At 57.6% G+C, this 115,343-nt stretch carries 100 protein-coding genes and 2 pseudogenes (2 of these 102 cut by a window edge); 27 read left to right on the forward strand and 75 right to left on the reverse strand.

All coding sequences use genetic code 11. The features are described from left to right. Positions 1-484 carry the 3' portion of an ABC transporter substrate-binding protein gene (locus CS390_RS24350; RefSeq protein ID WP_065758100.1) on the forward strand. It extends 338 nt beyond the left edge of the window, so 484 of the gene's 822 nt are visible here — the last part of the coding sequence; its start codon lies beyond the left edge, outside the window; the stop codon is at positions 482-484. Then, the gene (locus CS390_RS24355) at positions 481-1,302 is read left to right on the forward strand and encodes an amino acid ABC transporter permease (protein WP_065758099.1); all 822 of its coding nucleotides are present in this window, start codon (positions 481-483) and stop codon (positions 1,300-1,302) included. Before CS390_RS24350 ends, CS390_RS24355 begins: the two co-directional genes overlap by 4 nt. A 78-nt stretch (positions 1,303-1,380) precedes the next feature. On the opposite strand, the gene oadA is transcribed toward CS390_RS24355, so the two are convergent. Together oadA and CS390_RS24365 are read right to left on the reverse strand one after the other, a co-directional pair. Next, positions 1,381-3,189 (reverse strand): sodium-extruding oxaloacetate decarboxylase subunit alpha, encoded by a 1,809-nt coding sequence (gene oadA, locus CS390_RS24360; protein ID WP_099776405.1) that lies wholly within the window; start codon positions 3,187-3,189, stop codon positions 1,381-1,383. A 13-nt stretch (positions 3,190-3,202) separates the two neighbouring features. Continuing rightward, a complete protein-coding gene (locus CS390_RS24365; protein ID WP_065758097.1) occupies positions 3,203-4,618 on the reverse strand; it encodes an acetyl-CoA carboxylase biotin carboxylase subunit in 1,416 nt (471 codons plus the stop codon). A gap of 203 nt (positions 4,619-4,821) precedes the next feature. Here CS390_RS24365 and CS390_RS24370 point away from each other — a divergent pair, with 203 nt between their 5' ends. Continuing rightward, on the forward strand, positions 4,822-5,769 hold the full coding sequence (locus CS390_RS24370) for a LysR family transcriptional regulator (RefSeq protein WP_176717392.1): 948 nt from the start codon (positions 4,822-4,824) through the stop codon (positions 5,767-5,769). On the opposite strand, the gene CS390_RS24375 is transcribed toward CS390_RS24370, so the two are convergent. Both CS390_RS24375 and hexR read right to left on the reverse strand, forming a co-directional pair. Continuing rightward, positions 5,711-5,929 (reverse strand): PA3496 family putative envelope integrity protein, encoded by a 219-nt coding sequence (locus tag CS390_RS24375; RefSeq protein WP_065758095.1) that lies wholly within the window; start codon positions 5,927-5,929, stop codon positions 5,711-5,713. The two genes, CS390_RS24370 and CS390_RS24375, sit on opposite strands and share 59 nt — an antisense overlap. Positions 5,930-6,048: 119 nt before the next feature. Next, positions 6,049-6,915 carry a transcriptional regulator HexR gene (gene hexR, locus CS390_RS24380; RefSeq protein ID WP_065758094.1) on the reverse strand — a complete coding sequence of 289 codons (867 nt, stop codon included), beginning with the start codon at positions 6,913-6,915 and terminating at the stop codon, positions 6,049-6,051. A gap of 104 nt (positions 6,916-7,019) precedes the next feature. Between hexR and zwf the strand changes: the two genes are divergently transcribed. Next, positions 7,020-8,462, forward strand: coding sequence for a glucose-6-phosphate dehydrogenase (zwf, locus tag CS390_RS24385; RefSeq protein WP_065758162.1), 1,443 nt, complete (start codon positions 7,020-7,022; stop codon positions 8,460-8,462). Between the two features lie 172 nt (positions 8,463-8,634). Here zwf and CS390_RS24390 read toward each other — a convergent pair whose 3' ends face one another. Next, positions 8,635-11,505, reverse strand: coding sequence for an EAL domain-containing protein (locus CS390_RS24390; RefSeq protein WP_099776407.1), 2,871 nt, complete (start codon positions 11,503-11,505; stop codon positions 8,635-8,637). A gap of 236 nt (positions 11,506-11,741) precedes the next feature. Between CS390_RS24390 and uvrD the strand changes: the two genes are divergently transcribed. The 3 genes from uvrD to CS390_RS24405 all read left to right on the forward strand — a co-directional run bounded on the left by uvrD (position 11,742) and on the right by CS390_RS24405 (position 15,540). Beyond that, entirely contained in the window at positions 11,742-13,925 is a 2,184-nt protein-coding gene (gene uvrD, locus CS390_RS24395) for a DNA helicase II (RefSeq protein ID WP_099776409.1), read from the forward strand. 244 nt (positions 13,926-14,169) lie between these two features. Next, positions 14,170-15,021 (forward strand): Tim44 domain-containing protein, encoded by an 852-nt coding sequence (locus CS390_RS24400; RefSeq protein ID WP_065758091.1) that lies wholly within the window; start codon positions 14,170-14,172, stop codon positions 15,019-15,021. Positions 15,022-15,132: 111 nt separating this feature from the next. Beyond that, positions 15,133-15,540: an SMI1/KNR4 family protein gene (locus CS390_RS24405; protein WP_099776411.1), complete on the forward strand. Its 408-nt coding sequence runs from the start codon at positions 15,133-15,135 to the stop codon at positions 15,538-15,540. Positions 15,541-15,614: 74 nt separating this feature from the next. Here CS390_RS24405 and CS390_RS24410 read toward each other — a convergent pair whose 3' ends face one another. Beyond that, positions 15,615-17,375 carry a cation:proton antiporter gene (locus CS390_RS24410; RefSeq protein WP_065758089.1) on the reverse strand — a complete coding sequence of 587 codons (1,761 nt, stop codon included), beginning with the start codon at positions 17,373-17,375 and terminating at the stop codon, positions 15,615-15,617. 317 nt (positions 17,376-17,692) lie between these two features. On the opposite strand from CS390_RS24410, the gene CS390_RS24415 reads away from it, so the two are divergent. Beyond that, positions 17,693-18,178 carry an acyl-CoA thioesterase gene (locus CS390_RS24415; RefSeq protein WP_065758088.1) on the forward strand — a complete coding sequence of 162 codons (486 nt, stop codon included), beginning with the start codon at positions 17,693-17,695 and terminating at the stop codon, positions 18,176-18,178. Here CS390_RS24415 and pdxY read toward each other — a convergent pair. Then, positions 18,175-19,047, reverse strand: a complete 873-nt coding sequence (gene pdxY, locus CS390_RS24420) for a pyridoxal kinase PdxY (protein WP_099776413.1) — start codon at positions 19,045-19,047, stop codon at positions 18,175-18,177. The two genes, CS390_RS24415 and pdxY, sit on opposite strands and share 4 nt — an antisense overlap. A 116-nt stretch (positions 19,048-19,163) precedes the next feature. On the opposite strand from pdxY, the gene CS390_RS24425 reads away from it, so the two are divergent. After that, positions 19,164-19,556, forward strand: coding sequence for a DUF3301 domain-containing protein (locus CS390_RS24425; RefSeq protein WP_065758086.1), 393 nt, complete (start codon positions 19,164-19,166; stop codon positions 19,554-19,556). Here the strand turns inward: CS390_RS24425 and CS390_RS24430 are convergent, their stop codons facing one another. Genes CS390_RS24430 through zigA form a run of 3 tightly spaced genes read right to left on the reverse strand, consistent with a single transcriptional unit; the run spans position 19,557 to position 22,411 of the window. Then, the gene (locus CS390_RS24430) at positions 19,557-20,525 is read right to left on the reverse strand and encodes a GTP-binding protein (RefSeq protein ID WP_099776810.1); all 969 of its coding nucleotides are present in this window, start codon (positions 20,523-20,525) and stop codon (positions 19,557-19,559) included. It lies immediately after the preceding gene. A 42-nt stretch (positions 20,526-20,567) separates the two neighbouring features. Beyond that, positions 20,568-21,203 (reverse strand): DUF1826 domain-containing protein, encoded by a 636-nt coding sequence (locus tag CS390_RS24435; protein WP_065758085.1) that lies wholly within the window; start codon positions 21,201-21,203, stop codon positions 20,568-20,570. Continuing rightward, positions 21,203-22,411: a zinc metallochaperone GTPase ZigA gene (zigA, locus tag CS390_RS24440; RefSeq protein ID WP_099776415.1), complete on the reverse strand. Its 1,209-nt coding sequence runs from the start codon at positions 22,409-22,411 to the stop codon at positions 21,203-21,205. The genes CS390_RS24435 and zigA overlap by 1 nt, the downstream gene beginning before the upstream one ends. A gap of 121 nt (positions 22,412-22,532) precedes the next feature. On the opposite strand from zigA, the gene CS390_RS24445 reads away from it, so the two are divergent. The 3 genes from CS390_RS24445 (at position 22,533) to CS390_RS24455 (ending at position 24,460) form a co-directional block, all read left to right on the forward strand. Further along, positions 22,533-22,916, forward strand: coding sequence for a glutamine synthetase (locus CS390_RS24445; protein WP_065758083.1), 384 nt, complete (start codon positions 22,533-22,535; stop codon positions 22,914-22,916). A 71-nt stretch (positions 22,917-22,987) separates the two neighbouring features. Beyond that, the gene (folE2, locus tag CS390_RS24450; protein WP_065758082.1) at positions 22,988-23,875 is read left to right on the forward strand and encodes a GTP cyclohydrolase FolE2; all 888 of its coding nucleotides are present in this window, start codon (positions 22,988-22,990) and stop codon (positions 23,873-23,875) included. Between the two features lie 24 nt (positions 23,876-23,899). After that, complete coding sequence (locus CS390_RS24455) at positions 23,900-24,460, forward strand: carbonate dehydratase (protein WP_065758081.1); 561 nt, start codon at positions 23,900-23,902, stop codon at positions 24,458-24,460. Here CS390_RS24455 and CS390_RS24460 read toward each other — a convergent pair. Next, positions 24,457-24,984, reverse strand: a complete 528-nt coding sequence (locus CS390_RS24460; protein WP_099776417.1) for a DUF3617 domain-containing protein — start codon at positions 24,982-24,984, stop codon at positions 24,457-24,459. The two genes, CS390_RS24455 and CS390_RS24460, sit on opposite strands and share 4 nt — an antisense overlap. 127 nt (positions 24,985-25,111) lie before the next feature. Between CS390_RS24460 and cls the strand changes: the two genes are divergently transcribed. After that, the gene (cls, locus tag CS390_RS24465) at positions 25,112-26,551 is read left to right on the forward strand and encodes a cardiolipin synthase (RefSeq protein WP_099776419.1); all 1,440 of its coding nucleotides are present in this window, start codon (positions 25,112-25,114) and stop codon (positions 26,549-26,551) included. 13 nt (positions 26,552-26,564) lie between these two features. On the opposite strand, the gene cfaB is transcribed toward cls, so the two are convergent. Beyond that, positions 26,565-27,749, reverse strand: a complete 1,185-nt coding sequence (gene cfaB, locus CS390_RS24470) for a C17 cyclopropane fatty acid synthase CfaB (RefSeq protein WP_099776421.1) — start codon at positions 27,747-27,749, stop codon at positions 26,565-26,567. Between the two features lie 154 nt (positions 27,750-27,903). Between cfaB and lpdA the strand changes: the two genes are divergently transcribed. Further along, a complete protein-coding gene (lpdA, locus tag CS390_RS24475; RefSeq protein WP_099776423.1) occupies positions 27,904-29,304 on the forward strand; it encodes a dihydrolipoyl dehydrogenase in 1,401 nt (466 codons plus the stop codon). 2 nt (positions 29,305-29,306) lie between these two features. On the opposite strand, the gene CS390_RS24480 is transcribed toward lpdA, so the two are convergent. From CS390_RS24480 to CS390_RS24535, 12 genes are all read right to left on the reverse strand, one after another. Beyond that, positions 29,307-30,512: a benzoate/H(+) symporter BenE family transporter gene (locus CS390_RS24480; protein WP_099776425.1), complete on the reverse strand. Its 1,206-nt coding sequence runs from the start codon at positions 30,510-30,512 to the stop codon at positions 29,307-29,309. Positions 30,513-30,633: 121 nt separating this feature from the next. Further along, positions 30,634-31,566 (reverse strand): catechol 1,2-dioxygenase, encoded by a 933-nt coding sequence (gene catA, locus CS390_RS24485; protein WP_065759593.1) that lies wholly within the window; start codon positions 31,564-31,566, stop codon positions 30,634-30,636. Between the two features lie 39 nt (positions 31,567-31,605). After that, positions 31,606-31,896, reverse strand: a complete 291-nt coding sequence (gene catC, locus CS390_RS24490) for a muconolactone Delta-isomerase (protein WP_065759592.1) — start codon at positions 31,894-31,896, stop codon at positions 31,606-31,608. Positions 31,897-31,910: 14 nt separating this feature from the next. Next, positions 31,911-33,032, reverse strand: a complete 1,122-nt coding sequence (locus CS390_RS24495; RefSeq protein ID WP_065759591.1) for a muconate cycloisomerase family protein — start codon at positions 33,030-33,032, stop codon at positions 31,911-31,913. Positions 33,033-33,051: 19 nt separating this feature from the next. Beyond that, positions 33,052-33,813, reverse strand: a complete 762-nt coding sequence (locus CS390_RS24500; RefSeq protein WP_099776427.1) for a 1,6-dihydroxycyclohexa-2,4-diene-1-carboxylate dehydrogenase — start codon at positions 33,811-33,813, stop codon at positions 33,052-33,054. A 62-nt stretch (positions 33,814-33,875) separates the two neighbouring features. Next, a complete protein-coding gene (benC, locus tag CS390_RS24505) occupies positions 33,876-34,886 on the reverse strand; it encodes a benzoate 1,2-dioxygenase electron transfer component BenC (protein WP_065759589.1) in 1,011 nt (336 codons plus the stop codon). Between the two features lie 39 nt (positions 34,887-34,925). Continuing rightward, positions 34,926-35,414, reverse strand: coding sequence for a benzoate 1,2-dioxygenase small subunit (gene benB, locus CS390_RS24510; protein WP_065759588.1), 489 nt, complete (start codon positions 35,412-35,414; stop codon positions 34,926-34,928). After that, positions 35,411-36,769: a benzoate 1,2-dioxygenase large subunit gene (gene benA / locus CS390_RS24515; protein ID WP_065759587.1), complete on the reverse strand. Its 1,359-nt coding sequence runs from the start codon at positions 36,767-36,769 to the stop codon at positions 35,411-35,413. Before benA ends, benB begins: the two co-directional genes overlap by 4 nt. A 105-nt stretch (positions 36,770-36,874) precedes the next feature. Next, positions 36,875-37,831: an AraC family transcriptional regulator gene (locus tag CS390_RS24520; RefSeq protein ID WP_065759586.1), complete on the reverse strand. Its 957-nt coding sequence runs from the start codon at positions 37,829-37,831 to the stop codon at positions 36,875-36,877. Positions 37,832-37,935: 104 nt separating this feature from the next. Further along, entirely contained in the window at positions 37,936-39,189 is a 1,254-nt protein-coding gene (locus CS390_RS24525) for an OprD family porin (RefSeq protein WP_099776429.1), read from the reverse strand. 80 nt (positions 39,190-39,269) lie between these two features. Next, positions 39,270-40,601 carry an MFS transporter gene (locus CS390_RS24530; protein WP_099776431.1) on the reverse strand — a complete coding sequence of 444 codons (1,332 nt, stop codon included), beginning with the start codon at positions 40,599-40,601 and terminating at the stop codon, positions 39,270-39,272. A gap of 163 nt (positions 40,602-40,764) precedes the next feature. Next, complete coding sequence (locus tag CS390_RS24535; protein WP_099776433.1) at positions 40,765-41,721, reverse strand: AraC family transcriptional regulator; 957 nt, start codon at positions 41,719-41,721, stop codon at positions 40,765-40,767. 130 nt (positions 41,722-41,851) lie between these two features. Here CS390_RS24535 and CS390_RS24540 point away from each other — a divergent pair, with 130 nt between their 5' ends. From CS390_RS24540 to CS390_RS24550, 4 genes and pseudogenes are all read left to right on the forward strand, one after another. After that, positions 41,852-42,739 carry a LysR family transcriptional regulator gene (locus tag CS390_RS24540; RefSeq protein ID WP_099776435.1) on the forward strand — a complete coding sequence of 296 codons (888 nt, stop codon included), beginning with the start codon at positions 41,852-41,854 and terminating at the stop codon, positions 42,737-42,739. Between the two features lie 899 nt (positions 42,740-43,638). Next, positions 43,639-43,968 (forward strand): annotated as a pseudogene (locus CS390_RS25795) (HAMP domain-containing protein); the annotation flags it as partial. 132 nt (positions 43,969-44,100) lie between these two features. After that, complete coding sequence (locus tag CS390_RS25800; RefSeq protein ID WP_371918276.1) at positions 44,101-44,826, forward strand: methyl-accepting chemotaxis protein; 726 nt, start codon at positions 44,101-44,103, stop codon at positions 44,824-44,826. Between the two features lie 587 nt (positions 44,827-45,413). Beyond that, the gene (locus tag CS390_RS24550) at positions 45,414-46,844 is read left to right on the forward strand and encodes an IS1182 family transposase (protein WP_099773594.1); all 1,431 of its coding nucleotides are present in this window, start codon (positions 45,414-45,416) and stop codon (positions 46,842-46,844) included. Between the two features lie 315 nt (positions 46,845-47,159). Here the strand turns inward: CS390_RS24550 and cydC are convergent, their stop codons facing one another. The 7 genes from cydC to CS390_RS24585 all read right to left on the reverse strand — a co-directional run bounded on the left by cydC (position 47,160) and on the right by CS390_RS24585 (position 55,424). Next, positions 47,160-48,809, reverse strand: a complete 1,650-nt coding sequence (gene cydC, locus CS390_RS24555; RefSeq protein WP_099776438.1) for a thiol reductant ABC exporter subunit CydC — start codon at positions 48,807-48,809, stop codon at positions 47,160-47,162. Then, positions 48,802-50,487, reverse strand: coding sequence for a thiol reductant ABC exporter subunit CydD (gene cydD / locus CS390_RS24560; RefSeq protein ID WP_099776440.1), 1,686 nt, complete (start codon positions 50,485-50,487; stop codon positions 48,802-48,804). The genes cydC and cydD overlap by 8 nt, the downstream gene beginning before the upstream one ends. Continuing rightward, positions 50,471-51,469, reverse strand: a complete 999-nt coding sequence (gene cydB, locus CS390_RS24565; RefSeq protein ID WP_241693790.1) for a cytochrome d ubiquinol oxidase subunit II — start codon at positions 51,467-51,469, stop codon at positions 50,471-50,473. Before cydB ends, cydD begins: the two co-directional genes overlap by 17 nt. 4 nt (positions 51,470-51,473) lie before the next feature. Further along, entirely contained in the window at positions 51,474-52,874 is a 1,401-nt protein-coding gene (locus CS390_RS24570) for a cytochrome ubiquinol oxidase subunit I (protein WP_099776444.1), read from the reverse strand. Positions 52,875-53,177: 303 nt separating this feature from the next. Further along, positions 53,178-54,713 carry an IS66 family transposase gene (locus tag CS390_RS24575; RefSeq protein WP_099773211.1) on the reverse strand — a complete coding sequence of 512 codons (1,536 nt, stop codon included), beginning with the start codon at positions 54,711-54,713 and terminating at the stop codon, positions 53,178-53,180. Positions 54,714-54,774: 61 nt separating this feature from the next. After that, on the reverse strand, positions 54,775-55,101 hold the full coding sequence (gene tnpB / locus CS390_RS25485) for an IS66 family insertion sequence element accessory protein TnpB (RefSeq protein ID WP_145991801.1): 327 nt from the start codon (positions 55,099-55,101) through the stop codon (positions 54,775-54,777). 5 nt (positions 55,102-55,106) lie between these two features. Then, a complete protein-coding gene (locus CS390_RS24585; RefSeq protein ID WP_079761861.1) occupies positions 55,107-55,424 on the reverse strand; it encodes a transposase in 318 nt (105 codons plus the stop codon). A gap of 188 nt (positions 55,425-55,612) precedes the next feature. Between CS390_RS24585 and CS390_RS24590 the strand changes: the two genes are divergently transcribed. Then, entirely contained in the window at positions 55,613-56,170 is a 558-nt protein-coding gene (locus CS390_RS24590) for a DUF3365 domain-containing protein (protein ID WP_099776446.1), read from the forward strand. After that, positions 56,163-56,432 (forward strand): metal-sensing transcriptional repressor, encoded by a 270-nt coding sequence (locus CS390_RS24595; protein ID WP_065760708.1) that lies wholly within the window; start codon positions 56,163-56,165, stop codon positions 56,430-56,432. Before CS390_RS24590 ends, CS390_RS24595 begins: the two co-directional genes overlap by 8 nt. 41 nt (positions 56,433-56,473) lie before the next feature. Here CS390_RS24595 and CS390_RS24600 read toward each other — a convergent pair whose 3' ends face one another. The 7 genes from CS390_RS24600 to CS390_RS24630 form a co-directional block, all read right to left on the reverse strand. Continuing rightward, the gene (locus CS390_RS24600) at positions 56,474-57,889 is read right to left on the reverse strand and encodes a dihydrolipoyl dehydrogenase (protein ID WP_099776448.1); all 1,416 of its coding nucleotides are present in this window, start codon (positions 57,887-57,889) and stop codon (positions 56,474-56,476) included. 98 nt (positions 57,890-57,987) lie between these two features. Further along, a complete protein-coding gene (locus CS390_RS24605) occupies positions 57,988-58,632 on the reverse strand; it encodes a peroxiredoxin (RefSeq protein ID WP_099776450.1) in 645 nt (214 codons plus the stop codon). A 285-nt stretch (positions 58,633-58,917) separates the two neighbouring features. Beyond that, positions 58,918-59,457 (reverse strand): sulfurtransferase, encoded by a 540-nt coding sequence (locus CS390_RS24610; RefSeq protein WP_099776453.1) that lies wholly within the window; start codon positions 59,455-59,457, stop codon positions 58,918-58,920. A gap of 23 nt (positions 59,458-59,480) precedes the next feature. Next, positions 59,481-59,861, reverse strand: a complete 381-nt coding sequence (locus tag CS390_RS24615) for a rhodanese-like domain-containing protein (RefSeq protein ID WP_099776455.1) — start codon at positions 59,859-59,861, stop codon at positions 59,481-59,483. Between the two features lie 10 nt (positions 59,862-59,871). Beyond that, on the reverse strand, positions 59,872-61,638 hold the full coding sequence (locus CS390_RS24620; protein ID WP_099776457.1) for a SulP family inorganic anion transporter: 1,767 nt from the start codon (positions 61,636-61,638) through the stop codon (positions 59,872-59,874). Beyond that, complete coding sequence (locus CS390_RS24625; RefSeq protein WP_099776459.1) at positions 61,635-63,377, reverse strand: bifunctional protein tyrosine phosphatase family protein/NAD(P)/FAD-dependent oxidoreductase; 1,743 nt, start codon at positions 63,375-63,377, stop codon at positions 61,635-61,637. The genes CS390_RS24620 and CS390_RS24625 overlap by 4 nt, the downstream gene beginning before the upstream one ends. Before the next feature lie 10 nt (positions 63,378-63,387). Beyond that, entirely contained in the window at positions 63,388-64,251 is an 864-nt protein-coding gene (locus CS390_RS24630) for an MBL fold metallo-hydrolase (protein WP_099776461.1), read from the reverse strand. A gap of 588 nt (positions 64,252-64,839) precedes the next feature. Here CS390_RS24630 and CS390_RS24635 point away from each other — a divergent pair. Genes CS390_RS24635 through CS390_RS24650 form a run of 4 tightly spaced genes read left to right on the forward strand, consistent with a single transcriptional unit; the run spans position 64,840 to position 68,510 of the window. Further along, positions 64,840-65,448: a TetR/AcrR family transcriptional regulator gene (locus CS390_RS24635; RefSeq protein WP_099776463.1), complete on the forward strand. Its 609-nt coding sequence runs from the start codon at positions 64,840-64,842 to the stop codon at positions 65,446-65,448. Then, a complete protein-coding gene (locus CS390_RS24640) occupies positions 65,445-66,596 on the forward strand; it encodes an efflux RND transporter periplasmic adaptor subunit (protein ID WP_099776465.1) in 1,152 nt (383 codons plus the stop codon). Before CS390_RS24635 ends, CS390_RS24640 begins: the two co-directional genes overlap by 4 nt. Beyond that, the gene (locus CS390_RS24645) at positions 66,593-67,795 is read left to right on the forward strand and encodes an ABC transporter permease (protein WP_099776466.1); all 1,203 of its coding nucleotides are present in this window, start codon (positions 66,593-66,595) and stop codon (positions 67,793-67,795) included. The genes CS390_RS24640 and CS390_RS24645 overlap by 4 nt, the downstream gene beginning before the upstream one ends. A 4-nt stretch (positions 67,796-67,799) precedes the next feature. Next, complete coding sequence (locus tag CS390_RS24650; protein WP_048607673.1) at positions 67,800-68,510, forward strand: ABC transporter ATP-binding protein; 711 nt, start codon at positions 67,800-67,802, stop codon at positions 68,508-68,510. 292 nt (positions 68,511-68,802) lie between these two features. On the opposite strand, the gene CS390_RS24655 is transcribed toward CS390_RS24650, so the two are convergent. Continuing rightward, positions 68,803-70,233: an IS1182 family transposase gene (locus CS390_RS24655; RefSeq protein WP_077566290.1), complete on the reverse strand. Its 1,431-nt coding sequence runs from the start codon at positions 70,231-70,233 to the stop codon at positions 68,803-68,805. 305 nt (positions 70,234-70,538) lie between these two features. Here CS390_RS24655 and CS390_RS24660 point away from each other — a divergent pair, with 305 nt between their 5' ends. Beyond that, the gene (locus tag CS390_RS24660) at positions 70,539-71,456 is read left to right on the forward strand and encodes a hypothetical protein (protein ID WP_099776468.1); all 918 of its coding nucleotides are present in this window, start codon (positions 70,539-70,541) and stop codon (positions 71,454-71,456) included. Continuing rightward, positions 71,431-72,327: a diguanylate cyclase domain-containing protein gene (locus tag CS390_RS24665; RefSeq protein ID WP_099776470.1), complete on the forward strand. Its 897-nt coding sequence runs from the start codon at positions 71,431-71,433 to the stop codon at positions 72,325-72,327. Before CS390_RS24660 ends, CS390_RS24665 begins: the two co-directional genes overlap by 26 nt. Before the next feature lie 179 nt (positions 72,328-72,506). Here the strand turns inward: CS390_RS24665 and CS390_RS25805 are convergent, their stop codons facing one another. The 3 genes and pseudogenes from CS390_RS25805 to CS390_RS24675 form a co-directional block, all read right to left on the reverse strand. Beyond that, positions 72,507-72,956 (reverse strand): methyl-accepting chemotaxis protein, encoded by a 450-nt coding sequence (locus CS390_RS25805; RefSeq protein WP_233971761.1) that lies wholly within the window; start codon positions 72,954-72,956, stop codon positions 72,507-72,509. Between the two features lie 81 nt (positions 72,957-73,037). Next, positions 73,038-73,796, reverse strand: a pseudogene (locus CS390_RS25810) (PAS domain-containing protein); the annotation flags it as partial. 8 nt (positions 73,797-73,804) lie between these two features. Next, positions 73,805-76,633 carry an EAL domain-containing protein gene (locus CS390_RS24675; protein ID WP_177442430.1) on the reverse strand — a complete coding sequence of 943 codons (2,829 nt, stop codon included), beginning with the start codon at positions 76,631-76,633 and terminating at the stop codon, positions 73,805-73,807. Between the two features lie 34 nt (positions 76,634-76,667). On the opposite strand from CS390_RS24675, the gene CS390_RS24680 reads away from it, so the two are divergent. Continuing rightward, positions 76,668-77,687 (forward strand): IS30 family transposase, encoded by a 1,020-nt coding sequence (locus CS390_RS24680; protein ID WP_099775771.1) that lies wholly within the window; start codon positions 76,668-76,670, stop codon positions 77,685-77,687. 312 nt (positions 77,688-77,999) lie between these two features. On the opposite strand, the gene CS390_RS24685 is transcribed toward CS390_RS24680, so the two are convergent. The 33 genes from CS390_RS24685 to yidC all read right to left on the reverse strand — a co-directional run. Then, a complete protein-coding gene (locus tag CS390_RS24685; RefSeq protein WP_099776476.1) occupies positions 78,000-78,836 on the reverse strand; it encodes a protoglobin domain-containing protein in 837 nt (278 codons plus the stop codon). After that, positions 78,833-79,912, reverse strand: coding sequence for an IS30 family transposase (locus CS390_RS24690; protein WP_099776478.1), 1,080 nt, complete (start codon positions 79,910-79,912; stop codon positions 78,833-78,835). Before CS390_RS24690 ends, CS390_RS24685 begins: the two co-directional genes overlap by 4 nt. Positions 79,913-79,990: 78 nt before the next feature. Further along, a complete protein-coding gene (locus tag CS390_RS24695) occupies positions 79,991-80,398 on the reverse strand; it encodes an EAL domain-containing protein (RefSeq protein ID WP_218195292.1) in 408 nt (135 codons plus the stop codon). Between the two features lie 197 nt (positions 80,399-80,595). After that, complete coding sequence (istB, locus tag CS390_RS24700) at positions 80,596-81,399, reverse strand: IS21-like element ISPst3 family helper ATPase IstB (protein ID WP_099773209.1); 804 nt, start codon at positions 81,397-81,399, stop codon at positions 80,596-80,598. Further along, positions 81,392-82,891 (reverse strand): IS21-like element ISPst3 family transposase, encoded by a 1,500-nt coding sequence (istA, locus tag CS390_RS24705; protein WP_157767169.1) that lies wholly within the window; start codon positions 82,889-82,891, stop codon positions 81,392-81,394. The genes istB and istA overlap by 8 nt, the downstream gene beginning before the upstream one ends. A 103-nt stretch (positions 82,892-82,994) precedes the next feature. Further along, positions 82,995-83,693, reverse strand: a complete 699-nt coding sequence (locus CS390_RS24710) for a hypothetical protein (RefSeq protein WP_177442431.1) — start codon at positions 83,691-83,693, stop codon at positions 82,995-82,997. Then, positions 83,686-85,578 (reverse strand): ATP-binding protein, encoded by a 1,893-nt coding sequence (locus tag CS390_RS24715; RefSeq protein ID WP_099776481.1) that lies wholly within the window; start codon positions 85,576-85,578, stop codon positions 83,686-83,688. Before CS390_RS24715 ends, CS390_RS24710 begins: the two co-directional genes overlap by 8 nt. Then, a complete protein-coding gene (locus CS390_RS24720) occupies positions 85,571-87,082 on the reverse strand; it encodes a class I SAM-dependent DNA methyltransferase (RefSeq protein WP_099776483.1) in 1,512 nt (503 codons plus the stop codon). The genes CS390_RS24715 and CS390_RS24720 overlap by 8 nt, the downstream gene beginning before the upstream one ends. Further along, complete coding sequence (locus CS390_RS24725) at positions 87,079-87,564, reverse strand: hypothetical protein (RefSeq protein WP_084341369.1); 486 nt, start codon at positions 87,562-87,564, stop codon at positions 87,079-87,081. The genes CS390_RS24720 and CS390_RS24725 overlap by 4 nt, the downstream gene beginning before the upstream one ends. Continuing rightward, on the reverse strand, positions 87,561-89,057 hold the full coding sequence (locus tag CS390_RS24730; protein WP_099776812.1) for a class I SAM-dependent DNA methyltransferase: 1,497 nt from the start codon (positions 89,055-89,057) through the stop codon (positions 87,561-87,563). The genes CS390_RS24725 and CS390_RS24730 overlap by 4 nt, the downstream gene beginning before the upstream one ends. 199 nt (positions 89,058-89,256) lie before the next feature. After that, a complete protein-coding gene (locus CS390_RS24735) occupies positions 89,257-90,879 on the reverse strand; it encodes a Tn7-like element transposition protein TnsE (RefSeq protein WP_099776485.1) in 1,623 nt (540 codons plus the stop codon). Further along, complete coding sequence (locus CS390_RS24740; protein ID WP_099776486.1) at positions 90,872-92,374, reverse strand: TnsD family Tn7-like transposition protein; 1,503 nt, start codon at positions 92,372-92,374, stop codon at positions 90,872-90,874. Before CS390_RS24740 ends, CS390_RS24735 begins: the two co-directional genes overlap by 8 nt. 1 nt (position 92,375) lies before the next feature. Then, entirely contained in the window at positions 92,376-93,986 is a 1,611-nt protein-coding gene (locus tag CS390_RS24745; RefSeq protein ID WP_032174390.1) for an ATP-binding protein, read from the reverse strand. After that, on the reverse strand, positions 93,979-96,039 hold the full coding sequence (locus tag CS390_RS24750) for a Mu transposase C-terminal domain-containing protein (RefSeq protein WP_099776814.1): 2,061 nt from the start codon (positions 96,037-96,039) through the stop codon (positions 93,979-93,981). Before CS390_RS24750 ends, CS390_RS24745 begins: the two co-directional genes overlap by 8 nt. Positions 96,040-96,052: 13 nt before the next feature. After that, positions 96,053-96,880, reverse strand: coding sequence for a heteromeric transposase endonuclease subunit TnsA (locus CS390_RS24755; protein WP_049263132.1), 828 nt, complete (start codon positions 96,878-96,880; stop codon positions 96,053-96,055). 145 nt (positions 96,881-97,025) lie between these two features. After that, positions 97,026-98,861, reverse strand: a complete 1,836-nt coding sequence (gene glmS, locus CS390_RS24760) for a glutamine--fructose-6-phosphate transaminase (isomerizing) (protein ID WP_065759580.1) — start codon at positions 98,859-98,861, stop codon at positions 97,026-97,028. A gap of 11 nt (positions 98,862-98,872) precedes the next feature. After that, positions 98,873-99,640, reverse strand: coding sequence for a DeoR/GlpR family DNA-binding transcription regulator (locus CS390_RS24765; protein WP_065759579.1), 768 nt, complete (start codon positions 99,638-99,640; stop codon positions 98,873-98,875). Positions 99,641-99,848: 208 nt separating this feature from the next. Further along, entirely contained in the window at positions 99,849-101,216 is a 1,368-nt protein-coding gene (gene glmU, locus CS390_RS24770) for a bifunctional UDP-N-acetylglucosamine diphosphorylase/glucosamine-1-phosphate N-acetyltransferase GlmU (RefSeq protein WP_099776488.1), read from the reverse strand. A 115-nt stretch (positions 101,217-101,331) separates the two neighbouring features. Continuing rightward, positions 101,332-101,757: a F0F1 ATP synthase subunit epsilon gene (locus CS390_RS24775; RefSeq protein WP_065759577.1), complete on the reverse strand. Its 426-nt coding sequence runs from the start codon at positions 101,755-101,757 to the stop codon at positions 101,332-101,334. Between the two features lie 44 nt (positions 101,758-101,801). Continuing rightward, the gene (atpD, locus tag CS390_RS24780; RefSeq protein WP_065759576.1) at positions 101,802-103,178 is read right to left on the reverse strand and encodes a F0F1 ATP synthase subunit beta; all 1,377 of its coding nucleotides are present in this window, start codon (positions 103,176-103,178) and stop codon (positions 101,802-101,804) included. 27 nt (positions 103,179-103,205) lie between these two features. Beyond that, positions 103,206-104,066 carry a F0F1 ATP synthase subunit gamma gene (atpG, locus tag CS390_RS24785; protein WP_065759575.1) on the reverse strand — a complete coding sequence of 287 codons (861 nt, stop codon included), beginning with the start codon at positions 104,064-104,066 and terminating at the stop codon, positions 103,206-103,208. A 50-nt stretch (positions 104,067-104,116) separates the two neighbouring features. Beyond that, complete coding sequence (gene atpA, locus CS390_RS24790; RefSeq protein ID WP_065759574.1) at positions 104,117-105,661, reverse strand: F0F1 ATP synthase subunit alpha; 1,545 nt, start codon at positions 105,659-105,661, stop codon at positions 104,117-104,119. Between the two features lie 21 nt (positions 105,662-105,682). Next, positions 105,683-106,219, reverse strand: coding sequence for a F0F1 ATP synthase subunit delta (locus CS390_RS24795; RefSeq protein ID WP_065759573.1), 537 nt, complete (start codon positions 106,217-106,219; stop codon positions 105,683-105,685). 12 nt (positions 106,220-106,231) lie between these two features. Next, positions 106,232-106,702 (reverse strand): F0F1 ATP synthase subunit B, encoded by a 471-nt coding sequence (locus CS390_RS24800; protein WP_065759572.1) that lies wholly within the window; start codon positions 106,700-106,702, stop codon positions 106,232-106,234. Between the two features lie 57 nt (positions 106,703-106,759). After that, on the reverse strand, positions 106,760-107,017 hold the full coding sequence (gene atpE, locus CS390_RS24805) for a F0F1 ATP synthase subunit C (protein ID WP_003097235.1): 258 nt from the start codon (positions 107,015-107,017) through the stop codon (positions 106,760-106,762). 144 nt (positions 107,018-107,161) lie between these two features. Beyond that, a complete protein-coding gene (gene atpB / locus CS390_RS24810) occupies positions 107,162-108,031 on the reverse strand; it encodes a F0F1 ATP synthase subunit A (protein ID WP_065759571.1) in 870 nt (289 codons plus the stop codon). Between the two features lie 16 nt (positions 108,032-108,047). Continuing rightward, on the reverse strand, positions 108,048-108,455 hold the full coding sequence (locus CS390_RS24815; protein WP_065759570.1) for a F0F1 ATP synthase subunit I: 408 nt from the start codon (positions 108,453-108,455) through the stop codon (positions 108,048-108,050). A gap of 149 nt (positions 108,456-108,604) precedes the next feature. Then, positions 108,605-109,477, reverse strand: a complete 873-nt coding sequence (locus CS390_RS24820) for a ParB/RepB/Spo0J family partition protein (RefSeq protein ID WP_099776490.1) — start codon at positions 109,475-109,477, stop codon at positions 108,605-108,607. A gap of 9 nt (positions 109,478-109,486) precedes the next feature. Continuing rightward, positions 109,487-110,278 (reverse strand): ParA family protein, encoded by a 792-nt coding sequence (locus CS390_RS24825; protein WP_065759568.1) that lies wholly within the window; start codon positions 110,276-110,278, stop codon positions 109,487-109,489. 18 nt (positions 110,279-110,296) lie between these two features. Continuing rightward, on the reverse strand, positions 110,297-110,932 hold the full coding sequence (gene rsmG, locus CS390_RS24830) for a 16S rRNA (guanine(527)-N(7))-methyltransferase RsmG (protein ID WP_176717420.1): 636 nt from the start codon (positions 110,930-110,932) through the stop codon (positions 110,297-110,299). Between the two features lie 5 nt (positions 110,933-110,937). Then, positions 110,938-112,830, reverse strand: a complete 1,893-nt coding sequence (gene mnmG, locus CS390_RS24835; protein ID WP_099776491.1) for a tRNA uridine-5-carboxymethylaminomethyl(34) synthesis enzyme MnmG — start codon at positions 112,828-112,830, stop codon at positions 110,938-110,940. Positions 112,831-113,345: 515 nt separating this feature from the next. After that, positions 113,346-114,716, reverse strand: coding sequence for a tRNA uridine-5-carboxymethylaminomethyl(34) synthesis GTPase MnmE (gene mnmE / locus CS390_RS24840; RefSeq protein WP_065759565.1), 1,371 nt, complete (start codon positions 114,714-114,716; stop codon positions 113,346-113,348). Positions 114,717-114,799: 83 nt separating this feature from the next. Beyond that, positions 114,800-115,343 carry the final stretch of a membrane protein insertase YidC gene (gene yidC / locus CS390_RS24845; protein ID WP_065759564.1) on the reverse strand. 1,130 nt of this gene lie beyond the right edge of the window, so the window shows 544 of its 1,674 coding nt (coding positions 1,131-1,674); the start codon falls outside the window, past its right edge; it ends in the stop codon at positions 114,800-114,802.

The following is a 115,343-nucleotide window of genomic DNA, read 5'->3' on the forward strand; positions in this document are numbered from 1 at the left end:
GGTGGAGTACTACGCTTCGCCTGCCGTCATCGTGGTCAACGCCAAGGATGACCGTATTCACGGCGCTAAAGACCTCAGCGGCCTGAAAGTCGGCCTTACCAGCGCCTCCAGCTACGAAAGCTACCTGAACAAGAACCTCGTCATTGAAGGCGCGGAAGACAAGGCCCTGGACTACCCATTCGAGAACGTCCAGATCGCCCCCTATGACACCGACAACGTGGCCTTTCAGGATCTGGGCCTGGGTGCCGGCGTTCGCCTCGATGCGATCCTCACCAACCTGGTCACCGCCCAGCCGCGCCTGAATCAGGATGCGCGCTTCAAACTGGCCGGCCAGGCGCTGTATGAAGAACCTAACTCGGTGGCCATCGAGAAAGGTGATGCGGCCTGGAATGCCAAGGTTCAGCAAGTGTTCGCCGAGCTGAAACAGGACGGCACCCTGAGCCGCCTGTCGCAGAAGTGGATCGGCGCCGATATCAGTAAATGAGTGCCTATCAGCCACCGCCCAGCCAGGCTACGCGCACGCTGGGCCAGCGCCTGTTCGGTTTTCGCACGCGCCTTTACCTGACGTGGGCAGCGTTGTTCGTGATGTTCGTCGGGTTCTTTCTGAGCTTCGACCTGAAGTTTTCGATCATCCTCGACAAGCTGCCTAACCTGCTCGGGCTGCACCTGGCACCGAATGGTTTCCTGCAAGGCGCAGCACTGACCCTGTTCCTTTGCCTGTGCTCGATGCTCAGCTCGGTGATACTGGGTTTCGCTGCGGCGCTGGCGCGCCTGTCGAACAGCGCTGTCGCCTTGGGCATCGCCAGCTTCTACACCTCGTTCTTTCGCGGCACGCCGCTGCTGATCCAGATCCTCTTGATCTACCTGGGCCTGCCGCAAATTGGCGTTGTACCTGGTGCGATCAGCGCCGGGATCATTGCCTTGTCGTTGAACTACGGTGCCTACCTGAGTGAAATCTTCCGAGCCGGTATCATTGGCGTGGCGCCCGGCCAGCGGCAGGCGGCCATGGCCCTGGGGATGCGCCCACGGGCAATTTTCTGGCACATCACCCTGCCCCAGGCCATGCGTACGATCATTCCGCCAAGCGCCAACCAGTTCATTTCCATGCTCAAGGATTCGTCGCTGATTTCGGTGATGGGGGTCTGGGAAGTGATGTTTCTGGCGCAGTCCTATGGCCGCTCCAGCTACCGCTACCTGGAAATGCTGACCACTGCAGCCGCCATCTACTGGCTGCTGTCGTTTGCCCTGGAGTTGCTCCAGGTGCGCCTGGAGCGGCACTACGGCAAAGGCTATCGGCACTGACGCCGCATCGCCAAATCGCGCATAAAAAAAGGGGGGCATATGCCCCCAGAGGTTAACCGTTTACTACCGAGGGCTGTTTCAGCCCTCGATCTCGATCAGGATCTCGCCCGGGTTGACCCGGTCGCCCTTGGCCACGTGGATAGCGACAACTTTACCGGCGATGGCCGACTGCACTTCGGTCTCCATCTTCATCGCTTCGGTGATCAGCACGGCCTGGCCGGCTTTCACCGTGTCGCCTTCCTTGACCAGCACATCGACGATGTTGCCCGGCATGGTGGTGCTGACATGACCTGGCTCGCTGGCCTGCTTGCGCTTGCTGCCGCCACCGCCGACGAACTCGTTGAGCGGCTCGAACACCACTTCTTCCGGCATGCCGTCGATGGACAGGTAGAAGTGACGCTTGCCTTCAGACTTGACGCCAACACCGGTGATATCGACGCGGTAGGTCTCACCGTGAACATCAATGACGAACTCGGTCGGGACGCCTTCACCACCAGCCGAGCCCACGGCACCGGCTTCCGGAATCGGCAGCAGCACTTCAGGGGTCAGGGTGCCGGCATCGCGCTCTTCGAGGAACTTGCGGCCAATGTCCGGGAACATGGCGAAAGTCAGTACATCTTCTTCAGACTTGGCCAGGTTGCCGATGTCCGAACGCAGCTTGGCCATCTCAGGCTTGAGCAGGTCAGCCGGACGCACGTCGATTACTTCTTCGCTGCCAATCGCCTGACGACGCAGTTGGTCGTTGACCACGCCCGGCGCCTTGCCATAACCACCTTGCAGGTACAGCTTCACTTCGTTGGTGATGGTCTTGTAGCGCTCGCCCGCGAGGACGTTGAAGAACGCTTGAGTACCGACGATCTGCGAGGTCGGCGTAACCAGCGGTGGGAAGCCGAGGTCTTCACGCACCCGTGGAATTTCGGCCAGCACTTCGTTCATGCGATGCAGCGCGCCCTGCTCCTTGAGCTGGTTGGCCAGGTTGGAAATCATCCCGCCTGGTACCTGGTTGACCTGCACACGGGTGTCAACGGCGGTGAACTCGCTTTCAAACTGGTGATACTTCTTGCGCACGGCGTAGAAGTACAGACCGATTTCCTGCAGCAGCTCCAGGTCCAGGCCGGTGTCGAATTCGCTGCCCTTGAGCGCGGCAACCATCGACTCGGTACCCGGGTGGCTGGTGCCCCAGGCGAAGCTGGAGATCGCGGTGTCGATATGGTCGGCACCGTTTTCGATGGCCTTGAGTTGGCACATCGCGGCCAGGCCAGCGGTGTCGTGGGAGTGGATGAACACCGGCAGCGACTGCTCGGCCTTCAATGCCTTGACCAGTTCACCGGTGGCATACGGGGTCAGCAGGCCGGCCATGTCCTTGATCGCGATCGAGTCGCAGCCCATGGCTTCCATCTGCTTGGCCTGGGCCACGAACGCGTCGATGGTGTGTACCGGGCTGGTGGTGTAGGCAATGGTGCCCTGGGCATGCTTGCCGGAGGCCTTGACCGCCTCAATGGCAACGCGCAGGTTGCGCACGTCGTTCATGGCATCAAAGATGCGGAAGACGTCGATGCCGTTGACAGCTGCCTTGGCCACGAACGCCTTGACCACGTCATCGCTGTAGTGCCGGTAGCCGAGCAGGTTCTGCCCGCGCAGAAGCATTTGCAGGCGGGTGTTCGGCAGTGCCGCACGCAACTTGCGCAGACGCTCCCACGGGTCTTCCTTGAGGAAACGTACGCAGGCGTCAAACGTCGCGCCACCCCAGACTTCCAGCGACCAGTAGCCGACTTTGTCGAGCTTGTCGCAGATGGGCAGCATGTCTTCGGTGCGCATGCGGGTTGCCAGCAGGGACTGGTGGGCGTCACGCAGGATCGTGTCGGTTACATGAATTTTCTTGGACATTTTTTCGTATTCCTCACAGGCCTGCGTGGGCGGCAATGGCAGCAGCGATGGCCAGGGCCAGCTCTTCGGGTTTGCGCTTGATCGAGTAGTTGGTCAGTTCCGGATGGCTTTCCACGAAGCTGGTATTGAACTGGCCACTGCGGAATTCCGGATTGCGCAGGATTTCCTGGTAATAAGCGGCGGTGGTCTTTACCCCTTGCACGCGCATGTCATCCAGCGCCCGCAGGCCGCGGTCCATGGCTTCTTCCCAGGTCAGGGCCCAAACCACCAGTTTCAAGCACATCGAATCGTAGAACGGCGGGATGGTGTAGCCGGTGTAGATCGCCGTGTCGGTACGCACGCCAGGACCACCGGGTGCGTAGTAACGGGTGATCTTGCCAAAGCTGGGCAGGAAGTTGTTCTTCGGGTCTTCGGCGTTAATCCGGAACTGCAGGGCAAAGCCGCGGTGCTGGATGTCTTCCTGCTTGATCGAGAGCGGCAGGCCCGACGCAATACGAATCTGTTCACGTACGATGTCGATGCCGGTGATTTCCTCGGTGATGGTGTGTTCCACCTGCACCCGGGTGTTCATCTCCATGAAGTACACCTCGCCATCGGCGAGCAGGAACTCCACGGTACCGGCGTTTTCATAACCGACCGCCTTGGCCGCACGTACCGACAGGTCGCCGATGTAGGCGCGCTGTTCCGGGGTCAGCTGAGGGCTGGGGGCGATTTCGATCAGCTTCTGGTTGCGGCGCTGAATCGAGCAATCGCGCTCGAACAGGTGCACCACATTACCGAAGCTGTCACCGAGGATTTGCGCCTCAATGTGTTTCGGGTTGACGATGCATTTTTCGAGGAAGACTTCCGCCGAACCAAAGGCCTTGGTCGCTTCGGAAATCACCCGTGGGAACGCCTGTTCCAATTCTTCACGGCTGTTGCAGCGGCGAATACCACGACCACCGCCACCCGACGTAGCCTTGAGCATGACCGGGTAGCCAATGCGATCACCTTCGCGCAGCGCCTCGTGTATGTCCGCGACGTTGCCTTCGGTGCCCGGGGTCACGGGTACGCCGGCCTTGATCATGCTGCGCCGCGCTTCGGTCTTGTCGCCCATCCGGCGAATGACCTCTGCCGCAGGACCAATGAACTTGATCCCACGTTCAGCGCAGATGTCTGCAAGTTCGGCGTTCTCTGACAGGAAACCATAGCCAGGATGCAGGGCATCGCAGCCGGTCTCTACCGCCAGGTTCACCAGCTTGCGCGGGTTCAGGTAACCGGCCAGGGGTTCGGCACCAATACTGTGAGCCTCGTCTGCACGCTTGACGTGCAGTGCATGACGGTCGGCATCGGAATAGATCGCCACCGAGCGAATGCCCATTTCGGCGCAAGCACGGACAATCCGTACTGCGATCTCACCCCGGTTGGCGATCAGGATTTTTTTTATCACTGGAATATTCCCAAGCCATTGGAACAGACGAACCGGCGAGACCGGTCGGCGCGTGACCATACGTTGCTGGCCAGTCGCATAAGTACCCTAGCGCCGTCGCTTAATAAACAAAAATCAATATTTATTAGGCCTTGCATTAGCAAAAGCTTATAGTGCCGTAACAAGGTTTGTCCGGAGCCGGATGAGAGATGCGTAAGTCATTGATGCGTATGACATTACGGCAGTTGAAAGTCTTCAACGAAGTCTGCGATCTGCGCTCCTACAGCCGAGCCGCCGAAGAGATGTCGCTGACGCAACCCGCCGTTAGTCTACAGATCCGCCAGCTCGAAGAACTGGTCGGCCAGCCGCTGTTTGAGTACGTGGGCAAGAAGCTCTACCTCACCGAAGCCGCTGAGGCTTTGCAGCGCGCCAGCCGAGACATCTTCGGCCGCCTGGAGAGCTTCGACATGCAGCTCTCGGACATGCAAGGCTCTCTGCAGGGGCAACTGAAACTGGCGGTGGAGTCCAGCGCCAAGTACTTCGTGCCGCACCTGTTTGCCGCCTTCAAGAAGCTTCATCCCGAGGTCAACCTGACCCTTACCGTGGTCAACCGCGCCCAGGCGATTCGGCGCCTCTCGGACAACCGGGATGACCTGATCATCATGTCCATGGTGCCGCAGGACATGGGCCTGGAATTCATGCCCTTCCTGAACAACCCGATCGTTGCCGTGGCGCCACCTGACCACCCGCTCTGCAAGCTCGAACGCCTGCGCCTGCAAGACCTGGAGCCCCACACGCTGCTGGTTCGCGAGCAAGGCTCAGGCACGCGCAAAGCCTGCGAAGAGTACTTCAAAGACAAACGCGTACACTTCTCCCAGACACTGGAGGTGGCGTCTGCCGACGCTCAACGCGAGTGCGTCATTGCCGGGCTCGGGATCGCACTGCTGACGCGTCATGCGCTGAACCTGGAACTGGCCACCGGCGTGTTGCGCGAACTGCCCGTGGAAGAGCTACCGCTGTACCGAAGCTGGTGCGTGGTACAGGCCAAGGCCAAGCGGCAGTCGCCGGTAGCCCTGGCCTTTCTTGCATACATCCGCAGCGAACGCGCGCAAATCAGCGCACTTGTTGAGCGTTTCTCGGGGACTCTGCCGCCGATACCTGCCAGAGGTTGACGGCCTGTAATTCGGGGTAGTCAGCAATTTCCTGCAACAGGCGGCGCTGCTCGGAATAGCTTTCAATCGCACGGCGATACTCCATGCGGCGCTGATCCTTTTCCTGCTGCTTGCGGGCCTTGGCGTTGGACGGGTACGGACGATCAAATTCACGAGCCATTGCGAATCTCCCTGGTCAAGTACGGGAGTTTCAGGGTGCGCAATGGCGGTGACGATTTGGCGGCGCGGCGATGACAAAACCATGAACCTTGCCGACCGTACGGGGACAGTCGGCGGCGGTCAGTCGTCCAGGGCCTTGATCGACTTGGGTGACAGGCGCAGGCTGCGCAAGCTGCGTTTGACGCTCTTGAGGTGGTTGACCAGGCTCGGGCCACGGGCCATGGCAACGCCCATTGCCAGCACGTCGATCACCACCAGGTGGGCGATCCGCGAGGTCAACGGGGTATAGATCTCGGTGTCTTCATGAACGTCGATGGCCAGGTTGACACTCGACAGCTCAGCCAACGGGGTCTGGCTCGGGCACAGGGTAATCAGGGTTGCCCCGCTCTCGCGCACCAGGTTGGCGGTGATCAGCAGGTCCTTGGAGCGCCCGGACTGGGAAATGCAGATGGCCACATCACCCGGTTTCAGGGTGACCGCCGACATCGCCTGCATGTGCGGGTCGGAATAGGCAGCAGCGCTGAGCAGCAGACGGAAGAACTTGTGCTGCGCATCGGCAGCCACCGCGCCGGAGGCGCCAAACCCGTAGAACTCGACGCGCTGGGCCTGGGCCATAGCGGTCACGGCACGCTGCAGCGCTTGGGCATCGAGGTGCTCACGCACTTCCATCAGGGTGTGCAGGGTGGTGTCGAAGATCTTCAGGCTGTAGTCGGCAACCGAATCGTCCTCATGGATCGCAAACTGGCCAAAACTGGCCCCGGCCGCCAGGCTCTGGGCAAGCTTGAGCTTGAGGTCCTGGAACCCGGAGCAACCAATGGCGCGGCAAAAGCGCACGATGGTCGGCTCGCTGATGCCGACGCTGTGGGCAAGGTCGGCCATGGAGCTATGCATGACGGCTGCTGGGTCGAGCAGCACGTGGTCGGCAACCTTGAGCTCCGACTTACGTAGCAGATGGCGCGACTGGGCGATGTGTTGCAACAGATTCAAGGGCAGGACTCGGTTATGATCGACTGACCGGGTTGTAGCTTTCTTGTAGTTATACTACATGACCGGCGACCCGCCCAGCTAAACGATCTAGGAGAGTGGTGGTATTGACTATCCCTTGCGACATCATGGTATTCGGCGGCACCGGTGACCTGGCCCTGCACAAGCTGCTTCCGGCGCTCTACCACCTGTATCGCGAAGCACGCCTGCACCCTGAAGTGCGTATCGTTGCGCTGGCTCGAAAAAATCTGCCGCGCAGCGACTACCGGCTGCTCGCCGAGCGCCGCTGCCGGGCCCAGATTGCCCGCCATGACTTCGATGAAGAGGTCTGGAAGCGTTTCTCGGCGCGTCTCGACTACTTTCCCATGGACGCCTCGCAGAGCGCCGACTTCGGCCGTCTGGCACGCTTCCTCGGCGAACCAGGCGGGCTGACGCGGATCTACTACCTGGCCACGGCCCCCGATCTGTTCGTGCCGATCATCAGCCATATGCAGATTGCCGGGCTGGCTGACAGCGACGCACGGGTCGTACTGGAAAAGCCTATCGGCCACTCGCTGGAATCGGCAACGGCAATCAACAGTGCCATTGGCGCCGTGCTCGACGAGTCGCAGGTGTTCCGGATCGACCATTACCTGGGCAAGGAGACCGTACAGAACCTCATGGCCCTGCGTTTTGCCAACGCCCTGCTGGAACCGGTATGGCGTAGTAATCAGATCGACCATGTGCAGATCAGTGTGTGCGAAACCCTGGGCGTCGAAAACCGCGGGGCCTACTACGACCGCGCTGGCGCGACACGCGACATGCTGCAGAACCATCTGCTGCAACTGCTTTGCCTGGTAGCCATGGAGCCACCGGCTCAATTCAACGCCGAAGCCGTGCGCGATGAGAAGGTAAAGATCCTCAGGGCCCTCAAGCCGATCACCGGCCAGGATGTCCAGGATCGGACCGTGCGCGGCCAGTACAGCGCGGGCAAGATCGGCGGGCAGGAAGTACCGGCGTATTACTTCGAGAAAGATGTCGACAACGACAGCGATACCGAGACCTTCGTCGCCGTTGAAGCCTATATCAACAACTGGCGCTGGGCCGGCGTACCGTTCTACCTGCGTACCGGTAAACGGATGGCGAAGAAGTCGTCGCAGATTGTCATTCAGTTCAAACCGGTACCGCACCAACTGTTCGAGGGCGCACAGACCAATCAGTTGCTGATTCAGCTACAGCCGGACGAACGCATCAGCCTGCAGATGATGACCAAAAGCCCAGGCAAAGGCATGCGCCTGGAGCCTGTGGAACTGAACCTGAACCTGGCCCAGGTGTTCGGCCAGACACGTCGCTGGGAAGCCTACGAACGGCTGCTGCTGGATGTGCTGGAGGGCGATTCAACCTTGTTCATGCGCCGTGACGAAGTCGAGGCCGCCTGGGCCTGGATTGACCCGATCCTCAACGGCTGGCAGGAATACTTCCAGGCCCCCAGGCCCTACCACGCTGGTACCAACGGCCCCGACCAGGCACATAGCCTGCTGGCCCATCAAGGCCGGGAATGGCACAACTGAGCACATGACACGCGCCAATGAGCGACTACTATGTAATACCGATAGTGATTCGTTTGATCCGATACTGAACACCAGCGCTTGGCTGAGCGCGAACGCTTCTCCCCTTGCCTGCCTGGTACCCGCAATGCCAGGCAGGTTTTTTGTTTGAAGGGTATGCAGCCACGCGACTGCATCACCACACAGGCGGCATCGACAGCAAACTCATCAGATTGGCCGCCGCCACCGGCCGGCTGATCAGATAGCCCTGTACCTCATCGCAGCCCTGCTCACGTAAAAAAGCCAACTGCTCCTGCGTTTCAACACCCTCGGCCACCACCTTGAGCGCCAGGCTATGGGCCATGACGATAATTGCTCGGGTGATCGCTGCATCCTGACTGCCTTCGGTCAGGCCGCGAACAAAGGTCTGATCGATTTTGACGTAGTCCACCGGGAATCGCTTGAGGTAACTCAGGGACGAGTAACCCGTTCCAAAATCGTCGATGGCCAGCTTCACCCCCAACTCATGCAACTGACGGAACGTCGCAATGATGTGCTCGACACTGTCAAGCAACTGGCTTTCGGTCAGTTCCAGCTCCAGCAGATGAGGTTCCAGCCCGCTCTCATCAAGCACTTGACGCACCAGGCTGACCAACTTGCCCTGACGTAACTGATGAACCGAAAGGTTTACCGAGACACGTATCGGTGCCAAGCCCTGACGCTGCCATTCGCAGGCTTGCCAACACGCCTGACGCAAGACGAACTCACCCATCGGCGCGATCAGCCCGGTTTCCTCGGCCAACCCGATAAACTCGCTCGGCGGTACCATGCCCCATTGCGGATGATGCCAGCGCACCAAGGCTTCGGCTGCTGTCAGACGCCCTGTGGCCAGGCACAGTTTTGGTTGGTAGTAGACCTCCAGCTGGCGTTCTTCAATCGCCCTGCGCAACTGATTCTCCAGTTGCAGACGCTCCAACGTGCTGGCCTGCAGGCTTTCGGTGTAGAACTGGAAGTTGTCGCCCCCCAGGTGCTTGGCATGCTGCATCGCCATGTTCGCTTGGCTGACCAGCATACTGACCTCCCGAGTGGTATCGGAGAGCAGGCTGATTCCGACCGATGCACTGATCACCAACTCATGACCCGCAACCCGCAACGGTGCACGCAGCTTGTCGAGCAGGCGTGTCGTAACCCGCACCAGGCTCGACAGGTTGGTGTACCCATCAAACAGCACGGCAAACTCGTCCCCGGAAAGCCGCGCAACGGTATCGGCCTCAGGCAACGCATTGCTGATACGCCGGGCCATCTGGGTCAGAAGTTGATCTGCGATCTCATGCCCAAGGCTCTCGTTCAACAGCTTGAAGCGATCGAGGTCGATATGCAGCAAGGCCAGGCTACGGCCACTCAAAGGTAAGCGCTGCCCGGCTTCATGCAAACGCAATCGGAACAGCGCACGGTTGGCCAGGCCCGTGAGTTCGTCGTAATGCGCAAGGTAGCGCAAACGCTCTTCCGACTCGCGCCGCGCGGAGAGATCACTGAAGAAGCCAACAATACTGCTGATGTTGCCCTGTGCATCCCGCACACCATTGAGTTGCAGCCACTGGGGATAGAGTTCGCCACTTTTGCGCGCCTCAACCAGCTCACCCTGCCACCCGCCCTGCTGCTCCAGGGCCTGGTCAATCGCCGACAGGTGCCGCCGCGCGTCACGGCTGCAGGGCAACTCCAGCACGTTGCGCGCCAGCAACTCTTCTCGGTCATAGCCGGTGATCCGACAGAATGCCTGATTGACGGCCAGCAGCACGTAATCCGGGTCGAGAATGGCAATACCTTCGCTGGCAGCCTCGAACACCGTGGCCGCCAAGCGTTGCTGCTCTTCCTGAGCCTTGCTTGCGCTGATGTCGCGCCGTGTCCCCAGCATACGCACAACTCGCCCGTCGGCATCGCGCTCGACGGCCCGGCCACGGTCCTCGACCCAGCACCAGTGGCCCTGGCTGTGACGAACCCGGTACTCGATACGGTAATCCTCGGTGCGCCCCTTCAAATGCTCGACCAGCGTGCGCTTGAGCGACGGCAGGTCGTCGGGGTGCAAGCGCGGCTTGAGGTGAGCCAGCATCGCCTTGACCTGCTCTGGATCAAGGCCAAACAACTCGCGAAGCTGGGTGTGGTGAACCTCATCGCTCTGCAGGTTCCAGTCCCATAAACCCAGCTCACTGGCGTCCAGCGCCAACGCCAGGCGTTGCTCGCTCTTGCTCAACGCCTGATTGGCGGCGTCCAGTTGCTGGCTGCGCTGCGCCACCCGCGACTCCAGGCCGACCTGGGCCTGACGCAACTGGTCTTCGATCAGCCGTCGCCGCTCGACTTCACTGGCCAAGGCCTGGTTGAGCTGTTCACTGCGATGCTGTGCAGCCTGCAGGTGTTCAATCAGCGCCTGATTCTGAAAGCGGCGCAGCAACCCGTTCTCAATCAGGCGATTGACCTGCCAGGCAACCACTAACAAGGCTCCCAGCAGGATGAGGCCCAACCAGCCCCAACCCAGGTGCTCGTCGGCACCACTCCAGAACAGGTAGAGGATCGGCGGCAACAAACATGGCAAGGTGAAGCTGAGGAAGGCGGGCAAGCTGACAGCGTAGGCAATGCTGGCCGAAAGTGTCGCCGCGCCAAGCAGGCCAAAGACCCAGGCTTGCTGTACGAAATTATCCGTAGGCACCAGGGCGATCGCTGCGCTGGCCAGGGTCAGGCCACTGAAAGCCGAACCCAGGAGGAACATTCGCCACCAGGTCGGTTGCGCCTGACGTTCTGGCATGGCCGCGTCGAATGCCGCGACCTGGATCACTCGCAAGGCAACCAGGGCCATCAGCCAGACCATCCAGATACTGATCTGAAAATAGCGTGGCGGGCTCCACAGCAACCAGGCGCATACCAGGCCATTGAGCAGCATGAACAACGTTGGCAGCAGTGACCCCTGATACAACAAGCGGGTGCGCTCGACGGCCAGTTGCGTGGCAAATTGCTTGCGAATGCTCCGACGTGCTTCCTGAGGGACGCTCGCAGAGCCTGAACCGAAGGTCATAGGCAGTATTCTTGTAATGGTGAGCCTTAAACGTGGCACGGAGCATACACAAGCATCGACCACTACCAAACTGCTCTGCGTTATAAATATTCACCAACCTGATGCACGCGCCATAACCATGGCGACCGCTCAAGCACGCGGGCCAAGGCCTGCACGCCATGACCAGCGGATCGTCACCCCGACGGATTTTCCACGCCAGGTTTGCCCCTGACTCCCCTGCCCCCTAGAATGGCCGGATGCGCGATGATCTCTCTCTCCTGTTGAACTCCCTCAACGATGCCCAACGTCAGGCCGTAGCGGCCCCGGTTGGCCGTCAGTTGGTCCTGGCCGGTGCCGGCTCCGGCAAAACCCGTGTGCTGGTGCACCGTATCGCCTGGTTGATCCAGGTCGAGCAGGCCTCACCGCATTCGATCCTGTCGGTGACCTTCACCAACAAGGCTGCCGCCGAGATGCGCCAGCGTATCGAGCAACTGATGGGTATCAACCCGGCAGGCATGTGGGTGGGCACCTTCCACGGCCTGGCCCATCGCCTGTTGCGGGCGCACTGGCAAGAAGCCGGGCTGAACCAGAATTTCCAGATTCTCGACAGCGACGATCAGCAACGCCTGGTCAAGCGCGTAATCCGCGAGTTGGGCCTGGACGAACAGCGCTGGCCTGCACGCCAGGCGCAATGGTTCATCAATGGCCAGAAAGACGAAGGCCTGCGCCCACAGCATATTCAAGCCAGCGGCGACCTGTTCCTGGGCACCATGCGCAGCATTTATGAAGCCTATGAGGCCGCCTGCCAACGCGCTGGCGTCATCGACTTCTCCGAACTGCTGCTGCGCGCCCTGGACCTCTGGCGCGACCATCCCGGCCTGCTGGAGCATTACCAGCGCCGCTTCCGCCACTTGCTGGTGGATGAATTCCAGGATACCAACGCCGTGCAATATGCCTGGCTGCGGCTACTGGCCAAGGGTGGCGACAGCTTGATGGTGGTCGGCGACGACGATCAGTCCATTTATGGCTGGCGCGGTGCCAAGATCGAGAACATTCATCAGTACACCAGCGACTTCCCCGACGCCGAGTTGATCCGCCTGGAGCAGAACTACCGCTCCACCGCCGGCATCCTCAAAGCCGCCAACGCCCTGATCGCCAACAACAGCGGGCGCCTGGGCAAAGAGCTGTGGACCGACGGTGGCGACGGCGAACCACTGAGCCTTTACGCCGCCTTCAACGAACACGACGAAGCCCGCTACGTGGTGGAAACCATCGAAAGCGTGATCAAGACCGGTGCGGCGCGTAGCGATATCGCCATCCTTTACCGCTCCAACGCCCAGTCGCGGGTGCTCGAAGAGGCCCTGCTGCGCGAACGCATCCCCTATCGAATCTACGGGGGGCAACGCTTCTTCGAGCGCGCCGAGATCAAGAACGCCATGGCCTATTTGCGCCTGCTGGAGGGCCGTGGCAACGACGCGGCACTGGAGCGGGTCATTAATGTGCCGCCGCGTGGCATCGGTGAGAAAACCGTCGAAGCCATTCGCGAGCATGCCCGCCATGCCCAGGTCTCGATGTGGGAGGCCGTGGCCCTGCTGCTCGCCAACAAGGGCCTCAAGGGCCGTGCAGCCAGCGCGCTGAGCGCCTTTATCGAACTGATCGAAAACCTGGCGGCGAAGGTGCTGGAAATGCCGCTGCACCTGATGACCCAGACAGTGATCGAGCAATCAGGGCTGATCGTCTATCACCAGGAAGAGAAAGGTGAGAAAGGCCAGGCACGGGTAGAAAACCTTGAGGAACTGGTCAGCGCAGCGCGCAACTTTGAAACCAGTGAAGACGAGGAAGACCTCTCGCCGCTCTCGGCATTCCTCGGCCATGCCTCGCTGGAAGCCGGTGAGGCCCAGGCCGATGAGCATGAAGACAGCATCCAGTTGATGACCCTGCACAGCGCCAAGGGCCTGGAGTTCCCTTACGTGTTCCTGGTGGGCATGGAAGAAGGCCTGTTCCCGCACAAGATGAGCCTGGAGGAGCCAGGGCGCCTCGAAGAGGAACGCCGCCTGGCCTATGTCGGCATTACCCGGGCCATGCAGCAACTGGTCATGACCTACGCCGAAACCCGCCGCCTGTACGGCAGCGAGACCTACAACAAGGTGTCACGTTTCGTACGTGAAATTCCGGCCGGACTGATTCAGGAAGTGCGTTTGTCCAACAGCGTCAGCCGCCCATTCGGTTCTGGCCAGAAGCAGAATTCGAGCAGCCTGTTCGGTAGCGCTAACATCCCGCAAACCGCCTTCAACCTCGGCCAGCGGGTACAGCATGCAGTGTTTGGCGAAGGCGTGATCCTGAACTTTGAAGGCTCCGGCGCGCAGGCACGCGTGCAAGTCAACTTCGCCGAAGGCAGCAAGTGGCTGATGCTGGGTTATGCCAAGCTGGAAGCCATCTAAGTCGCGTTTCTGGACAAAGGTAACGCAATGGGCTCGGGCTTCTTTTCCTCATGGACGTTCTGGGCCCTTGCCGCCTGACCCCATAGCCACCGGCCCCCAGGTATTAGCTGATCGTGCAACAGGCTTGAGTCAAGCATGAAGGCATAATCAAGCAAAAGCTGGAAACATTATGGTGCTGGTCATGCAGCCTACAACCTGTGCACCATGACGCGCGTGCAATCCACAAAACGGGAATTCCCATACTATGCAACGTTTTCTTAGCATCGCTCTAGCGCTGTGCATTGGCCTGACGATGAGCCTCGACGCCAATGCCAAACGCTTCGGCGGCGGCAAGAGCTCGGGCGCAGCACCGACCCATCAAACCCGCCAGGCCGCCCCATCCACTCCGGCAGCCACCCCCGCAATGCCAGGCCGTGCGCCTGCCGCTGCCAGCGGCGCCTCGCGCTGGCTCGGCCCATTGGCCGGTATCGCCGCCGGTGGCCTGCTGGCCTCGATGTTCATGGGTGATGGCTTCGAGGGGATGCAGTTCCTCGACATCATCATCATGGCGCTGATCGCCTTCCTGGCGTTCCGCTTCATTGCGGCCCGCCGTCGCAAGCAACAGCAGCCACAGATGGCGCCAGCAGGTCACGCACCGTTCCAGCGTGAAGCCTACGAGCAACCAGCACAGCCGCAGGTATTCGGTGGTTCGCCAGCCTCGTCGGCCCGCCCGGTCATCAACGCACCGGCCTGGTTCAACGAGCAGAGCTTCCTGGCTGCAGCACGCAACCACTTCCAGTCGCTGCAGCAGCACTGGGACGCGAACGAGATGGACAAGATCGCCGAGTTCGTCACGCCACAAATGCTGCAGTTCCTCAAGCAGGAGCGCGCGGCCTTGGGCGAGGGCTTCCAGTCCACCTACATCGATGACCTGAATGTGCAACTGGAAGGTGTCGACGACCGCGCCGACAAGACCATCGCCACTCTGACCTTCAGCGGCGTGTCGAAAACCTCGCGCTTCGACCAGGGCGAAGTGTTCAGCGAAAGCTGGAACATGGAACGTGCCCAAGGCGAAAACCAGCCGTGGCTGGTCGCCGGGATCCGCCAAAACGGCTGATTTTCAGGCATTGCACAAAAAACCCCGGGCCTGTCCCGGGGTTTTGCTTTTGCCGGATTGCGCTACTAGGGTATAACGCGCAGCGTGTCATCAAGGTAAGAGGATAGAGCCGTGGAAGAAGTGATTGAACAACTCCGTGAAGCCAATGAACCCGTGCCGGTTCCACTGGAGTTGCCCGACGAGGATCAACTGGTCGAGATCGAAGAGCAGTTGTTCATCAACATTCCCTTCGTCTTCAAAGAGTTCCTGCTGACCGTCAGCGATGTCGTGTACGGTAGCCTGGAACCGGTGACCGCGACCGACCCACAATCGCACACCTACCTGCCTGAAGTCGCCGCCAATGCCTGGGATGCGGGCGTACCGCGCGACCTGATCCCGCTCTGCCAGGACGGCGATGACTACTACTGCGTCGAAGAAGACGGCACCGTAGTGTTGTGGTCGGGCGAAGAAGAATGCGTCACCGAGGAAAGCTGGGAATCGGTCTGGCACTGGGCTCGGGATGTCTGGCTGGAAAGCTGACCTGAACATCGCCTGAAGCATCAACGGCCATCGGGCAGTCGATTGGCGCTGGCAGGACGCGCCATCAACGCACCCTAGCGGTGATGGCCGTCATCATGCTCAAGCGTTTCGAGCAAAGCGATCTGCATCCGCGTGTGCACCCGGATGAACCAGCGCCAGAGCAACGCGACCACGCCCGCAGCGACCACCGCGATCACCAGCAGCAGTTCACTGGTCGGCAGAATACTGGCCGACAATGCCGACAACAGCAGGAAAATCACCAACAACGACAGCAGCGGAATCACCTCGGCGATTACCCGTCGAACACGCTGGGTATGTCGCCCCGCCACCTCCGGTTTCACCCCCATTTCCGCCAACAGCATCGAGAGCGCCTTGAGCTTGCGATAAGCCGCGATCAGGAACGGTAGCGACAACAACAGCGCTGCGCCCCAAATCAAGGCCTTGTGCTGCCCTGTGTCGCTGATCCAGCCGCTCAACCAGGCGCTGATGCGGTATGCAAAGTAACCGCCACTAAAGAAGATCGCGGCCACCAGGGCCAGGTTGACCCCAACCTGCAACAGAATCCGCCGGATCATGGCCGCCAGCATCGCGCCCTCGCCGTGTGGTTGAATACTGCGCAACCATTCACCATACAGCGACAGTACTCGGCCCAGACGCTGCGGCATGACCTTGGCCAGCCTCTGTGACAACGGATCTGCACTGCGGATCAAATACGGCGTCAGCAGCGTGGTAATCGCCGACACGGCCACCGCGACCGGGTAGAGGAAGTCACTGGTGACCTGCAGGGTGATCCCCAGCGCCGCGATGATGAAAGAGAACTCGCCGATCTGTGACAGGCCCATGCCGACACGCAACGACGTGCGCCCATCGTTGCCCGCAATAAACGCTCCCATGCCGCAAGAAAGCATCTTGCCCAGCACGACGGCAACGGTAATCACCGCAATCGGCCAGGCATAGTCGAGCAGCACCCGCGGGTCGATCATCATGCCGATGGCGACAAAAAAGATGGCACTGAACAGGTCACGAACCGGCTCGATCAAGCGCTCTATTTTCAGTAACTGCCGCGACTCAGCCATAATCGCGCCAATCAGGAACGCACCCAGCACCATGCTGTACTCAAGCTTGACCACCAGCAGGCAAAAGCCGAAGCACAGCCCTAGCACCGTAATCAGCAGCATCTCGTTGCTTTCAAAGCGCGCCACGTAGGCCAACACACGCGGCACCAGAAGAATGCCGACCACCAACGCCACAATCATGAACAGCGACAGTTTGCCGACCGTGGAAAACACCTCACCGGAGCTGACCGTACCGCTGACGGCAATGCCCGATAACAAGGCAATAATGCCGATACCCAGAATGTCTTCAACGATCAGTACACCGAAGATCAACTGGGCGAAGCGCTCGTTCTTCATCTTCAGGTCATTGAGCGCCTTGACGATGATCGTGGTCGAGGAAATCGCCAGAATCGCCCCGAGAAACAACGAATCCATGGTGCTCCAGCCAAACCAGCGGCCAATCTCGAAGCCGATCCAGATCATCAGGACGATTTCCAGAAAAGCGGCGATAAAGGCGGTTGCCCCGACCTTGAACAGCTTGCGCAGGCTGAACTCCAGGCCCAGGCAAAACATCAGGAAAATCACCCCGAGCTCGGCCAGGGTCTTGATCGTGTCTTCGTCGTGAATCAGGCCGAACGGTGGGGTATAAGGGCCAATGATGAACCCGGCAACGATGTAACCCAGGACCACCGGCTGCTTGAGGCGATGAAAAAGCACGGTGACGACCCCGGCAACCAGCATGATCACCGCCAAATCCTGAATAAAGCTGATGGCATGCATGGCGGACACCTCCTGAATACGTACAAAAAACAAACAAGTACCTGTCAGAGTGATCTGATTGAGCGGCACCTGTTTTATGCTTTATCTGTAGGAATAACCCACCTTGCATGGGCCAACTGAGGTTAACACCCGCCACTGCATGAGGCTGGCGATGCAATATGTAGAAACAGATCGACAGATTTGCCCGACCAAATGACCTGAAACGCGTGACGGCAAGGAGCCTGCCAGCGTCCCGTTTTTATGATGGGAATCGTAACGGGGAAAGAAGCGTCCGTTCAGGCGCCCCCCACTCAGCGCAACCTCACCGTGAGCACACTATGGAACCTGGAAACGCCCAGCTATCGATGACCGTCCTGATGACTCCGGACAAAGCCAATTTTTCTGGCAACGTACACGGCGGTACCCTGCTCAAGTACCTCGATGAAGTCGCCTATGCCTGTGCCAGCCGCTACGCTGGCCGCTATGTGGTGACACTCTCGGTTGATCAAGTGATTTTCCGCGAGCCGGTGCATGTCGGCGAATTGGTGACGTTCCTGGCCTCGGTCAACTACACCGGCACCACCTCCATGGAGGTGGGCATCAAAGTGGTCACTGAGAACATCCGCGAACGCTCGGTGCGCCATAGCAACAGCTGTTTCTTCACCATGGTCGCCGTCGACGACGACCGCAAGCCCGTGCCTGTGCCGCCACGTCAGCCGGAAACCAGCGAAGAAAAGCGTCGTTTCCTGCAGGGTAAGCAGCGCCGCCTGATTCGCCAGGAGCTGGAAAAACGCTACCAGGAGCTCAAGGCCGACGCCCTTTAAAACGCCAGGCGCTGCGCCTCAAAACGCAGCCGTGGATGCACAATACGATCCTGGGCCCGCACCAGTTCCAGTTCATAACTGCCGCAGGCCTGGGTTTCCAGCAGTACTTCATGCACAGCTGCGGCACTGTATTCGAATGCCGCGACCCAACTGTCGCCCAACAGCAGCCGAGCCAGGAACAACCCGGCAGTGAGGTCGCCGACACCCACCGGCTGGCGCGGGAAGGCCAGCAGCGGGCGACGCAGGTGCCAATTGCCTTCAGCGGTCACCAACAGCATCTCAAAATCATTTGCTTGCCGGTCCGGATAGGCCAGGTGCTTGACCAATACCGCCTTCGGCCCACGGTTCAACAACGACCGTGCCATTGCAACGCAATCGTCGAGCGATTCAGCGCGACGACCGCAAAAGCTGTCCAGCTCAAGCTGATTCGGGCACAACACATCGGCCGCCGCCAGCGCCTCCTCTCGTAGAAAGTCGCTGACTTCTTCGGGCACGATGCAGCCTTTTTCTGCGTGCCCCATCACCGGATCGCACAGGTACAGCGCTGCCGGGTTGGCCGCCTTGATTTGCGCCACAACCGCGAGGATTGCACGCCCCTGGGCCGCACTGCCGAGGTAACCGGACAACACCGCATCGCAATTGCCAAGCTCACCGATCGTCGCGATTCCGTTCACCAGCGCAGGAATTTGCGCTGGCGCAAGCACTTCTCCAGTCCACTGGCCATACTGTGTGTGGTTAGAGAACTGCACGGTATTGAGTGGCCAGACGTTGACCCCCACACGCTGCATGGGGAACACCGCAGCGCTGTTGCCGGCGTGACCGAAGACCACATGAGACTGGATAGCAAGCAGGTGTGGCGTACGTTTCATGCAAGGCTTCCGATGCGTTGTAATAGAGACAAGGCATGCAGTATGGCGCTAAATACCACCTGTACGACAGCGCTGGGAGGCGGTTAAGCTGAGTACACCTCGTTGGAGCCTATGTAATGTTGACCCTCGAAAATCTATCCGTACTGATGCTGCTGGCTACCGTCGGTGCTTGGCTTTGGCATAACCACGGGCTGCGTGAAAAAGCGCTGGAAAGGGTCAAACAGCATTGCGCCAAGCTCGACCTGGAGTTGCTCGACGGCAACGTCGCGCTCAAACGTATCGCCTTTATCCGTGATGCCAATGGCAGGAAGCGCCTGGCCCGTGTGTATAACTTTGAGTTCACGGTAACCGGGGAGCAACGCCACCCCGGCACCATCACTCAATTTGGCGCCCACGCCATGCAAATCGAACTGGCGCCCTACCCGTTCGAGATCAAGCCAGTGCAACACCATGACAACGTGATTGAAATGAAACAGTGGCGCCAGGAGCACAACCGCTGGCACAACTGATCAACACAGGCATGCCGCCATGCCTTGTTGCAGCGCTTCAGCATCCTGGGGCTGAGCAAAGATCAGTTCGATACGTGAATCACGCCGCCAGTGGCTCGACTGCCAGACCAGGGGTTTACCTTCCAATGCGTTAGCAGACTGCCAACCTTCCGGGCTGTGGATAACCAGTTTGGCCCGGCGCCACACCAGCCCCGCAAGAAACCCCTCTATACGCTGCGCATCGAGCAACTGACTCGGGTGCCAGCGCCAGCCAATGCTCCAGCCGTCAGTTGATTGATGGTGCAGGCAGATCGGCTCGGATGGACTTGTCCACAGAGCGCCGAGTGGTGCGGTACCGTCAGGCAACGCAGAATTATCCACAGCCGGCTTATCCACAATTGCGGTGGACTGCTTCAGCAGCTCATCCAGAGGTAACCGACCTTGTTCCGCCCAATAGCACGGCACGGTGGGTAATCGGGAGGTTATACACACCCGTTTTTCACTATCCACAGCCTCGGCTTTGTTCAGCACCAACAACCCTGCCTCAACCAATGCGGCTTGCTGGCTGTCCGCTAGCGGCTGGCCGCCCGCCAACATCTGGGCATCCAGCACCATCACCAAGGGCTGCACATCCAGCACACCCTGCCATGGTGGCTGGCGCAGTTGCGCCAACAGCTGCGCCGGGTGACCAAGCCCTGAAGGTTCGATAAACAGCCGGTCTGGTCTGGATTTGCGCAACAACCGACCCAGGCCAACCTGAAACGGTGCGCCGTTCACACAACACAAGCACCCTCCAGCCACCTCGCCCATGGCAATGCCGTCATCTGCAGTGCTGAGCAGCGCCGCATCCAGGCCGATCTGACCGAACTCGTTTATCAACACCGCCCAGCGCTCAGTGGCCGGGCGATGAGCCATCAAGTGGCGAATCAGACTGGTCTTACCGGCCCCCAAGGGCCCGGCAATCACGTGGGTAGGTATGTTCTGCAGCATGGTCATCAACAGGCCTGGAAGATCGCACACTATGCGCTGGACTCAGGCCATCCAGTCAAGGCTAAGGATCAAACGGCGCTCACCGTTGGCCAGTGCTGGCGACCTGTGGATAAGCCCGCAGCCTTCATTACCCAACCACTTCTCCCCCTTCAGCAAGGCGACAGCACCACAGCCCAACTGACGAACCCGCGCCGGCTCGACCTCTGCCGGCAGCGGCTGGACGCGTTTATCCACAGCCTCTTCCAGCCATTCGCTGCCGGGCCCGGCATAGGTCGTGAGCAGCCGCAAGGGTACGTGATCGACATGCCAACGCGGGCACATGGCGTTGTCCAGTGCCGTAAGACGTACGCCAACCCGACGAGCATCAAGCAGGCAGGCATAGGCACCAACCAGCCAGGCCACATCGGCGACGAAGCCATCGTAGCCTGTCAGGTCGGCATAGCCTCTGGCCACCGCAGGCAATGCCGGAAGTTGCCCGTCGTCGTCCAATTCCAACGTGAACGACTCCGCCAATGGTTGGTTCAATGACAACAACAGGCTGGCAAAATCGGCGATATGCACAGGCAGTTGCCGCTCCCAAACGGCCAGATTGATCCCATCCTGCAAGGCTTCACCCAGGACCTGAGGTGATTCACCAAGTACCTGGCGCGGAACGTAACGAGGCGTTGGTGCCAACATCAGGCAGCGTCCTCTTCGTACCACGGACCAAAGGGGTCCGGCAGCTGACTCCAGGCGTCTTCGCCTAGCGCCATTTCAGCGTCACTCAGCAAGCAGGCCGCCAGCTCAGCTTCAAGCCTGGCAAAATCAATATGCTGGCCGATGAACACCAGTTCTTGCCGACAATCACCGCACGCGCTGTTCCAATGCTTGAGGATTGCCGCCTGACTGTCCTGATCCTGTGGCCAATGCTCGCGAGGCACAAAACGCCACCAACGACCGGCGAATCCGTGTCGAACCATGCCACCTGCCTGAGACCAGCTACCGGCATCACTCAGTTTACTGGCCAGCCAGAAAAAGCCCTTGGAGCGCAGCAGTCGCCCATTCGTCCAGGGGCTGTGGATAAAGTCGAAGAAGCGCTGCGGATGCAACGGACGCCGAGCCTGCCAGGCCCATGAGCAAATGCCATACTCCTGCGTTTCAGGCACATGCGTGCCACGCAGTTCCTGAAGCCAACCGGGCGCCTGTGCGGCCTTGTCGAAGTCGAACAAGCCGGTGTTGAGGATCCGCTCCAGCGGCACCTGTCCCATGACCATTGGAACAATCTGCGCGTGAGCGTTAAGGCTACGCAGGATCGCCATTAGTTCGTCACGGCTGTGGCTACCCACCAGATCGATCTTGCTGACCAGAATCACATCAGCGAACTCCACCTGCTCGATCAAGAGGTCACTGATCGAACGCTCATCCTCTTCGCCAAGGGTTTCGCCACGGCTCGCCAGGCTTTCCGCAGCCTGATAATCACTCAGGAAATTCAAACCATCGACTACCGTGACCATGGTATCGAGCCGCGCCTGGTCGGCCAGGCTGCGGCCTTGGTCATCCCGGAAGGTAAAGGTTTCAGCCACGGGGAGTGGTTCAGAAATACCGGTCGACTCAATCAGCAAGTAATCGAACCGACCTTCTCGAGCCAGTCGCCCGACTTCCTCGAGCAGGTCTTCGCGCAAGGTGCAGCAGATGCAACCGTTGCTCATCTCGACCAACTTCTCCTCGGCACGGTTCAAGCTGACATTACGTTGCACCTCACTGGCATCGATGTTGATTTCACTCATGTCGTTGACGATCACTGCCACCCGGAGGTTTTCGCGATTGCGCAGGACATGATTGAGCAGCGTGCTCTTGCCTGCGCCGAGAAAGCCAGAGAGCACAGTAACGGGAAGACGGTCGGGCATGGTGGGGTCCTCATCGGGGCAGCATTCGATAGATGCTTTATGGCATGTTATATTATAACGGTGCACTTATTCCAAGCACCTTCGCAAGCGCACGAACGCTAACCACCTCGAGGAAGTCTTGATGAATCAACCGTGGGCTTGGCTTGTTTGCCTCGCTGCACTTGCCCCGCACGCTCTCGCGCAGGCACTACCCAGCGACACGCTGGCGCACTGCACGCGCAGCGCAAACCTGCTGGCCTGCAAGGATCTCGAGGGCAATTACTACAGTGTGCAAACCAAAGGCAGCACCGTGTTTTTGCGAGGGTACGAGATAGAGGGCAAACGTCGCTGGGCACAAACCAGCGACCGCTACGGTCAACTGACCTTCTTCACCGGGCTGGCCAGTGACGGTGAAGCCTGGGTCGGCTACAGCCGTCGCGTCGGTTGGACCACGATCAACCGCGTATCCAGTTCCAACGGACAGCGCTTTGGCGTGCGCTGCAGTCGAGTAAGCGGTTGCCAGTAATCCCTGCAGTCTTGTAGAACACTGCATTGTTATAATATAACAATGTACTTTTCCGCCACGACGAACAACCCATGACTGCCCTGCCTCTTCCCGACATTGCCACTCAGGCACTACACCAGCCACTACCACTGAACTGGGTGGGCATGTGCGGCATTGCCTTGCCGGTGTCGTTCAACGCTCAACGGCTGCGCGCCAGTGCCGATGCCGGCGTCAGCCTGGATAACGGCGAATCACGCGGGATACACATGTCGCGCTTGTACCTGGCACTGGAAGCACTGGAACAAAAAGAACTTTGCCCAGCACTGATTCATCAGGTGCTTGAACACTTTCTGGAAAGCCACTGCGGTCTTTCTGACAGCGCTTACCTGCGCCTGCAATTTGAAGTCATGCTGAAACAGCCAGCATTGGTCAGCCCGCTGTCAGGCTGGAAGGCCTATCCCGTGGTGCTGACTGCACGCCTAGAACAAGAAGTGTTCCACGTGGAACTAAATGTGCACGTGACCTATTCCTCAACCTGCCCCTGTTCCGCAGCACTCGCAAGGCAACTGATTCAACAGCAATTTCTCGCCGATTTCGCTAACCGACCGCTCAGCCATGATGCGCTGCTCTCCTGGCTAGGCAGTGCCGCGGGCATCGTTGCCACGCCCCATAGCCAACGTAGCCTGGCAACGTTGCAGGTACGCTTAACGCAAGACGTTAGTGTGTTTCCCATCGTCGCACTGATTGATCATGCCGAAGGGGCACTGGGTACGGCGGTGCAGACCGCAGTGAAACGCGCCGATGAGCAAGCTTTCGCACTGGCCAACGGTCAGAACCTGATGTTCTGCGAAGATGCCGTGCGCCGTTTACACCTGGCCTTAAGGCGCCATGCCTGGATCGACGGGTTCAGCCTGCAGGTTGAACATGCCGAGAGCTTGCATGCTCACGATGCAGTCGCCCGCAGCCAGTGGCAGTGGTAATTCATTGGTAAGGGAGAGATAGCCATGATTCGCAAGAACCCCAGCGGTGATCTACCGGTGATCGCCGAATCCGCTTATGTCGATAAAACGGCAATCATCTGCGGCAAGGTGATCATCGCCGACAATGTGTTCGTTGGGCCCTATGCGGTCATTCGGGCTGATGAAGTGGACAGCAACGGCGCGATGGAGCCCATCACTATTGGCGCCAACTCCAACATTCAGGATGGTGTGGTGATCCACTCAAAGTCAGGGGCCGCGGTGACCATTGGCGAGTTCACCTCGATTGCTCACCGCTCCATCGTCCATGGCCCCTGCACCGTTGGCAATCGGGTGTTCATCGGCTTCAACAGCGTACTGTTCAACTGCACCGTCGGCGACGGCAGCGTGGTACGGCACAACTCGGTGGTCGATGGCTGCAACCTGCCGGCGCAATTTTATGTGCCCTCAACAACGCGAATGGGTGCCAGCACGGATCTCTCACAGTTTCCTCCTGTGAGCATCAGCGCCTCGGAATTCTCCGAAGACGTAGCCCGCACCAACGTTGACCTGGTGCGGGGCTACAAGGCGCTGCAGAACGAGTTCTAGGTGCGTGGCTTAACGGTGCCGCAGTTGCTGCCGAGCCAGACCGCACGGGTTTCCATGCTGCCCTGTTGCTGCGTTCCCGAAGCGTTGAAGGTGCCGTTGACCTTGGTCAGGAACTCACGGTCACTGAGGAACTGAGCCTGCCCGGCGCCTTGGGCTTTGGGGCAGCTAAAACGGAATTTCCAGACATTGCCGTTGCGCTCGGTGATTTCCTGGCGACAACCTGACTTGGGGTCTTGCAAGGGGATGTTATCGCTGTTGACCTGCTCCTGAGTCAGGCAGGAGCGCACGCCATTCCCCGCCACAGTGACACCTTGCTTGGCCAACACCTGCTCCATCATTGCACGCTGCTCGGGCGGCAGGTTTTTCAACTGGCCGAGCATGAACTGCATATCCGGCAGCGGCTTGCCATCAACCTGCATGTTGCTGGTGGTCAACTCCCACAGGCCTGGCTGCAACATCTGTGCATTCACCAACGGGCTCGCCAACCCGAAGACCAGCGCCAGTATTGGCAGACGAATCTTCATCTAGTCACTCCTCGAAACGCCGGCGTCGGGCCGGAACATGGTTTAGACGCTGATTTACGCTTTCGGTTGCAAGTACTGCCCGGAACATGCTCTGGTAGAGGCAGTGCCAGCGGACAGCAGGATGTGTATGGATTACCACAGCCCCTACTTCTTCGGTTACCTGATCGGCCTGATCCACTTGCTGGGTGTGGGTGCCGCACTCCACGCCGTGGTCAGCGTCCGTACTGCGCAGGGTGCGATCGCCTGGGCCCTGTCGCTGTTGTTCATACCCTACCTGACACTGATTCCTTACCTGGTGTTTGGCAGCCGAACCTTCGATGCGTACATCAAAGCACGACGTCAGGCCAACCGCGAGATGCACCTGGCCATCACTGACCTGAACTGGCGCCCGTGGGTGGAAGAAGCATTAGCTGCGCGAAGCTCCAGCTCCTACGCCGCCTTGCGCGCATTACCGAAACTCGGTCGCATGCCTTGCTTGGCGAACAATCAAATCAAACTGCTGATCGATGGGCAGGCCACCTTCAGCGCCATCCTTGATGCCATTGCCCAAGCCCGTAACACGGTGCTGGTGCAGTTTTTCATCATCCATGACGATGAACTGGGCCGGCGGCTGCAAACACTGCTACTGAAAAAAGCCGCCGAAGGCGTAAAGATCTATGTGCTTTACGACAGTGTCGGCAGCCACGGCCTGTCCTCGGCATACTGCCAGACGCTGCGTGAAGGCGGCGTTGAGATACGTGCCTTCAGCACCCGTCACGGCTGGTTCAATCGCTTCCAGGTCAACTTCCGCAACCACCGCAAGATCGTCGTCGTCGACGGCTTGCAAGGCTTCGTCGGTGGGCACAACGTTGGCGATGAGTACCTGGGAGGCAACCCCAAACTGTCGCCTTGGCGCGATACCCACGTACAGGTCAGCGGCCCAGTGCTGGCCTGCCTGCAGGAATCCTTTGCCGAAGACTGGTTCTGGGCCGCACGGCAATTGCCGCCATTGATACTGCCGGATGAGTACCCGGACGAGGGCGTACTGTGCCAAGTGCTGGCCAGCGGGCCAGCTGATCCTCAGGAGACCTGCTCACTGTTCTTCATCGAGGCGATTCATTCAGCGCGTGAGCGCCTATGGATAACCAGCCCGTACTTCATTCCCGATGAGGCGATCTTCGCCGCGCTACGACTGGCCGTTCTGCGTGGCGTCGATGTGCGTATCCTGTTGCCCTCACGTCCCGACCATCGGATCGTCTATGCCGCTTCCAGCCTGTTTGCCTTAGAGGCGGTACGCGCCGGGGTGCGGATCTTTCGCTACCAGCCCGGGTTCCTGCATCAGAAGGTTGTACTGATCGACGATGAAGTCAGTGCGATCGGCAGCGCGAACCTGGACAACCGCTCCTTCCGCCTGAACTTCGAGATCATGCTGCTGACCATCGACAGGACCTTTGCCGATCAGGTCGAAGCCATGCTCAAGCACGACTTCGAACAGGCTCGGGAAATCACTGCCGAGGACAGCCGCGACACCCATCGGCTGCAGTTGCTGGGCATGCGTATCGCCAGGCTGATCTCCCCCATCCTCTAGTGGCGAGGCATCGTCAGCGATAAAGATCCGCCCGGGTCCATGGCAGGGTATGACTGCCATCGGCCAGCGGCTTTACCGCCAGAATCTGGTGCAGGTTGATCCAGCCCTTGGCGAAGGCGTATGAACAACCGGCCAAGTACAATCGCCAGATTCTCAGCGCGCGTTCAGGCACCAGACGTTCGGCTTCATCAAGCTTCGCCTCCAGTCGATCACTCCAGAAGTGCAATGTCCGGGCATAGTGCAAACGCAGGCTTTCCACATCGACCACCTCTAGCCCGGCATCGCTGATGTAAGCACTGATCATCGACAGGTGCGGCAGCTCACCATGGGGGAACACATAGCGGTCAATGAACTCGCCTGCCCCCCGCCCGACTGGCCGACCATCAATATGTTTGGCGGTGATGCCGTGGTTCATCACCAGGCCACCTTCACGGACAGCGCCAAACAGGCGCTGGCAGTACAACGCCAGGTTGGCATGGCCAACATGCTCGAACATGCCAACACTCACCACCTTGTCGAAACGGCCATCCTGCGGCAGATCCCGGTAGTCGAGGATTTTTAGATCAACCTGCTGCTCCAGGCCTTCCGCCTTGACCCGTTCCCGACCCAGCTTGAGTTGCTCCTTGCTCAAGGTGATACCCATGACCTTGGCACCGAACTCGCGGGCGGCAAACCGCGCCAGGCCACCCCAACCACAACCGACATCCAGCAAGTAGTCACCGCGCTGCAGCCGTAGCTTGCGACACAAATGCTCGAGTTTGTCCTGCTGGGCTTGCTCAAGGGTTTCATTACCCGTCTTGAAGTAGGCGCAGGAGTAGACCATTTCCTGGTCGAGCCAGAGCTGATAGAAATCGTTGGACAGGTCGTAATGGTAGGAAATATCAGCCGCGTCAGTCGTCTTGTCATGCGCAGCACGCTGGGGTTGTGGCTCGTCATCATCCAGAAGCAGCGCTTGAGTCAGTTCGTCGCAAACCTGGATAACCTCGCCGATATTACCTTCCAGCTCCAGCCTGCCTTCGACAAATGCCGACCCCAGATCATCAAGGCTAGGACGGGTAAGCTGACTTATCAGCTGTGGGTCCTTCACCACAATGGTGACGTGTGGCCCAGGCCCCAGATCGAAGTGGAGACCATTCCAAAACTTCAGGCGAAGTGGCAGCCGTACGTTTTGCAGAGCCGCTGGAAGTTGCGCAAGCATGAAAAAACCTCCCGTTGTCTTAGAACGTCACGAGGAAAAGGGTAGTTCATCTGCGAGAACTTTCTGAATAAGTCCACACCACAGATTGTATACAATCCATCAATCACGGACTAATCTTGCGCCCATTGTCGATACCTCATCCTGGAGTACAGCAATGAAAAGCTACGATATCGTGATCATTGGCGGGGGGCCGGGTGGCTACAACGCTGCTATTCGGGCCGGGCAATTGGGCCTTAGCGTCGCCTGTGTGGAAGGTCGTTCAACCCTGGGCGGCACCTGCCTGAATGTCGGTTGCATGCCGTCAAAGGCGCTGTTGCATGCCTCTGAACTCTACGACGCCGCCAGCAATGGCGAACTGGCCACACTGGGTATCGAGGTGAAACCGACCTTGAACCTGGCCCAGATGATGAAGCAAAAAGATGACAGCGTTACCGGCCTGACCAAAGGAATCGAGTACCTGTTCCGCAAGAACAAGGTCGACTGGATCAAGGGCTGGGGTCGTCTCGACGGCGTCGGCAAGGTCAAGGTAACCGACGCGCAAGGGACCGTCAGCGAACTGCAGGCCAAGGACATTGTCATTGCCACCGGTTCCGAACCTACGCCGCTGCCAGGGGTGCCCCTTGATCACCAACGCATCATCGACTCCACCGGCGCCCTCTCCCTGGCCGAAGTGCCCAAGCACCTGGTCGTGATCGGAGCAGGTGTCATCGGCCTGGAGCTGGGCTCGGTATGGCGCCGCCTTGGCAGCCAGGTCACCGTCATCGAGTACCTGGACCGTATCTGCCCAGGCACTGATGAAGAGGCCGCGAAAACCCTGCAACGCTCACTGGCCAAGCAAGGCATGACCTTCAAGCTGGGCACCAAGGTGACCCAGGCCAGTGTCGTCGGGAACGGCGTGCAACTGACTCTGGAGCCTGCCGCTGGCGGTGCTGCCGAAACGCTGGAAGCCGACTATGTGCTGGTGGCCATCGGACGGCGCCCTTATACCCATGGCCTGGGGCTGGAGACCGTCGGCCTGGAAACCGACAAGCGCGGCATGCTCGCCAACGAGGGCCATCGCTCGACGATTCCGGGTATCTGGGTCATTGGCGACGTCACCTCGGGGCCGATGCTCGCGCACAAGGCCGAGGACGAAGCGATCGCCTGTATCGAGCGAATTGCCGGCAAGGCGCACGAGGTCAATTACGGCCTGATCCCAGGGGTTATCTACACCCGCCCGGAACTGGCCAGCGTCGGCAAGACCGAAGAACAACTCAAGGCCGAAGGCCGGGCCTACAAGGTTGGCAAGTTCCCGTTCACCGCCAACAGCCGGGCCAAGATCAACCATGAAACCGAAGGGTTCGCCAAAGTCCTGGCAGATGCCAACACTGACGAAGTCCTTGGCGTGCATCTGGTTGGCCCGAGCGTCAGCGAGATGATCGGTGAGTACTGCGTGGCCATGGAGTTCAGCGCCTCGGCCGAGGACATCGCCCTCACCTGCCACCCGCACCCGACCCGCTCCGAGGCTCTGCGCCAGGCGGCCATGAACGTCGAAGGCATGGCGATGCAGATCTGACCTCAGTCTGCCTGCACACCTGACCTGCGAACCTGCGGCGCGACCCGCCGCAGGTTCAGCAACAGATGAGCGAACAAGCCAAAGATCAGCCCCCAGAAAGCGGCCGACAGACCAAGAAACGACATCCCGGATGCCGTCACCAGAAAGGTGATCAGTGCAGCTTCGCGGTCAGCCGGCACACTCATCGCACCGGCAAGCGCACCACCAATGGCACCGAACAGCGCCAGCCCGGCCAGGGCTGCGATCAAAGCGGCCGGAAAGGCACTGAACAACGACACCAATGTCGCGCCGAACACGCCCAGCAACACATACAGTGCACCACCGCAAACACCCGCCCAGTAGCGCCGATGTGGATCATCATGTGATTCACGACCAGTGCAGATCGCCGCAGTAATCGCCGCCAGGTTAAGGCCATGGCAACCAAATGGCGCCAGCAACAGGCTGGTGAACGCACTGCTGCTGATGATCGGGCTGGCGGCTGTGGCATAACCGTCATTACGCAGCACGACAACCCCCGGTACAAACTGCCCGGTCAGTGCGACCATCACCAGCGGCAAGCTGATACTCAGCACCGCGTTCCAACTGAACTCCGGCAGGGTCAAGACGGGTGTCGCAAGGCCAATGACCAGCTCCGAACTTTTCAACTCGCCATTGGCCAGAGACAGGCTCACCCCGCAAATCAGTACCGCCAGTACGGCATAGCGCGGGGCCAGGCGCTTGAACAGCAGGTAGGTGACAAACATCGCCAAGACCAGCACGGGCTGCGCTTTCACCGACAGGAACAGACCCGTACCGAAACTGAACAGGATGCCGGCCAACATGGCCGCCGAAATGGCTGACGGCAGCTTGCTGACGATCCGATCAAACGCCCCGGACACGCCCACGCCAAGGATGATCAGGTTGGCGACGATGTAGGCGCCTACCGCCTCGGCAAAGGCAATGTTGGGCAGCAGCGCCACCAGCAACGCCGAGCCAGGCGCCGACCAGGCGATTACGACAGGAACTTTGTAGCGCAGGCTGAGGACCACCCCGAGCAGACCACTGCCAATGGAAATGGCCCAGACCCAGGAAGACAATTCGGCCGCCGACAACTGTGCGCTGTGGGCGGCCTGAAAGACGATCACCAGTGGCCCGGCATAAGAGATCATTGTGGCGATCAGGCCGGCCACCAGGGCGGACACAGAAAAGTCGCGGAACAGAGGCTTCATCGGACCACCATGGGCTTGTGCTTGTCTTAACGCAGAACGCCGGCAAAGCCGACGCCTGCATCAATGGTTCATATCATTGATACAGGCGTCGGCTAGGCCGGCGACAAACCGAGTGCGTTACTCAGGCATCCTGCAAGGCACGCGGACGATTGCTGCGCAGTTCAAAGGCTGGCTGCGGCGCGGCCTGCAACTGGAAGTCAAAGTCCATCTCGGCAAAGCGTCCTTCGACACCCCGGGCATCGGCAGCCGCAGCATCTTCGACGAAGCGCAGTTCACCGACCAGCCCATCGCGGGTGGCGTAGGCGAAATCATCCCACAGGTATTGATCACCGGACAGGTTGATCTGGGTGGTCAGGTGACGGTGACCCGGTGCAGAGATAAAGAAGTGCACATGCGCTGGGCGATTGCCATGGCGGCCCAGTTGGTCAAGCAGCTCCTGGGTTGGACCGTCCGCTGGGCAGCCATAGCCCGACGGCACGATGCTGCGCGCACGGTAACGGCCTTCTGCATCGGTGATGATGCGACGACGCAGGTTGTAGTCCGACTGGGTGCTGTCGAAGTAGGAGTACGTCCCCTGGGTGTTGGCGTGCCACAAGTCGACCACCGCGCCGGCTACCGGTTGGCCGTGCTCATCCAGTACCCGCCCTTGCAGGAACATCACGGTGCCAGCATCAAGACCATCGTCCATCCGCACTTCACCTTCGGCCAATGGCGCACCGGCTACGTACAGCGGGCCTTCAATGGTTCGCGGCGTTCCGCCGGACAAACCTGCGGCTTCATCCTGGGCATCCAGTTGCAGGTCCAGGTAGTGCTCCAGGCCAAGACCGGCCACCAGCAAACCGGCTTCCTGACGTGCGCCCAGGCGATTGAGGTAATCCACTGCTTTCCAGAACTCATCCGGCGTCACCTGCAGGTCTTCGATGACCCGGGCAACGTCATTGATGATGCGATTGACCAGGGTCTTCAGGCGTGGATTGCCTTCCTGATTAAGCAAGCCGCTGGCTTCTTCGAAGAATTTTTGCACATCGGCAGTGTGAGCGATCTTCACGGTCATGATTGGCTACCTCGAATTGTTGTTATCAGTAATCAGCGATCAACGGTCATCGGAATGGATCGACGAGGGATGCCGGCACAGGCCGTCAATCTCGATGTCCATGTAGGGGAACAGCGGCAGTTGCATCAGGGTGTCGTGCAGCGCTTCGACGCTGGGCAGGTCAAAGACGCTGTAGTTGGCGTAATGCCCGGCAATGCGCCACAGGTGGCGCCAGATACCCTCGTGCTGCAGACGTTGGGCCAGCGCCTTTTCGTCAGCCTTGAGCCGGGCCGCTTGGGCCGGGTCCATGTCGAGGGGCAATTTCACGGTCATTTTCACGTGGAACAACATGTGGGCTCTCCTATTCAGCGGCGGCTGAAGAACGCCAGGCGCTCTTCATCCAGGGTCAGGCCCAGGCCTGGGGTGCGCGGGACGTGCAAGGCGAAATCGCGGTACACCGGTGCCTCGACGACGATCTCTTCAGTCAGCAGCAGCGGGCCGAACAGTTCGGTGTGCCAGGTGAGCGCGTTCAAGGTGACGAAGGCATGCGCCGAGGCCAGGGTGCCGATAGAACCTTCGAGCATGGTTCCGCCATACAGGGCGATCCCGGCGGCTTCGGCGATCTGGGCGGTGCGCAACACCGCACGCGGGCCACCGTTCTTGGCAATTTTCAAGGCGAAGATGCTGGCGGCACCGTCGGCGGCCAGGCTGAAGGCGTCCTCGACACTCTCGATGGACTCGTCGGCCATGATCGGTGCCGGGCTGCGCTGGTTCAGGCGTATCTGACCGGCACGGTTGATGCGCGAGATCGGCTGCTCGATCAGGTCGATGCCGTTGTCACCCAACACCTGACAGGCGCGAATCGCCTGAGACTCGTCCCAGTACTGATTGACATCGACCCGCACGCTGGCGCGGTCGCCCAAGGCGTGCTTGATCGCGATGACGTGGCGCAGGTCATGGGCCACTTCATTGGCGCCGATCTTCAACTTGAAAATACGGTGGCGACGCTGATCGAGCATCTGCTCGGCTTCTGCGATATCGCGGGCAGTGTCGCCGCTGGCCAAGGTCCAGGCGACTTCCAGGCTGTCACGCACTCGCCCGCCCAACAGCTCGCTGACCGGCAGCCCCAGGCGTTTGCCTTGGGCATCGAGCAAGGCACTTTCAATGCCCGACTTGGCGAAGGTATTGCCCTTGATCACCTTGTCCAAGCGCTGCATGGCACTGTTGATGTTGCTGGCATCGAGGCCAATCAGCATCGGCGCAAAGTAGCTGTCGATGTTCTGCTTGATGCTTTCCGGGCTTTCATTGCCATACGCCAGACCACCGATGGTGGTGGCCTCGCCCAGACCTTCGATGCCGTCAGTGCAGCGCAGACGAATGATCACCAGGGTCTGCTGCTGCATGGTGTGCATGGCCAGCTTGTGCGGGCGGATGGTCGGCAGGTCGACGATGGTTGTCGAGATGCTCTCGATCAGGGGGTAACTCATCAGGATTCTCCAGGGGGGCTCAACCGAGGTCGCCGCCACCGACCGGCAGCACCGTGCCGGTGATGTAAGAGGCCTCGTCGGAGGCGAGAAAAAGAATCGCGCCGACCTGTTCGTCGAGGCTGCCGTAGCGTTTCATCAAGGTGCTATCCAAGGTCTGGTCGACGATCTGCTGGTACCAGTCCTGTTCCTGCGCGCTTTGCTCGGCACTGTTGCGCGGCACGCGACGGGGCGGTGCTTGCGTGCCGCCCGGCGCCGTGGCATTGACCCGCACACCACGCTCGGCAGTCTCGAAGGCCAGGCACGCGGTCAATGCATTGACCCCGCCCTTGGCCGCGCCGTAAGGCACGCGGTTGATGCTGCGCGTGGCAATCGAGGAGACGTTGACGATGGCCCCCTGGCCCTGCTCAAGCATGTACGGCAGCGCGGCGTGGCAGCACCAAAGGGTCGGGAACAGCGAACGACGCACTTCGGCCTCGATCTGGTCGGCCTGGTAATGCTCGAAAGGCTTGGCCCAGATGGTCCCGCCGACGTTGTTGATCAGCACGTCGAGCCGACCGAAGCGCTCCACCGCTGCCTCCATCACACGCTGGCACTCGCTGTGCTGCTCCAGGTCAGCGGTGAGGGTCAATACACCTTCGGCCTGCAGCTCATGCACCAGCTCCGAACGGTCAACCGCGACCAGTACGGCACCCTCTTCCAGAAGGCGCTCGGAAAGACGCCGACCGATACCCTGCGCCGCACCCGTAACCAGCGCGACCTTGTTGTCGAATCTGTTGCCCATGACAACCTCGAATAAAAAAGAGCCGCCCGTACCCGCACGATGCGAACGGCTCCAAAAAAGGATCAGGCCGCGGACGCAGCGAATTTCTCGTAGTAGAAGTTCGCCGGGGTGATGCCCTGCTCGCGGATGTACTGGCTGACTGCCTCGACCATGGGCGGCGGGCCGCACAGGTAGACATCGACATCACCGTCATTGAGGTGGCGCGGCTCGATGTGCTGGGTGACATAGCCCTTGAGAGGGTGCTGGCTGTCGGGGTTGGCCACACAGGCGCTGAAGGTGAAATTGGGAATGCGCGCGGCAAAGGCTTGCAGACGATCCAGTTCAACCAGGTCGAAGTCGTTCGTGACCCCGTAGATCAGGTGCAGCGGATGCGCACTGCCCTCTTCAGCGATTTTCTCGAGCATCGCGGTGAACGGTGCCAACCCGGTACCGCCAGCCAGCAACAGCAGCGGACGACGGATCTCGCGCAGGTAGAAACTGCCCAACGGGCCGGCCAGGGTCATGCTGTCACCGGCCTTGGCCAGGCCAGTGAGGAAGCTGCTCATCAGCCCACCCGGCACGTTGCGGATCAGAAAGCTGACTTCGCCATCCTTCTGCAATGAGCTGAAGGAATAGGCGCGGGTCTGCTCGCTGCCCGGTACGCCAAGGTTGACGTACTGGCCCGGCAGAAATGCCAGGCGGCTCAACGCCTCACCCTTGATCGACAGCGCAATGGTGCTATCGGAGAGCTGGCGCACGTCACTGATGCTGGCCTGGTAGCTTGCCTGTTCGGTCTTGCACACCTGTGACGAGGCCGGTACGCGGATCACACAGTCGCTTTCGGCGCGCATCTGACAAGTCAGCACGTAGCCCTGGGCCACTTCTTCCTCGCTCAGGGCGTCTTCGATGTATTCCTGGCCCAGGTCGTAACGACCGGCCTCGGCAAAGCACTTGCAGGTTCCGCAAGCGCCATCACGGCAGTCCAGCGGGATGTTGATACCCTGGCGGTAGGCCGCATCGGCCACGGTTTCGCCGCCAGCGGCGTCGATGAAGCGGGTGACCCCGTCTTCGAAATTCAAGGCGATCTTGTGCATGGCGCACCTCGTGGATCAGGTTGTTGCTCGAAAACCGGGTCAGATGTGGTAGATGTCGATGACCTGGCGTACGTAGTCGTTCTTCAACACCACTTTCTTGGCCTTGATCAGCGGGCGATCGCCACGCACATCAAGGGTGTAGAAGCTGGTGCCGAAGTAACTGTCCACGGTCTTGTAGCGGAAGCTCAGGGTGTGCCAGTTGAAGCGCAGGTGGCACAGCCCATCGCTCTGCTCAAGCAGTTCGAGGTTGCTGATGTTGTGCGAGGTGCGGGTGTCGGGCATGGTCGCACTGGAGCGTTCGGTCTTGATCCGGAACACCCGGTCTTCCAGACCGCCACGGTTGCCGTACCAGATCAGCGAGATTTCCCGCTGCGGGTCCTCGGTAAGCTGGTCGTTGTCGTCCCATGCCGGCATCCAGAACGTGGCATCGCTGGCATAACATTCCAGCCATTGATCCCACTGGCTGTCGTCCAGATAGCGGGCTTCCTGATAAAGGAAGTCGCGTACGGCTTCGTAGGAAATGCTCATTGCACGGCCTCCACAGGGATCAACTGCTGCTCGGCTTCAAGGGCCTTGAGCATGGTTTCCTGCCAGTACTTGTGCTGCAGTACAAACAGGCCCTCATCCTCGGTACGCACACCGCTGAGGTGTGGATGCAGGTCGATTTCCTGGGCCGCGGCGTCGGCGCCTTCAACCCAATGCGTAGCCCCGCGGGACATGTCATTCCAGCCACGGTTGCCCTGGTAACCCATCTGACAGGAGCGGAATTCTTCCAGGTCATCCGGTGTCGCCATGCCGCTGACGTTGAAGAAGTCTTCGTACTGACGAATACGCAAGGCACGGGCCTCGGCGCTTTCACCCTTGGGCGCGATGCAGTAGATGGTGATCTCGGTCTTGTCCACGGCAATCGGCCGGGCAATACGGATCTGCGAGCTGAACTGATCCATCAGGTAAACGTTGGGGTACAGGCACAGGTTGCGCGAGTTTTCGATCATCCAGTCGGCACGGGCCTGACCGAAATCGCGAGCCAGTTCATCACGACGCTCGAACAACGGACGGTCTTCCGGGTTGGCCCAGCGCGTCCAGAGCAGCAGGTGGCCCTTGTCAAAGGAGTAGAAACCACCGCCATTCTTGGCCCAGCCACCGGCACTCATGGTCTTGACCTCTTCACCCGCTTCGCGCTGCTTGCGCTGGTTCTGGGTGGCGGCGTAGTTCCAGTGCACGGCACTGACGTGATAGCCGTCGGCGCCGTTCTCGGCGGTCAGCTTCCAGTTGCCTTCGTAGATGTAGGTGGAAGAACCACGCAGCACTTCAAGGCCGTCCGGTGACTGGTCGACGATCATGTCGATGATCTTGGCCGACTCGCCGAGGTGCTCGACCAGAGGCAGTACATCCGGGTTCAGGCTACCAAACAGAAAGCCGCGGTAAGACTCGAAACGCGCAACCTTGGTCAGGTCATGGGAGCCTTCGCAATTGAAGCTCTGCGGGTAACCGGCATCGACCGGATCCTTGACCTTGAGCAGTTTGCCGGAGTTGTTGAAGGTCCAACCGTGGAACGGGCAGGTATAGGAAGAGCGGTTGCCACTCTTGTGCCGGCAGAGCATCGCACCGCGGTGGCTGCAGGCATTCAGGAAGGCGTTGAGTACCCCATCCTTGTTGCGCGCGATGAAGATCGGCTGGCGCCCCATGGTGGTACTCAGGAAGTCGTTCTTCTCGGGAATCTGGCTTTCGTGGGCCAGGTAGATCCAGTTGCCCTCGAAGATGTGTTTCATTTCCAGTTCGAACAGACGGGGGTCGGTGAACATCTCGCGCTTGCAGCGGTAGATGCCCTTCTCCTGATCTTCTTCAAGCAGGGAATTAAGGTATTCGAATCCCAGGGACATGGCCGGGGCCTCCGTTGTTATTGTTCAGGCCATGTCAGGGTAGGGAGCGCAGGCTCAGGTAAATATCCGCTTTGTGCAGACCTTTATCCGTTTTCTGCAAACACGTCAGGGGCGACGCTTGAGGGTATCGGAGGGCAGCTCGCCAAACAGCGCTTTGTAACTTTCCGAGAATCGGCCCAGGTGAACAAAGCCGTATTCCAGGGCCAGTTCGGTGATGTTGCGCACGCTGCAATCCGGGTCGCTGAGGTTGCGACGAATGCGTTCAAGCTTCTTCTGCCGAATGTAGTGCTTCGGGGTGGTACCGGCATTGCGTTCGAACAACCCATAGAGCGAACGCAGGCTCATGCTCGCCTGCTGCGCCAGTTGCTCAATGCCGATGTCTTGCTTGAGATTGCGCTCAATGTACTCGGCAATACGCTCAAAGGTGACGGCCTGGCTGCCCAGGCTCTCGCGGCTGACGTTGGTCTGCATCAGCGTCAGCAGCTTGCTGGCAACGATCTGGCTGTAGTGTTCCTGAACACGCTGCAGCGAATCAAAGGCCTCGGCCTCATGACAGACCATCGTCAACAGCCCGGCAAAACCTTCCAGCGCCAGCAGTTGGTAATGGCTGTGGATAAACCGGACGCCTTCACTGGGGCGCTGCCAGCGCTGCTCATCACAGACCGCATCGAGCAGGCGAGCCGGCAGCTTGAGGATGAACTTCTCGCAGTCGGCGGAATACGCCAGGTCCACCGGTTCATCCGGATTGATCAACAACAGCTCACCCGGACCGAGCAGGCGCTCGGCCCGACCCCGGCGCCACATACAGTGCCCCCGCAAGAGAATCTGCAGATGAAAAACACTTTCCAGGGCATGAGAGAGCACCCTCACCTCGCCACCATAGCTGATCCGACACAGGTCCAGGCTGGCAAACTTTCGGTGATCGAGGCTGGCCTCCGGGAGGCCATTGCGCGGTAGTCGAATATGATGCTGACCGACGTGCTGGTTAACGTAGGTCGACACGGCATAGGGGTCGGCACGCTCAAAAACCCGGCTGCGATGACTAAGCAGGGGACTATCCATACCAGGGTACTCGTTGTTTTTGTCTGCTCAGTCTATGTGATCCTCAGGGGTTGTGGATAAACGTGAGATGGGTGGTCCCCTGTGGGAACCCACCCTGCCAGCCCTTACAACAAGATCCAGGTGTAACTCAGGATCAAGCGATTCTCATCGATGTCAGAACGGTAGTTCGAGCGCGCCATGGCATTGCGCACGCGGATTCCCAAGCCTTTCAAGACTCCGCCCTGTACCGCGTAGCCAAGATCGAAATCGCGCTCATGCTCCCGGCCCTCATACCCCAAACCGGTGTTGACGTTATCGCCTTTGAGGTAGCGTGCGGTTGCTGTCAGCCCAGGAATGCCCATGGCAACGAAGTCATAGTCGTAACGCACCTGCCACGAACGTTCGTCGGTGTAGGCGAACTCATAGGTCGGCACTTCGTTGCCCAATGGCGAAATGTTCGGGAACACACGGGGGAAGGCATCATCACCATAGATTGCCTGGTAGCCCACCGTGAAGGTATGCCCGGAACGTTTGGCTGAGAGCAACGAGTAAAACGCCTGGTTGTCGATATCCCCCAGCTTGCTGGCTCCTTGCTCACGGGCAGAGAAGTAGCCGAGGTTGGCGCCGAGCGTCCAATCGCCCAACGGCTGGTTGTGTTTGAAACCGACAAACCCTTGTTGGTAGATATCCTCCAACTGTCCGTACCAAAGGCTGACGGTGCTGCGATTGCCGTTGAAACTGTAGTCGCCCCCGGCAAAATTGAACGCATCGCTATCGGCTTTACGCTGGGGAACATGGCCGAGCACTGCAATCATTTTCTCGTCACCGGCCTCGTTGCGCAGGCTGGTGGAGCTCAAGTGCCCGGCTTGTAGCGTCAGGCCCTCAAGTTCTGAAGATGTGATACTTGCCCCCTGATAGGTCGGCGGCAGCAGCCTTGAGTCGTTGTACTGGAGAATAGGCAGGTTGGTTTGCAATTCGCCGACCTTCAACTCAGTCTTCGAGTAACGCAGCTTGAGGGTGCCGCCGACCCGGCTGTACTCATCAGCGGCGCGACCATCGCCCTGCACCGGCAATAGCCCGGTACCCGTACGATCAGGGCTACTGTCGAGTTTGAACCCCACCACGCCGATGGCATCGACACCCACACCGATCAGGCCAGGGGTATAGCCGGACTTGAAGTTGAAGATAAAGCCCTGCCCCCACTCCTCGGCCTTGGACTGCTTGTTGGCGCCGACGATGTCGGAGAAATCGCGGCTGAAGTAGTAGTTGCGGGCCTGCAACGTAGCGCTCGAACCGCTGACAAAGCCGGGCTCAGCGGCGTTGGCACCAACACACAAGGCAAGGGTGGACAGCAACCAGGAATGACGGAGGTTGTTCATGGGTAACGTGCTCTTTTTATTGTTGTTTTAACCGGTGCTACGCGGAGCTTTGATGGCCGGCATAGCCGGCCGCTTGGTGCTCAGGCCTTGGCAGGCAACGACGCCTGGCTGGCAAACGGCGAGCGGCTGGCGAACACCATCATCGCCAAGGCGGCGACGGCACCCGGTACCGCGAACGCCAGGAAGTTGAGCGGCAAAGGCAACTGGACACCCAGCAATGCGCCCCCCAACAGCGGCCCGACGATGGCCCCACTGCGACCAACGCCCGAGGCCCAACCCAGGCCCGTCGAGCGGATGCCCATCGGGTAGTACTGTGCAACACAGGCATAGGCAAGAATCTGCGTGCCGATGGTGGTCGCACCGGCAATCGCGATCAGCAGGTAAAGCACCGGTGTCGGGCTTTTGAAGCCCAACAGGCTGATGGACAGGGCCGCCACCGCAAAGAACACCACCAACACCTTGTCCAGCTTGAAGCGGTCGCCAATCCAGCCACCACCCACGGCGCCAAAGATCGCGCCGAAGTTCAGTACCAGCAGAAACGCCAGGCTGGAACCCAAGCCATAACCTGCGTTGTTCATCAATTTCGGCAGCCAGGAATTGAGGGCATAGACCATCAGCAGGCAGCAGAAGAACGCCACCCAGAGCATCAGCGTGTTCAGCGCCCGACCTTCGTGGAACAGTTGCGGTACCGCCGCACCCGGCGCCTTGCCTGCGGCGGCTTCAAGCCGATCGCCCGCTTGCGGCTGATAGCTCGGCTCAACCCGCTGCAACAGTTGCTGAGCCTGCTCTACCCGGCCCTGACGTACCAGAAAACCGAGGGACTCCGGCAAAAAGCGCAAGATCAACGGCAGCGTCAGCAGCGGAATGACCGCCACATAGAACACCGACTGCCAACCAAAGGCCGGCAACAGCACAATGCCCAGCCCGGCAGACAGCATGCCGCCCACCGAGTAACCACTGAACATGATCGCGACCAGGGTGCTGCGAATTTTCTTCGGTGCGTATTCGTTCATCAGCGCCACCACGTTGGGCATGACGCCGCCGATTCCTAAACCGGCGATAAACCGGCAGAGACCGAACTCCGTAGGGTTACGGGCGAAACCGTTGAGTACCGTAAAGCCACTGAACAGGATCACGCAGAGGGTGATTGCCTTCTTGCGACCGATGCGGTCCGACAACGGGCCAAACACCAGTGCACCGAACATCATGCCAAACAGCGCATAGCTACCCAGGGCACCCGCCTGCAGCGGGGTCATGCCCCACTCCTGCATCAATGCCGGCAGCACCACGCCATAAATGACCAGGTCGTAACCGTCGAAGATGATGATCAGCGCACACCAGAACAGCACGCGCCAGTGAAAGGAATTGAACTTCGCCTGATCGATCAGGGCATTGATATCGACTGCTCGCATGGTGCGCGTCTCTTTTGTTGTTGTTATCGAAACCCGAAGGCGCAATACCCACTCGGCGCTGGGGCCTGGCGGTGTTCGCACACTCAGGTTAGGGAGACGTCGAGCATGGCAATAGCCATTTCCTGCGAATCGCTATCCAGATAGCGCAGGGGCTGACCAGGTGTCAGCGGTGGCGTTTGAAGGTCACCGAGGGCAGTTCGCCAAAGCGCTGGCGATAACTCTCGGCAAAGCGCCCCAAGTGCAGAAAACCGTAGTCCAGGGCGATTTCCGTCACGTTGCGTACGCTGCTGGCCGGATCCTGCAAGACCGCATGGATACGCTCCAGTTTGCGCTGGCGCACATACCCCTTCGGCGACAGGCCTGCATGGCGCTCAAACAGTGAATACAGCGTTCGCTCACTGACCCGCGCCACGTTCATCAACTGCACGATACTGATGTCTTGATTCAGGTTGGCGTCGATGTACTCCACCAACTGCTCAAAGGAATGAGCCTGAACCTGCGGCTCTCCCCGTTGAATGTTGTTGTCCAGCAGGGTCAGCAGCTTGCTGGCGACAATACGGCCGTAGTGTTCCTGAACCTGCAACAGCGAATGGTCGGACTCGGCCTCAGCGCAGACCAACCCGAGCAAACCGATGAAACCATCCAGCGGTTGGGTCTTGTGACGGGCCGATGTGAAGCGAATGCCGCCCTCAGGCACCTGCCAGCGCTGTTCCAGGCAGGTCTGTTCAAGCAGGCTGGCCGGCAGCTTGAGGATGAATTTCTCGCAGTCGGCCGAATAGGTCAGGTCTACCGGGTCATCGGGGTTGATCAACAGCAACTCGCCTGGAACGTAAGGGTGCTCGTTGCCACGGCAAGCCGAAAGACAATGGCCCTTGAGGAGGATCTGCAAGTGATACAGGCTGCCCAGCGCAGGTGAAGTAACCCGCGCCTTGCCGCCATAGCTCAGGCGACACAAGTCGAGGCTGGCGAACTTGCGATGGTTGATACTGGCCTGCAGGTCGCCAGTTCTGGGCAGGCGCAAGCAATGGCCGCCGACATGCTGATTGACGTAGTCGGAGACCACATAAGGGTCGGCGCGCTCGAATACACGGCTGCGCTCGCTCAGCAGGTGGCTGCTCATAGGCTGGCCTCGTTTTATTATTATGATGTCGATATCCACAGGGTCTGGTTATCCACAGGCGACCAGCTTGCGTTAGTCAATGTGGGCAGTCCAATATCCGTTAAGTGGGTAACCATACCTTGGAGGTATCATGGAACTGCGCCATTTGCGTTATTTCCGCGTGCTGGCGCAGACCCTGAATTTCACCCGCGCCGCCGAACAGTTGCACATTGCCCAGCCGCCGCTGAGTCGACAGATCCGCCAACTGGAGGAAACCCTTGGCGTAGAGCTGCTGGAGCGAAGCCGTCCGCTGCGCCTGACCGAAGCCGGGCGCTTCTTCCATGAACAGAGCGCCGCCCTGCTCGACCAGCTTGAACAAGTCGCCGAAGCCACCCGACGCATTGCCAACAGTGAGCGCCAGTGGTTGCGGATCGGTTTCGCACCTTCGACCTTGTACGACCTGCTACCGGAGTTGATCCGCCGACTGCGTCGTTCCGAGGATCTGGAGCTGGGCCTGCAGGAGATGATTACCCTGCAACAGGTCGAGGCCCTGAAGGCCGGGCGCATCGATATCGGCTTCGGTCGTATCCGCATCAATGACCCGGCCATTGAACAGCATGTGTTGCGCGAAGACCCGTTGGTTGCCGCCTTGCCTTGCGGGCATCCCTTACTGGGGCAGCCGCTGGACCTGGCGCTGTTGGCCCGCGAACCCTTTGTGCTCTACCCCGCCACGCCACGGCCAAGTTACGCCGACCACATCATGGCGCTGTTCGCCAACCATGGCCTCAGCGTCAGGGTAGTGCAATGGACCAATGAACTGCAGACTGCCCTCGGGCTGGTGGCGGCCGGGCTGGGGATAACCCTGGTACCCGCGTCGGTACAAACCCAGCACCGCGCAGACATCGTCTACGCACCACTGACCGAGACCTCGGCGGTTTCACCCATCATTCTCAGCCGCCGGGCTGGGGATAACTCACCCCTGCTCAAGCACTGCCTGGCTCTGATTGAACAGATGCAGGCTGTGGATAACAACGCCTGAGGCGCCAGTGCAGGGCAACCTTGCAGATGCCAAGGGCTAAGGGAAAACTGTTAGTTGAAATTTAAACTATAAAAATCAACAACTTACAAAATCTGTACTGCACTTCTGAATAGGCCTTTAGTTGCGTATCACTCTCAACTAATACTGTTCTAATTGACCTGAATCAATACAGCATCACCGTCAGGTGATGGTGTTGATTAATATCGCGTCGCTTGCCTGTTGCCTTCAACAAAACCAGTACTTAAGTACATGAAAACCCGTTGAAAATGTAAGCGCACGGGCGCTCGCGCAATAGTAAGATAGGCAAATAACTATCCCGCATCCTCTCGTTCGTGCCCTGTGTTATCCCATCGCTGGAAACGATCGTTAATAAACTGATTTATCAGCAAGGCACTATTGGCCGAATGAACAGTACTTCGGCTGACGCACTGTGCACCGCGGCTCATGTTCTAGATTGCACGATTTAACTACATTGTAAGGAGCGTTTCGTGAAGTTCACTATTACCCGCCTGATGATCAGCAGCGCAACAGCACTGATCCTTGTGGCGCTGGGGCTGTCATTCTGGATTTCTCATCAGGTCAACCGCCTGGATGATCTCAGCCGACAGTTGGAAAACCTCAGTAGTGCCCAGCAAGAGGTAGAAGAACTTCGTTACCACACGGCGCAAATTCAGCAGTTCTACACCGACGCAAGCTTGACCGGCGAAAACGAGGCAGCCGCCACCGCCCATCGGCACTTTCAGCGGATGCAGGAGAAGCTGAACGAACTCAAACAGGCAATTCCAGCATTCCGCCTCGAACTGGAGGCGATGAACGCCCCGGCAGAACGGCTCGACAATGTGGGCCTGCGCATGTTCCAGGCCTACACCGGCCCCGGCAAGGAGGCTGGCGACAAGGTGATGGAAGACTTCGACCAGCGTTCGGCAGAAGTGATTCGTGCGTTCGCCGGGCTACGTGACCCGCTGTCGGCCAAGTACAAGACAACCCTCAGCGAAACCAGCGAAGTGCGTGAGTCCCTGAAGGTCAATACGCTCGTGGCCTGGGGCATAGCGTTGCTGTTGATCCTTGGCACCCTTTGGCTGATCAGCCGCCGCGTCCTGCCCCCCCTCAACCGGATGTCCAGTTCGTTACGCGATTTGAACACCGGTAATGGTGACCTCAGCCGTACGCTGCGCCAGGACAACGATGATGAGATCGGTGAAGTGGTTGCGGGCTTCAATCAGTTCGTTGCCGGCCTCAGGGGGCAAATTGCGACGGTAGCCCAAGTAGGTTGCACCTTGGGCCAGTCATCGACGCACTTGGTCAATGATGCGCAAGCTGCCGAATCGAGCGCCGAAACCTTGCGTTCGGAAGTGGATCAAGTGGCCACAGCAGTCAATCAGATGGCCGCCACCGTACAGGGCGTGGCCGCCAATGCCCAGGCAAGCTCGGCCCAAACCGGTGACGCTGATCGCCAGACGCAAGAAGCGATTGGCGTGGTGAACCAGACGATTGTCGAGATTCGTACCTTGGCCAACGAAGTCGGTCGGGCATCCGAAGTGATTCAAACCCTGGAAACCCACTCACGCTCCATTGGTGGGGTGCTGGAAGTGATACGGACCATTGCCGAACAAACCAACTTGCTGGCATTGAACGCCGCCATTGAAGCAGCACGCGCAGGCGAGCAAGGCCGAGGCTTTGCCGTGGTAGCCGATGAAGTCCGCACCTTGGCCAGCCGTACCCAGGCCTCGACACAAGAAATCCATGGCATGATCGAGCGCCTGCAGAGTGCGTCCCAAGAGGCCGTCGCAGTCATGCAGGAAAGCCGTACCTATGCCGAAAAAGGTGTCACGCAGGCCGAAATAGCCGGTCAGGCACTGGTGAACATCAGTACCTTGATGGCCTCGGTATCGGGGATGAGCTTGCACATCGCTGAAGCGGCTCGCGAGCAGTCCATGGTCAGCGATGAAATCAACCAGCGGATCAGCAGCGTGGCGAACGTCGCCGGGCGTACCGCAGAATTGTCTGAGAGCACACTGGCCAGTGGCCGAGCGGCTGGTGAAGACGCTCGACGGCTGGATGAGATTGTCAGCCAGTTCAAGCTCTAGGCCGGTCTGAAGCAGGCGAGCAGCGTTAGTAACCAACGTGTGGGAGGAAAATAAAGTGTCATCCTAACTACAGGACCCTGCAACGTAGCAATTCCTGCAAAAATCCATTTAAAACAATGACTTATTTCAATTCTGCCATCTGCAAGCGTTTTGTGGGGATGGAGGCCGGAATCATTAAAGTATCATCCTAATTTTCGCTCAACCTTGGAAAATGCTGAGAATCGTAAAAATAAAGTTTCATCCTTTCCGCTACTAGTTCAAGGCTTTCCCGCCGCTTTCTTCCGGCCGCCGGCAACAACGCTGCTTGGCTGAGGCGATCCACTTGCGCTACCGCTCACTGATCAGATCGCACTTGAACTCGACGAGCAGCCAACCATCAGGCCGAGCGTGATCGCCAAAAAAAACGGATCATGCGAAATCCTTCGTTGAGTTTGGCGCGGGTTTTTAGCAAATCAGCTGGCCCGCGATCCGGTTGAGAGTGATCCGAAGCGGTCCTTGACGACCGGCACAAATCGGCCCAGAGTGTGTAAAAACGCCCGGACATACCCTTGCTATGATTTCTGAGAACTTCATCGCAAGGGAAGCCCATGAAACGGTTTATCCAGGGTGAGCACCGAGGGCAAAGCACCTTACTTCCCGAGAGCCTCGACGACTACGTCAGCGATACCAACCCGGTACGGGTGGTTGATGTCTTCGTCGATGAACTCAACTTGGCCACGCTGGGTTTTGATGGCGTCATTCCAGCCGAAACCGGCAGACCGGCATACCACCCTGCGATCCTCCTGAAGATCTATATCTACGGCTATCTGAACCGCATCCAATCGAGCCGACGCCTTGAGCGAGAAGCTCAGCGCAATGTCGAGCTGATGTGGTTAACCGGGCGCTTGATGCCCGACTTCAAAACCATCGCCAACTTCCGAAAAGACAACAGCAAAGCTATTCGCGGCGCGTGCCGCCAGTTCGTTGTGCTGTGCCAGCAGTTGGGGCTGTTTAGCGAAAACCTGGTGGCCATCGACGGGAGCAAATTCAAGGCAGTGAACAACCGCGACCGCAATTTCACCAGCGCCAAACTAAAGCGGCGAATGGAGGAAATCGAGTCGAGCATCAACCGTTACCTGACCTCCCTTGATGCAGCTGATCGGCAATTGCCAAGCGCCGCTGAGCCAGATGCTACGCGCCTGGAAGAGAAAATCGCCAAGCTCAAAGCTCAGATGAAAGCGCTTCAGGTGATCGAATCTCAACTCAACGACTCTCCAGACAAACAGATTTCACTGACCGACCCCGATGCCCGCTCGATGATGACGCGTGGCAATGGCATTGTCGGCTACAACGTACAGACGGCGGTCGATACCCAGCACCATTTGATCGTTGCTCACGAGGTCACGAACGTTGGCTCTGACCGCGACCAACTCAGCTCGATGGCGAAGCAGGCTCGGGAAGCCATTGGTTCAGAAACGCTGTCGGTAGTGGCTGATCGGGGCTACTTCAAAAGCGAGGAAATCCTGGCCTGCCATAATGCAAAAATTACCGCTTATTTACCCAAGCCGATGACTTCAGGAGCTAAAGCGGACGGGCGTTTCAACAAAGATGCCTTCGTTTTTAACGCAGCCAAAAATGAATACGTTTGCCCAGCTGGTGAGGCATTGATTTGGCGTTTCTCTAGCGTCGAGAAAGGCCTGAACATGCACTGCTACTGGAGTTCGAACTGCCAGAGCTGCGCCCTGAAAACTCAGTGCACGCCGAGCAAGCAGCGACGAGTGCGGCGTTGGGAGCATGAAGCAGTGCTAGATGAAATGCAGATCCGGCTGAACCACGCGCCGGACATGATGCGAATCCGAAAACGCACTGTTGAGCATCCCTTCGGGACGCTCAAGCAATGGATGGGATCCACGCATTTTCTTACACGTAGGCTGGTCGGCGTCAGCGCGGAGATGAGCCTCAATGTGCTCGCCTACAACATGAAGCGAGTCATGAAAATCATCGGTACGGAAAGCTTGCTGAAGGCGCTGGCGGCATAAAAGCCCCGGCTTTTGCTGCTCTAGGTGGCGCTAAAGCGCTTCATAAGCGCCCTGGGGCGTTACCGGTGCTGATCGTGGCAAATGCCTGGGCAATCGACTCGCCCAACTGCGCTGGGCTGAGGTATCCAAGATACAAAAGTGTTTTTACACACTCTGGGCCAACAGCAGTCATCCGGCTTATACAAAATTATGGGCGATTCAGGTGGCAGGCCTGAGGCAGTGAAAAATTGGATCGTAGCTACCAGAGCTATACTTCAGCGATGCGTGAACGAAATCGAATCAAATACCAATCGCTAACGGAGCGTGCTGAGTAACTTAAATATCGCGCCAGCTTATTAGGTGATCGGCCTTGGGTAGTGCTTGCTCACTATGGCCCAGAAGCAGCACTGTGCGGCCCTGTAACCACGCGTCAATGCGCGGTTTGATGCGTTCGCGTGTGGCCAGATCAAGCCCGGAGTAGGGCTCGTCGAGTATCACCAACGGCGCGTTACGTAGCAGCACACGGGCCAGCGCTAAGCGCCGACCTTCACCGCCCGAGAGTTGTTTGCCGGTTTCGCCTACCCAGGTATTCAGGCCGTTAGCCGTGCCTTCAACCGTGTCGGCGAGGTCGACCATCTCCAGTGCCCACCACATTCGGTCATCACTTGCATCGGGCTGGCCGAGCAGCAGGTTGTCGGCGATGCTACCGTGTAGCAGTTCGGTCTCTTGGGTCAGGTAAGCTACTTTGCTGCGCCAAGCGTCGAGATCAAGCGCCGTTAACGCTATATCAGCTACGCACACCTCGCCGCTGTCGGGGTCGATCAAGCGTGCGGCCAGTGCAGCTAAGGTTGATTTTCCGCAACCGGATGGTCCAATTACCGCTAGGCGCTTACCCGCCGCTATGTTCAATTTCAGTTGGCTAATACCGGCATACGCCACGTTTACCGCCTTCCAGCTCAGGACCATGACCGCAGGTACCGGTAGCGGCGCTATAGCGCGGGGCAAGCGTCCAACAATCGCCACCTGTTGGTTCAGCCGTGCTGCGGCAGCGGTGGTTGCGCCCCACTGGGCGAAGGCGGCGGGTAACACGCTAAAGGCTTCGTTAAGCCCCATCAGCGCCAAGGCGATCATCACCATCAGCGGTCCGCTGAGCAGCCCTTGCTGGTAGGCAAATACGCCAGCGAACAGGCCGAGCAGACTGGCCCCTAAGACACCGAATAACCCTAGTGTTTGAAACAGCACCACACGGCCTTGCAGGCTTAGTTGCTCAGTCAATAACTGTTGGCTGCGGCTAAGTAGAGCTTGTTGATGCATGGCCAGACTACCGGCAGCAGACAACTCAGCTAAGCCCTGCAGTTGCTCGATGCACTGCACGCGCAAGCCATCCAACTGCTCGACGCGGTTAGCACTCAGGCGCAGACCGGCGGTGGCCATGCCGGCGGTTACCAGTAGCAACAGCGCCAGCAGCACTAACAGCAGCGTTAGCGCCAGCATCGGATGAAAAAGCGCGACCAGCCCGCACACCAGCACAATCGCCAGTAAAGCCACAGCTGGTGGGGCCAGCAGGCGCAGGTAGAGCGTATCCAGCGCATCAATATCGGCGGTCAAGCGGTTGAGCCACTGCGCTGCGCGCAGCCGACCCAAGGTGGCACCGTCCAATTTCGCCAAGGCGCTAAAATGGCGAACGCGCAGATCGGCCAGCAAGCCAAGCACGGTGTTGTGGTTAAACACCCGCTCGGCATAGCGCGCTACCGTGCGCGACAGGGCAAAAAAACGGATGCCGCTGCCCGGCACATAAATATCAAAAAATACTTTTTGCCCCGCGGCCCAAAGCAATGCAGTGACGCCGGTGGCGGTAATAAACCATCCCGACAAGGCCAGCAAGCCGATAGCGCTTAGTACGGTCAGCAGCATTAGCAGGGCGCCTGCTAACAGGCGCCCGCGCCAATGGCGCATGTCGCGCAGCCAGGGCAATAACTCAGTCATCGGCCAACGTTCCGTTGTTCAAGCGTACAACGCGATCAGCCATGTGCATCAGGGCCGGGTGGTGGGTGGCGATGACCACTGTGCGGCCGGCTGCTGCCAGCGCCTGTAAGGCTTTGACCACGTCAGCTTCGCTCTCTTCATCCAGGCTCGCGGTGGGTTCATCTAGCAGCACCAAGGCGGCGTCGTTCAGCCACACCCGCGCTAACGCCAAGCGCTGCGCTTGGCCGCCTGAAAGCCCGCGACCGCTTTCGTCCAGCAGGCTATCGAGGCCCTGTGGTTGAGCGGCCAACAGTTTACTCAAGCCCACAGCCGCCAGTGCCCGCTGCAAGGCGGCCGCGTCTGCATGGGGCGCGGTGAGGCGCAGGTTATCGGCCCAACTGCCCTTAATCAGAAACGGCCGCTGGCCCATCCACGCCAGTGGTTGCTCACCCGGCGGGCGGCCGAACAGGCTGATATGACCGGCATCTGGCTGGATAAAACCGGCTAGGCAATGCAGCAGACTCGACTTGCCTGACCCAGAGGGGCCGACCAGAGCCACCACCTCACCGGCCTTAATGCTCAGGTTTACGTCACGCAGGATTAAGCCGCGACCGACATAACCAAGCTGCAGGTTCTGCACGGTGATGCCGTTGGCGTCGCCGCCTGGCTGTTGCGCGGTTAGTTCCGGGATGGTGCTACCCAGTGCCTCCAGTTCCGCCAATGCATCAGCTGCTGCCAACGCCGCTGCGCGGTCGTGATAATGCTGGGCCAAGCTGCGCAGCGGCTGGAAGAACTCCGGTGCCAGCAGCAGGATAAACAAGCCGCTAAAGAGGGTCAGCGACGGCGATGGGCCGTAGCTGATGTAGCCGAGCAAGCCAAAGCCGATGTACATGGCCACCACCGCAATGGCCACCGAGGCAAAGAACTCCAGCACCGCCGACGAGAGAAACGCCACCCTCAGCGTCTCCATCGTTACCTTACGGTACGCCTGAGTAGCTTCTTCGATACGACTGACTGAGCGCTCAACCTGACCGAATAATTGCAAGCTGGTGAGGTTGCGCACCCGGTCGAGAAACTGTCCGGCCATGCGCCCGGCCTGCAGCACATGGCGCTGGCTAATGCGTTCGGCGTGCATGCCGACCAGGGCCATAAATAACGGAATAAGCGGTGCGGCCAGCAAGAGAAACAGCGCCGCAAGCCAATCCAGCCAGAACACCAGCGCCACCAGCATCAACGGCACCAGCGCCGCCAGCCATTGCTGCGGCAGGTAACGGGCGTAATAGCCATCGAGGGCGTCGACTTGCTCGACCCATTGGTTGGTGAGGCTTGCACTGGGCAGCGCTGCCAAACGTACCGGCCCGAGCCGGGCCCACAAGGCGCTCAATTCCCCCCGCACCTGTTGGCGAACCTTGGCGCTAGCCAGTTGGCCTAGTCGCTCCTGCACGGCAGCCGCTAGCACACGCAGCAACACCGCCAACAGCAACGCAGCCATCGTTGGCCACAGGCTATGCGCCGGGGCCGCGTCGATCAGCAAGGCGTGCACCAGCCAGGCCATCAATCCCATTTGCGCCGCAATCGCCACACCGCCCAGCATGCCGGCCGCCACCGCGCCATGCAGCAACGGGCGAACGGCATGCTGCTGGCGGGTCAGCCAGTGGCGGCTGCGCTGGCTGCGGGTTTTATCAGTGATAGCCGACACCTGCTTTTACCTTGCCGCGGAACACCCAGTAGGTCCACGCGGTATAGGTCAGCACGATAGGGATGACGAACAACAGACCCAGCAGCAGAAATAATTGCGACTCGGGTGCCGATGCAGCGTCCCAGATAGTGTGATTAGGCGGGATAATGTATGGCCATTTGGTCATCAACAACCCCAAATAGGTGAAGATAAATAGGCCCATGGTTGCCATAAACGGCATGGCTTCACGACGCTTGAGCAGGCTGCGGAAAATCTGTAGCGCGCACAAGCCGGCCAATACAGGGAAGGCCCAGATCAGGCTAATTGAGGTGAACCAGCGAGCATAGGCGTTCGGGTCTACCGATGGCGTCCAGACGCTGATGGCGACAAACACCACCAATACCGCCGCTAATAGCTTCGGTGCCAGCGTGAAGGCCCAGTCCTGAATGTAGCCTTCGGATTTCATGATCAACCAGGTGCAGCCGAGCAAGGCGTAACCGGCCAGCAGGCCGATGCCGGTGAGCACGGTGAACGGCGTCAACCAATCCAGCGCACCGCCCACATACACCAGCCCCTCGGTATTGAAGCCCTGAATGTAGGCACCCACTACCGCACCTTGGGCGAACGAAGCAATGATCGAACCGCCGGCAAAGGCCCAGTTCCACAGGTAGCGCGAGGTGTTTGCCTTGAAGCGAAACTCAAACGCCACGCCACGGAAGATCAAACCCGCCAGCAGCAAAAACACACCGATGTACATGGCCGGCAGCAACACCGAGTACACCAGCGGAAAGGCCGCTAACAGGCCCGCGCCGCCTAGCACCAGCCAGGTTTCGTTACCGTCCCAGACCGGTGCCACCGAGTTCATCATCACATCGCGGGCCTGCTCGTCCGGGGCGAAGGGGAAGAGAATCCCCACGCCCAGGTCAAAACCGTCCATCAACACATACATGATGATGCCGAAGGCAATGATCCCTGCCCAAATGAGTGTAAGGTCAAAAGGCACCATTTCAATTGTCCCCCTGTTCTAGACGTACATGGGTGGCCGACAGCGGACGTGCTGGGCGTTCCACTTCGTGGGTTTCTTCGGCACTTAAGTCTTCTTCGAGTCCGTCCTGCAACACGCGGAATAGGTAATACAGCCCGGCACTGAAGACCACGGCATAGACCAGTATGTAACCAATCAGAGTGAACAACGCCATGCCGCCAGTGAGTGAAGGCGTTAACCCTTGCGCGTGTGTCATCACTCCGTAGATCAGCCAGGGCGCACGCCCGGCCTCAGTTACAACCCAGCCGGCGAGCACAGCCAGAAAAGGAGTAACACTCATCCAGCGCATGCCATTGAGAAACCAAGGGGTTTGCCAGTAACGACCGCCACGGCGCAGTACGAACCCTGTCAAACCGAAGGCAATCATTAGCAACCCAATACCCACCATCACTCGGAACGCCCAGAACACAACAAACACAGGCGGTTGCTCGGCATAGGGCACTTCGGAAATACCAGGCAGCTCACCTTCCCAGTCATGAGTCAATATAAGACTGGCTAGTTTGGGAATGGCAATCTCAAAGTGGTTCGTTTGCGCCTCTTGATCCGGCCAGGCAAACAGCAGCAGCGGCACGCCAGAAGCGCGCTCCCAGTTACCCTCCATGGCTGCCACTTTGGTCGGCTGATGTTGCAGCGTGTTCAAACCATGGTAATCACCTACAACCGCTTGGGTAGGGGCGATAACCAGGATCATCCACAGGCTGACCGACAGGGCTTTGCGGTTCACCTCCACCTCGCGCTTGCGCAGTAAATACCAGGCGCTAACGCCCGCCACCACAAAGGCACCGGTGAGGAACGAGGCAAGGCCCATGTGCATAAAACGGTAGATAAACGAGGGACTGAAGAGCGCCTGCGACCAGGACACGACATGGATCATGCCATCACGCAGCTCGGTGCCAACCGGCGTTTGCATCCAGCTGTTGGCCGAGAGAATCCAGAACGAGGAGATAAAGGTGCCCAACGCCACCATGCAGGCAGCCAGCAGGTGTACGCCTGGCGGTACTTTATCGCGGCCAAACAGCAACACACCGAGGAACGCCGCTTCAAGGAAGAATGCAGTGATCACTTCATAACTCAGCACTGGGCCGAGGAAGTTAGACGCCGCATATGAGAAGTTGCTCCAGTTGGTACCGAACTGGAAGGCCATGACGATGCCCGACACTACCCCCATGCCGAATACCACGGCAAAAACCTGCGTCCAGAACTTCGACAGCCTTACCCAAACGGGATCACCCGTTCGAAAGGCCATGGTTTCCAAAAAGGCGATGAATGAGGCCAGGCCGATGGTGAACACCGGGAAGATGGCGTGGAAGCAAACCACAAAGGCAAATTGCAGTCGCGAGAGGAAGAGCGGGTCTAATTCCATCTGAGTCGATCCTGTGTTTGGAACTGACTGAAAACCGATTAAGCAGTCGCCTTTTTCGGCCATTTCAGTCTAACTCATAACACCCCTGGGGGTATGTGGGCGAAATGCCGCACTCCCTTGCGCAGCACACTTTCTGCCACCGTCAGGTAATCACTTCATGCAGATGAAAAGCGTATCTGTTTGTCAGTGAGTCTTCAGCTATCCCGTCTTCAGGCCAGTAATTTTGTGTGTTTAGTCATTGGCATGAACACGACATGGTTTTTCTGCATGCAATGGCGCGTCCCTTTAGTAAGCGAACGGGCATTACACCTTGCCGACGGATACCCAGCTGTGCGGCAGCAGCTCGGCCAGAGCGCTGGCCTTCTGCGTCGGCAGTCGCGTTAGCACATCCTTGAGATAGGCATACGGATCATGCCCATTCATCCGCGCCGACTGGATCAGGCTCATGATTGCCGCCGCCCGTTTGCCGCTGCGTAGCGACCCGGCAAACAGCCAATTGGAGCGACCTAGAGCCCACGGGCGGATCTGGTTCTCGACTTGGTTGTTGTCGATGGGCACAGCGCCATCGTCCAGGTAGCGCGTCAGCGCTACCCAGCGTTTGAGGCTGTAATCCAAAGCTTTCGCCGTGGCTGAGCCGTTGGGCACAAGATCACGCTGGGCCAGCATCCAGTCATGTAGTGCGTCGAGGAGCGGTGAAGCCTTTTCCTGCCGTATTCGCCAGCGTTCTTCATTGCTCATGTCGCGCACTTGGCGTTCGACTTCGTACAGCCCAGCGATAGAGTGCAGCGCCTGTTCGGCCAGTTGGCTTTTGTTCGCCGCGTGCAGATCGAAGAACTTGCGGCGGGCGTGAGCCATGCAACCGATTTCGGTGATGCCTTGCTCGAAGCTGGCCTTGTAGCCAGCGAAGTCGTCGCAGACCAGCTTGCCATTCCACTGGCCAAGAAAATTGCGCGCATGCTCGCCGGCACGGCTGGGGCTGAAGTCGTAGACCACGGCCTTCAGATCGGCGAAGGGCGTGGTGCTGTAGGCCCAGACGTAGGCACGGTGGGTCTTCTTCTCGCCGGGCGCGAGCATCGAAACCGGGGTTTCGTCGGCATGGATCACGCGCTGGGCAAGCACCGCTTCGCGCAGCGCATCGACTAGGGGCTGGAGCTGCACGCCGGTTTGCCCGACCCACTGTGCCAGTGTCGAACGAGCGATGGCCAGGCCGGCACGGCCAAAGATCTTCTCCTGCCGGTACAGCGGTAGGTGGTCGGCGAACTTGGCCACCATCACGTGAGCCAGCAGGCCGGCGGTAGGGATCCCCTTGTTGATCACCTGGGCCGGCACGGGCGCCTGGATCAGCGTTTCGCATTGGCGGCAGGCCCATTTCCCACGCACGTGCTGTTCGACGGTGAACACGCCCGGCGTGTAGTCGAGCTTTTCGCTGACGTCTTCGCCGACGCGCTGAAGCTGGCAACCGCAGGCGCACTGGGTGTTCTCCGGCTCGTGACGGATCACGGTGCGCGGAAATTGCGGTGGCAGCGGTGTGCGCTTGGGTTGTTGGCGTGGTTCGGCTGGGGTAACCGGAGGATTGACGGCTTTCAGCTCGGCCTCGATGGCGGCGATGTCGGTGTCGAGCAGGTCATCAAGCAGGCTGCCCTGATCAGGGCTTAGCTGCTCGCTGCGCTTGGCGAACTTGTGCCGTTTGAACCATGCGATTTCGTGGGTGAGCTGCTCGATGACTGTTTGATCGCGGTGGATCTTTTTGCCCATCGCATCGACTTGCGTGAGCAACTGCGCGGCCAGTGCGCGCAGCTGGTCAGGTGTCAGTTGGTCGAGATTGGGCGAGGAAGTCATGCCGCTGATTGTGCCAGAGCAGGCGGTCAGCGGAGATAAACCGATGGGCTAATGGCAGGTGCTACAGCACTGTGATCGCGCCGGCTGCGCCGACTCGCTGCCAGGGCAACCCCAGTACCAAAGCCTGAAGTTGCTCGGTGTCGAGTTCGACTTCCGAGCCGTGCCGGATGCCTGGCCAATGAAACTTGCCCTGGTGCAAGCGCCGCGCGGCGAGCCAGATACCCACGCCGTCATGCACCAGAACTTTCATGCGGTTGGCGCGGCGATTGGCGAACAGATAGGCGCAGTGCGGCTTCGCCGCACCGAACACCGCCACCACGCGGGCCAACGCGGTTTCAGTACCCGCACGCATATCCATCGGCTCGGTGGCGAGCCAGATACTATCCACGCGGATCACTGGGCGAGCCCACGGACAAAGCGGGCGCAACCTTCAGGATCGGAGGCTGGCCATTTCACCGTGACCGATTGCGCGCCCAGCGGTAGCTCGATAATCACCGCTGCTTCAGCTGGTCGTTTGGGCGTAACCCTCGCAGGAACGAACGCCGGCAACGCCGCTGGCAGTTGATCCCGATAAAGCGGTAGCCACTTGCGAATGACGTTGGCGTTGATGCCATGGCGTATGGCCACGCTGGAGACGGTCGCACCAGGTTGCAGGCACTCCTGAACAACCTGGGCCTTGAACGGTTTGGGGTAAGAGCTTCGTTGGCGCATGGAAATCCCGGCGATAAGGGCTATCGCGTCCGCTTAAAAATACGCGGACACCATCGCCCTTAATGCGGGATTGCGGAAGGTGACTTGGCTGGACGCTTACTCCCTTTAGTTGATTCTGAGTAGTCACCTTGGCTAAGTCGTAGCTATACTCCCACGGGTATGTGGAAAGCTATTTCTCTGGAGACGTTATGCGATTGATCACTGCAGTTCTTATAGGTTCGTTGAGCATGGCTGCTTACGCTGAGGATTTTCAGGCTTTAAAGGCAGAGGGCGCAGCGCTAATACCACCTTTCGGGCAGCATTTGATGTCTACCGTAAAGTCTGCGATGGAGTCCGGCGGGCCTGTAAAGGCCGTAGAGGCTTGCCAGTTATTGGCTCCAGAGATTGCTGGGCAGCACAGCAAGCAACCTTGGAAGGTTGGACGTACCTCATTGAAGGTACGTAACCCGGCCAATACTGCAGATGCCTGGGAAAAACAGGTCCTCGAGCAATTTGCCGAGCGTGCAGCTGCAGGTGAACCGGTGACTGAGCTCAGTCATGCCGAGGTTGTTGGCGGCGAGTTCCGCATGATGAAAGCCATTGCCACTGGTGAGCCATGCCTAGCCTGTCATGGCAAAAACATTCAGCCGTCTCTTGCCGCGGTGATTGATGTACGCTACCCAGAGGATGAGGCTCGTGGATTCGCTTTGGGTGAATTGCGAGGTGCTTTTACTTTGCGGCGTACTTTAGAAGTTGGAAATGATTGAATTAACGCAGTTAGAACATCGTGACTCTCTGTTAAAGCGTCTGGCCCGCGTCGAGGGCCAGGTGCGTGGCATTCAAGCCATGATCAAGCGCGGCGATGAATGCGAGTCTATTGCTCAGCAGTTCAGCGCCGCCCGTAAGGCGCTGGATAAGGCTTATCAGGAGATGCTGATCTGCTTGGCCGAAGAGGCCATCCTCACCCCTGACCACAGTAACCAAGACAAGCTGGCGCAAGTCAGGGCCATCTTCACCAAGTACACCTAACGGCTGCGTACGCCAAAAATTGGCGCAGCCGTCGTAGCGCCTCACTCTTCGGCCGAGAGCCCAAGGGGCAAGCCTTGAGGGTCAGTGAAGTGTTTGGCGATTTCTTGCAATGCTGTGGCCAGCAACTCTTCCACCACAGGGTGGTAGAACGGCATTTGCAGCAGGCTTTGCGCCGTTTCACCGCGCTGTATGGCCCACGCTAGTTGATGCGCCAAGTGTTCGCCGTCGATACTGAGAAGCGAGGCGCCGAGTAGTAAACCGCTGGTGCTATCGGCGTAAATATTCAGCAGGCTGCGTTCACCGCCCAAGATGCGCAAACGGCCATTCGCTTCGCCCGACGCACTGCCAACGATAATCCGGCTGGGTTCTAGCTCGCTCAAGCGTTTACCAATGGTCGCGACATCAGGTTTAGCGAAGGCGATGGACAGCGAAGTTTTTTGCCGGAAGCGTGTGGGAGTGGTCCGCGCTGCGTTATAGCCGGCTATCGCACCTTCGTCAGCCGCTTCATGCATCAAAGCGCGCTGCCCGTTAGCGTCACCGGCAATGTACACCGGCCAATCGTCCAGCCGCAGAGTGGCCGGGTCAAACAGCGGCTCGCCACGTTCTTGCAGGGTAAAACCTGCAGCCTGCAGATTCAGCTCATCGGTGTTCGCGCGCCGGCCGGTTGCCACCAATAGCAGGTCAATAGTTACGCAGCGCTCACCTGAACGCAGCACCAGCCCATGCTCTGCACGTTCAACGCTGGCGGGTTGGCCGAGCCAGATTGGCATCTCTTGCGAGAAAACCTCGACTGCACGGGCGGCCACCTGTGGGTCGTCAATACCTGCCAGGCTTGAACCGCCAGCCGCTGTGACTTCAATGCCGAGCCGGCTGAGCGCCAGACCCATTTCCAGCCCCAGCGCGCCCAAACCCAACACCCCGATGCGTGCCGGCAATTCTGCCATCTCAAACAGCGTGTCCGTGGTGACAATCCGGTCTGCAAACGGAGCCAGCCAGCCGGGGATAAACGGGCGCGAGCCGGTGGCGATAATCACCGCGCCTGCGCGGATGACGTGCGTACCTTCAGCGCTTTCAACTTCCAGCAAGGTGGGTTCAAGAAAGCGTGCGCGCCCCTCGATCAGCTGTTTACCCGCCGCGGCGCGGGCTTTGTTAGCGGCGTTGTTAGAGAAGAAATCACGCTGCTCACGCAGAGCTGCCCAAGTTATGGCGTTATCAAGCTGCAGCGCCTCGCTATTCGCCACACCGATGGCCGGCATGGCCAAACGTGACTGCCATAGATCGGCTGCATGCAGCGCCAACTTGGAGGGCATGCAACCCACTCTGGCGCAGGTGGTGCCGAGCGGGCCGTGGTCGATAAGGACAAAACTTCGCCCGGCGCGGCGTACCTCACGCAGTGCATAAAGCCCGGCTGTACCGGCACCAATAATGGCAACGTCGACGGTGATTTCTGTACGCATGACCGGAGAATCCTTTTCGACTTGAGATGCAGAAAACCGCTGTATATGCGAAGGCATATGCAGCGGTTTGACGGGCAGTAAAGCCCTTTTGCTAAGCGTTACAGCGTTTTAGTGGAGAAGTACCAATCCACTGTTTCGTAGCCTTCAGCGGCGCGTTTCTCGGCAGCTTCTGCAGTTTTTGGCGGCGGTACGATAACCGGCTGGCCCGGACGCCAGTTTTCCGGAGTTGCCACGCTGTTGTCGTCGGCTGTTTGCATGGCTTGTAGCAGACGCACGAACTCATCAATGCTGCGGCCGTTGCTCATTGGGTAGTACACCATCGCGCGCAGAATACCGTTTGGGTCGATAAAAAAGGTCGCCCGTACCGCTTGGGTATCCGCCGCGCCCGGGTGAACCATGCCGTAGGCACTGGCCACCTTCATGGAGATGTCTTCAATGATCGGGAAGGGGATTTCGACGTCGAACTTCTCTTTGATGTTGCGCATCCAGGCCAAGTGCGAAAACAGGCTGTCGATGGACAGACCCAGAAGCTCGCAATTCATTTCAGCGAACGTTGGCGCAGCTTTAGCAAAGCCAATAAATTCAGTGGTGCACACCGGCGTGAAGTCTGCCGGGTGGGAGAACAGAATTAACCACTTGCCACGGTAGTCTTCCAGCGAACGATCACCAGACGTGGTGCGAGCGGTGAACGGAGGTGCTGGCTCGTTGAGGCGAGGGAAGCTCATCTGCGGGCTATTTTCCATGGTGCATTTCCTTTTGATGAATACGATTAGGTGCAGCGGTCGTATTTGGGCGATGTGGCCGGATGAAAAAGGTAGCGACGTCAGTGGTCATCAACATAGTCCTCCTGCAGTCACCCAATATACCCCTGGGGGTATATTGGGCTAGCTTAGCAAATTCTTCTAGTGATTAAACCGAAGCGTTTCTATCGATGGCATAGGCACAAGCAATACGGCGTTAAAACTCGGTGTATGGCCGGGTACATGAGCCGCTAAGCCAGAGGTGACTAACCCTGGGCTGGCAAGCGGTTAAGGGCGATACATCTTGGAGGGGTTCATTTTTGCGCTCCATGGCAGCCCGACGTTTTGCCAGCCGCTTTGCAGGCGCATGCCGGCTTGCGGGCCCTCTTTGAGCGCCGAGCCTTGGAAGCCATCAACCACGTAGCGGGCATTGGGGAAGCCGTTAGCGCGAAGAAAATCTGCACTTGGCTTACCGCGCTCACTGCCGGAACGGCACATGGTAATAATTTCACTTTGGGCAGTTAGGCCGTGCTTGGCCAACGCCGCTTTTACCTCGGCAATAAAATTGGGGTTCTGTGCGATTGAGTAAGTGCCGCGTGTTTCATCCCACGCGCTGCGGTCAACCAGCAGATAGGGGATGTTGGTGTGCACGTCATCGGTAAAGCCGACAAACATGATCTCGACTGGGTCACGCACATCGATAAACAGCAGTTGCGTTACGTCTTGCTGCAGGCGCTTGTGCACCTCTTGTGCATTGGCGGAAAGATCCACCGCGTGGGCGGCGAAGGTCAGCAGGCTGAGGCAAATAGCAGTCAGTAGGCGTTGCATGAGTGCTCCTTTGGCCAATGGCCTTAATCGAATGCAGGAAGGTGCGGTGTGTCGATAGCCTTATCGGCAGCGCTCCACGCCTCAAAGCCACCTTGAATTGACAGCACGTGCAGGTAGCCCATCTCTTTTAATGAGCACGCGGCTAACGCCGCGCGGCCGCTGTTTTTGCAATAGAGCACCAGCTTCTGGTCGCGTTGCGCCAGCTCAGGTTCATTGCTCAGTTTGAATTCCAGCAAGCCGCGGGGGATGTTGATGGCACCGGGGATGTGCCCGGCGTGAAATTCATCGGCTTCGCGCACATCGATCACTACATCAGCCGCCTTGATAGCAGCGTCAGCCTCCTGCAGGTCAATTTCATGGATGCGCTTTTTAGCGGCGGCTACCAAGTCATGGGCAGTTTTCATCAGAATGTCCTTATGCATGGGGTTGGGTGTCGGCGCGCAGATTGCTCGGCAGTAAGGTCTGCTGGGTAAGCTGCGGCGCTAAAGCTTTTAGGGCCTCGAACTGGCTGATAAACACCTGGCCACCAAAGTGCTGGAGAAAGCTTGAGCGGCGCAGCTGATCCATCACCGGGCCTTTAACTTCGGACAGGTGCAGCTGAATGTTGGCGGTTTTTAGGCGTTCAACAACGGCTTCCAGCGAATCAAGGGCGCTGGCATCAATCAGGTTGACGCCCGAACACATCAGCACCAAATGGCGAACTTGAGGTCGATTGGCTATCAGTTCGCCAATCCGATCCTCGAGGTAGCGGGCGTTGGGGAAGTACAGGCTTTCATCGACCCGCAGCGACAGCACGTTGGGCGACTCAATAACCGCAAAACGCTCGATATTGCGAAAATGCTCGCTGCCCGGTACTTGGCCGACAACCGCCATGTGCGGCTGGCTGGTGCGCCAAAGAAACAGCAACAGTGAGAGCCCCACGCCGATCAGGATGCCAGCCTCAACACCGATCAACAGCACACCGATAATCGTCGCCAACTGCGCGACGCCGTCAGGGCGCGAATATCGCCAGGTGCGGCTCAGCGAACCAAGGTCAACCAAACTCAGCACCGCGACAATAATCGTCGCGGCCAATACGGCTTGCGGCAGGTTATGCAGCAGCGGGGTCAGCAGCATGACGCTGAGGCCGATACCGGCGGCGGTGAACACTCCGGCCATGGGAGTTTGCGCGCCGGCGTCATAGTTGACCACCGAACGAGAAAAACCACCGGTAACAGGAAAGCCACCACTAAAGGCTGCACTCAGATTGGCTGTCCCCAAGCCGAGCAACTCATTGTCGGGCTCGATACGTTGGCGCCGTTTTGCTGCGAGCGTTTGGCCTACCGACACCGACTCAACAAAACCTACCAAGCTGATCAACAGCGCTGCGGGCAGCAGTTGCATGGCTAAAGCGATATCCAGTGTGGGCAACATAAGCCCTGGTAAGCCCTGTGGGATGACCCCGACCACTTTCACCCCAGCGTGCTCCAGTTGCAGCAGTGACACCGCGGTAATGGCGGCAATAATCGCCATCACCGGCCCGGCCTTGGCTAAGTTGCCGGCCATTTGCACAGACAGCCCCATCCGTTGCAGAACAGGTTTTAGGCGCGCCCGCGCCCACCACAGCCATACCAGGCTGAACACACCGATCAGCACGGTTTGCCAGTGCGCACTCGGCAGCCCTAACCACAGCTGCGGGATTACCTGCCGCAGGCTCTCACCCGAGGCGCTGATGCCCAGCAGGTGCTTAAGCTGACCCACAGCGATAAGAATGCCGGAGGCACTGATAAAACCAGACACGACAGGGTGACTGAGGAAATTCGCTAAAAAGCCCAGCCGCAACATCGCCATGCTGCTGAGCAGCAACCCAGACAAAAGCGCCAGCAGCATCGCCGCGCCGATATAGGCTTCGCTGCCCGCAGGGAACAGTGGCGCGAGCGCTGCGGCAGTCATCAGCGACACCACCGCCACTGGGCCTACGGCCAAGGTGCGGCTGGAGCCAAAAACGGCATAAGCCAACAGCGGCAAAATGCTCGCATACAGGCCCGTCACCGGCGGCAAACCGGCGAGCATGGCGTAGGCCAGGCTCTGCGGGATCAGCATCAGCGTTACGATCAGTGCGGCCAGGCCGTCTTGGGCCGCGCTGCTGCGGTCATAACAGCGCCCCCACTCGAGGCAGGGCAGCCAGTGGCTCAGTTTCATTTGGCCTGATCCTTTCCAAAATCACAGGCCGCTGCTGCTTGAACGGCAGCGGGTTCATGCTGCAAACGTTTGGGTGCGGCCAGCCATTCACGGCCGTGTAGCATCATGTCGAAGTAGATGCTGGGCATCAGCTTAACTTTCAGCTCCCAAGCCAAGCGGCGCGGTATGGCGGGGTCTAACGGGAAGGTAGGCAGCAGTTTGCCGCCGTAGCCAAACTCCGCCAGTAGCACTTTGCCACGCTCAACCGTTAGCGGGCATGAGCCGTAACCGTCGTACAGCGCGCGTGGCCCTTTTCCGGCGAGAACAGAGATCACGTTTTCCGCGACCACCGGCGCTTGCTTGCGCACGGCGGCAGCGGTTTTGGCGTTGGGTGATGCACAAACGTCACCCAAGCTGAAGATATTGCCGAAGCGCGGATGGCGCAGGGTTTCTGCGTCTGCCTCAACCCAGCCCTCGGCATTAACCAAAGAGCTTTGGCGAATAAACTCAGGCGCGCGTTGGGACGGCACGGCGTGCAGTATGTCAAAGGATTTTTCGATGGTTTGGCTGTTGCCTGCCGTATCCACCTGGTTAAACCATGCTTTGCGCGCCGGGCCGTCCACTGCCGTTAGGGTGGTGTTGAAGTGAAGCTGGGCGTTGTAGCGCTCGATGTATTTCATCAGCGGCGGAACGAAGGTCGGCACGCCGAATAACACCGCACCAGCGGTGCAAAACTCGACGTCAATGTCAGGCAGTACCCCTTGTTTTTGCCACCAGTCACACGACAGGTATAGCGCCTTCTGCGGCGCACCGGCGCACTTGATCGGCATTGGAGGCTGGGTAAACAGCGCGTTGCCTTTGCGTAAATTTTGCACCAGTTGCCAGGTGTAGGGCGCCAGCTCAAATTGATAATTGGAGGTGACGCCGTTCTGCCCCAGCGTCTCTTTGAGGCCTTCGACGGCATCCCAGTGCAGGCTTAAACCGGGGCAGACGATCAGGGCGCGGTAGCCAATCCGGTTGCCGTCTTCAAGCACCGCACATTGCTGCTCGGGCTCAAAGCCGGCCACTGCGGCGCAAATCCATTGCGCACCTCGGGGAATGCAACGGGCCATCGGCCGTTCGGTGTGGGCTCGGTCAAAAATACCAGCGCCAACTAGCGTCCAGCCAGGTTGGTAGTAGTGATGTTCACTTGGATCGACTACGGCGATTCGCAAGTGCGGGTCTCGCCGTAGCAGGCTGGCCGTCACCGCGCAACCGGCGGCGCCACCGCCAACCACCACCACGTCATAGCGCTGGGTAGGCGGCGTGCTGCGTTGCGCTGTGGCGAGGGGGGCATTCTGCCAACGCTGCTCTAAGCGCGGCGCCAGGCCGCTGAGGTCATAGCCGTTGTTCTGCGCCGTTTTAAGCAGCGCGTGCGGGTCTAAGTGGCGCGCTTCACTCAATGCCCACAGCGTTGTGGAGCGTGTGCCGGTGCGACAGAACGCCAGCACCGGGCCGCGCACGTGGCCGAGCAGCTCAGTAAAAGCCGCCACCTGTTCATCGCTGATCTGCCCCGCCGTCACTGGCAGGAAGAAGTATTCAAGACCACTCGCCAGCGCTGCCGTTTGAATTTCGGCTGAGCTGGGTTGGTCTTCACCTTCGCCGTCGGGGCGGTTATTTATCACGCTGCGAAACCCTGCCGCGGCGAGTGTGCCCATGTCTGCTGGTTGCAACTGCCCAGCGACGGCGATAAACGGGCTGAGGTGTTTTAGTGCATCCATGGTCAGCACCTCAGAGCACGTCGAGGGGGATTTTCAAGTAGCGAGTGCCATTGTCTTCGGCGGGTGGCAGTTGCCCCGCGCGCATGTTTATTTGCACCGCCGGGAGAATCAGCGTGGGCATGCTCAGCGTCGCATCACGGCTGCTACGCATGGCGACAAAGCTGGCTTCATCAATGCCCTCATGCACATGCACGTTGTGCGCGCGCTCTTCGGCAACGGTCGTTTGGTTGCGGAAATCATCGCGCCCCGGTGCCTTGTAGTCGTGGCACATAAACAGACGAGTGCTACCCGGCAAGGTGAACAGCTTGCGAATTGATTGGAACAAGGTGCGCGCATCGCCACCGGGGAAGTCGCACCGCGCCGTACCGTAATCCGGCATAAACAGCGTATCACCCACAAAGCCGGCATCGCCGATCAGGTAGGTCATACAGGCCGGCGTGTGCCCCGGGGTGTGCATGGCTTGGGCAGCGATGTTGCCTATTTGAAAGGTATCGCCATCTTTAAACAGGTGGTCGAACTGGCGACCATCGGTGGCGAACTCGGTGCCGGCGTTGAACAACTTGCCGAATGTGTCTTGCACTACGGTGATGTTTTCACCAATCGCCAACTGGCCGCCCAGTTCGCGTTGCAGGTAGGGCGCAGCCGAGAGGTGGTCTGCATGCACATGGGTTTCTAGCAGCCAATCCACCTTTAAGTCATGCTCTTTAACGAACGCGATCATCCGATCAGCGCTGGCGAAGGAAGTGCGCCCGGAGGCCGGGTCATAATCCAACACCGAGTCAATAATGGCGCAGCGCTGGCTGCTGGGGTCGATTACTACATAGCTGTAGGTGAACGTGGCGGGGTCAAAAAACGCTTCGACATTGACTTGCATGGCCGTCTCCTCAATATACCCCTAGGGGTATTTATTTGAGATCTAGGCTACATGTTTATTCTGTTCTATGCATAGATCTAAATAGAATAAGAGGTATATGTATTGTGAGTCGCCTCTAGTTTCGTACCTAGTTTTAATGGTCGATTCTGGTGGGTTAGCGACCACTGCTTAGGCTAGCCATGCTTGTTCTCCCGCACGTGGAGAACTTGCCATGAAAATCATTGCTACCTGTAGCCGTCAGCCTTGGTGTGTATTCCAGTGATGCTGACACCCAATTCCAGCGATTGTGACTCAGCCGCGCTGGAAGTTCTGACCCACCCATTCCAGTGATTGTGACCCACCGCGCTGATGATTCTGCCCCGCCCCTAATAGCCACTTCGTTAGGTACTAGCAGGTTGCAACTACCCAATCCCTATGTACGCCTAATGTTTGTGCCAGTGGTGCGCGTCTGGGAGGTGTGGATGCGTGTGGGTTAAGCCCATTGCAGATGCTAGATATTGACGAGCACGTCAGGTTTTGACTTAGTTCTTGTGTGAGTTGCTTCTTGCGGTAAGATAGTAATCAATTACTATCTTACGAGGAGTGCTCGTGGACACCCATCCAAAGCATCTGCCGGCCGATGAGCGTCGTGCCGTAATTGTCGAGTCCGTCGTGGCGCTTGCCGGTTCACAAAACCCAAGCGAGATAACCACTGCGGCTATCGCTAAACACATGAACTTGACCCAAGGTGCGCTGTTTCGGCACTTCCCGAACAAGGAAGCCATTTGGCAGGCGGTCATGGAGTGGGTAGCAGAGCGTCTATTAGCCAGAATCGATCGATCCGCACAAGGAATCGAGTCGCCCTTGGCAGCTATGGAGGCGATGTTCATGAGTCATATCGAATTCGTTGCTGAGCACCCAGGTGTGCCAAGAATGATGTTTGGTGAGCTTCAACGTGCCGAATCGACACCGGCCAAGCGCATGGTGCAAACCTTGATTCAGCGCTACGGCGAACGTTTGCATCGTCTCATCGAGAAAGGCAAGACCAGCGGCGAGTTGTCTCCCTCGCTTGACAACGAGGCGGCGGCAACGCTGTTCATTGGCACGATCCAGGGCTTGGTCATGCAATCGCTGTTGGCGGGTGATGTGGGCCGTATGCACCGCGATGCGCCGCGCGTCTTTGCAATTTATCGACGTGGCATAAGGAATGCGCAATGAAAAAATTACCCTTGCAAGGCCGCACCCTGGCGCTGCTTGCCGTCATCATTCCTTTGCTGGTGCTTTTTATTTATGTCGGTCTGCGATCAGGGCCGCTCGCCCCGGTCGCTGTGACGGTGTCAAGCGTGGAATCACGGGCTATCACACCGGCGCTGTTCGGCATCGGCACGGTGGAGGCGCGCTACACCTACAAGATCGGGCCGACGTTTGCCGGGCGCGTCAAACGCCTGGAGGTGCATGTAGGCGACCAGGTCAAGGCCGGACAGGTGCTCGGCGAGATGGAGCCGGTCGACCTCGATGCTCGGGTGCGCTCACAGGAGTCGGCATTCAAGCGTGCGGAAGCGGCTTTGCGCGAGGCAGAAGCCCGGCAAGCCTACGCGCAAACCCAAGCGCGCCGCTACGAGCAATTGTTAGCGGTGCGCTTTATCAGCGAGGAAATCGTCACCACCAAGCAGCAGGAACTGCAGATCGCCGATGCCGCCCTATCCGCCGCTCGCGAAGATATTGCCCGGGCACGCTCCGACCTCGAAGGACTCGTCGCGCAGCGGAGTAATCTGCGCCTGATCGCGCCGGTCGACGGTGTAGTCGCCGTGCGCGATGCCGATCCCGGCACGACCATCGTCGCGGGCGAGGCCGTGGTGGAAGTAATCGACCCCAAGAGTTTGTGGATCAATGCGCGCTTCGACCAGATCAGCGCATCGGGGCTGGCTGGGGGGCTGCCGGCTCGTATCGTGCTGCGTTCGCGTGGTGGCCAGACCTTGAAAGGTCGCGTGTTGCGGGTGGAACCCAAGGCCGACGCGGTAACCGAGGAAACGCTTGCCAAGGTGACATTCGATAACAAACCAGAACCTTTTCCACCGGTGGGTGAATTGGCCGAAGTCACGGTTGACTTGCCGGCGCTCCCGGCCGCTCCACTGATCCCCAACGCTGCCGTCCAGCGTGAGGGCGACAAAGTTGGTGTCTGGCAAATCGTGGATGATGATCTGCATTTCTCCCCGGTCAAGCTCGGCACTTCCGACCTCAATGGTTACGTGCAGGTGCGCGAAGGGCTCAAGAATGGGGACCAGGTTGTGATCTATAGCGAAAAGGCACTGACGACGCGCAGCCGCATCCATGTTGTCGACCATATCCCAGGAGTGTCACGATGATCAGCCTGGCCGGCCGCGACATTCTCCATGCCTGGGGAAAGTTCGTCTTCACTGGCATCGGTCTGGGTCTGCTGATCGGCGTCACCCTGGTCATGGCCGGGGTGTACCGGGGCATGGTGGACGACGGCAAGGCGCTGCTCGACAACAGTGGCGCCGACCTTTGGGTGGTGCAAAAGGACACTCTGGGTCCTTATGCGGAGTCGTCCAGCCTCAACGATGACGTGTATCGCGCCATCCTCGCCATGCCGGGAGTCGCCCAGGCAGCGAACGTGACCTACCTGACCATGCAGGTACGCAAGGGCGAGAGTGATGTACGCACCATGGTGGTCGGCATCGCGCCCGGCGCGTTGGGGGCTACACCTGGATGGCCTCCTTATCTCGTCGCTGGACGCCAGATCACGCGCGGTCACTACGAGGCAGTGGCCGACATCGCCACCGGCTTCAAACTGGGAGATCGTCTTGCCATTCGCCGTAATCATTACACCGTCGTTGGGCTGACTCGGCGCATGGTGTCTTCCAGCGGCGACCCGATGGTATTCATTCCGCTCAAGGATGCCCAAGAGGCTCAGTTCCTCAAGGATAACGACGCCATTTGGCAAAGCCGGCGTCGCACCGAAGCCAACCCGGCCTTCAATAGACCCGGTGTTCCTGGTTTGCTGGATGCCGTGATTGCTTCACAGAGCACCAACGCGTTCGTCAATGCAGTGCTGGTCACTCTAAAACCTGGTCATGCGCCGGACAGGGTTGCCGAATCCATCCGACGCTGGAAGCGTTTGACGGTCTACACACGGGCACAGATGGAAGACATCCTCGTCGGCAAGTTGATCGCCACGTCGGCCAAACAGATAGGCATGTTCTTGGTGATTCTGGCCATCGTTAGCGCGGCCATCGTCGCTTTCATCATCTACTCGCTGACGATGGACAAAATCCGCGAGATCGCGGTATTGAAGCTCATCGGCACACGCAACCGAACTATCGCCGCGATGATCATGCAGCAGGCGCTCGCCTTGGGGGTGATTGGCTTCGTGGTCGGCAAGATCACCGCCACTTTCTCAGCCCCCCTGTTCCCCAAATATGTGCTGCTCACGCCAATGGATTCCGTGACCGGTTTTTTTGCCGTGCTCGTGATTTGCGTGCTGGCCAGCATCGTCGCCATTCGCATGGCACTCAAGGTCGATCCGGCCGAAGCGATAGGGTGACCCCATGATTGGAAAAGGAATCCGCATCGAAGGCCTAAGCAAACGCTTTGGCAAAGGTGACACGGCTGTCTACGCGTTGAAGGACGTGAATATGCAGGTTGCACCAGGTGAGGTGGTCGGATTGGTCGGCCCTTCCGGCTCGGGCAAGAGCACGCTGCTTAAATGCCTGGGTGCGGTGATCGATCCGAGCGACGGCCGCATGACGCTGGGTAATGAAGTGATATACGACGGCGGTTGGCAAGTTCGTGATCTGCGCGCCTTGCGGCGCGACAAAATTGGTTTTGTCTTCCAATCGCCGTACCTGATTCCGTTTCTCGATGTCACCGACAACGTGGCCCTGCTGCCGATGCTTGCAGGCGTCGCGAATGCAGAGGCGCGAGCGAAGGCATTGGAATTGCTTACGGCGCTTGATGTGCAACACCGAGTTCACGCCATGCCATCGCAACTCTCCGGTGGCGAGCAGCAACGGGTTGCCATCGCGCGCGGATTGGTTAACCGCCCACCGGTGATCCTGGCGGATGAACCCACCGCACCTCTCGACAGCGTGCGTGCCATGGCGGTGATTCGCATCCTCAACGACATGGCTCGGAAGTTCGAGACCGCCATCATCGTCGTCACTCATGACGAAAAAATCATCCCAACTTTCAAACGCATCTACCACATCCGCGACGGAGTGACCCATGAGGAAGCTGGTGAAGGGCGGGAGTTCGAATGAGAGAGCGTTTGTATTACAGGAGAATTTCATGAACCACTGAATCGACCCTACTTTTGTAGACGCATTGAATGACTGCTTGGACTACCCCGCTCTGGTAGACATCCCCGGTCTATGCTTGAACGTCCGCTTCTGGCCCAGAGTGTGTAAAAACACTTTCGCATCTTGGGTGCCTCAGCCCAGTGTTCCTGGGCGAGGCGGTTTCCCAAGCAAATAGCCGCGATCAGCGCCAATAGCGCGTCAGAGCGTTTATGAAGCGCTTTGGCACCTCTTGGAGCAGCAAAAGCTGGGGCTTTTACGCCGTCATCGCCTTCAACAGGCCTTCGGTGCCGATGATTTTCATCACCCGTTTCAAGTTGTAGGCGAGCACATTCAAGCTCATCTCCGCACTCACCCCGTTCAGCTTTCGGGTCAGGAAGTGCGTTGCGCCCATCCATTGCTTGAGCGTACCGAAGGGATGCTCAACAGTCCGTTTTCGAACCCGCATCATCTCTGGTGCTTGGTTCAACCGGCGCTGCATTTCCTCCAGCACTGCTTCATGCTCCCAGCGCCTTACTCGACGATTTGTGCTTGGTGTGCACTGGGTTTTCAGCGCACAACTCTGGCACTTAGAACTCCAGTAACAGTGCATATTCATGCCTTTCTCAACGCTGGAGAATCGCCAGATCAGTGCCTCTCCCGCCGGGCAGGTGTATTCGTTTTTCGTCGGGTCATACACGAAGGCATCTTTATTGAATCGGCCATCAGCCTTGGCGCTTGAAGTCATTGGCTTAGGCACGTAGGCCGTGATGTTTGCGTCGTGACAGGCAAGGATCTCTTCACCCTTGAAGTAGCCTCGGTCAGCCACCACGGACAGCGTTTCTGCGCCGATGGCTTCACGAGCCTGCTTCGCCATTGAACTGAGTTGGTCGCGGTCTGAACCGCTGTTGGTGACCTCGTGAGCAACGATCAGGTGGTGCTGCGTATCGACAGCCGTCTGCACGTTGTAGCCGACGATACCGCTGCCGCGCGTCATCATCGAACGGGCATCCGGGTCGGTCAGCGAAACCTGTTTATCAGGGGAATCGTTGAGCTGAGTTTCGATCCCTTGAAGCTCTTTCATATGCGCTTTTAGCTTGGCAATCTTATCTTCCAGGCTGGCAGTGTCTGGCGCGGAGGCGCTAGGAATCTGTCGATCAGCCGCATCGAGCACAGCCAAATAACGGCTGATGCTCGCCTCGATTTCTTCCATACGCCGCTTCAGTTTGGCGCTGGTGAAATTGCGGTCACGGTTGTTCACTGCCTTGAATTTGCTGCCGTCGATGGCAACCAAGTTTTCGCCAAACAACCCCAACTGCTGGCAGAGCAAAACGAACTGGCGGCAGACGCCGCGAATGGCCTTGCTGTTATCTTTTCGGAAGTTGGCGATGGTCTTGAAATCGGGCATCAATCGCCCGGTTAACCACATGAGTTCGACGTTGCGCTGAGCTTCTCGCTCAAGACGCCGGCTCGATTGAATGCGGTTTAGATAGCCGTAGATATAGATCTTCAGCAGGATCGAAGGGTGGTAAGCCGGTCTTCCGGTTTCGGCTGGAATGACGCCATCAAAACCTAGCGTGGCTAGGTCGAGTTCATCGACGAAAACGTCAACCACCCGAACCGGATTGGTATCGCTGACGTAGTCGTCGAGGCTTTCGGGAAGTAAGGTGCTTTGACCTCGGTGTTCACCCTGGATAAACCGTTTCATGGGCGTCCCATACGCTGAGATTCTCGGAAATCATAGCAAGGGTTTACCGGTGCGTTTTTACACACTCTGGGCCAAGAGCGGCCGTTCGGTTCTGGCTGCTACCGACCCGAAGCAAGACGCTTACATTTGCTGCAAACAAAAAGTACAGTGGTCGAACGGTGGTCTGACTTTGCGAAGAACGGACGGGGTGGAGGGCTAGCTCCGGCAAGGTGTAAAACTGTAGGCGTTTCCAGTATGGTTAATCTCTGAATTTGTTATTTTTTTTTAACCTTAACATCAAAATTATAGACAGGATTTATTAGCACATGGAATGGAAGGAACAACCTAAAACATTCAAAATTTATTTGTATTCGATGCTAGCTATTGTTTTCTTGTTAGGTACGAGTATCGTTGTACTTGTTTTTGAACAATTACGTTATCAGAGTGCTGTTGATACGAGAGAGAAGTCTATTAAGTTGGCTGCGGAGCTTCGCCAGTCATCTAACGATTTAGCAAGGTTAGTAAGAACTTATATCATTACTGGTAACCCTCTTTATAAACATCAGTTTCAGGCTGCCGTTGAAATACGTGACGGGTTGAGAACGCGACCGAAGAATTATTCTCTTGCTTATTGGGATGTTAATGGAGCAGCCCCCGATATTTCAGAGTCGAAGCATGACGCCAGCGGTGACGGAGTTTCGATTATTGAACTAATGCAAAGAGCTGGCTTTACTGAAATTGAATTACAAAATTTAAAGCTTTCTAAGGAAAAGTCAGACTTATTAGTGGCGGTAGAAAATAAAGCAATTGACCTTTTTGAAGAAAACGTACCGACAGATCCTAAAAAACGCGAAAAAGCTTTAGAAATGCTAGCAGATGATTTCTTTATCTCAACAAAGGCAGAAATCATGCGACCGATTATCGAAACTGAACAGATGGTTTTTGACAGGACACAATCCACTGTAAATATAGCAAAAAATAGGCTGATGCTAGTTATAGGAAGTCTATGTTTACTTTCGATACTTCTGATTATTTTTATTTTTAAAATTGGCGTGCAGCTTCGTAAGATAATCGGCTGTTCTATTCCTGAATTAGAAGGCCATTTACATGAGTTAGGGAAAGGGAATTTTTTAACGCCAATTATAGTTAAAGCAAATTCACGGGAAAGTGTTATCAGTTGGATAGCAAGAACTCAAAGGAAACTTGCAGAACTAAACCTTGCGCATTTCAAATGCCATAGTTGAATCTTCTGACGATGCGATTATCAGTAAGGATGGTCATGGAATTATTGCAAGTTGGAATAGAGGGGCTGAAAAGATTTTTGGCTACTCAGAGGAGGAGATAATCGGTCAATCAATTACATTGATAATTCCAAGTGAGAGGTTACACGAAGAGGCTGAAATTCTAAATAAAATTTCAAGTGGACAGAAAGTAGATCATTTTGTCACTCAACGCAAACACAAAAATGGTCAACTAATAGATTTATCAGTGAGTATTTCGCCGATATATAATTCTGAGGGGCAGGTAATAGGAGCTTCCAAGATAGCCAGAGATATTAGTGCCGCTGTAGCGGCAGAGGCAGAAATTAAGCGCCTTGCATTCTATGATTCGTTAACAGGTCTTGCTAATAGAAGATTGTTGCAAGAACGATTAGGGCAACTACTATTATCAGCTAAAAGAGATAAATTTCCTATTGTATTGATGTATATAGATCTCGACGATTTCAAGTTACTAAATGATACTCAAGGTCATGAGGCAGGAGATCATTTACTTAAAGCCGTATCAAATCGATTAATAGAATCTGTTCGTGATAGCGATACGGTTTGCCGGTTTGGAGGTGACGAGTTTTTAATTATACTCTCTGGACGCAACCAAATTTTCTCTTCTGATGCTTGGGTTAAAAAAATAGGCAAAAAAATAAGAGAACGACTAAGTTATCCTTACGATCTAGGGGCCGAACCTTATATTTGTACTTCAAGTATTGGAGCCTACATTCATAAAGGCGAAAAACTTAGTTCAGATGAGATTATTAATAAAGCTGACCAGGCTATGTATATCGCAAAAAAGAAAAAGAACGCTTTCTATTTAGTTTCTGGTAATTATGCGTATGATTAGGTTGAAAAATTTTTATTTAAACGCATTGTTTTTAATTGTTAGATTTTTGTTTTGATGCGGGCTGTCCATTTTTCATTCATCGTTAATAGCGCTATCTGATGAAGAAGTAAAACACCTTCCAACAAATCAGGAGCGCTCTGGTAACAAATCCAATAAATAAAGGATTGTTGGTATAAAAATTAGGGTTTCAATGCTTCAACCATTGACACGAGTTCACTGATACTCACATTCACACTCTCGATAGCTTTTTCGACATGTTCAATCGATTCATGACCCTTTTTAGCTATCACATTGATCTCTTTTAAACCGGTGTCAATTTTATCAATCAGCCCAGCATTTTCTTTGACAACTTCAGCAATGTCGGAGGTTGCGGAAGCCGATCTGGCGGCAAGCTTTCTTACTTCGTCTGCAACAACTGCGAACCCTCTGCCGGAATCTCCGGCTCTTGCAGCTTCAATCGCCGCATTAAGTGCCAATAAGTTTGTCTGATCTGCAATAGAACGTATGGTGGTTACTATTTCCTGAATATTCTTTGATTTCAGATTTAGCTCTTGTCCTACTTGTGCAGTATTTTCAACCTGTGATGCGATTTGAACACTGGTATTCACGCTGTTATCCAGCTCTCGCATTGCCGTTGTTGTTAACGCCGATGTCTTTTCGGATGTTTGCGCCGCGAGGTTCACTGTATTAATGGCGTTATTGACGCGCTCAGAAATATCTGACGCAAATTTTATCACTTTATAGACTTTACCTTGCCCATCAAGAATGGGGTTGTAAGTTGCTTCAAGCCAGACGCTCCTGCCAGACAGACTTCTTCTTAGAAATCGACCTGTCTGATAGTTACCGTTAGCCAAGTTGCGCCAGAAATTTGGGTTATCACGATAAAAGTTTTCATCACAGAAAATTTTGTGGTGTTTACCCTTTATCTGTTCCAGTTTGCAATCCATAGCATTAAGAAAATTCTGGTTAGCATTGGTGATTGTGCCATCCGGGGTAAATTCAATTACAGCCTGTGAGCGGTTAAGTGCTGTAAAAACAGCATTCTGCGACGCAGATTCGTTATGCTGCGCGGTGACATCAAAAGCCAATTTAACAACACGATACACCTTACCTTGTTCATCCTTAATTGGCACATAACGTGCGCCGACAAAGATAGTTTCTCTATTCTTCTTTATATATTTAAAGGTATCTCGCTGCGGTTTGTCCTCAAGGAGATTTCGCCAGAAGGTTATATACTCGGGCCTCGATGTATAGGCAGTCTCAAACAAAATGCGGTGATGCTGGCCCAGAAGTTCCTGTTTACTGTACCCCATAAAGTCAGCAAACTTCTGACTCACTTCAAGTATTTCGCCTGAATGATTAAAAATCACCATCGCGGTAGCGTTTAACATGGCATTAAAGAGGAGTTTTTCATCAGAAACTTTTAGTGGTTCTGTTAAAGTGGGTGTTTTCTTTAGAAAGTCGAACATAATCAGTATTATCTCTTATAGCTCAAAAGTAATTTTTCAAACTGCTCAACAGAGAGAGGTTTATCGAAGTAGTAACCTTGCCCCCAATCACAACCCAGTTCTGCCAGTAGCGTCGCAATTTCTTGAGTTTCAATTCCCTCAGCAAGAGTTTTCAAGCCAAAAATCTTTGCTGTTGAAATAATGGTTTTAACAATGGCGAGGTTTTTCTCATCTTCAAGTATTGACTTGATAAAGTGCATATCAATTTTCAGCACATCCGCATTGATGTTTTTTAGATAACTTAATGAAGAATGCCCCATACCAAAGTCATCAATGGCAATCGCAAAACCTTTACTTCGTATCATATTTAAAGTTGATATTGCTTTATCGGGATCACGCATAAGCCCTGTTTCGGTAAGCTCAAGCTCAAAATCATTTGGCTCTAGCCCTGCGAGTTCTATCAAAGTTAAAAAACCATAAATTGCAGACTCATCATCAAAGCTTTTCGCTGAAATATTAAGGGCGAGCTTGAAACGCAAATTTTCTTGCGAGAACACTTCTTTTTTCTGCCAACTGCGTTTCAGTTCAATAACACGTTCTAATACGAGATGCGTCAACTTATTGATTAACCCTCGCTCTTCAGCAATTGGAATAAAGGATCCTGGCGAAACTTCGCCAAGCTCTTCGTCTCTCCAGCGCACCAGAACCTCAGCACCGACTAACTTATGTGTTTTTAAACAAACTTGAGGTTGAAGGACGATTCGCAGATTATCAGGATAGGAGAGTAAGGTTCTCTCAAGTTGCTTTGAGATAATTGATTTTTTCTGAATCCTTTCACCCACTTCAATATTAAAATAGCAACTGGGTAAACCGGAGTCTTTGGCCATATTAAGTGCTATATTGGCACCTCGTGTTATTGCATCAAAGGTATCCGCATCCTGAGGATATAAAGCAATTCCAGCTCTTGCATTGATACTGACTTCACCCTCTAGGGTTTCGAGCGGCTCAGCGAGAGCTTGTTGTAACCTGTTGACCATTATTGATGCCGCATCGGGATTAGATAGAACGGCTGCAAGCGCAAAAAAATCAGAATTTAAACGGGCTAAGGAGTCAAACTCTCGATCTATGTCATTGACGATAGGTAAAGTCTGGCAGTCCTCGTTCTCAAAGATACAACGCACTAAAGTATCTGCGCCGCGGATGGTTTTTGCTAATCTGCGACCGACCGCTTGGATGACTGCATCACCCGCTTCGTATCCCATTGTTTCGTTAATATCTTCAAGATTAACCAGGTCGATATATATAATCGCGATGGTATATTGATGTCTATCTGCAATTTTAAGAAGGTATTTAACTCGTTCAGAGAATAAATTTTTATTAGCCAGTCCCGTTAGCTCATCAAAAAATGCCAATTGCTTGATGCGGTGCTCTTTGGCTTTAATGTCACTTAAATCGCGCCAAATTACCTTGATAGCGTTTTGTCCAAGGTAGATGACTGGAGTGAGCGTTACCTCTATCGGTATATGCTGACCTTGTTTAGTGATATGAAGCCATTCAAAACGCTGGTAGCCCTCTGTTGAGGCTTTATTTAAAAGAGCTTTGGCGAGCTCTTCGCTGTTGTTTTTACCCTGGCTCAATGGTGAAAATTGAATAGGCGACAAACCAATCAGCGCTTTGCGGTCAGACAAGCCAAAAAGTTTTGCGGCTGCATCATTACAATCAGTAATCACAAAATCTGGGCTGATTATGCCCATCGCATCCTCTGATTTATGCAGCAAATTCACCAAGCGCTTTTCGTTTTCACTTTTGAGTCTTTCATAATCAAGCTGCGCTGAGATGTCACGAATTATATTGACAACGACTTTTTGGTTAAACGCGGTTTGTACAATCTGCATACTAATTTCTGCAGGATAGATGTTGCCATCCCCTTTGCGATGTTGGGTAACAAAATGCAGCAGCTCCACCTCACCTATTTTGAGCGGCTTCAAAAGCCGATCGAACGATTGTGCATCGTAGCTCGGCTTAAATTCGTAGGGCTTCATAATTTGTAGCATCGCCCAACTCCGCCCAAGTTGACGCTGTGCAGCAAGGTTGGCATATAAAATGTCCAACGTTTCGGCATCAAAAAATAGGACGGCATCAGCGATTTGATCAACAACGCTTTTAAAGCTGGTCAGTTCGTCCTGCCTCAAGCGCTCTTGAGTTATATCCAGCTCAACCGAAATATACCCCGAGTGCTCTCCAAGCTCATTAAACGTAGGGTTGCAACTGATGCGACTCCAGAAGGTCTCTCCACTCTTTCGATATTTAAGTAATTCAATTTCAATAGACTTTCTCTTTGTGACTGCTTTTTGTAACTTCAAAAGGTCAAAGCTGTTAGTCTGCGGCCCGGTTAATGTTGCCAACGGCGATTGACCCGCAAGCTCCTCCAAAGAATAACCAGAGATTCGTTCGAAGCCAGCATTACACCAAGTGATGTTGTAATCACAATCTAAGATCATTACCCCGTTCACAGTCTGTGTAGCAACTAATGCAAGGCGGGCGTTCTCTTCCAGTGTCAGAGCAAGTTTATTTTTAATCTCTCTTGCTTCAGACAGCGATTCCAAGGTTTCGAGGATGGGGTTCAGTTTCTCAACGTCAGATTGTTCATAGCCGTTGGCTGCGTTAGCCAGACCGACCATGCCAATCAACTTACCATTATGTTTAATTGGTAATCCAAGGAAGGAGGAGAGCTTGGGATGACCATGTGGTGTGCCACCAGCACGAGAATCATCCTGAGGATTGTTTGAGATAACAGCTTGGCCGGTTGTTAATACTTCACCCAGTAAATTATGATGATTATGGAACGGCGGCCTCAAGGAGCAAGTGCAACACCTGATGTAAGGTGTTGCCATGTCTACCCAATACAGTCACCTGAGTACCGAGGAGCGCGTCACCATCATGGTGATGCTATTTCAACGGCAGACGCTACGAACTATTGCTGCGTTGCTAGGGCGTCACCCCAGCACCATTAGTCGAGAGATCAAGCGCAACCCCCAGCAGCCCCACTATGACGCCATCAAAGCCACAAGTAGGGCACAACAGCTTCGACATATGCCTCGTCGTCAACGGCGTTTATCTCCAGACTCTGAGCTGTTTCAAGTGGTCGTCGAAATGCTCCGCATTGGCTGGTCACCACAACAAATTGCCCGCAGACTACACGCTATCTGGCCTGACCAACCCGAGCGACATGTGAGCCACGAAACTATCTACCTCGCCATCTATGCCTACCCACGCGGAGAGCTGAAACGTCAGCTGATCAGTTATCTACGTCAAGCAGACGGCAAGCGTCCTAAGCGAACACAGAGCAATGTGCGTCGAGAGCGCTATCCTGCACAACTGAGTATTCACCTACGCCCTCCCGAAGTTGCAGATCGTCTGGTACCTGGGCATTGGGAGAGTGATCTGATTATGGGGGCCAATAATCGCTCAGCCGTCGCCACAATGGTCGAACGCACAAGCCGATATGTAATCCTCGCCAAACTTGAAGCCCCCACCGCTGAAGCGGCGGCGGAAGCCATTGTGAGGGAGATGTCGCGGATGGCCCCATCACTACTAAAAACCATGACACATGATCAAGGTAGCGAAATGGCCCGCCATGCCGAAATCACGGCGCGAACGGGGATGAAAATTTATTTCGCCGATCCACATTCGCCTTGGCAACGCGGTAGTAATGAAAATACGAACGGATTGTTGCGTCAGTATCTCCCGAAAGGCACAGATCTCTCTCTAGTGACGCAGGCGCGACTGGATGAAATAGCTGATTTGCTCAATACCCGCCCTCGGCAGACACTGGGCTGGAAGTTTCCAGTTGAGGTGCTAGTAGATTATCTTCAGCTCTCAGCGACCAATAAGCTTACAACGATAAATTGACCGCTAAGAACAAACCCTCCCCCAGCTTGGCTAGCCTGCTGGATGCCCCATAAGGAGGGCGGCTATCGTGCCATTTCAGGCCGCTACATCGTCGATGCTGGGGGGGTTCTGTATAGCCATTGTTTAAGCGATGCCGGGGGGGTTGTGTATAGCCGCAGTTTCAGCGACCGAGGAGGAGATTTTGGGCAGGGGCTTGGCGAAGAAAATCGTGCTTAGTCGGGATGGCTCAGTTCGCTCAGACGCCAAACGATCGCGATGCTTCGGAGGCGGCATCTCGTTCAATTTCGGAATTAGCGCGCTCCGATTTTTTAACTAGCTGTTGCACTTGCTCCTTGAGGCCGCCAACTCTAAGCCATCCGCCTTACTTCTTTCATATAGCTCACGGGTTTCATGATCCCAGCTGATATTTGTCAAGACGCGGACTTTCAGATATGGTCGTAGTTGCGAGTCTTCCAGCACCTCACCAATCAAACCGAACTGACTATCTGTCAGAGCGATGAGTTCATTAAGTAAAAGGCTAAGTGCACTGTCATGCGACTCATTAAGTATAAAAGCGCGCTGAATCTTAGCGATGGCATTGCTGGTACGAATTTGAAAATCGTATTTGTCAGAAATCTGCTGCCTTGACTGCTCAAGTGTCTGGTGGCTAGCGTACATGTAGGCGTCAAAGGCTAGGGTGATATCCAGCAGCGCGACTTTGTAGAGCGCAGTTAACGTTGGCTCGATACGCTCCTTATCGCTATTCAATATCACACTGACGAATTTACAAACGAGATCTAAGTAAACACCGTAAGCCCCAATATACCATTGTGGCGTCAAACCAACTCTTTGGTGCGCAATGCCCACTCTAATACGATCTTGGGCGTAGTCGAATCCATAATCGCCGGCAGTTAATTTCCTAAAGTACAGTTTTTGTGTCTCTTGAAGTTTGCTCATTAGGTTAACGTCACGCAGCATCTTCGATGCATGGTCAAACTTTAAAAGATGCTGATAAAAAGCATGAATAAGCTCATTCTCAAAGGCATAAAGTGGTTTGTGAATGGCTTCGAGCAATTTAATTTCGGTAGTTGAAAGATTAATAAGAGCTTTACGCTCATCAAAAGATACGGGGTTGATGTTTAATCGCTTTAGTACTTCTACCACTCTCATAGCGCACCTGTCTTTACTTGGCGGTTGCAGGAGCTGAGTGCAACACGGTATTGAATTGAAGCCGGAGCATCATGCCGCATTGCCATGGCATTTTGCATGACCTCTCCCATCACCTCGATGGGGCATTTGAAGTCGAAGCGCTTGCGCGGTCGCATGTTCAGTTGCAGCGCAATGGCGTCCAGCTCCTCCTGGCTATGTACCGACAGGTCTGTGCCCTTGGGCAAGTACTGGCGAATCAGGCCGTTGATGTTTTCGTTGCTGCCGCGCTGCCAGGGGCTGTGCGGGTCGCAAAAGTAGATCGCCACGCCGGTTCTTTGGGTGATCTCGGCGTGTCGTGCCATCTCCCGGCCCTGGTCGTAAGTCATGCTCTTGCGCATCTCCAGCGGCATGCTATTGAGCGCGGCGCTGAAGCCTTCAAGCGCCGAAGTCGCCGTCGCGTCGTTCATCTTCACCAACATCAGGTACCCACTGGTGCGTTCCACCAGCGTACCGACGGACGAGGCGTTGGCCTTACCCTTGATGAGGTCGCCTTCCCAATGCCCCGGCATCAGCCTGTCTTCAATCTCCGGCGGGCGCACATGAATACTGACCATCTCGGGGATCTGGCCGCGCCGATCCACGCCACCAGAGCGCGGCCGGCGCGTCGTCTTGCCTTGGCGCAGACAGATGATCAGCTCCTTACGCAGCTCGCCGACCGGCAAGGCATAGATGGCATTATAGATCGTCTCGCGACAGACGTATGCATCTCTGAGGCTGGGAATGTTCATGCTGCGCAGCTTGCCGGCAATCTGCTCGGGAGACAAACGCTCGCGCAGCATATGGGCCACCAACTGAAAGCGCTCACCACCCGGCAACAGCTTTCGTTTCGGTCGACAGCCTTGGCGGCGGGCCTGCATCTGCTGCTGGGTCATGCGGGCCGAGTAGCCACCACAGACATCTCGATTGCGGCGCAGCTCCCGGCTGATGGTCGAAGGGGATCGGGTGATCAAGCAAGCAATCTTGCGCAGGCTGAACCCTTGGGCACGGCTGATTTGAATGGTGGCGCGTTCTTCAACGCTGAGTTCGGAATAAGACATAGGGGCAGCACCGTACCGGAAAGGTCAGGTGTTGCACTCAGTTTTTGCCGCCGCCCAGCCTTACACGCTAATTTCCCCTTATGTTCGGGTGATCGGTTCCGGCTTACCAAACAGGTAACCTTGGAACGCTCGGCAGCCGATAGCAATCAGCAACTCCAGTTGTTCGCGCTGCTCCACGCCTTCGGCTACCACCTCCAAGCCGAGATTTTCCGCCAGGGTTACCACGGTGCGGACGATGGCGCTGTCGGTACTGTCGATAAGGATTTCGTCGACGAAGGACTTGTCGATCTTCAGCTGATCCAACGGCATGTGCTTGAGGTAGCTCATGGACGAATAGCCGGTGCCGAAGTCGTCCAGCGAGAAGCGCACGCCGACCTGGCGCAGCGCCTGCATCTTGCCGATGGTGACCGTCAGGTCGTGTTGCAACATGGATTCGGTGATTTCCAGGCGCAGGCGGTTGGCCGGTGCGCCGCTGCTGGCCAGCACTTGTGTTGGCGCTGATGGAAAATTGACCCACCCTGCCGATTGAAATTTGACCCAGGGCGGATTGCTGATTTTGTTACCAGCAACTGTGGATAAGTCTACCAGCGCAGCTGCTTTTGAACCCACTCCCTCGCTGTCCCAGTTCAGCTGTTGAAGACCTGCCACATGCAGCCATGCAGCAGGCCGTCGTCACCATGAAATCAGAACGACTCATCGTCCTCCGGTTCCTGGCCGTCCTTACGCTTTCGCTCCCGTGATTTGATCTTGGCCTGGGCCGCCAAGCTACTGTGTTGCAGGCGATAGGACTCGTTACCGGTTTCGACGATGTGGCAGTGGTGGGTCAGCCGATCCAGCAGGGCGGTGGTCATCTTGGCGTCGCCGAACACGCTCGACCATTCGGCGAAGCTCAGGTTGGTGGTGATCACCACGCTGGTGTGTTCGTACAGCTTGGACAGCAGGTGAAACAGCAACGCACCGCCAGCCTGGCTGAACGGCAGATAACCCAGTTCGTCGAGGATGACCAGATCCATGCGCAGCAGTGCCTGGGCGATCCGCCCGGCTTTGCCGTCGTGTTTTTCGCGCTCCAGCAGATTGACCAGATCGACCGTGGAGTAGAAGCGCACGCGCTTGCCATGCCGGGTGATGCCGGACACGGCCAGCGCGGTGGCTAGGTGGGTTTTACCGGTGCCTGGCCCACCGATCAGCACCACGTTCTGCGCGGTGTCGGTAAAGGCCAGGCTGGCCAGCTCGCTGATCAGGCGTGCGTCGGCGCTAGAGGCGTTGAAATCGAAGCTGGCCAGATCGCGGTGCATCGGCAGCTTGGCCATGTTCATCTGGTGGCTCACCGAGCGCATGGCGCGATCTGTGTGCTCTTGTTCCAGCAGGTGTTCGAGCAGCCACTTGGACGAGGCTGTGTTCGACTCACCCTGTGCAGTTAACTCCGCCCAGGCCGTGGCCATGCCGTGCAGGCGCAGCTCCTTGAGTTCCGCCATCAAATCACGCATGACCGACCTCCTCGACCTGGCCACGCAGGCGGTCGTAGCGCGCCGTGTTAGCGACGGGGGCTTCCTTGAGCGACAAGTGGGTTTCGACGCTGGGTGGTGGTTCGGATGCTGTCAGCCGTGCCACGACATTGAGGATGTGTTCGGCGCTCAGGCTGCCACTCTCCAGTACCAGCTCAACGGCTACCAGCACGGCATCGAGCCCGGCGACCGGTACGGCAGCCAGAACTTGCGCCATGATCCGGTCACCGCCGGCATGACGCCCCAGACCGTGCTTAAGCTGACGCAGCGGCGCCGGCAGATCAGCAAAGGGCGCGCCGTTGCGCAGCGCACCGGGCTTGCGTTCGATCAGCGGGAGGTAGTGCTGCCAGTCATAGCTGACCTGGTCGCGATCCAGCAAGCGGACATGGCTGGCGATCAGCGCGTCGTCAGCCACCACCTCGATTCGCGTCGGATACAAACGGCTGCTGACCCACTTACCCGCGTACTCACACGGCACCGAGTAGCGGTTGCGCCCGACGCTGACCAGGCAGGTGCTGGAGACCCGCGCAGGCCGCTCGACGTAACCGTCGAATGGCGCTGGCACAGGCATCAGTTCAGCGCGCTCCAACTCCAGCACTTCGGCCACACTCAGACCGCTGTATTGAGGGTGCGTCAGCTCGTTCCAAAGCGCGCGGCAGCGCTGGCCCAGCCAGGCATTGAGTTCCTCGAAGGAGTGAAACTGGCAGTCCTGGGCGTCTAGCCAGATATGCCTGCGGCTGTCTTGCACGTTCTTTTCAACGATGCCCTTTTCCCAACCAGCGGCGACGTTGCAGAAGTCCGGATCGAACAGGTAATGCGCGCACATCACCGCAAAGCGTGCATTCACCGCCCGGCCTTTGCCCTTATTGACCTTGTCGACGGCGGTCTTCATGTTGTCGTAGATGCCCCGGCGCGGCACGCCGCCCAAGGCGCCGAACGAGCGTGTATGGGCGTCAAATAACATCTCATGGCCCTGGCTCGGATACGCCACAAGCCAGAACGCACGGCTGGCACACAGCTTCAGATGTGCCACCTGCATACGCCGGTAAATGCCGCCGACCAGCAAGCCTTCCTCGCTCCAGTCAAACTGAAACGCCTCGCCAAGAGCAAAGGTCAGCGGCACAAAGGCCTGCGACGCCTTGCCCTGTCCCCCTCGCCAGGCACGGATAAACGCGGTGAGCTGGCTGTAGCCACCGTCATAACCATCGGCTTTGATTTGCGCCAACAGCGCCTTGGCACTGCGCCGCTGTTGCTTGGGGCGCAGCGAATCGGCTTTTAGCGCCTGCTCTAGCGTGACGTGAAAAGGGCTGAGTTTGTTAAAGATCGCGCGGCGTTGGTACACCGGCTGCTTGGCCTCAGGTGCTCTGACCCACTTGCGAATCGTGTTGCGCGCCAGCCCGGTGCGCTTGGCTATCTCATGCAGCGACAGCTTGTCGCGGAAATACATCCGCCGAATTTTGCCCATCATTTCCATACTGATCACCCTGTGTTCTCCTGCTCAAAAATTGAGCAGAAGCAGTTGAACACCTGGGTCAGTTTTCAGTCGGCAGAACAGCCTCTACTGGGTCAGTTTTCGGTCAGCGGCAACAACCTGAGTCGTATTTGGGGTGGCGTTGCTGACCCAATTGAACGTCACCCAGCTCGCCGACTGGCGCAGTAGCCCAATGGCTCGGAAACATGTCGGCTGAGCCTCGATCAGGCCTGAAGGCGTCAAGCAATGCCGCTCGCCGCGCCCGCTCAGCCAAGGCCGCTGCGCTTTCCAGGCTGCCTGCGAGCTCCTGATGCCTTCCAAGCAAATCGACGCGCTGCATCTGGACCTCAAGTGTTGGCAGCACAAACTCAAAATTGGCCAAACTTGTCCAATTGGTGCGCGGACTCAACGACCCCGCCGAAGTCCCCACCGCATGCTCGAAAAACGCATCGGTCTGGCAAATGAATGGCAGCAACTCCGGCAGCAAGACCTGCGCATCCTTGGTCTCCAGCACGTAGATGTCCCCGGAACACACCCCGGAGAAATCCGCCACAGCCACCTTGCGCTGGTAAGCGCGGCGCTTGCCGAACAGCACCTGCCCCGGTTGAAAAACGCTCGTGAAGGTCACGCCGTCAGCGACATTGCCCCAGCTGCGGATGCGCAAGTCACCGGGTTCGAGATGTTCCAGACCGACGTAGCGTTCAATGCCATCGGCCATTGGGTCTTTGCTGCGCGCCTTGGACAGTCGGACCACATCGCCGAACTTCACTCGACGCCAGCCGGGCTTCAAATCCCTTTCAATCATTGCTCTTGTCCTCGCCCTCTGGGGCAACATACGCCTGGTGTGGATGTTTGGCGCTTTCCGGGTAGCGGAAACGTAATTGGCCGTCACGCACCATGGGTATTAGGTGTTTGTTGCGCAGGTAGTCGCGGTCTTTACCCAGCAAGGTTGCAAGTTGGTCGCCGCTCTGAGGCGCCCACTGACAAAGGCGGCGGATGCCGTCACGCAAGGCTTCACTGCTGATCCGGCCCTGCAAGGTTGCAAGTAAGGTTGCAAGCTCAGACGGCAAGGTTGCAAGCTGAGGGTTGCATGCTTGCTGGCCCGCTACCGCCTCTGCAGGCTGAGGCTGGCCAACAGGAGCGGTGAATGCTGGGAGATCCAGCGGCAGCTCTGACTGTGCGCTCTCCGGAGTCGGACGAGGCTCATTACCGGCCAGGGTGTAATAGGTGCGACTGCCTGCACCCTGCTTCTCAAGCAGGCCCCGGTCGCGCAGCCGGCGCAGTACCATGCTGGCGGCCAGGGTATCCGAGCCACAGAAGTCGCGGCAGGCGGTGTTATCCACCGCGCCGGTTGCCCGCACATAGATCAGCACCTTGGCTTCGTCGGGGCCCAGTGTGCTGCCGGCATAATTGCGCAGCCAGGTGTGGTCTTCTTCGGTGAGCAGGTTGTGCAGAAACAGGGTGAGCTTAAATTCATTGGCCTGCCGGTCTGAGTGGAACTCTGGCAGCGGCAAGCCTGCATCCGCAGCCAGGCGACGCATGGCACGAATCCCCGTACCCTTGGCTTCGGCCAGATGCAGATCATGCAGCACTGCTGCAATGGCTGGGTTGCGCAGACGTGAACCTGGCAAGCCCAGCTGCGCTGGCTCCTTGAGGGAATAGCCGACGTTACGAATTTCGATGCGGTTGCTGTAGCGAATGATCTGCGTCGGGCTGTGCAGGGTGTAGTTGCGGTGCATGGCGGCATTGGCCAACGCCTCGCGGATCACCTTGCGCGGCAGAATGGGCTCTTGCACGCTCTGTAGCTGGCCCTCCGGCAGGCGAAAGCCTTTAGGCAGCTCATCAATAATGCTGGCTTCGGCGAGCGGCAATGCCAGTATCAGAGGCTTGCGTATGTCGATGGATTGGAAGCGATTTTCTGGATCTTCGACCCATTCGTTGCCTGGCACACGTATGTAGTCAATACGAACCATGGGCAGTAGCCTGCGCAAGGCTAGCGGTTTACCGAACAGAACGATGCCAGCCAATGTGGGTTGCAAAGCACCATCCACACGCCTTAGCGCCCCCAGCGCTTCGAGCATGTCTTCGTCGCCATAGTCCAGCTCTTCGGCCTGGGGGTTGATGCGGGCACGCTCACGCCGATACGCGGCAATCGCGGTCGGGTCAAAGTCGTCGGCGCGGGCATCAGAAAGAATGCTTGAATCAGGGCCATGCAAGGGCTGGCTCTCCCCGCGCAACACCCACAGGTCTTCATCCACACAGCGCTGGTCACTGGAGCCGATACGGCGGTAGGCGCCATTCGGCAGGCCCGTGGCTTTCTTGTAGACGGGTTTGTGGGTGACATCGGCCTCGGGCACATACACCACCAGCAGCGTCTTGCCTTGCACCTGTTCCAGCTGCATTTCCGGGCGCAGCGTGACGTTGAGCATGCTGGCACACTGGCTGGCGAGGTCACGCTGCACCTTGTCCGGATCGGGCAAGCCCGCAGGCCGGTAAACGGTATCGCCCTTGTCGTTGACCGCCCAGTCCACGCCCAGCAGCAGGTAGCCACCGTCCAGGCCGGGTTCATTGGCGAAGGCGATCACCGTCTCCATGACCGACTTGCCGATGTCGCTGGCACGCTTGGCCTCGATGCGCGCGGACTCGTCCACCGCATTGAGCTCGTCCAGCAGTTCGACGGCGCTACGCATCGGTTCTCTCCGGCTCGATCAGCCCGTCCAGCGTTTCCACCAGCTCGTCCATCTGCAGCCAGAACGCCCGGCCGCTGTCCTGCCAGCCTGCCCAGGCTTCCTGCAGGCTCTGCGTCTGCTGCCCCGTCGAGGCGTTGCTGCTCTGACGCTTCACGTAGAGCGGGATGGACAGGTTGAAGCCGTTGCCGGCGAGGTCGTCTAGAGTGGCCACGCGGGCAAAGCCGGGCTCGTCGGCAAACGCCTGCCAGGCATCGAGAATGCGTTTCTGGTGCTCGGGCTTGAGGAAGCTCTGCGCCCGCTCGCGGGTAACCTCGTTGACGGCATCGATGAACAGCACCTTGCCCTTGCGCTCAGCTGGCTTGTGCCGGTTGCAGATCAGGATGCAGGACTCCATCGGCGAGTTGTAGAACAGGTTCGGCCCCAGGCCGATGACGCCTTCGACCCAGTCCTGCTCGACCATCCTAGCGCGCATCGATTGTTCTTCATTGCGGAATAGCACGCCATGCGGCCACAGCGCCGCGCTGCGGCCCTTCTCGCTGAGGCTGGCGAGAATGTGCTGCTGGAAGGCGTAGTCCGCTCGGCCCTGCGGTGGCGTGCCGAGGAAGTTGCGCCCCCAGGCATCCTGCTCCCAGGTCGTGCGATTCCATTGCTTGATCGAGTACGGCGGGTTGGCCAGGATCACGTCGAACTTGCGCAGGCGGTCGCCGGCAATGTGCTTGGGCTCGGCGAGGGTGTCACCACGGATAATCTGGAAGTCCTCGACGCCGTGCAGGAACAGGTTCATCCGGGCGATGGACGAGGTGATCAGGTTGCGCTCCTGACCGTAGAGCTTGAGGGTGCGGTACTCGCCCCCGGAGCGTTTCACCTCGTCGAGCGCGGAGATCAGCATGCCGCCAGTGCCGCAGGTGGGATCGTAGATCGACTCGCCGGCCTGGGGCTTGAGCAGCTGGGTCATCAGGTGCACGACGGTGCGATTGGTGTAGAACTCGGCAGCGGTGTGGCCGGAGTCGTCGGCAAACTTCTTGATCAGATACTCATAGGCGTTTCCCAGTTCGTCCTCGGGCACGTTGGCCACCGAGAGGATCTGAGTCGAGAAGTGCTCGATCAAGTCCTTGAGGGTCTCGTCGGGAAGGCGTTCGCGGTTCGTCCAGGCGGCATCGCCGAAGATGCCGTCGAGCAGCTCCGGGTTGGCCGCCTCGATATCGCGCATGGCTTTCTGGATGGCCATGCCGACGTTCATCGGCACCTGGCGGACATCACGCCAGTGCGCGCCGGCCGGAATCTGGAAGCGATGGTTCTCGGCGAACTCGGCATAGGACAGATCGCCATCCGACTCCTGCAGGGCGGCCTGATACTCCTCGTCCCACACGTCGGAGACACGCTTGAAGAACAGCAGCGGGAAGATGAACTGCTTGTAGTCGCCGGCATCGATGAGGCCGCGCAGCAGGACTGCGGCGCCCCAGAGGTAGCTTTCGAGTTCCTGTTGGGTGATGCGTTTGTTCATGATTCCTCGCGGCTCAGCGAGCGCTCTAAATAATCGTCCAGCGGCGGTAGATCGACATGCGCGCCATCGGAGTGGTCTTCAATCAGCACGTCAGCCGGCTCCAGGAGGTCGCTTTCCAGCCCCATCAGGACCTCTTCCACAAGCTCGCGCTTCTCTGGCCCCATCAGGTGCTCATGCCAGTAGATACAATGCTGAGAGGACTCGAAATACTGCAGTCGGAGGCTGGTATGGCCGCCGTCGGTAAGGCGAACAAACCCCGCCCACTCATGACTGATTTCGATATAGGTATCCCCCGCCCCGACAGAGAGATTCAACCCGGGAGTAATGATCGGCAGGCGCTGCAGTCCAAACAACAATCGGAATAAAGATCTCCGAGCGTCCGGTGCATCCTGTCCGTATACGAGCCTTTTGGTCAGCATCTGACTGATACGTTCGATGATCCAGGCATCCTCTGCCGGTATAACAAGCTTTCCTGCGCTCACTGCAACCAGCCCCCTTCAGCCATGACAGCAGCCAGTCGTTCCTCGGCTTCACGGCAGCGGTTGAGCGCCTCCTTGAAGGCTGAAATCGCTTCAGGTAGTGGCGGGATGTCCTCCTGCAGCGGCGGCAGCACATAGCGCGAGATGTTCAGCGTCCAGTCTTCGGCCTTGATCTCGTCGAGATCGACGATCCGCACGGCGTCCTGCACATCGACGAACTGCTCGTACCAGCCCTGGATCTGCTTGGCGTGCTCGAGCTCCAGGAAATTTTGTGCCCGGCCGCGGCGGAACAGGCGCGAGGCATCGGCAATCATCACCTTGCGCTTCTTGGCCTCGGGTTTGCGCAGGCGCAGCAGCAGGATGCAGGCGGCCAGGCCGGTGCCGTAGAAGAGGTTCGGTGCCAGGCCGATGACGCCCTCGATCAGATCCATTTCCAGCAACTTCTGGCGGATGCCCCCTTCCACTCCCTTGCGGAACAGCGCCCCCTGCGGCAGCACCACAGCCATGCGCCCGTTGCCTTTGGCCATCGACTTGACCATGTGCTGGACCCAAGCGAAGTCGCCGGAACCGGACGGAGGCACACCGGCGAAGTTGCGCCCGAAGGGATCGTTCGCCCACAGCTCTTCGCCCCACTTCTCCAGCGAGAACGGCGGGTTGGCAATCACGCAGTCGAAGGTAGCCAGGCGGTCGACATCATAGAATGCCGGGTTGCGCAGGGTGTCGCCGCGAACGATCTGGAAGTCCTCGATGCCATGCAGGAACAGGTTCATTCGCGCGATGGCGGAGGTGGTCAGGTTCTTTTCCTGGCCGTAGAGCTTGCCCCACAGGCGTTTGACGTCGCCGTGCTGCTCCTTCACGTGCTGGACAGCGGCCAGCAGCATGCCGCCCGTACCGCAGGCAGGGTCGTAGATGGTTTCGCCTTCTTTCGGATCGAGCATCTCGATCATCAGGCGCACCACGCTGCGCGGGGTATAGAACTCGCCAGCCTTCTTGTTGGTGGCGTCGGCGAACTTCTTGATCAGGTACTCGTAGGCATCCCCCAGCACATCGGATGCCACATTGCGGTTGCCCAGGGGCAGACGCGAGAAGTGCTCGATCAGGTCTTTGAGCAGCGCATCCGAGAGGCGCTCCTTATTGGTCCACTGGGCATCGCCGAACACCCCGTAGAGGGTGTCGGGGTTGGCGCGCTCGATGGAGCGCATGGCCCACTGGAGGGCCGAGCCGACGTTGGCCGACTTCTCCCGAACGTCCTCCCAGTGGCAGAACTCGGGGATCTGGAAGCGGTGCGATTCGGGGAACAGAGCCAGTTCGGCGTCGCCGCTCTCCTCGACGATCTCGGCGTATTCCTCATCCCAGACATCGCAGATGCGTTTGAAGAAGAGCAGCGGGAAGATATAGGTCTTGAAGTCAGCCGCGTCCACCGGGCCACGCAGGATGTTGGCGGACTCCCAGAGATGGCTCTCCAGCTGGCTGAGGGTGATGCTTGAATCGCTCAAAATCGGTGTCCTTGTGCCGACCAGCACGGTTGACGCCCAAGCGGTTGCTTTCAGAGCACGCCATGCTGCGTCCTGCCCGTGACCAAAGACACAGAGAATACCGAACTCGACCGCGCCTGGCATGCATCCTTGGCTTGCCCACTCCGATCATGGCCTCAGCCCAACCTCATTAGCAGCCAACCTGTGAATCATTTTGCCATCAGATCAGGGCAGCGCGTATCCGCTGCTTCCAGCCAGATACTCTGGCCTGATAGGCATCAGGCGGACCTTCTTTCGGGTGATGCACAGAGTGCAAAGGCTCACAGTACTTCGCCATGGTGCCTGGCCAGCGCAACGAGCCTTTCACTGTCTCCCTCAAGATTCTGTCTATGCATTTTCCTGCCTCAACACCGACTTTGAAGCCCATGATCCGCGTTGACATGGTCTTCCGGTTGTCTGAGGTATCTATTTCTAGAAGGTAGCGTTGATCGCCGTTTTGTAGTTTGAACCTTGCCAGCAGATAGCAGCGTGATTTTTCGTGATCGATCATGTGGTAGCTGCAACGTGGAACGGGCGGCAGAGGCCTCACCTCCAGTGCTACCAGCGCAACTCCAGACTCTTGGGTGATTTGTTCAAGAATCTCTCGGAGCAGCGAGAAACGATCTGCAAGCCGTTCATGCTCGTCCCCATCACCCTCTCCCTCACCCAATTGTTGGAACTCTCCTGACGCTATTCTGCCCTCGCTCACAGGATCAGCCACGCCGAAGAGTTGGCTTTCTCTGCTCGGACATTGCTCGTCGTCGACCTTCTTGCCGTGACCGTTGGCACGCTCCCCGTTGTAGGAGATCTTGGTGCGCAACTGAGCATCAAACGTGACTCCCTCAACGGGCAGGTGAATCAACCTCTGCTCCTTGGCAGCAGTCGGCTCTTCGTCAGCATCCACCTCCACTTCTTCTGCTCCCGATGGCACAGATACACAGCCTGTTTTTTCACCTCTGATGGGTAACTTGAGAGCAGGGTGATGGAAAAAAATATCACCGAGATGGCTAAACCGGAGCCCCTGAAGCTTTTCGATCTCCCAGACCAGCAATTCGTTGCTTTCCGGATCAAAGGGGCCTCGCACATCCATGGTGGTACCCGCGAGGGATGGGGGTGCCTGAAAGTCGAACTTCCACCTGGCATACGCCGAACCTTGCGGTACCCGCTCTTGCCTTTGATTGAGGCTTTGCCAGATTGACTCGAAGGATCGCTTCACATCCTGATTCAGCAGCAGCCAACTGAAATGGTCTCTGTATCCCTTGATTTTGAGAAGCTGACTTGGCGCACCTGTCTTCGGGGGCGTATGGATATGAACAACATCGCCCTCTCTGTAGACCGTGAAGGCCATGTCCAAGCCATTCGGTGCGAAGGCTGCACGGACGATGAAGGCAGCGTGGAAGAACATTTTTCGCGCCAGCTCGAATTTCGGCAACCAGACGGTCAGACCATCGACCTCGAACACAAAGCATCGCTGTCCAGATATCTCAGGATTTGCAGCAAGCCTTCTGGCCAGACGTGGGCACTCACCCAACTGCCGTTCCCGCCAGGTATCTATTGCAGGAAGCACCACCGTCTTCTTGAAACCACTGGGACGATAAGGAACCCCTTCCTCGCCATGAAACTCGCGACCAACGGCCAAGACACACGACATCTCCGGTGCGAACCGCTGCAGCTGCAGCTGACCGTTACGCTCAAAGAGAGCCGCCAAGCGCCACTCGGCCGCCGAAGTCGGGGCCCTGAAAAAATTTCCAACGGCCAGCAACCTGGATCCGTTCGGGATCTGACGAAATACTGTCCTATTCAATCCAACTTCCTACCAATCGAATGAATTCAGTGGTCAGAGGTGCCATCTTGCTCTTTTCTAACCCACAACGCTTTTCCAGCTCCCAGCGCCTGGACGTTATGCCAGTCTGTACATCCTCCAGCATTGCTGCAGTCAGGCGACGGATCTGATATTCCCCGACAGACTCGGCATAGCGATCCAGGAAAGTGCGGCACAGGGGCAGTTGAGCGAGATGATGCTCGACTGATGCCCGATGGGGTAGCTGCTGCAGGAACCAGTTGCGACTCCTGCGCGGAAGGCTCCGGTCTCCTTCGCTGTCTCTGCCAATTCGGATCAGCAGGCGTACCAGCTTTCTGTCCCGCGCTTGCCAGTCAACATGGCTGTTGTTGCCCTGTCGGCGCGGTCTGGCCTGATTTGCAGCCATCAGCCAGCTTCGGTCATGACGATAGAGCCAGGCGTAACATGCCTCTCCTCCGTTTTGCCTGGCAGCCTTGGCGCCACCGTGATTAGCCAGTGCTTGCATCCAAACGGCTCGGTATTGCTGCTTTTGTTCAAACTCAGCGGGGAGCAGCTGCACTGACCGGTCGGAGGCAAGGTCGACCTGGCGAGTCTTCGCCTCGCTGATCAGCTCGCCAGCATGCTGGCCAGGGCGCAGGCTGGTCCAGACGATCAGATGCTGCAGCGCACTGAATCCCTTGCGATGCTTCCTGAATATCGCCAACAGCCAGGGCGGAGGCTCTCCGGATGTCAGCAGACCGTTCGCAGCAAGCCAATCCCTGCGATGGGATGCCAGAATCTTCTCCCAGATGACTTCAGCCCTGACCTGACGGCCGCGTCTGGCGCCGCACTCTGTTGCCAGGTGCCGGTACAGGTTGGTCCAGCGTCCGTAGCCAGGCGATTGCACCTCTTCGAGCGCCAGCAGCTGCATAGCAGCCTTGGCGAGCCTGATCGCCTCTTCGCCCACGGGACTCACGCGAAGATCACGGGGCAGAAACAGTGGAGAGGCTGGATGAAACTCGTGCCGTTGCGCTCGACGGAACGGGATAGGTGAGTTCAGGAGCTGACAGCCATGCTCGGGACAGGCATCTATCCCTTGAATCTGCCAGCTACGCCGCCAGTAGGGTTCACCGTAGCGCGCAGCCATATCTTCAAAGCAGATCGGGCAGTAACGCAGCCAATCGGGCCACTTGACCAAGGCCGTCGAGGCCCCAGACAGACCAATCGTCGGCCGGTCGGGAGCAAGCATGGCCTGAAAAAGATCGGTACGGCGCTCCGGCGGAATGAAAGGGGCATAGAGCGGGAACAGCGTGTGATTCAGGATCATGCCTTCCGCATCCAAGCCCGTGTTGTTCGCCAACGCAGTCAGGTGTGTAGGCAGATCGGTAATCGCGGCAACCTTGCTGTCACCGAAAAGCATGTGCAGCAAGGTCTTGTGGTTGCCTATCCCCAGATGTACCCGGCACCGGGCAATACCGCTGTAAAGCAGTTCGTCCGGGTAGAGCCTGGGGAAGTACATTTCATATTGCCTTCAACAGAGGCCGCAGGTCGAGGATCAGGCCAGCCTGCTTGAATCTGTCATAGGCCTCGCTTTCAGGCCCATCGGCATAACGTCGGCGCAGATCCTCCTCGGATAGCCCCCCCCACTCCGTCCGCTTAACTCTGGAAATGCCGGGCCTCTTGGGAGCGTCCTGCGCGAGGTAGGCCGTGGCCTTGTGAATCAGGGCCGCCAGCGGGATGTCCGGATTCTCCGCCAACAATTCATCGGCCATGGGAATGGCAATGTCCCTCGGGATTTCCATACCTTCGAGCAGGGCGGCCAGCCGCTTTGCCTTGTCATCAGCCGGAGGGGCCGGCGGTTTAGGTTGGGGGACGCTATCCAGAGAGCGAGTCAGGGTCAGCAACCGTCCCTCGATCTCTGGCATCAGCAGGTCGTCATATTTGGCGATCAGCTCGGGCCTACCGCTCCGCAAGGCCGCTAGCATCGGATGGACCGGTTTGAACTCGTCCTCGAAAACCCTGCGCAGCAACAGCGGCTTGATGCACTCGACACCTGTCACTATCGCCCGGATCTGCGCCAGCGCGAACAGCTTGATGACGATGTCCATGACCCCTTGGGTGAGGTCGTACATCGTAGCCTCCAGTTCATCATCCAGCGGCGCCGCATTTCGCAGCCACTGATACTTCCAGAGCCGCTTCAACAGACGCTTCCAATGCTCGTCCCGAGGCAACCTATCCCAGCGGATGCTGCCCAACCCGGAGACCCGCCGAGCAGCCCGGAACGTGCGCTGGAAGAACTTGCTGGCCCGGTGGGTGCCGACCTGAATGATCGGAACACCGATGGTGTTCACCAGCGACACGAAGAAATTGTGCATTTTTTCGGCACCACCGGAGCGTGCCTCGTTGAGGTTCTGAACCTCGTCGATGATCAGCACTCCGAGCGCGTGCAGATTGGCTACCTGGCACATGGATGCCAGCAGACGTTTGGTACCCAGCTTCTTGCGTCCGTGGCTACGGCTGTAGTGGGTACCCAGGATCTTGTCTACTTCGTTGAAGAAGCTCAGGCACAGCTCATCCAAGTCACCGTCAATTGGGCAGTCGACCTTCAGATAGACCAGTTGAGTGATGTTGTAATCAGGGTGATGGAGGGCTTGGGGGTACATGCCCAGAATCCGCTCCAGCGTGCGCGTCTTGCCGCAACCGGAGCAGCCGAACAGCGACAGGCTGTTGGCCGTAGAGGAGACACTCTGGTACACCGCCGCATCCAGATCCTCCTCCTCGACACGGCGATAGCCATTCTGCAGGTGCGCATACCAGGCACCACTGGCCGGATTCCGACCGATGTACCCTTGACGGATCATCAGACTGATCTTGCTCTCCAGCTCCAAGTGATGGCTCAGCGGCTGGAAGAAGCCGTGCAACAGGCGGGCAATCGCATGTGCCCTGAGCCGACCATCCAGAAGCGCCTCCTGCGGCTCGAAACCGGGAAGCTGCTGCAATAGACCGACCACCTCCTGCAGATCAGGAATCGGAGGCAATGCGCTGATGAGCGGATTGTCCTGATACTCAGGAAGCTGCTGCTCCTGGTAACGCGCCAGGGGAATGACTCCGCGCTGGAATTCTTCAGTCATCCTCTTCCTCCTTGAATATCAGGTCACTGAGATCTGGGAAGGCATAATCTTCCTGCTTCTCGCCCCGCAGTGGGATCACCTCGGCTGGCTTTTTCTGCTGTGATTTCTCCAGTTTGAATGCTGTTTTCTGGCGTTCCTGGCGCTTTTCCTGCTGCTTGTTCTCGCGGATCTGGGTTCCCAGATCCTTCGTGGTCATACCCGTTTTGACCGGACTGGCATCCTCTGCCTGGGCAACGATGGACTCGATCTGCTTCAGAAGATTGCCTCTCTCTACCAAAGCTTCCGCCGCCGCGTTGGTATCGCTACGCCGTTCCTCTCTGGACAGCAGCCAGACATCCCAGAAGGTCATCCCCCTGAAGCGTCGACTGCGGTCGGCAAGATCGCAAACCCAGTAGTCCTTGAGACTATTGGATGGCCGCAGGTAGATGTGGTCGGCGCTACGCGGATCGTATGCGACCGTTACCCCTGTCGGCCGGCGCCCCTGACCTCGGTGAAACCAACCCTCCCTGATTGCTTCCTGGCAGGTGTAGAAGCAGCCGAACAGCCTGATTCCCAGCTCCGAAACCGTGGCCGACTCATGGGGCAAAAGATTGATCCGCACCAACTCCTCGGGCGCAGTACGTAATCGGCCGGTCAGGTTGGCCAAGCCCCAGTTCCACAGCATGACAGGGATGGCTGGCAGATCGCCCGGCATACCAGAGGTCCTGTCGTATTTGCTCAAGGTGTGAAAGTCGTTGTGGTAGAGGATGCCGGCAATGATGATCTGGGTGAACTCGGGCAAGGTCAGACTGGCATCAAGTCTGTAGTCGTGGCCACCCCGCTTCCGGCTGGTGGTGTCCTCGACCACACCGCTGGCATAGGGCTTGAAACGCTCCTGCACCGTCCGGAAATAACGCTCGACGATCCCCTTGGCATCTCCTCGCCTGGCCGGTGCATTCTCGATGCGAACGCCGAAGGCTTGGGAAAATGCTTCCACCTTGGTGCCGTTCAGTTCGCCCTTATCGGCCAGCACCACATCCGGCAAGCCTTTGACCGGCCAGTCGCTGGCATCGATCTCCACGCCATACTGGCGGCAATACTCAACCTTGTCGGCGACCGTGTTGGCCAATGCCACCATGGCACTGACCCAGGAAGGCCCCTCGAATCCGACGTACATACCAACGACCATGCGGCTGAACACGTCGATCACCATGTAAACAACAGGCCTGCCGACGATAAGGCTGCGATCATGTTCTGAAACCAGATAGATATCGGCGATGGTGGCATCTATCTGGTAGCGGTATCCGGGCCCCAGTGCCTCGGTCGTCGATGTACTGCTGAGAGGTCGGAAATCCTTGGCAAAATCCACTGCGGACACCCTGCGTGGCAAGGTGTCGGTGAAGTGATATTCGCGCCCATAGAAGTAACGGAATTGCCCCAATGTAGGCAGTTCGGAGGTCGTCAGCTCCGGCAGAACAGCACGGAGCAGGTTCAGCCCAGAGGCGTAGGCATCAGGAATGGACGGATGCTTTTCCTTGAGCAAGCGTTCCTCGATGACCCGGCGAAAAATGCGCTCGATGTCCGGCGTGACATTGCTCCCTTTCCCCTCCATCACCACTCTGGGCCTGCCCAGCTTGGCCTGGTTCGGCTTTCTGCGCTTGCCACGGGCGCCCGAGTTGACATAGTCCGGCAAGAGGGCATTCCTGCACATGCCTCGCTGCCAGTAGCGCCTCAGTAACCTGTACACCGTCTGATTGGTGACACCATGGCGCTCCATGATGCCTCTGACAATGAGCCCTCTGGGGCGCCGCACGAAAAGCTGGGGATCGTGCACAAAATCCGCCAGCATGGTCCAAGCTTCATCACGCTTCTGCTGATCAAGAGAACCTTCCTCCACCTCCCGTAGGACTGTCTCCTCGAAGGGATCGGCAATGCTCTCCAGCTCCCGCTCCATGAGCAGACGCTCCAGCTCTGCAACCGATATCGGTTCGGGCAACGCCGTGTCCGAATCGATATCGATCCAGATGGCCTGCTCGGTGCCGGACCACAGCAGGCGCTTTCGCAGTTCCCCTATCCGGAACACCTGATTAACGGGAAACACTGCTCAGCTCCTGATGCATTTGATGAGCGTTGGCAACCAGGTCTTTCGACTTCAGCTCCCGGTAAGGGATTTCCAGATCAAAAAGGAAACAGTGCCGGGCCAGCAGCTGGCGTAGCCAATAGAGCGCCTGCCCGGCCTCCAGCTGGCCGGAGGTATCCATTCCTTGGGCAATAGCGGTCAGCTTCTGGTCTGGGTGACGCTGAAACTCGAGCAGAAACAGCTGCTGGTAATGGACGAGATCGTCCTGAGCGATGTCGTCTTCAGCATGGGCAGGATAGAGCCATTGGATGTTGGCAAATGCCTCCCTGGATACCTCACGTTCCGTGACGATGGCCCAGGGAATACCTTTTTCCTGCCAGTAGCGCCTTTCAAGCTCAAGCCTCTCGATGACTTCAGGCTTCTGCAGGTCAGCACTGTATTTGGCCTGAATCGCGATGCTCGGGCGCTGAGGATCTTCGAAATCCACCAGAAAGTCGCTGGTCAGTACCTGCGGGGTGCCCTTGTAACGCCCGTGGGGCAGGCCAAGCTCCTCGGCGATGCGCACCGTATCTTCGACCCTCATCGGAAACTGTTCACGGATATCGGTGACATGAGGAGACCGATCCAAGGTCAGGAAGATGGCCAGTTCAAGATCGGATAGAAGATGGTGTAAACGCCGGGTCTTGCTGCCAGGCAGGCGGTGGGAGCGCCCCAGCGAGGATACGTCCCTGGTGTAGATGAACGGCTTGTAGTCCGATCCCTGGCCTTGGCCACGCCCGTCCTTGAGCCTTCTATCGATCTGGGCCTGGGTCAACCCCTTGAATGTTCCTGACATGAGAAAGCCTGCCCCCGCTATGTCGATGACCTCAACATAGCGGATGCAGGCTCAGGATGAAACTTTATTTATAAGGATGATACTTTATTTGTACGGATGAATCTTTATTTGCATCCCACACAACGCGCTCGCCTCAACAGCAGCCTTACTCCACGGTCACCGACTTGGCGAGGTTGCGTGGCTGGTCAACGTCGGTACCTTTGAGCACGGCAACGTAGTACGACAGCAACTGCAGCGGAATGGTGTAGAGAATCGGCGCCAGGGCATCAGCGATGTGCGGCATCGCGATCACGTGAGTCCCTTCACCATTGCTCATGCTGGCTTGCTCATCAGCAAAGACGACCAGTTGGCCACCCCGGGCGCGTACTTCCTGCAGGTTGGACTTGAGCTTTTCCAGCAGCTCGTTGTTCGGCGCCACGGTGACCACCGGCATGTCGTTGTCCACCAGCGCCAGCGGGCCATGCTTAAGCTCACCAGCCGGGTAGGCTTCGGCGTGGATATAGGAGATCTCCTTGAGCTTGAGCGCCCCCTCCATCGCCACCGGGAACTGCGCACCACGACCAAGGAACAAGGTGTGGTGCTTGTCGGCGAACAGCTCCGAGATTTTCTCGATGGTGGCATCCATCGCCAACGCTTCGCCCAGGCGAACCGGCAGACGGCGCAATTGCTCGACCAGATCGGCCTCAACGCCTGCTCCCAAGGTGCCACGCACTTGGCCCAGGGCCAGGGTCAGCAGCATCAACGAAACCAGTTGGGTGGTGAACGCCTTGGTCGAGGCCACACCGATTTCCGGGCCGGCCAGGGTCAGCAGGGTCAGGTCCGATTCACGTACCAGCGAACTGATACCGACGTTGCAAATGGCCAGGCTGGCCAGGAAGCCCAGCTCCTTGGCATTGCGCAGCGCTGCCAGGGTGTCTGCGGTTTCACCAGACTGGGAGATCGAAACAAACAGGGTGTCGGGCTGCACAACAACCTTGCGGTAGCGGAACTCGCTGGCCACTTCGACCTGGCACGGAATACCGGCCAGTTCTTCCAACCAGTAGCGCGCAACCATACCCGCATGGTAACTGGTGCCACAGGCAACGATCTGCACATTGCGAACCTTGGCAAACAGCTCGGCAGCTTGCGGGCCAAAGGCCTGAACCAGCACATGGTCAGTGCCCAGACGACCCTCCAGCGTGCGCTGTACCACGGTAGGTTGCTCGTGGATTTCCTTAAGCATGAAGTGGCGGTATTCACCCTTGTCAGCTGCTTCTGCACCTTCGTGGTACTGCACCGCTTCACGCTGAACTGCTTGGCCGGCCTGGTTCCAGATACTGACCTTGTCGCGGCGAATCTCGGCGATATCACCTTCTTCCAGGTACATGAAACGGTCGGTGACCTGGCGCAGGGCCAACTGGTCGGACGCCAGGAAGTTTTCCCCATGGCCCAGGCCAATCACCAGCGGACTGCCGCTACGCGCAGCGACGAGGCGATCCGGTTGTTTGGCACTGATAACGGCCAGGCCATAGGCACCGTGCAGTTGCTTGACCGCTACCTTGAGCGCTTCGGTCAGGTCAGGCTGGGTCTTGAGGGTGTGATGCAGCAGGTGAACGATCACCTCGGTATCGGTTTCCGAGCTGAACACATAACCCAGGCTCTTGAGCTGCTCGCGCAGCTCCTCATGGTTCTCGATGATGCCGTTATGCACTACCGCCAGGTCGTGGCCAGAAAAATGAGGGTGTGCATTGCGCTCGCTGGGCGCACCGTGGGTTGCCCAACGGGTATGGGCGATACCCAGCAGGCCCGACAGCGGTTCGGCGGCAACGGCAGCTTCCAGCTCACTGACCTTGCCGATACGACGACGGCGCTCCAGGACGCCTTGCGCGCTATAGACGGCCAGGCCGGCGCTGTCATAGCCACGGTACTCCAGGCGCTTGAGGCCTTCGATGAGGATAGTGGTGATGTTACGTTCAGCGACGGCGCCAACGATTCCACACATAGAAATTACTCCTAGCTGATTGCGGCGCAGATAACGTTTACGCCGCGGGCTTCAATCTGTTCGCGTGCCGCTTGGGGCAGGCGCTCATCAGTAATCAGGGTATTGACGCTGCTCCAGGGCAGCTCGAGATTGGGGATCTTGCGACCGACCTTGTCCGACTCGACCATGACAATCACTTCCCGCGCGACCTCGGCCATGACCCGGCTCAACCCCAACAACTCGTTGAAGGTGGTGGTGCCACGCACCAGGTCGATGCCATCGGCACCAATGAACAACTGGTCGAAATCGTAAGAGCGTAGTACCTGCTCGGCGACCTGGCCCTGGAAGGATTCGGAATGCGGATCCCAGGTACCGCCGGTCATCAACAGCACCGGTTCATGCTCAAGCTCGCTAAGGGCGCGGGCGACATTCAACGAATTGGTCATCACTACCAGGCCAGGCTGCTGGCCAAGCTCAGGGATCATGGCGGCGGTCGTACTGCCACTGTCGATGATGATTCGCGCATGCTCACGAATCCTGCCCACTGCAGCGCGGGCAATGGCCTGTTTATAGGCAGACACCGGCTGCGCCTGATCGGCAATCAGTTCCTGAGGCAGCGTGACCGCGCCGCCGTAACGACGCAGCAACAGACCATTGGCCTCAAGAGCCGCCAGGTCTTTGCGGATAGTGACTTCCGAGGTCTCGAAACGTTTGGCCAACGCATCGACACTGACCTCGCCCAGCTCATTCAGCAGCGCGAGGATGTTGTGCCGTCGTTGTGGAGTGTTTCGTTTCGACATTTTGGCTTTAAGTTTCGTTTCGTAAGTTAATGAAGCAAATCAAAACCTAAAGCTTTCACTTCGTCAAGGACGATGCGCATGTTTTTGCCTGTGCATAACTAGACATGACTGACGCTTTTATCCACAAATCCCGGCCTAGAGCGCCTGGCATAAAAAAAGCCGACTTATGCACAATCCAGTCGGCTCTTTTATTCACATGTGGATAACGTCAGTTCTTCTTGATCTTCTCTGGCCGCTTCCAGCCATCGATGTTGCGCTGACGTGCCCGACCAACGGCTAACTGAGCCGTATCGACATTCTGTGTAATGGTCGAACCGGCTGCCGTTGTAGCGCCAGAAAGGATATCCACAGGCGCAACCAGGGAGTTGTTGGAACCGATGAAGACATCCTCACCCAACACCGTCTTGAACTTGTTCGCACCGTCATAGTTGCAGGTGATGGTGCCTGCGCCTATGTTGGTCCGTGCGCCGACTTCCGCGTCGCCCAAGTAGGTCAGGTGACCGGCTTTGGCACCCTCGCCCAGGTGAGCATTCTTCAACTCGACAAAGTTACCCACATGGGCTCGTGCTTCCAGCACGCTGCCAGGGCGCAGACGCGCGAATGGGCCGGCGTCGCTGCCCTCGCCCATGATGGCACCTTCGATATGGCTGTTGGCCTTGACCACCACGCCTTTGCGCAGGGTGCTGTCCTTGATCACACAATTAGGACCGATCACCACGTCGTCTTCGATCTCGACGCGGCCTTCCAGGACCACGTTGATGTCGATCAGCACATCACGACCAACGGTGACCTCGCCACGTACATCGAAACGCGCCGGATCACGCAGGGTGACGCCCAGCGCCATGAGCCGACGTGCCTCACGCAACTGATAATGACGCTCCAGCTCAGCCAGTTGGCGACGGTCGTTGGCGCCTTGCACTTCCATCGGGTCGTGCGGTTGCTCGGTGGCAACCACCAGGCCACCCGCAACGGCCATGGCGATCACGTCGGTGAGGTAGTACTCACCCTGCACATTGTTGTTAGACAGCCGGCCAAGCCACTCAGCCAAACGCGCCCCCGGGACAGCGAGGATACCGGTGTTACCTTCCTTGATCGCCCGCTGTGCTTCGCTGGCATCCTTGTGCTCGACGATTGCCGCCACCTGGCCCTGTGCATCACGCACGATACGGCCATAGCCTGTCGGGTCGTTCAGCGTAACGGTCAGCAAGCCCAGTTGCTGCGCAGTAACCTTGGCCAGCAACCGCTTGAGGGTGTCGACTTCGATCAGCGGCACATCACCGTAAAGGATCAGCACGGTATCGGCCGTCAGGTGTGGCAGCGCCTGTGCGACAGCATGGCCTGTGCCCAGTTGTTTGTCCTGCAGTACAAAATTCAGATCGTCGGCAGCCAAACGCTCACGAACCACTTCCGCGCCATGCCCGATTACTACATGCATACCCTGTGGCTGAAGCTGCCGGGCGCTGTGGATAACATGGCCAAGCATGGAGTTGCCCGCAACCGGGTGCAGCACCTTGGGCAAGGCTGAACGCATGCGTGTGCCTTGGCCCGCGGCGAGAATAACGATATCGAGAGACATGACTGGCTACCAATCCTGGGTGGTCAGCGACTGTGACCAAAAAGAAGGAGTTACAGAAAAAGAAAAAGGGTAGCCGAGGCTACCCTTTAACTCAATCGCACTACAGAAGCTTGGCTTAACCACCGAACTTCTTGCGGATCTGCTGGACGGTGCGCAGCTGGGCTGCGGCTTCGGCCAGACGTGCAGCGGCGGAACCGTAGTCGAACTCCGCGCCTTTTTCGTGCAGGGCCTTTTCAGCAGCCTTGACGGCTTCCTGAGCGGAGGCTTCATCCAGGTCGCTAGCGCGTTGCACGGTATCGGCAAGCACCTTGACCATGTTCGGCTGGACCTCGAGGAAACCACCGGAGATGTAGAACACCTCCTTGTCGCCACCCTGCTTGGTCAGCGTGATCGGACCCGGCTTCAGATCAGTGATCAGCGGGGCGTGGCCTGGAGCGATACCGATATCACCCAGGTTGCCGTGCGCAACCACCATCTCGACCAGACCGGAGAAAATTTCTCCTTCCGCGCTGACGATATCGCAATGGACTGTCATAGCCATCTGCTTGCCTCAACCTGATTAGCGCCCCTTTCGGGGCGCCGGGATTACAGTTTCTTGGCTTTCTCGATCGCTTCTTCGATGCCGCCGACCATGTAGAACGCTTGTTCTGGCAGGTGGTCGTAGTCACCGTTGAGGATGCCTTTGAAGCCAGCAATGGTGTCTTTCAGGGAAACGTATTTACCCGAAGCACCGGTGAAGACTTCAGCCACGAAGAACGGCTGGGACAGGAAGCGCTGGATCTTACGAGCACGGGATACCAGTTGCTTGTCGGATTCGGACAGTTCGTCCATACCCAGAATGGCAATGATGTCCTTCAGCTCTTTGTAGCGCTGCAGCACGTACTGAACACCGCGAGCGGTTTCGTAGTGCTCGGTGCCGATGACCAGAGGGTCCAGCTGACGCGAAGTCGAGTCCAGTGGATCAACCGCTGGGTAGATACCCAGGGAGGCGATGTCACGGGACAGTACCACGGTGGCGTCCAAGTGGGCGAAGGTGGTCGCTGGCGACGGGTCAGTCAGGTCGTCCGCAGGTACGTATACGGCCTGGATCGAGGTGATCGAACCTTGCTTGGTCGAAGTGATGCGCTCTTGCAGCACGCCCATCTCTTCAGCCAGGGTCGGCTGGTAACCTACTGCCGAAGGCATACGGCCCAGCAGTGCGGATACTTCGGTACCGGCCAGGGTGTAACGATAGATGTTGTCGACGAACAGCAGAACGTCGTTACCTTCGTCACGGAACTTCTCAGCCATGGTCAGGCCGGTCAGCGCTACGCGCAGACGGTTTCCTGGTGGCTCGTTCATTTGGCCGTATACCAGAGCAACCTTGTCCAGTACGTTGGAATCCTTCATCTCGTGGTAGAAGTCGTTACCCTCACGAGTACGCTCACCCACACCGGCGAACACGGAGAAACCGCTGTGCTCGATGGCGATGTTACGGATCAGTTCCATCATGTTTACGGTTTTGCCTACACCGGCACCACCGAACAGACCAACCTTACCACCCTTGGCGAACGGGCAAACCAGGTCGATAACCTTGATACCGGTTTCGAGCAGGTCGTTGCCACCAGCCTGTTCTGCGAAGGAAGGCGCGGCACGGTGAATGCCCCAACGCTCTTCTTCGCCGATCGGACCAGCTTCGTCGATTGGGTTGCCCAGGACGTCCATGATACGGCCCAGAGTCGCTTTACCGACTGGAACGGAGATGGCTGCCTTGGTGTCAACGACGTCCAGACCGCGCTTCAAGCCTTCGGTCGAGCCCATCGCAATGGTACGTACTACGCCGTCGCCCAGCTGCTGCTGAACTTCCAGAGTAGTTTCCGCGCCCTGTACTTTCAGCGCGTTATAGACACTCGGTACGCTGTCACGTGGGAATTCCACGTCAATGACGGCGCCGATGATTTGAACGATACGTCCGCTACTCATAGCTGGATCCTCTGAATATTTGAACCGTTAAACCGCGGCAGCGCCGCCGACGATTTCCGAGATCTCTTGGGTGATCGCAGCCTGACGTGCCTTGTTGTAGATCAGCTGCAAATCGCTGATCAGGTCGCCGGCGTTGTCGGTGGCGTTTTTCATTGCGATCATCCGCGCAGCTTGTTCAGCCGCGTTGTTCTCGACTACCGACTGGTAGACCTGCGACTCCACGTAACGCACCATCAGGCCGTCCAGCAGCTCTTTGGCATCGGGTTCGTAGAGGTAGTCCCAGTGGTGCTTGAGTTCTTGATCCGGGGTTGCGACCAACGGAATCAACTGCTCGACCGTTGGTTTTTGCGTCATGGTATTGATGAACTTGTTCGACACCACGGACAGGCGATCGATACGGCCTTCCAGGTATGCGTCCAGCATGACTTTGACGCTACCAATCAGATCGTTGATCGATGGCTCTTCGCCCAAGTGGCTGATTGCAGCAACGACGTTACCGCCGAAGTTACGGAAGAATGCCGCACCTTTGCTGCCGATCACGCACAGGTCGATCTCGACGCCTTGTTCGCGGTTTGCCGACATGTCCTTGACCAGGGCCTTGAACAGGTTGGTGTTCAAGCCGCCGCACAGACCACGGTCACTGCTCACCACGATATAACCGACACGCTTGATGGCGCGATCGATCATGAACGGGTGGCGGTATTCCGGGTTGGCGTTGGCCAGATGACCAATCACCTGGCGGATGCGCTCCGCGTAAGGACGGCTAGCAGCCATACGCAGTTGAGCCCTGCGCATCTTGCTGACCGCCACTTTTTCCATGGCGCTGGTAATTTTTTGCGTGCTTTTGATGCTCGCAATCTTACTGCGAATCTCTTTTGCGCCTGCCATGTAACACCTATCAGGTTAGCAAGCGGGGGCTGCAAAGCCCCCGCTGCGGCTTACCAGGTTTGGGTGGCCTTGAACTTCTCGATACCGGCTTTGATGCCAGCGTCGATTTCGTCGTTGAAGTCACCCTTCACGTTGATCTTCGCCATCAGTTCGGCGTGATCACGGTTGAAGTAAGCAATCAGCGCTTGTTCGAAGCTACCGATCTTGGCGATTTCAACGTCGACCAGGAACCCACGCTCAGCGGCATACAGCGACAGCGACATGTCAGCGATGGACATTGGCGCGTATTGCTTCTGCTTCATCAGCTCGGTAACACGTTGACCGTGCTCGAGTTGCTTACGGGTGGCTTCGTCCAGGTCAGAAGCGAACTGGGCAAATGCAGCCAGTTCACGGTACTGAGCCAGAGCGGTACGGATACCACCGGACAGCTTCTTGATGATCTTGGTCTGAGCGGCACCACCTACACGGGATACCGAAACACCGGCGTTAACTGCAGGGCGGATGCCCGAGTTGAACATGGCCGATTCCAGGAAGATCTGACCGTCGGTGATCGAGATCACGTTGGTCGGAACGAACGCGGAAACGTCGCCAGCCTGGGTTTCGATGATCGGCAGAGCGGTCAAGGAACCGGTTTTGCCAGTTACTGCACCGTTGGTGAACTTCTCGACGTACTCTTCGGAAACGCGCGATGCACGCTCCAGCAGACGGGAGTGGAGATAGAACACGTCACCTGGGTACGCTTCACGTCCTGGTGGACGACGCAGCAGCAGGGAGATCTGACGGTAAGCAACAGCTTGCTTGGACAGGTCATCGTAAACGATCAGCGCGTCTTCACCGCGGTCACGGAAGAACTCGCCCATGGTGCAACCGGCGTATGGCGCCAGGAATTGCAGTGCGGCGGATTCCGAAGCACTGGCGGCAACAACGATGGTGTTAGCCAGAGCGCCGTTTTCTTCCAGCTTGCGAACAACGTTGGCGATGGTCGATTGTTTCTGACCAACGGCGACGTAGACGCAGAAGATGCCACTGTTTTTCTGGTTGATGATCGCGTCAACCGCCATGGCGGTTTTACCGATCTGACGGTCACCGATGATCAGCTCACGCTGGCCACGGCCGACTGGAATCATGGCGTCGACGGATTTGTAGCCAGTCTGTACAGGCTGGTCTACCGATTTACGCCAGATAACGCCCGGAGCAACTTTCTCGACCGCATCGGTCTCGGTGTTGTTCAGTGGGCCTTTACCGTCGATTGGGTTACCCAGTGCGTCGACTACGCGACCCAGCAGTTCCTTACCAACCGGAACTTCCAGGATGCGGCCGGTGCACTTGGCACTCATGCCTTCGGCAAGGGAGGTATATGCGCCCAGTACTACCGCACCAACGGAGTCTTGCTCCAGGTTGAGGGCCATACCGTAGACGCCGCCCGGAAACTCGATCATTTCGCCGTACATAACGTCGGCCAGACCGTGGATCCGCACGATACCGTCAGAAACGCTGACGACAGTACCTTCGTTGCGGGCTTGAGAGGCGACATCGAGTTTCTCGATGCGACCCTTAATGATTTCACTAATTTCGGAAGGATTGAGTTGCTGCATTGCTCTGCTGCCCCTTCAAACTCAAGATTTCAATGCTTCGGCCAGTTTCGCGATTTTGCCGCGAATCGAGCCATCGATTACCAGGTCGCCGGCGCGGATCACGACACCACCTATGAGGGAGGTATCCTCCACAGCGTGCAGTCGCACTTCCCGGCTGAGCCGTGCACTGAGAACCTTGGCGAGTTTGTCTTGCTGTTCTTGGTTCAACGCAAAAGCACTAGTGACTTCCACGTCCACGGATTTTTCCTGCTCGGCCTTGTACAGCTCGAACAGCGACGAAATCTCCGGCAATAGCAGGAGACGGTCGTTTTCCGCGGCAACATGAATGAAATTCTGTGCCTGGGCATCAAACTTGTCACCGCACACTTCAATAAAAGTGGCGGCCTTTTCTGCGCTCGTCAGTCGCGGGGCCTTGAGCAGGCGCTGCATGGTGCCGTCTTGCGACACCGCAGCAGCCAGGCCGAGCATGGCTGACCAATTGGCCAGTTGCTGATGGGCCTGGGCATGCTCAAAGGCAGCCTTAGCGTAAGGTCGGGCCAACGTGGTCAATTCTGCCATGATCGCCCTCGCTTAAATTTCAGCGGCCAGTTTGTTAACCAGCTCCGCATGCGCGTTTTGATCGATTGTGGCACCAAGGATCTTCTCAGCGCCGTTAACGGCCAGGCTACCCAGTTGGGCGCGCAGCGCGTCTTTGACACCGTTAAGTTCCTGTTCGATCTCGGCCTGAGCCTGAGCCTTCACACGGTCAGCTTCGACGCGGGCCTGATCACGGGCTTCCTCGACGATCTGAGCACCGCGCTTCTTGGCTTGCTCAATGATTTCGGCTGCCTGAGCTTTCGCTTCGCGCAGTTGCTGACCCACTTTATCTTGGGCCAGCTCCAGGTCGCGAGCTGCTCGGCTGGCAGCGTCCAGTCCATCCGCGATCTTCTTCTGACGTTCTTGCAATGCCGCGATGACCGGAGGCCACACGAACTTCATGCAGAACAGCACAAAGATGAAGAACGCAACGGACTGGCCAATCAGGGTTGCATTAATGTTCACGCCAACACCTCGCTCGTTCTTTGTCCATCACACAAAACCACTCGAAAATTCGAGTGATTAGCCGGCGATTTGACCAACGAAGGGATTAGCGAAGGTGAAGAACAGAGCGATACCAACACCGATCATGGTTACGGCGTCGAGCAGACCGGCAACGATGAACATTTTAACTTGCAGCATTGGAACCATCTCTGGCTGGCGAGCAGCGCCTTCCAGGAACTTGCCGCCCAGCAGGCCGAAACCAATGGCGGTACCCAGTGCACCCAGGCCGATCAGCAGAGCAACAGCGATAGCGGTAAGACCAACTACAGTTTCCATCTTTCCTCCCGACTTTTACGTCGTATTGGTTAGGTTTTTTAGTTTGAAGCGGTAAAGCAAAATCGTTTTGTACAGCTGCCCTTGCGGACCTTTTGCGACCCTTGCCCGTACCGGCGAAAGGGTCTTCAGACACGCCAGGCGGTCTTAATGGTTATCTTCGTGAGCCATCGACAGGTAGACGATGGTAAGCATCATGAAGATGAACGCTTGCAGGGTGATGATCAGGATGTGGAACACCGCCCACGCCCACTGCAGCACCACGCCCAGGCCGCTGAGCCAGAGCAGACCAGCACCGAACATCACGGCAATCAGGATGAACACCAGCTCGCCGGCGTACATGTTGCCGAAAAGACGCAGTGCCAGGGAGATTGGCTTGGCGATCAGGGTCACAAATTCCAGCAGGAAGTTCACCGGAATCAGCAGGATCTGAACGAAGATGTTCTTGCTGCCGAACGGATGCAGGGTCAGTTCGCCGAGGAAACCGCCGATGCCCTTGACCTTGATGCTGTAGAAAATGATCAACGCGAACACGCAGAAGGCCATGGCCAGGGTAGCGTTCGGGTCAGTCGTGGAGACTGCACGGAAAGGAATGTGCTTGTCGCCGGAAATCAGCATGGCCAGTTGAGGAATCCAGTCGACCGGTACCAGGTCGATGGCGTTCATCAGGAAGACCCAGACGAAGATGGTCAGCGCCAGCGGTGCGATAACCGGGCTACGACCGTGGAAACTGTCCTTGACCGAACCGTTGACGAACTCCACCAGCACTTCAACGAAGTTCTGCAGGCCGCCAGGTTGACCGGAAGTTGCTTTCCGGGCCGCCATGCGGAACAGGAGAATGAAGATCAGACCCAGCGCAAAGGACCAACCCAGGGTGTCCACGTGGAACGCCCAGAAGCCCATTGCTTTGGCTTCTGCTGCGGAATGGGCAAAACCCCAACCGCCGTCTGGTAGTTGACCGTAGGTCAAGTTCTGCAAGTGGTGCTGGATATAGCCCGAAGCGGTTTCTGCTGCCATGTTTGCCTCAAACGCCCTAAGGTCTCGAAAGTCTTGTTTTCACTAGCAGGGGCGCGAACCAGCTGACCAACTGGGTCAGCAGAAAGACGCCGAATACTGCTAATGGCGCCAATGGCTTCACTCCTGCAAACGTCAGCGCGAACAGCACTGCCGTCAAAATCAATTTGCCTGCCTCGCCAGCGTAAAACGACTTGACGATGGCCTGCGCTGCCCTGGCTCCGGTAAACCGAAAAGCCTTCCAAGCAAAGTACACATTCGGTAGCCAGGCAATCAGCCCTCCGCAGAGGCCTGAATATCCGTCGACTGCCCCGCGCCACTGCCACAACGCCAAGGCTGCCAACAGAAACACGACACACTGAGCCAGCAGTACCGGAAAAACCGCCCAGCGATGGAAAGGCAAGCGGTTTGGCGTGCGGGTTTCCATCACAACTGCTCCTCAAAAGTCGGCCAACCCGTCAACTCTGACTTGGCATAATTTGTGCCGACAAAATGCGCGCAGAGTATAGGGGCGGTTTAACCCCTATTCAACTGCTGGGTAGTGATTTCCGACTGTGCGCTACAACAGGAATTGTTTCAGCGGATGTGAGCAAGGACGCCCTGCAACTCATCCAGCGAGTTATAACGAATCACCAACAGGCCTTTGCCCTTGTTCCCATGACGGATCTGGACAGCCGAGCCCAGCCGCTCTGCGAGCCGCTGTTCAAGGCGTGCGATGTCCGGATCAGGCTTGGCCGGTTCGACCGGTTCAGGCTTGCCATTGAGCCACTGACGGACCAGTGCTTCAGTCTGGCGCACCGTCAGTCCACGTGCGACAACATGTCGCGCCCCATCAACCTGTTGCTCATCCGGCAATCCGAGCAATGCACGTGCATGGCCCATTTCCAGATCGCCATGAGAGAGCATGGTCTTGATGACTTCCGGCAGGGTGATCAAGCGCAACAGGTTGGCCACGGTAACCCGCGACTTGCCCACGGCATCAGCAACCTGCTGCTGGGTCAGCTGGAACTCATGCTGCAGCCGTTGCAGGGCAATCGCCTCTTCCACCGGGTTGAGGTCCTCGCGCTGGATGTTCTCGATCAGCGCCATCGCGATGGCCGCCTCATCGGGCACATCACGCACCATTGCCGGAATAGTATCCATGCCGGCCTGCTGACTGGCGCGCCAGCGGCGCTCACCCGCAATGATTTCGTAGCGATTGTCAGCGATCGGACGAACCACGATCGGCTGCATGACACCCTGGCTACGGATCGAGTGCGCCAATTCCTCCAACGCCTGCGGATCCATGTCGCGGCGAGGTTGGTACTTCCCGCGCTCGATCAGGTCGAGCGGCAGGTGTTGCAGTTCTTTCTGATCGACCTTGACAGCCTGCTCTTCGAGCGCGCTGACAGTCGGACCACTCAGCAGTGCATCCAACCCACGTCCGAGACCTCGTTTCTTAACGGCCATACGGATTCCTTAAGTTGCTTGTGCAGTGCGAGATTGACGACGCTGGCGACGCACCATCTCACCGGCCAGGGCCAGGTAGGCCAAGGCACCGCGCGATTGCTTGTCATAGGCCAGCGCCGGCATGCCGAAGCTTGGTGCCTCGGCCAGGCGAATGTTGCGCGGGATCACGGTGTCGTACAGCTGATCACCGAAATGCTCCTTGAGCTGCGCCGATACATCGTTGATCAGGCTCAGGCGCGGGTCATACATGGTCCGCAGCAAGCCTTCGATCTTCAGCTGTGGATTAAGCCGCTCGGCAATCCGCTTGATGTTATCCACAAGGTCACTCAAACCTTCCAGCGCAAAGTATTCACATTGCATCGGAATGATCACGCCATCGGACGCGACCAAGGCGTTGAGGGTCAACATCGACAACGACGGCGGGCAATCAATGAGAATGTAGTCGTAGCTTTCACGGATCGGCGCCAGCGCGGTACGCAGACGACTCTCCTTCATCTGCATTTCCAGCAACACCACCTCGGCGGCGGTCAGGTCACGGTTGGCCGGCAGCAGTTGATAACCACCGTGCTCGGAGAAGCGCATGGCCTGGGCCAGATCGCATTCACCGATCAACAGGTCATAGACCGAATGTTCCAGGACGTGTTTATCCACACCACTGCCCATGGTGGCGTTGCCCTGTGGATCGAGATCGATCAGCAGCACGCGGCGCTTGGTCGCCACCAGCGATGCTGCGAGATTGATACAGGTGGTGGTCTTACCCACACCACCCTTCTGGTTCGCGATTGCGAATACCTTAGCCATTCTTGCTTGTGTTCCCAGTCATGCCGTGCGGCGCAGTATCAGCAGATGGCGCTGGCCTTGGCAACCCGGTACGGTCAAGGCCTGCTCGCTATCCACTTTGAAATCTGCCGGCAATGCTACCAGCTCATCAGCTGGATGCAGCCCTTTCATTGCCAGCCACTGCGTCTGGGTATCCCCCAGGTGCCGCGTCCAGTTAGTGAAGTTTTCCATGCTGCTGAAAGCACGCGAAATGATTCCGGTGAAAGGGCGCTCCGGCTGGAACGCCTCAACCCGATTGTGGATAACTTGCAGGTTATCCAGTTTCAATTCCAGCTTTACCTGAGTCAGGAAGCGGGTTTTCTTGCCATTGCTGTCGAGCACCGTGACCTGCTTTTCCGGATGCAGGATAGCCAATGGAATACCGGGCATGCCACCGCCGCTGCCGACGTCAAGCCAACGCTCGCTGTGGATAAACGGCATTACACTCAGGCTGTCGAGCAAATGACGGGAAACCATCTCGTCCGGGTTACGCACAGCGGTCAGGTTATACGCCTTGTTCCACTTGATCAGCAGTGCCAGGTACGCCAGCAGTTGCTCCTGCTGGCTGGCACTCAACTCGACGCCCAGTTCGCGGGCGCCTGTGGACAACTCTTCGGCATGTTGAGGGGTGACCATGGAACTCAAGCGCTTTGCTCCAACTCACGGCCTGCGCCGCGTTTTTTCAGGTGAATCAGCAAGAGTGAAATTGCTGCCGGGGTTACGCCAGGGATACGGGAAGCCTGACCCAATGTTTCCGGACGAGTCTGGCTGAGTTTGCTCTGAATTTCCTTGGAAAGCCCGGAAATGTTCGTGTAGTCGATATCCTCGGGCAGACGGGTATCTTCGCTGGCACGCAGACGAGCAATTTCTTCCTGCTGGCGATCGATGTAGCCGGCGTACTTGGTCTTGATTTCGACCTGCTCGGCAACTTGTGGATCAATGCCTTCGCTACCGGTCACTTCGATCAAACCGGCGTAATCGATTTCCGGACGGGTGAGCAGGTTGAGCAGGTTGTACTCATGGCTCAGCGGCGTACCGAATTTCTCTGCAATGGCTTGGCCTTGCGCCGTACCAGGGCGTACCCAGGTGCTTTTCAAACGTTGTTCTTCGCGCTCGATACCTTCGCGTTTAGCGGTAAAGGCCGCCCAACGGGCGTCGTCGACCAGGCCCAGTTCGCGACCTTTTTCGGTCAGACGCAGGTCGGCGTTGTCTTCACGCAGGATCAACCGGTACTCGGCCCGAGAAGTGAACATGCGGTACGGCTCTTGAGTACCGAGGGTGATCAGGTCGTCGACCAACACACCGATGTACGCTTCATCGCGGCGCGGGCACCAGCTTTCACGGCCCTGTGCACGCAACGCGGCGTTGGTCCCGGCCAGCAATCCTTGTGCACCGGCTTCTTCGTAGCCGGTGGTGCCGTTGATCTGGCCAGCAAAGAACAGGCCGCCAATCACTTTGGTTTCAAGGCTGTACTTGAGATCTCGTGGATCGAAGTAATCGTACTCGATGGCATAACCCGGACGAACGATGTGCGCATTCTCCATGCCGCGGATCGAGCGAACGATCTGCAGTTGCACGTCGAATGGCAGGGATGTGGATATCCCGTTCGGATACAGCTCGTGTGTCGTCAGGCCTTCAGGTTCGATAAAGACCTGATGGCTCTCCTTGTCCGCAAAGCGGTGAATCTTGTCTTCGATCGAAGGGCAGTAACGCGGGCCAATACCCTCGATGACACCGGAATACATTGGCGAACGATCAAGGTTCGACGCAATGATTTCGTGGGTGCGGGCATTGGTGTGGGTAATCCAGCAACTGACCTGGCGCGGGTGCATCTGCTGCGACCCCATGAACGACATCACCGGGGTAGGCGTGTCACCCGCTTGTTCGGTCATCACCGAGAAATCCACAGAGCGGCCATCGATACGCGGCGGAGTGCCGGTTTTCAGACGACCAACCCGTAATGGCAATTCACGCAGGCGATGTGCCAGGGCAATCGACGGTGGATCACCGGCACGACCACCGGAGTAGTTCTGCAAACCGATGTGGATAAGTCCACCAAGGAAAGTACCGGTGGTCAGTACCACTGCATCGGCGAAGAAACGCAGGCCCATTTGAGTGACCACACCACGCACCTGGTCCTGCTCGACGATCAGGTCGTCGCACGACTGCTGGAATATCCACAGGTTGGGTTGGTTCTCAAGGATCTCGCGCACTACCGACTTGTAGATCGCACGGTCTGCCTGTGCACGGGTGGCACGTACTGCCGGACCTTTGCGGTTGTTCAGAACGCGGAACTGGATACCACTCTTGTCGGTTGCCAGCGCCATTGCGCCACCGAGTGCATCGATTTCCTTGACCAGGTGGCTTTTGCCAATACCACCGATGGCCGGGTTGCAACTCATATGACCGAGGGTTTCCACGTTGTGGGTCAACAGCAGGGTTTTCACACCCATGCGTGCTGACGCAAGCGCAGCCTCGGTACCGGCATGGCCGCCGCCGATGACGATCACTTCAAAACGGGAAGGGAAATCCACCACGCACCTCGTGCCTGTTTCGCGAATAAATAAGGGATAGCCGACAAGTATAGGGACTTCCCCCCCTCTAAAGGAACCTTTTGCACAAAATTTAACCAGCCTGTGGATGAGTGGCAGGCAATAGAAATTAAAGAGAGAAATTTATTAAAGCTTTGTTTTTATGTTTATTCTTATGCAGCTACCTTTCTGTGGATAAAGTGCTGCAGGCCTTTATCTACGTCATGTACAGCGATTTATAAGCCTGTGATCTAGTGGGTCTGAGCGTTCTGGATAAGCGCTTTAAGCCTGTGGATCAAATGGCTAGTTACCCACAGCGCAGGTTATCTCCAACCTTGAAGGCCAGTTATCAACGGAGCTGAAGGTGAGTTTTCCACAGGGCTTAATTCACAGGTAGCCAGCACACGGGCAGGAAAAATCCTCAGGCGTGACCTGTGAAGGCATTCGTGTCGGGAGAGAAAGGCGGGAGATGACGCGCAGCAGTCGGCTCGAAACTGAGCCGACTGTGGATAAGGTGCTTACTTGCCGATGCAGAAGCTGGAGAAGATTCGGCCCAACAAGTCGTCAGAGCTGAATGCACCGGTGATTTCACCAAGTGCTTGTTGTGCCTGACGCAGGTCTTCAGCCAAAAGCTCACCAGCGCCAGCCAGGGTCAACTGTGCACGACCGTGTTCAAGGTTGTCGCTGGCCTGGCGGAGCGCTTCCAGGTGGCGCCTGCGAGCGCTGAAGCTGCTCTCGGCGGTTTGTTCATAACCCATGCAGGCCTTGAGGTGTTCGCGCAGTAGATCAAGCCCCATGTCCGTATCCTTGGCACTCAAGGTAATGGTGACATGGCCATCATCGCTGTGCGTCATGGTGATCGGCTCACCACTGAGGTCCGCCTTGTTGCGAATCAGGGTGACCTTGGCGGGATCCGGGCGCAGATCAAGGAACTCTGGCCAGAGCGCAAATGGATCGCTGGCTTCAGGTGCGGTGCTATCCACCACCAGCAATACCCGGTCGGCCTCGCCAATGGCTTTCAGTGCGCGTTCTACACCAATCTTTTCCACATGGTCGTCGGTGTCACGCAAACCGGCGGTATCGATGACATGCAGCGGCATGCCATCGATGTGGATATGTTCACGAAGAATGTCCCGGGTAGTACCGGCAATATCAGTGACGATGGCTGCCTCGCGACCGGCGAGCACGTTCAACAGGCTGGATTTGCCCGCATTGGGGCGCCCGGCAATAACCACGTTCATGCCATCGCGCAGCAAGGCCCCCTGCCCGGCTTCGCGCAGTACTGTGGATAATTCAGCACGTACCTGATCAAGCATGCTCAAGACATGGCCATCGGCAAGGAAGTCGATTTCCTCTTCAGGGAAGTCGATGGCTGCTTCCACGTAGATGCGCAGGTTGATCAACCTCTCGGTGAGTTTATCCACACGTCGGGAAAACTCACCCTGCAACGAACGCAAGGCGTTGCGTGCCGCTTGTGCAGAACTGGCCTCGATTAGATCGGCAATTGCTTCAGCCTGCGCCAGGTCAAGCTTGTCGTTGAGAAAAGCACGCTCGCTGAATTCACCAGGGCGAGCAAGCCGGCAGCCCAACTGCAGGCAACGCTGCAAAAGCATGTCCAGCACCACCGGGCCACCGTGCCCCTGGAGTTCGAGTACGTCTTCACCGGTAAACGAATTCGGTCCAGGGAAGTACAGCGCCAGCCCTTCGTCGATGACCTGGCCATCGTCACCGCGAAACGGCCCGTAATGCGCGTAGCGCGGGGTTAGTGTCCGGCCAGCGATCAACAACCCGGCTTGGCTCGCCAAGGGGCCGGAGATACGCACAATCCCTACCCCTCCGCGCCCTTGGGCGGTGGCGATGGCAGCGATGGTTTCACGCGGAGTATTCATGATCGACGGCCTCACGACAAAAACGACAGATAGCAAAACGCCCCACGAGGGGGCGTTTATCCACAGGTTAGCTGGCTAACCCGTTATGCAGCAGCTTTCTTGCTAGCCGCTTCGATGCTACGGGTGATGTACCACTGCTGAGTGATGGACAACACGTTGTTCACAACCCAGTACAGCACCAGACCTGCAGGGAACCACAGGAAGAAGAAGGTGAAGATGATTGGCATCAGCTTCATCACCTTGGCCTGCATCGGATCCGGCGGGGTTGGGTTCAGGCGCTGCTGAATGAACATGGTCGCGCCCATGATGATCGGCAGGATGAAGAACGGATCCTTGATCGACAGGTCGGTAATCCAGAACATCCAAGGTGCCTGGCGCATTTCCACGCTTTCCAGCAACACCCAGTACAGCGAAAGGAAGACTGGCATCTGCACCAGGATCGGCAGGCAGCCGCCCAGCGGGTTGATCTTCTCTTTCTTGTACAGCTCCATCATGGCCTGCGACATTTTCTGCCGGTCATCGCCAAATTGTTCTTTCAGCGAAGCAAGCTTGGGTGCCACGGCACGCATGCGCGCCATCGAACGATAGCTGGCAGCCGACAGCGGGAAGAACAGTGCCTTGATCAGC

Origin of the sequence: Pseudomonas sp. HLS-6, assembly GCF_002753995.1 — a bacterium.
GTDB classification, from domain to species: Bacteria; Pseudomonadota; Gammaproteobacteria; order Pseudomonadales; family Pseudomonadaceae; genus Aquipseudomonas; species Aquipseudomonas defluvii.

Coding starts and splice junctions, on each gene's coding strand:
- cls (WP_099776419.1), top strand. CDS start 25,112: ATGGATTACCACAGCCCCTACTTCTTCGGTTACCTGATCGGCCTGATC.
- CS390_RS24595 (WP_065760708.1), top strand. CDS start 56,163: ATGATTGAATTAACGCAGTTAGAACATCGTGACTCTCTGTTAAAGCGT.
- CS390_RS24680 (WP_099775771.1), top strand. CDS start 76,668: ATGTCTACCCAATACAGTCACCTGAGTACCGAGGAGCGCGTCACCATC.
- CS390_RS24685 (WP_099776476.1), bottom strand. CDS start 78,836: ATGAGAGTGGTAGAAGTACTAAAGCGATTAAACATCAACCCCGTATCT.
- CS390_RS24455 (WP_065758081.1), top strand. CDS start 23,900: ATGATTCGCAAGAACCCCAGCGGTGATCTACCGGTGATCGCCGAATCC.
- CS390_RS24530 (WP_099776431.1), bottom strand. CDS start 40,601: ATGCGAGCAGTCGATATCAATGCCCTGATCGATCAGGCGAAGTTCAAT.
- CS390_RS24610 (WP_099776453.1), bottom strand. CDS start 59,457: ATGCAACGCCTACTGACTGCTATTTGCCTCAGCCTGCTGACCTTCGCC.
- CS390_RS24400 (WP_065758091.1), top strand. CDS start 14,170: ATGCAACGTTTTCTTAGCATCGCTCTAGCGCTGTGCATTGGCCTGACG.
- CS390_RS24640 (WP_099776465.1), top strand. CDS start 65,445: ATGAAAAAATTACCCTTGCAAGGCCGCACCCTGGCGCTGCTTGCCGTC.
- pdxY (WP_099776413.1), bottom strand. CDS start 19,047: ATGAAACGTACGCCACACCTGCTTGCTATCCAGTCTCATGTGGTCTTC.
- CS390_RS24550 (WP_099773594.1), top strand. CDS start 45,414: ATGAAACGGTTTATCCAGGGTGAGCACCGAGGGCAAAGCACCTTACTT.
- cydC (WP_099776438.1), bottom strand. CDS start 48,809: ATGACTGAGTTATTGCCCTGGCTGCGCGACATGCGCCATTGGCGCGGG.
- CS390_RS24755 (WP_049263132.1), bottom strand. CDS start 96,880: ATGTCAGGAACATTCAAGGGGTTGACCCAGGCCCAGATCGATAGAAGG.
- CS390_RS24520 (WP_065759586.1), bottom strand. CDS start 37,831: ATGGATAGTCCCCTGCTTAGTCATCGCAGCCGGGTTTTTGAGCGTGCC.
- atpD (WP_065759576.1), bottom strand. CDS start 103,178: ATGAGTAGCGGACGTATCGTTCAAATCATCGGCGCCGTCATTGACGTG.
- atpG (WP_065759575.1), bottom strand. CDS start 104,066: ATGGCAGGCGCAAAAGAGATTCGCAGTAAGATTGCGAGCATCAAAAGC.
- benA (WP_065759587.1), bottom strand. CDS start 36,769: ATGTCCCTGGGATTCGAATACCTTAATTCCCTGCTTGAAGAAGATCAG.
- folE2 (WP_065758082.1), top strand. CDS start 22,988: ATGACTGCCCTGCCTCTTCCCGACATTGCCACTCAGGCACTACACCAG.
- CS390_RS24540 (WP_099776435.1), top strand. CDS start 41,852: ATGGAACTGCGCCATTTGCGTTATTTCCGCGTGCTGGCGCAGACCCTG.
- CS390_RS24825 (WP_065759568.1), bottom strand. CDS start 110,278: ATGGCTAAGGTATTCGCAATCGCGAACCAGAAGGGTGGTGTGGGTAAG.
- CS390_RS24745 (WP_032174390.1), bottom strand. CDS start 93,986: ATGACTGAAGAATTCCAGCGCGGAGTCATTCCCCTGGCGCGTTACCAG.
- istB (WP_099773209.1), bottom strand. CDS start 81,399: ATGCGTGATTTGATGGCGGAACTCAAGGAGCTGCGCCTGCACGGCATG.
- CS390_RS24720 (WP_099776483.1), bottom strand. CDS start 87,082: ATGAACAAACGCATCACCCAACAGGAACTCGAAAGCTACCTCTGGGGC.
- CS390_RS24460 (WP_099776417.1), bottom strand. CDS start 24,984: ATGAAGATTCGTCTGCCAATACTGGCGCTGGTCTTCGGGTTGGCGAGC.
- CS390_RS24525 (WP_099776429.1), bottom strand. CDS start 39,189: ATGAACAACCTCCGTCATTCCTGGTTGCTGTCCACCCTTGCCTTGTGT.
- atpE (WP_003097235.1), bottom strand. CDS start 107,017: ATGGAAACTGTAGTTGGTCTTACCGCTATCGCTGTTGCTCTGCTGATC.
- CS390_RS24620 (WP_099776457.1), bottom strand. CDS start 61,638: ATGAAACTGAGCCACTGGCTGCCCTGCCTCGAGTGGGGGCGCTGTTAT.
- CS390_RS24585 (WP_079761861.1), bottom strand. CDS start 55,424: ATGCGCCAACGAAGCTCTTACCCCAAACCGTTCAAGGCCCAGGTTGTT.
- atpB (WP_065759571.1), bottom strand. CDS start 108,031: ATGGCAGCAGAAACCGCTTCGGGCTATATCCAGCACCACTTGCAGAAC.
- CS390_RS24765 (WP_065759579.1), bottom strand. CDS start 99,640: ATGTCGAAACGAAACACTCCACAACGACGGCACAACATCCTCGCGCTG.
- CS390_RS24430 (WP_099776810.1), bottom strand. CDS start 20,525: ATGCTGCAGAACATACCTACCCACGTGATTGCCGGGCCCTTGGGGGCC.
- CS390_RS24570 (WP_099776444.1), bottom strand. CDS start 52,874: ATGGAATTAGACCCGCTCTTCCTCTCGCGACTGCAATTTGCCTTTGTG.
- CS390_RS24630 (WP_099776461.1), bottom strand. CDS start 64,251: ATGCAAGTCAATGTCGAAGCGTTTTTTGACCCCGCCACGTTCACCTAC.
- CS390_RS24775 (WP_065759577.1), bottom strand. CDS start 101,757: ATGGCTATGACAGTCCATTGCGATATCGTCAGCGCGGAAGGAGAAATT.
- benC (WP_065759589.1), bottom strand. CDS start 34,886: ATGCACAAGATCGCCTTGAATTTCGAAGACGGGGTCACCCGCTTCATC.
- CS390_RS24355 (WP_065758099.1), top strand. CDS start 481: ATGAGTGCCTATCAGCCACCGCCCAGCCAGGCTACGCGCACGCTGGGC.
- CS390_RS24605 (WP_099776450.1), bottom strand. CDS start 58,632: ATGGAAAATAGCCCGCAGATGAGCTTCCCTCGCCTCAACGAGCCAGCA.
- CS390_RS24795 (WP_065759573.1), bottom strand. CDS start 106,219: ATGGCAGAATTGACCACGTTGGCCCGACCTTACGCTAAGGCTGCCTTT.
- CS390_RS24425 (WP_065758086.1), top strand. CDS start 19,164: ATGTTGACCCTCGAAAATCTATCCGTACTGATGCTGCTGGCTACCGTC.
- CS390_RS24690 (WP_099776478.1), bottom strand. CDS start 79,912: ATGTCTTATTCCGAACTCAGCGTTGAAGAACGCGCCACCATTCAAATC.
- glmU (WP_099776488.1), bottom strand. CDS start 101,216: ATGTCTCTCGATATCGTTATTCTCGCCGCGGGCCAAGGCACACGCATG.
- CS390_RS24435 (WP_065758085.1), bottom strand. CDS start 21,203: ATGTTGGCACCAACGCCTCGTTACGTTCCGCGCCAGGTACTTGGTGAA.
- lpdA (WP_099776423.1), top strand. CDS start 27,904: ATGAAAAGCTACGATATCGTGATCATTGGCGGGGGGCCGGGTGGCTAC.
- CS390_RS24815 (WP_065759570.1), bottom strand. CDS start 108,455: ATGGAAACCCGCACGCCAAACCGCTTGCCTTTCCATCGCTGGGCGGTT.
- CS390_RS24655 (WP_077566290.1), bottom strand. CDS start 70,233: ATGAAACGGTTTATCCAGGGTGAACACCGAGGTCAAAGCACCTTACTT.
- CS390_RS24495 (WP_065759591.1), bottom strand. CDS start 33,032: ATGAGTTACCCCCTGATCGAGAGCATCTCGACAACCATCGTCGACCTG.
- CS390_RS24645 (WP_099776466.1), top strand. CDS start 66,593: ATGATCAGCCTGGCCGGCCGCGACATTCTCCATGCCTGGGGAAAGTTC.
- CS390_RS24445 (WP_065758083.1), top strand. CDS start 22,533: ATGAATCAACCGTGGGCTTGGCTTGTTTGCCTCGCTGCACTTGCCCCG.
- CS390_RS24660 (WP_099776468.1), top strand. CDS start 70,539: ATGGAATGGAAGGAACAACCTAAAACATTCAAAATTTATTTGTATTCG.
- zigA (WP_099776415.1), bottom strand. CDS start 22,411: ATGCCCGACCGTCTTCCCGTTACTGTGCTCTCTGGCTTTCTCGGCGCA.
- rsmG (WP_176717420.1), bottom strand. CDS start 110,932: ATGGTCACCCCTCAACATGCCGAAGAGTTGTCCACAGGCGCCCGCGAA.
- CS390_RS24650 (WP_048607673.1), top strand. CDS start 67,800: ATGATTGGAAAAGGAATCCGCATCGAAGGCCTAAGCAAACGCTTTGGC.
- CS390_RS25805 (WP_233971761.1), bottom strand. CDS start 72,956: ATGCGAGAGCTGGATAACAGCGTGAATACCAGTGTTCAAATCGCATCA.
- CS390_RS24535 (WP_099776433.1), bottom strand. CDS start 41,721: ATGAGCAGCCACCTGCTGAGCGAGCGCAGCCGTGTATTCGAGCGCGCC.
- CS390_RS24390 (WP_099776407.1), bottom strand. CDS start 11,505: ATGACCTTCGGTTCAGGCTCTGCGAGCGTCCCTCAGGAAGCACGTCGG.
- CS390_RS24820 (WP_099776490.1), bottom strand. CDS start 109,477: ATGGCCGTTAAGAAACGAGGTCTCGGACGTGGGTTGGATGCACTGCTG.
- CS390_RS24590 (WP_099776446.1), top strand. CDS start 55,613: ATGCGATTGATCACTGCAGTTCTTATAGGTTCGTTGAGCATGGCTGCT.
- CS390_RS24740 (WP_099776486.1), bottom strand. CDS start 92,374: ATGTACTTCCCCAGGCTCTACCCGGACGAACTGCTTTACAGCGGTATT.
- CS390_RS24715 (WP_099776481.1), bottom strand. CDS start 85,578: ATGCGTAGCGCCGTCGAACTGCTGGACGAGCTCAATGCGGTGGACGAG.
- istA (WP_157767169.1), bottom strand. CDS start 82,891: ATGGAAATGATGGGCAAAATTCGGCGGATGTATTTCCGCGACAAGCTG.
- catA (WP_065759593.1), bottom strand. CDS start 31,566: ATGACCGTGAAGATCGCTCACACTGCCGATGTGCAAAAATTCTTCGAA.
- mnmE (WP_065759565.1), bottom strand. CDS start 114,716: ATGAATACTCCGCGTGAAACCATCGCTGCCATCGCCACCGCCCAAGGG.
- CS390_RS24500 (WP_099776427.1), bottom strand. CDS start 33,813: ATGGGCAACAGATTCGACAACAAGGTCGCGCTGGTTACGGGTGCGGCG.
- CS390_RS24625 (WP_099776459.1), bottom strand. CDS start 63,377: ATGGATGCACTAAAACACCTCAGCCCGTTTATCGCCGTCGCTGGGCAG.
- CS390_RS24615 (WP_099776455.1), bottom strand. CDS start 59,861: ATGAAAACTGCCCATGACTTGGTAGCCGCCGCTAAAAAGCGCATCCAT.
- CS390_RS24375 (WP_065758095.1), bottom strand. CDS start 5,929: ATGGCTCGTGAATTTGATCGTCCGTACCCGTCCAACGCCAAGGCCCGC.
- atpA (WP_065759574.1), bottom strand. CDS start 105,661: ATGCAGCAACTCAATCCTTCCGAAATTAGTGAAATCATTAAGGGTCGC.
- cfaB (WP_099776421.1), bottom strand. CDS start 27,749: ATGCTTGCGCAACTTCCAGCGGCTCTGCAAAACGTACGGCTGCCACTT.
- CS390_RS24410 (WP_065758089.1), bottom strand. CDS start 17,375: ATGCATGCCATCAGCTTTATTCAGGATTTGGCGGTGATCATGCTGGTT.
- oadA (WP_099776405.1), bottom strand. CDS start 3,189: ATGTCCAAGAAAATTCATGTAACCGACACGATCCTGCGTGACGCCCAC.
- CS390_RS24370 (WP_176717392.1), top strand. CDS start 4,822: ATGCGTATGACATTACGGCAGTTGAAAGTCTTCAACGAAGTCTGCGAT.
- CS390_RS24415 (WP_065758088.1), top strand. CDS start 17,693: ATGGAACCTGGAAACGCCCAGCTATCGATGACCGTCCTGATGACTCCG.
- glmS (WP_065759580.1), bottom strand. CDS start 98,861: ATGTGTGGAATCGTTGGCGCCGTCGCTGAACGTAACATCACCACTATC.
- CS390_RS24575 (WP_099773211.1), bottom strand. CDS start 54,713: ATGACTTCCTCGCCCAATCTCGACCAACTGACACCTGACCAGCTGCGC.
- uvrD (WP_099776409.1), top strand. CDS start 11,742: ATGCGCGATGATCTCTCTCTCCTGTTGAACTCCCTCAACGATGCCCAA.
- CS390_RS24480 (WP_099776425.1), bottom strand. CDS start 30,512: ATGAAGCCTCTGTTCCGCGACTTTTCTGTGTCCGCCCTGGTGGCCGGC.
- catC (WP_065759592.1), bottom strand. CDS start 31,896: ATGTTGTTCCACGTGAAAATGACCGTGAAATTGCCCCTCGACATGGAC.
- benB (WP_065759588.1), bottom strand. CDS start 35,414: ATGAGCATTTCCTACGAAGCCGTACGCGACTTCCTTTATCAGGAAGCC.
- CS390_RS24600 (WP_099776448.1), bottom strand. CDS start 57,889: ATGCGTACAGAAATCACCGTCGACGTTGCCATTATTGGTGCCGGTACA.
- CS390_RS24710 (WP_177442431.1), bottom strand. CDS start 83,693: ATGATTGAAAGGGATTTGAAGCCCGGCTGGCGTCGAGTGAAGTTCGGC.